The 115,343-nt window shown below is 62.3% G+C and carries 99 protein-coding genes, 2 pseudogenes and 1 riboswitch (2 of these 102 running past the window's edge); of the genes and pseudogenes, 70 read left to right on the plus strand and 31 right to left on the minus strand.

Features of this window, described 5'->3' with window-relative positions:
- From xthA to xylB, 11 genes are all read left to right on the plus strand, one after another.
- Nucleotides 1-453, plus strand: partial view of an exodeoxyribonuclease III gene (xthA, locus tag PIN01S_RS08235; RefSeq protein ID WP_084335170.1) — the 3' portion only. It extends 360 nt beyond the left edge of the window; only the last 453 of its 813 coding nucleotides appear in the window; the start codon falls outside the window, past its left edge; its stop codon occupies nucleotides 451-453.
- A 131-nt stretch (nucleotides 454-584) separates the two neighbouring features.
- Nucleotides 585-1,964: a substrate-binding domain-containing protein gene (locus PIN01S_RS08240; RefSeq protein WP_084335172.1), complete on the plus strand. Its 1,380-nt coding sequence runs from the start codon at nucleotides 585-587 to the stop codon at nucleotides 1,962-1,964.
- 94 nt (nucleotides 1,965-2,058) lie between these two features.
- Nucleotides 2,059-2,247, plus strand: coding sequence for a hypothetical protein (locus PIN01S_RS08245; protein WP_084335174.1), 189 nt, complete (start codon nucleotides 2,059-2,061; stop codon nucleotides 2,245-2,247).
- Nucleotides 2,248-2,561: 314 nt separating this feature from the next.
- Entirely contained in the window at nucleotides 2,562-3,509 is a 948-nt protein-coding gene (locus PIN01S_RS08250; protein WP_084335176.1) for a carbohydrate kinase family protein, read from the plus strand.
- 61 nt (nucleotides 3,510-3,570) lie between these two features.
- The gene (locus tag PIN01S_RS08255) at nucleotides 3,571-4,473 is read left to right on the plus strand and encodes a helix-turn-helix domain-containing protein (RefSeq protein WP_084335178.1); all 903 of its coding nucleotides are present in this window, start codon (nucleotides 3,571-3,573) and stop codon (nucleotides 4,471-4,473) included.
- A 286-nt stretch (nucleotides 4,474-4,759) separates the two neighbouring features.
- Nucleotides 4,760-6,067, plus strand: coding sequence for an ABC transporter substrate-binding protein (locus PIN01S_RS08260; RefSeq protein ID WP_084335180.1), 1,308 nt, complete (start codon nucleotides 4,760-4,762; stop codon nucleotides 6,065-6,067).
- Nucleotides 6,068-6,128: 61 nt separating this feature from the next.
- Nucleotides 6,129-7,046, plus strand: a complete 918-nt coding sequence (locus PIN01S_RS08265; RefSeq protein ID WP_425287678.1) for a carbohydrate ABC transporter permease — start codon at nucleotides 6,129-6,131, stop codon at nucleotides 7,044-7,046.
- A 10-nt stretch (nucleotides 7,047-7,056) separates the two neighbouring features.
- The gene (locus PIN01S_RS08270; protein WP_084335183.1) at nucleotides 7,057-7,890 is read left to right on the plus strand and encodes a carbohydrate ABC transporter permease; all 834 of its coding nucleotides are present in this window, start codon (nucleotides 7,057-7,059) and stop codon (nucleotides 7,888-7,890) included.
- Between the two features lie 12 nt (nucleotides 7,891-7,902).
- Entirely contained in the window at nucleotides 7,903-9,003 is a 1,101-nt protein-coding gene (locus tag PIN01S_RS08275) for an ABC transporter ATP-binding protein (RefSeq protein WP_084335184.1), read from the plus strand.
- A gap of 99 nt (nucleotides 9,004-9,102) precedes the next feature.
- A complete protein-coding gene (locus PIN01S_RS08280) occupies nucleotides 9,103-10,578 on the plus strand; it encodes a mannitol dehydrogenase family protein (protein ID WP_084335185.1) in 1,476 nt (491 codons plus the stop codon).
- Nucleotides 10,575-12,083: a xylulokinase gene (gene xylB, locus PIN01S_RS08285; RefSeq protein WP_084335186.1), complete on the plus strand. Its 1,509-nt coding sequence runs from the start codon at nucleotides 10,575-10,577 to the stop codon at nucleotides 12,081-12,083. Before PIN01S_RS08280 ends, xylB begins: the two co-directional genes overlap by 4 nt.
- A 39-nt stretch (nucleotides 12,084-12,122) precedes the next feature.
- On the opposite strand, the gene PIN01S_RS08290 is transcribed toward xylB, so the two are convergent.
- Nucleotides 12,123-13,352, minus strand: a complete 1,230-nt coding sequence (locus tag PIN01S_RS08290; protein WP_084335187.1) for an acyl-CoA dehydrogenase — start codon at nucleotides 13,350-13,352, stop codon at nucleotides 12,123-12,125.
- Between the two features lie 149 nt (nucleotides 13,353-13,501).
- On the opposite strand from PIN01S_RS08290, the gene PIN01S_RS08295 reads away from it, so the two are divergent.
- Together PIN01S_RS08295 and PIN01S_RS27570 are read left to right on the plus strand one after the other, a co-directional pair.
- The gene (locus tag PIN01S_RS08295) at nucleotides 13,502-14,428 is read left to right on the plus strand and encodes a LysR family transcriptional regulator (protein WP_084335188.1); all 927 of its coding nucleotides are present in this window, start codon (nucleotides 13,502-13,504) and stop codon (nucleotides 14,426-14,428) included.
- A 3-nt stretch (nucleotides 14,429-14,431) separates the two neighbouring features.
- Nucleotides 14,432-14,560: pseudogene (locus PIN01S_RS27570) on the plus strand (IS5/IS1182 family transposase); the annotation flags it as partial.
- A gap of 438 nt (nucleotides 14,561-14,998) precedes the next feature.
- Here PIN01S_RS27570 and PIN01S_RS08300 read toward each other — a convergent pair.
- Entirely contained in the window at nucleotides 14,999-15,418 is a 420-nt protein-coding gene (locus tag PIN01S_RS08300; RefSeq protein WP_139198553.1) for a hypothetical protein, read from the minus strand.
- Between the two features lie 505 nt (nucleotides 15,419-15,923).
- Here PIN01S_RS08300 and PIN01S_RS08310 point away from each other — a divergent pair.
- The 12 genes and pseudogenes from PIN01S_RS08310 (at nucleotide 15,924) to PIN01S_RS08370 (ending at nucleotide 35,702) form a co-directional block, all read left to right on the plus strand.
- Nucleotides 15,924-17,435, plus strand: a complete 1,512-nt coding sequence (locus PIN01S_RS08310; RefSeq protein ID WP_090257175.1) for a pectate lyase — start codon at nucleotides 15,924-15,926, stop codon at nucleotides 17,433-17,435.
- A 729-nt stretch (nucleotides 17,436-18,164) separates the two neighbouring features.
- Nucleotides 18,165-20,555 (plus strand): type II secretion system secretin GspD, encoded by a 2,391-nt coding sequence (gene gspD / locus PIN01S_RS08315; protein WP_084335192.1) that lies wholly within the window; start codon nucleotides 18,165-18,167, stop codon nucleotides 20,553-20,555.
- Nucleotides 20,556-20,751: 196 nt separating this feature from the next.
- Nucleotides 20,752-24,954 carry a PAS domain S-box protein gene (locus PIN01S_RS08320; RefSeq protein ID WP_369690619.1) on the plus strand — a complete coding sequence of 1,401 codons (4,203 nt, stop codon included), beginning with the start codon at nucleotides 20,752-20,754 and terminating at the stop codon, nucleotides 24,952-24,954.
- A 67-nt stretch (nucleotides 24,955-25,021) separates the two neighbouring features.
- Nucleotides 25,022-25,651 carry a response regulator gene (locus PIN01S_RS08325; protein WP_084335194.1) on the plus strand — a complete coding sequence of 210 codons (630 nt, stop codon included), beginning with the start codon at nucleotides 25,022-25,024 and terminating at the stop codon, nucleotides 25,649-25,651.
- A 339-nt stretch (nucleotides 25,652-25,990) separates the two neighbouring features.
- A pseudogene (crp, locus tag PIN01S_RS08330) lies at nucleotides 25,991-26,623 on the plus strand (cAMP-activated global transcriptional regulator CRP); the annotation flags it as partial.
- A gap of 479 nt (nucleotides 26,624-27,102) precedes the next feature.
- Nucleotides 27,103-27,567 (plus strand): GspH/FimT family pseudopilin, encoded by a 465-nt coding sequence (locus PIN01S_RS08335; RefSeq protein ID WP_084335196.1) that lies wholly within the window; start codon nucleotides 27,103-27,105, stop codon nucleotides 27,565-27,567.
- The gene (pilV, locus tag PIN01S_RS08340) at nucleotides 27,567-28,097 is read left to right on the plus strand and encodes a type IV pilus modification protein PilV (protein ID WP_090257179.1); all 531 of its coding nucleotides are present in this window, start codon (nucleotides 27,567-27,569) and stop codon (nucleotides 28,095-28,097) included. The genes PIN01S_RS08335 and pilV overlap by 1 nt, the downstream gene beginning before the upstream one ends.
- A gap of 9 nt (nucleotides 28,098-28,106) precedes the next feature.
- On the plus strand, nucleotides 28,107-28,892 hold the full coding sequence (locus tag PIN01S_RS08345; RefSeq protein ID WP_084335198.1) for a PilW family protein: 786 nt from the start codon (nucleotides 28,107-28,109) through the stop codon (nucleotides 28,890-28,892).
- The gene (locus PIN01S_RS08350) at nucleotides 28,889-29,401 is read left to right on the plus strand and encodes a pilus assembly PilX family protein (protein ID WP_084335199.1); all 513 of its coding nucleotides are present in this window, start codon (nucleotides 28,889-28,891) and stop codon (nucleotides 29,399-29,401) included. Before PIN01S_RS08345 ends, PIN01S_RS08350 begins: the two co-directional genes overlap by 4 nt.
- Nucleotides 29,402-29,435: 34 nt before the next feature.
- Complete coding sequence (locus tag PIN01S_RS08355) at nucleotides 29,436-33,905, plus strand: pilus assembly protein (RefSeq protein WP_084335200.1); 4,470 nt, start codon at nucleotides 29,436-29,438, stop codon at nucleotides 33,903-33,905.
- Nucleotides 33,906-33,911: 6 nt separating this feature from the next.
- On the plus strand, nucleotides 33,912-34,310 hold the full coding sequence (locus PIN01S_RS08360) for a type IV pilin protein (RefSeq protein WP_084335201.1): 399 nt from the start codon (nucleotides 33,912-33,914) through the stop codon (nucleotides 34,308-34,310).
- Nucleotides 34,311-34,583: 273 nt separating this feature from the next.
- The gene (locus tag PIN01S_RS08370) at nucleotides 34,584-35,702 is read left to right on the plus strand and encodes a hypothetical protein (protein WP_084335203.1); all 1,119 of its coding nucleotides are present in this window, start codon (nucleotides 34,584-34,586) and stop codon (nucleotides 35,700-35,702) included.
- Here the strand turns inward: PIN01S_RS08370 and PIN01S_RS26880 are convergent.
- The 3 genes from PIN01S_RS26880 to PIN01S_RS08385 form a co-directional block, all read right to left on the minus strand.
- Nucleotides 35,699-36,859 carry a hypothetical protein gene (locus PIN01S_RS26880; RefSeq protein ID WP_084335204.1) on the minus strand — a complete coding sequence of 387 codons (1,161 nt, stop codon included), beginning with the start codon at nucleotides 36,857-36,859 and terminating at the stop codon, nucleotides 35,699-35,701. The two genes, PIN01S_RS08370 and PIN01S_RS26880, sit on opposite strands and share 4 nt — an antisense overlap.
- Before the next feature lie 144 nt (nucleotides 36,860-37,003).
- Entirely contained in the window at nucleotides 37,004-37,486 is a 483-nt protein-coding gene (locus PIN01S_RS08380) for a CesT family type III secretion system chaperone (protein ID WP_169715803.1), read from the minus strand.
- Between the two features lie 164 nt (nucleotides 37,487-37,650).
- Nucleotides 37,651-38,178 (minus strand): RNA polymerase sigma factor, encoded by a 528-nt coding sequence (locus PIN01S_RS08385; protein ID WP_084335206.1) that lies wholly within the window; start codon nucleotides 38,176-38,178, stop codon nucleotides 37,651-37,653.
- 305 nt (nucleotides 38,179-38,483) lie between these two features.
- Between PIN01S_RS08385 and sctW the strand changes: the two genes are divergently transcribed.
- From sctW to sctU, 11 genes are read left to right on the plus strand one after another with little or no spacing between them, the layout of a single operon-like run.
- A complete protein-coding gene (gene sctW, locus PIN01S_RS08390) occupies nucleotides 38,484-39,602 on the plus strand; it encodes a type III secretion system gatekeeper subunit SctW (protein ID WP_084335207.1) in 1,119 nt (372 codons plus the stop codon).
- Nucleotides 39,599-41,686 (plus strand): type III secretion system export apparatus subunit SctV, encoded by a 2,088-nt coding sequence (gene sctV / locus PIN01S_RS08395; protein WP_084335208.1) that lies wholly within the window; start codon nucleotides 39,599-39,601, stop codon nucleotides 41,684-41,686. Before sctW ends, sctV begins: the two co-directional genes overlap by 4 nt.
- A 33-nt stretch (nucleotides 41,687-41,719) precedes the next feature.
- Complete coding sequence (locus PIN01S_RS08400) at nucleotides 41,720-42,649, plus strand: FHA domain-containing protein (RefSeq protein ID WP_084335209.1); 930 nt, start codon at nucleotides 41,720-41,722, stop codon at nucleotides 42,647-42,649.
- The gene (gene sctN, locus PIN01S_RS08405; RefSeq protein ID WP_170837193.1) at nucleotides 42,649-44,007 is read left to right on the plus strand and encodes a type III secretion system ATPase SctN; all 1,359 of its coding nucleotides are present in this window, start codon (nucleotides 42,649-42,651) and stop codon (nucleotides 44,005-44,007) included. Before PIN01S_RS08400 ends, sctN begins: the two co-directional genes overlap by 1 nt.
- Nucleotides 43,994-44,461 (plus strand): type III secretion system stalk subunit SctO, encoded by a 468-nt coding sequence (sctO, locus tag PIN01S_RS08410; RefSeq protein ID WP_084335211.1) that lies wholly within the window; start codon nucleotides 43,994-43,996, stop codon nucleotides 44,459-44,461. Before sctN ends, sctO begins: the two co-directional genes overlap by 14 nt.
- On the plus strand, nucleotides 44,458-44,988 hold the full coding sequence (locus PIN01S_RS08415; RefSeq protein WP_084335212.1) for a type III secretion system HrpP C-terminal domain-containing protein: 531 nt from the start codon (nucleotides 44,458-44,460) through the stop codon (nucleotides 44,986-44,988). The genes sctO and PIN01S_RS08415 overlap by 4 nt, the downstream gene beginning before the upstream one ends.
- Nucleotides 44,985-46,019 (plus strand): type III secretion system cytoplasmic ring protein SctQ, encoded by a 1,035-nt coding sequence (gene sctQ, locus PIN01S_RS08420; RefSeq protein ID WP_084335213.1) that lies wholly within the window; start codon nucleotides 44,985-44,987, stop codon nucleotides 46,017-46,019. Before PIN01S_RS08415 ends, sctQ begins: the two co-directional genes overlap by 4 nt.
- Nucleotides 46,016-46,669 carry a type III secretion system export apparatus subunit SctR gene (gene sctR, locus PIN01S_RS08425; protein ID WP_084335214.1) on the plus strand — a complete coding sequence of 218 codons (654 nt, stop codon included), beginning with the start codon at nucleotides 46,016-46,018 and terminating at the stop codon, nucleotides 46,667-46,669. Before sctQ ends, sctR begins: the two co-directional genes overlap by 4 nt.
- 11 nt (nucleotides 46,670-46,680) lie before the next feature.
- The gene (gene sctS / locus PIN01S_RS08430) at nucleotides 46,681-46,941 is read left to right on the plus strand and encodes a type III secretion system export apparatus subunit SctS (protein WP_084335215.1); all 261 of its coding nucleotides are present in this window, start codon (nucleotides 46,681-46,683) and stop codon (nucleotides 46,939-46,941) included.
- A 1-nt stretch (nucleotide 46,942) separates the two neighbouring features.
- A complete protein-coding gene (sctT, locus tag PIN01S_RS08435) occupies nucleotides 46,943-47,737 on the plus strand; it encodes a type III secretion system export apparatus subunit SctT (RefSeq protein WP_084335216.1) in 795 nt (264 codons plus the stop codon).
- Nucleotides 47,734-48,861, plus strand: coding sequence for a type III secretion system export apparatus subunit SctU (sctU, locus tag PIN01S_RS08440; RefSeq protein WP_084335217.1), 1,128 nt, complete (start codon nucleotides 47,734-47,736; stop codon nucleotides 48,859-48,861). The genes sctT and sctU overlap by 4 nt, the downstream gene beginning before the upstream one ends.
- Before the next feature lie 252 nt (nucleotides 48,862-49,113).
- Here the strand turns inward: sctU and PIN01S_RS26255 are convergent, their stop codons facing one another.
- The 7 genes from PIN01S_RS26255 to PIN01S_RS08470 all read right to left on the minus strand — a co-directional run bounded on the left by PIN01S_RS26255 (nucleotide 49,114) and on the right by PIN01S_RS08470 (nucleotide 57,516).
- Nucleotides 49,114-49,359: a hypothetical protein gene (locus tag PIN01S_RS26255; RefSeq protein ID WP_139198554.1), complete on the minus strand. Its 246-nt coding sequence runs from the start codon at nucleotides 49,357-49,359 to the stop codon at nucleotides 49,114-49,116.
- 341 nt (nucleotides 49,360-49,700) lie between these two features.
- Nucleotides 49,701-50,372 carry a YopT-type cysteine protease domain-containing protein gene (locus tag PIN01S_RS08445; protein ID WP_169715805.1) on the minus strand — a complete coding sequence of 224 codons (672 nt, stop codon included), beginning with the start codon at nucleotides 50,370-50,372 and terminating at the stop codon, nucleotides 49,701-49,703.
- Nucleotides 50,373-50,755: 383 nt separating this feature from the next.
- Nucleotides 50,756-51,727, minus strand: a complete 972-nt coding sequence (locus PIN01S_RS08450) for a YopT-type cysteine protease domain-containing protein (protein WP_084335219.1) — start codon at nucleotides 51,725-51,727, stop codon at nucleotides 50,756-50,758.
- The gene (locus tag PIN01S_RS08455) at nucleotides 51,724-52,215 is read right to left on the minus strand and encodes a CesT family type III secretion system chaperone (RefSeq protein ID WP_084335220.1); all 492 of its coding nucleotides are present in this window, start codon (nucleotides 52,213-52,215) and stop codon (nucleotides 51,724-51,726) included. Before PIN01S_RS08455 ends, PIN01S_RS08450 begins: the two co-directional genes overlap by 4 nt.
- Before the next feature lie 255 nt (nucleotides 52,216-52,470).
- On the minus strand, nucleotides 52,471-52,770 hold the full coding sequence (locus tag PIN01S_RS08460) for a DUF2149 domain-containing protein (RefSeq protein WP_084335221.1): 300 nt from the start codon (nucleotides 52,768-52,770) through the stop codon (nucleotides 52,471-52,473).
- The gene (locus PIN01S_RS08465) at nucleotides 52,748-53,224 is read right to left on the minus strand and encodes a MotA/TolQ/ExbB proton channel family protein (protein ID WP_084335222.1); all 477 of its coding nucleotides are present in this window, start codon (nucleotides 53,222-53,224) and stop codon (nucleotides 52,748-52,750) included. The genes PIN01S_RS08460 and PIN01S_RS08465 overlap by 23 nt, the downstream gene beginning before the upstream one ends.
- 2 nt (nucleotides 53,225-53,226) lie before the next feature.
- Nucleotides 53,227-57,516: a cobaltochelatase subunit CobN gene (locus PIN01S_RS08470; RefSeq protein ID WP_084335223.1), complete on the minus strand. Its 4,290-nt coding sequence runs from the start codon at nucleotides 57,514-57,516 to the stop codon at nucleotides 53,227-53,229.
- Between the two features lie 104 nt (nucleotides 57,517-57,620).
- Nucleotides 57,621-57,757: riboswitch (cobalamin riboswitch) on the minus strand.
- Between the two features lie 162 nt (nucleotides 57,758-57,919).
- Here PIN01S_RS08470 and PIN01S_RS08475 point away from each other — a divergent pair.
- Nucleotides 57,920-59,245 (plus strand): MATE family efflux transporter, encoded by a 1,326-nt coding sequence (locus PIN01S_RS08475; RefSeq protein ID WP_084335224.1) that lies wholly within the window; start codon nucleotides 57,920-57,922, stop codon nucleotides 59,243-59,245.
- 27 nt (nucleotides 59,246-59,272) lie between these two features.
- Nucleotides 59,273-59,494: a DUF2970 domain-containing protein gene (locus PIN01S_RS08480; protein ID WP_084335225.1), complete on the plus strand. Its 222-nt coding sequence runs from the start codon at nucleotides 59,273-59,275 to the stop codon at nucleotides 59,492-59,494.
- Between the two features lie 2 nt (nucleotides 59,495-59,496).
- Here PIN01S_RS08480 and PIN01S_RS08485 read toward each other — a convergent pair whose 3' ends face one another.
- Entirely contained in the window at nucleotides 59,497-60,573 is a 1,077-nt protein-coding gene (locus tag PIN01S_RS08485; protein ID WP_084335226.1) for an ABC transporter substrate-binding protein, read from the minus strand.
- A gap of 551 nt (nucleotides 60,574-61,124) precedes the next feature.
- Here PIN01S_RS08485 and PIN01S_RS08490 point away from each other — a divergent pair.
- The 9 genes from PIN01S_RS08490 to PIN01S_RS08530 all read left to right on the plus strand — a co-directional run bounded on the left by PIN01S_RS08490 (nucleotide 61,125) and on the right by PIN01S_RS08530 (nucleotide 67,939).
- The gene (locus PIN01S_RS08490) at nucleotides 61,125-62,783 is read left to right on the plus strand and encodes a nitrite/sulfite reductase (RefSeq protein WP_084335227.1); all 1,659 of its coding nucleotides are present in this window, start codon (nucleotides 61,125-61,127) and stop codon (nucleotides 62,781-62,783) included.
- On the plus strand, nucleotides 62,767-63,264 hold the full coding sequence (locus PIN01S_RS08495) for a DUF934 domain-containing protein (protein ID WP_084335228.1): 498 nt from the start codon (nucleotides 62,767-62,769) through the stop codon (nucleotides 63,262-63,264). Before PIN01S_RS08490 ends, PIN01S_RS08495 begins: the two co-directional genes overlap by 17 nt.
- Nucleotides 63,265-63,376: 112 nt before the next feature.
- Nucleotides 63,377-64,381, plus strand: coding sequence for an IS4 family transposase (locus PIN01S_RS08500; RefSeq protein WP_169715806.1), 1,005 nt, complete (start codon nucleotides 63,377-63,379; stop codon nucleotides 64,379-64,381).
- A 99-nt stretch (nucleotides 64,382-64,480) separates the two neighbouring features.
- Nucleotides 64,481-64,873 (plus strand): sulfurtransferase complex subunit TusD, encoded by a 393-nt coding sequence (tusD, locus tag PIN01S_RS08505; RefSeq protein WP_084335229.1) that lies wholly within the window; start codon nucleotides 64,481-64,483, stop codon nucleotides 64,871-64,873.
- A complete protein-coding gene (gene tusC / locus PIN01S_RS08510; RefSeq protein WP_084335230.1) occupies nucleotides 64,873-65,232 on the plus strand; it encodes a sulfurtransferase complex subunit TusC in 360 nt (119 codons plus the stop codon). The genes tusD and tusC overlap by 1 nt, the downstream gene beginning before the upstream one ends.
- Complete coding sequence (gene tusB / locus PIN01S_RS08515; protein ID WP_084335231.1) at nucleotides 65,232-65,531, plus strand: sulfurtransferase complex subunit TusB; 300 nt, start codon at nucleotides 65,232-65,234, stop codon at nucleotides 65,529-65,531. The genes tusC and tusB overlap by 1 nt, the downstream gene beginning before the upstream one ends.
- Nucleotides 65,528-65,863: a TusE/DsrC/DsvC family sulfur relay protein gene (locus tag PIN01S_RS08520; protein WP_084335232.1), complete on the plus strand. Its 336-nt coding sequence runs from the start codon at nucleotides 65,528-65,530 to the stop codon at nucleotides 65,861-65,863. Before tusB ends, PIN01S_RS08520 begins: the two co-directional genes overlap by 4 nt.
- Nucleotides 65,860-66,843, plus strand: a complete 984-nt coding sequence (locus PIN01S_RS08525; protein WP_084335233.1) for a glycosyl transferase family protein — start codon at nucleotides 65,860-65,862, stop codon at nucleotides 66,841-66,843. Before PIN01S_RS08520 ends, PIN01S_RS08525 begins: the two co-directional genes overlap by 4 nt.
- Nucleotides 66,844-66,934: 91 nt before the next feature.
- Nucleotides 66,935-67,939 carry a glutathione S-transferase family protein gene (locus PIN01S_RS08530; protein WP_084335234.1) on the plus strand — a complete coding sequence of 335 codons (1,005 nt, stop codon included), beginning with the start codon at nucleotides 66,935-66,937 and terminating at the stop codon, nucleotides 67,937-67,939.
- On the opposite strand, the gene cysG is transcribed toward PIN01S_RS08530, so the two are convergent.
- From cysG to ftsK, 6 genes are all read right to left on the minus strand, one after another.
- A complete protein-coding gene (gene cysG, locus PIN01S_RS08535) occupies nucleotides 67,936-69,330 on the minus strand; it encodes a siroheme synthase CysG (RefSeq protein WP_084335235.1) in 1,395 nt (464 codons plus the stop codon). The genes PIN01S_RS08530 and cysG overlap by 4 nt on opposite strands.
- Nucleotides 69,331-69,451: 121 nt before the next feature.
- Nucleotides 69,452-70,732: a serine--tRNA ligase gene (serS, locus tag PIN01S_RS08540; protein ID WP_084335236.1), complete on the minus strand. Its 1,281-nt coding sequence runs from the start codon at nucleotides 70,730-70,732 to the stop codon at nucleotides 69,452-69,454.
- 18 nt (nucleotides 70,733-70,750) lie between these two features.
- Nucleotides 70,751-71,125, minus strand: coding sequence for a fluoride efflux transporter CrcB (crcB, locus tag PIN01S_RS08545; RefSeq protein WP_084335237.1), 375 nt, complete (start codon nucleotides 71,123-71,125; stop codon nucleotides 70,751-70,753).
- The gene (locus PIN01S_RS08550; protein ID WP_084335238.1) at nucleotides 71,122-72,447 is read right to left on the minus strand and encodes a replication-associated recombination protein A; all 1,326 of its coding nucleotides are present in this window, start codon (nucleotides 72,445-72,447) and stop codon (nucleotides 71,122-71,124) included. The genes crcB and PIN01S_RS08550 overlap by 4 nt, the downstream gene beginning before the upstream one ends.
- 2 nt (nucleotides 72,448-72,449) lie before the next feature.
- Nucleotides 72,450-73,073 carry an outer membrane lipoprotein periplasmic chaperone LolA gene (gene lolA, locus PIN01S_RS08555; protein WP_084335239.1) on the minus strand — a complete coding sequence of 208 codons (624 nt, stop codon included), beginning with the start codon at nucleotides 73,071-73,073 and terminating at the stop codon, nucleotides 72,450-72,452.
- A gap of 20 nt (nucleotides 73,074-73,093) precedes the next feature.
- Nucleotides 73,094-75,502, minus strand: a complete 2,409-nt coding sequence (gene ftsK / locus PIN01S_RS08560; protein WP_084335240.1) for a DNA translocase FtsK — start codon at nucleotides 75,500-75,502, stop codon at nucleotides 73,094-73,096.
- A gap of 222 nt (nucleotides 75,503-75,724) precedes the next feature.
- Between ftsK and trxB the strand changes: the two genes are divergently transcribed.
- From trxB to infA, 4 genes are all read left to right on the plus strand, one after another.
- Nucleotides 75,725-76,672: a thioredoxin-disulfide reductase gene (gene trxB, locus PIN01S_RS08565; protein WP_084335241.1), complete on the plus strand. Its 948-nt coding sequence runs from the start codon at nucleotides 75,725-75,727 to the stop codon at nucleotides 76,670-76,672.
- 36 nt (nucleotides 76,673-76,708) lie between these two features.
- Nucleotides 76,709-77,458 carry a leucyl/phenylalanyl-tRNA--protein transferase gene (gene aat / locus PIN01S_RS08570; RefSeq protein ID WP_084335242.1) on the plus strand — a complete coding sequence of 250 codons (750 nt, stop codon included), beginning with the start codon at nucleotides 76,709-76,711 and terminating at the stop codon, nucleotides 77,456-77,458.
- Nucleotides 77,459-77,512: 54 nt separating this feature from the next.
- Nucleotides 77,513-78,220, plus strand: coding sequence for an arginyltransferase (locus PIN01S_RS08575; RefSeq protein WP_084335243.1), 708 nt, complete (start codon nucleotides 77,513-77,515; stop codon nucleotides 78,218-78,220).
- A gap of 101 nt (nucleotides 78,221-78,321) precedes the next feature.
- Entirely contained in the window at nucleotides 78,322-78,540 is a 219-nt protein-coding gene (gene infA / locus PIN01S_RS08580) for a translation initiation factor IF-1 (protein ID WP_002553999.1), read from the plus strand.
- Nucleotides 78,541-78,600: 60 nt separating this feature from the next.
- Here infA and clpA read toward each other — a convergent pair whose 3' ends face one another.
- Nucleotides 78,601-80,868, minus strand: a complete 2,268-nt coding sequence (clpA, locus tag PIN01S_RS08585; RefSeq protein ID WP_084335244.1) for an ATP-dependent Clp protease ATP-binding subunit ClpA — start codon at nucleotides 80,866-80,868, stop codon at nucleotides 78,601-78,603.
- A 29-nt stretch (nucleotides 80,869-80,897) separates the two neighbouring features.
- On the minus strand, nucleotides 80,898-81,260 hold the full coding sequence (gene clpS / locus PIN01S_RS08590) for an ATP-dependent Clp protease adapter ClpS (RefSeq protein WP_084335245.1): 363 nt from the start codon (nucleotides 81,258-81,260) through the stop codon (nucleotides 80,898-80,900).
- 224 nt (nucleotides 81,261-81,484) lie between these two features.
- Between clpS and cspD the strand changes: the two genes are divergently transcribed.
- The gene (gene cspD, locus PIN01S_RS08595; RefSeq protein WP_084335334.1) at nucleotides 81,485-81,757 is read left to right on the plus strand and encodes a cold shock domain-containing protein CspD; all 273 of its coding nucleotides are present in this window, start codon (nucleotides 81,485-81,487) and stop codon (nucleotides 81,755-81,757) included.
- Between the two features lie 65 nt (nucleotides 81,758-81,822).
- On the opposite strand, the gene icd is transcribed toward cspD, so the two are convergent.
- Nucleotides 81,823-83,079 (minus strand): NADP-dependent isocitrate dehydrogenase, encoded by a 1,257-nt coding sequence (gene icd / locus PIN01S_RS08600; RefSeq protein ID WP_084335246.1) that lies wholly within the window; start codon nucleotides 83,077-83,079, stop codon nucleotides 81,823-81,825.
- A 309-nt stretch (nucleotides 83,080-83,388) separates the two neighbouring features.
- On the opposite strand from icd, the gene PIN01S_RS08605 reads away from it, so the two are divergent.
- The 15 genes from PIN01S_RS08605 to PIN01S_RS08675 all read left to right on the plus strand — a co-directional run bounded on the left by PIN01S_RS08605 (nucleotide 83,389) and on the right by PIN01S_RS08675 (nucleotide 98,651).
- Entirely contained in the window at nucleotides 83,389-83,835 is a 447-nt protein-coding gene (locus tag PIN01S_RS08605) for an NUDIX hydrolase (RefSeq protein ID WP_084335247.1), read from the plus strand.
- Nucleotides 83,836-83,899: 64 nt separating this feature from the next.
- Nucleotides 83,900-85,018 carry a tRNA 2-thiouridine(34) synthase MnmA gene (gene mnmA, locus PIN01S_RS08610; RefSeq protein WP_084335248.1) on the plus strand — a complete coding sequence of 373 codons (1,119 nt, stop codon included), beginning with the start codon at nucleotides 83,900-83,902 and terminating at the stop codon, nucleotides 85,016-85,018.
- Nucleotides 85,015-85,635: a high frequency lysogenization protein HflD gene (gene hflD / locus PIN01S_RS08615; protein WP_084335249.1), complete on the plus strand. Its 621-nt coding sequence runs from the start codon at nucleotides 85,015-85,017 to the stop codon at nucleotides 85,633-85,635. Before mnmA ends, hflD begins: the two co-directional genes overlap by 4 nt.
- The gene (locus PIN01S_RS08620; protein ID WP_084335250.1) at nucleotides 85,635-86,501 is read left to right on the plus strand and encodes a DMT family transporter; all 867 of its coding nucleotides are present in this window, start codon (nucleotides 85,635-85,637) and stop codon (nucleotides 86,499-86,501) included. The genes hflD and PIN01S_RS08620 overlap by 1 nt, the downstream gene beginning before the upstream one ends.
- Before the next feature lie 85 nt (nucleotides 86,502-86,586).
- Nucleotides 86,587-87,957, plus strand: coding sequence for an adenylosuccinate lyase (purB, locus tag PIN01S_RS08625; protein WP_084335251.1), 1,371 nt, complete (start codon nucleotides 86,587-86,589; stop codon nucleotides 87,955-87,957).
- A gap of 60 nt (nucleotides 87,958-88,017) precedes the next feature.
- A complete protein-coding gene (locus PIN01S_RS08630; RefSeq protein ID WP_084335252.1) occupies nucleotides 88,018-89,184 on the plus strand; it encodes a ribosomal protein uL16 3-hydroxylase in 1,167 nt (388 codons plus the stop codon).
- Nucleotides 89,177-89,602: a GNAT family N-acetyltransferase gene (locus PIN01S_RS08635; RefSeq protein ID WP_084335253.1), complete on the plus strand. Its 426-nt coding sequence runs from the start codon at nucleotides 89,177-89,179 to the stop codon at nucleotides 89,600-89,602. The genes PIN01S_RS08630 and PIN01S_RS08635 overlap by 8 nt, the downstream gene beginning before the upstream one ends.
- A 6-nt stretch (nucleotides 89,603-89,608) precedes the next feature.
- Nucleotides 89,609-90,244: a DUF7931 domain-containing protein gene (locus PIN01S_RS08640; RefSeq protein ID WP_084335254.1), complete on the plus strand. Its 636-nt coding sequence runs from the start codon at nucleotides 89,609-89,611 to the stop codon at nucleotides 90,242-90,244.
- Nucleotides 90,241-91,050 carry a secretin N-terminal domain-containing protein gene (locus PIN01S_RS08645; protein ID WP_084335255.1) on the plus strand — a complete coding sequence of 270 codons (810 nt, stop codon included), beginning with the start codon at nucleotides 90,241-90,243 and terminating at the stop codon, nucleotides 91,048-91,050. The genes PIN01S_RS08640 and PIN01S_RS08645 overlap by 4 nt, the downstream gene beginning before the upstream one ends.
- A 503-nt stretch (nucleotides 91,051-91,553) precedes the next feature.
- Nucleotides 91,554-93,152 carry an isocitrate lyase gene (locus PIN01S_RS08650; protein WP_084335256.1) on the plus strand — a complete coding sequence of 533 codons (1,599 nt, stop codon included), beginning with the start codon at nucleotides 91,554-91,556 and terminating at the stop codon, nucleotides 93,150-93,152.
- 224 nt (nucleotides 93,153-93,376) lie between these two features.
- Nucleotides 93,377-95,377, plus strand: coding sequence for a PhoX family protein (locus tag PIN01S_RS08655; RefSeq protein ID WP_084335257.1), 2,001 nt, complete (start codon nucleotides 93,377-93,379; stop codon nucleotides 95,375-95,377).
- Between the two features lie 98 nt (nucleotides 95,378-95,475).
- Nucleotides 95,476-96,126, plus strand: coding sequence for a hypothetical protein (locus PIN01S_RS08660; RefSeq protein ID WP_084335258.1), 651 nt, complete (start codon nucleotides 95,476-95,478; stop codon nucleotides 96,124-96,126).
- A 90-nt stretch (nucleotides 96,127-96,216) separates the two neighbouring features.
- Nucleotides 96,217-97,242: a GlxA family transcriptional regulator gene (locus tag PIN01S_RS08665; protein ID WP_084335259.1), complete on the plus strand. Its 1,026-nt coding sequence runs from the start codon at nucleotides 96,217-96,219 to the stop codon at nucleotides 97,240-97,242.
- A complete protein-coding gene (locus tag PIN01S_RS08670; RefSeq protein ID WP_084335260.1) occupies nucleotides 97,235-97,465 on the plus strand; it encodes a DUF1272 domain-containing protein in 231 nt (76 codons plus the stop codon). Before PIN01S_RS08665 ends, PIN01S_RS08670 begins: the two co-directional genes overlap by 8 nt.
- A gap of 13 nt (nucleotides 97,466-97,478) precedes the next feature.
- On the plus strand, nucleotides 97,479-98,651 hold the full coding sequence (locus PIN01S_RS08675) for an MFS transporter (protein ID WP_084335261.1): 1,173 nt from the start codon (nucleotides 97,479-97,481) through the stop codon (nucleotides 98,649-98,651).
- Nucleotides 98,652-98,706: 55 nt separating this feature from the next.
- Here PIN01S_RS08675 and nfuA read toward each other — a convergent pair whose 3' ends face one another.
- The 3 genes from nfuA to PIN01S_RS08690 all read right to left on the minus strand — a co-directional run bounded on the left by nfuA (nucleotide 98,707) and on the right by PIN01S_RS08690 (nucleotide 102,840).
- Nucleotides 98,707-99,291, minus strand: a complete 585-nt coding sequence (nfuA, locus tag PIN01S_RS08680) for a Fe-S biogenesis protein NfuA (protein WP_084335262.1) — start codon at nucleotides 99,289-99,291, stop codon at nucleotides 98,707-98,709.
- 58 nt (nucleotides 99,292-99,349) lie between these two features.
- Nucleotides 99,350-100,384, minus strand: coding sequence for an acyltransferase family protein (locus PIN01S_RS08685; RefSeq protein WP_084335263.1), 1,035 nt, complete (start codon nucleotides 100,382-100,384; stop codon nucleotides 99,350-99,352).
- A 176-nt stretch (nucleotides 100,385-100,560) separates the two neighbouring features.
- A complete protein-coding gene (locus PIN01S_RS08690) occupies nucleotides 100,561-102,840 on the minus strand; it encodes a fatty acid cis/trans isomerase (protein WP_084335264.1) in 2,280 nt (759 codons plus the stop codon).
- Between the two features lie 160 nt (nucleotides 102,841-103,000).
- On the opposite strand from PIN01S_RS08690, the gene metH reads away from it, so the two are divergent.
- Nucleotides 103,001-106,693 carry a methionine synthase gene (gene metH, locus PIN01S_RS08695; RefSeq protein WP_084335265.1) on the plus strand — a complete coding sequence of 1,231 codons (3,693 nt, stop codon included), beginning with the start codon at nucleotides 103,001-103,003 and terminating at the stop codon, nucleotides 106,691-106,693.
- A gap of 122 nt (nucleotides 106,694-106,815) precedes the next feature.
- Here the strand turns inward: metH and PIN01S_RS08700 are convergent, their stop codons facing one another.
- From PIN01S_RS08700 to PIN01S_RS08725, 6 genes are all read right to left on the minus strand, one after another.
- The gene (locus PIN01S_RS08700) at nucleotides 106,816-107,097 is read right to left on the minus strand and encodes a bacteriocin immunity protein (RefSeq protein ID WP_244506038.1); all 282 of its coding nucleotides are present in this window, start codon (nucleotides 107,095-107,097) and stop codon (nucleotides 106,816-106,818) included.
- Nucleotides 107,098-107,102: 5 nt separating this feature from the next.
- Nucleotides 107,103-108,419, minus strand: coding sequence for a pyocin-S2/colicin E7-DNase domain-containing protein (locus PIN01S_RS08705; RefSeq protein WP_084335267.1), 1,317 nt, complete (start codon nucleotides 108,417-108,419; stop codon nucleotides 107,103-107,105).
- A gap of 179 nt (nucleotides 108,420-108,598) precedes the next feature.
- Nucleotides 108,599-108,820 (minus strand): formate dehydrogenase subunit delta, encoded by a 222-nt coding sequence (locus tag PIN01S_RS08710; RefSeq protein ID WP_084335268.1) that lies wholly within the window; start codon nucleotides 108,818-108,820, stop codon nucleotides 108,599-108,601.
- Nucleotides 108,817-111,693 carry a formate dehydrogenase subunit alpha gene (gene fdhF / locus PIN01S_RS08715; RefSeq protein ID WP_084335269.1) on the minus strand — a complete coding sequence of 959 codons (2,877 nt, stop codon included), beginning with the start codon at nucleotides 111,691-111,693 and terminating at the stop codon, nucleotides 108,817-108,819. The genes PIN01S_RS08710 and fdhF overlap by 4 nt, the downstream gene beginning before the upstream one ends.
- Nucleotides 111,690-113,249 carry a formate dehydrogenase beta subunit gene (locus tag PIN01S_RS08720; protein WP_084335270.1) on the minus strand — a complete coding sequence of 520 codons (1,560 nt, stop codon included), beginning with the start codon at nucleotides 113,247-113,249 and terminating at the stop codon, nucleotides 111,690-111,692. The genes fdhF and PIN01S_RS08720 overlap by 4 nt, the downstream gene beginning before the upstream one ends.
- Entirely contained in the window at nucleotides 113,243-113,725 is a 483-nt protein-coding gene (locus PIN01S_RS08725; protein WP_084335271.1) for a formate dehydrogenase subunit gamma, read from the minus strand. The genes PIN01S_RS08720 and PIN01S_RS08725 overlap by 7 nt, the downstream gene beginning before the upstream one ends.
- A 389-nt stretch (nucleotides 113,726-114,114) precedes the next feature.
- On the opposite strand from PIN01S_RS08725, the gene PIN01S_RS08730 reads away from it, so the two are divergent.
- Together PIN01S_RS08730 and PIN01S_RS08735 are read left to right on the plus strand one after the other, a co-directional pair.
- Entirely contained in the window at nucleotides 114,115-114,444 is a 330-nt protein-coding gene (locus tag PIN01S_RS08730; RefSeq protein ID WP_084335272.1) for a DUF5629 family protein, read from the plus strand.
- A 623-nt stretch (nucleotides 114,445-115,067) separates the two neighbouring features.
- Nucleotides 115,068-115,343, plus strand: partial view of an RNA methyltransferase gene (locus tag PIN01S_RS08735; protein WP_084335273.1) — the 5' portion only. The gene runs 762 nt beyond the window's last position; the window shows 276 of its 1,038 coding nt (coding positions 1-276); its start codon is at nucleotides 115,068-115,070; its stop codon lies beyond the right edge, outside the window.

Below are 115,343 nucleotides of genomic sequence, written 5' to 3' on the forward strand. Positions count from 1 at the left end.
GTCAAGTTCCCGGCCAAGACGCGCTTCTACGCCGACCTGCAGGAGCTGCTGGCCACCCGCTTCAGCCCGGACCAGCCACTGGCGATCATGGGCGACTTCAACATCTCGCCGGAAGATTGCGACATCGGCATCGGCGCGGAGAACGCCAAGCGCTGGCTGCGCACCGGCAAATGCAGCTTCCTCCCGGAGGAACGCGAATGGATGGGCCGGTTGAAGGCCTGGGGCCTGCTGGACAGCTTCCGCCACCTGTATCCCGAGGTGAACGACCGCTTCAGTTGGTTCGATTACCGCAGCCGGGGCTTCGAGGACGAACCCAAGCGCGGCCTGCGCATCGACCTGATCCTCACCTCCCTCGCCCTGCAGCCTCGGCTGAAGGCCGCCGGCGTCGACTACGACCTGCGCGGCATGGAGAAGCCGTCGGATCACGCACCCATCTGGCTCGAGCTGCACTGAAGCCATGTCTCAGCGAGAGGACCGACCAGTCCTCTCGCCAAACATGAGCCACTTCGCCTTTCTGTCATATTTCGGACATCCATCCGACTTAATCTCGCGGCACTTTCCCTCCGTTAGAAGGTGCTCATCGCATGTCGCGCGATCTCGCAGTTCGTGAACGCGATACCTGGAGCCGTACCGGCGCCCTGCTGTTGCTCGGATTCGTCTGCTACGCCCTGCCCTGGTCGGTCTTCGCCGCCCTGCCCCTGCCGAAGGACGACCAGCCGGTCCTGCGCATCCAGGGCTCCAATACCATTGGCGCCAAGCTGGGCCCGGCGCTGGTGAAAGGACTGATGGAAGAACAGGGGCTGCAACAGATCCGCATCGAAGCCGGCTCCGCGGAGAACGAGCAACGTGTCGTGGCCCGTAGCGCCGACGGCCGCAGCGTCCAGGTGGCGGTCGCCGCACACGGCTCCGGCACCGGCTTCACCGCCTTGCAGGACGGCAGCGCCGACCTGGCCGCCTCGTCGCGACCGATCAAGGACAGCGAAGCGGCGGCCCTGGCAGGGCTGGGCGACATGCGCAGCCGCGACAACGAGCAGGTGATCGCCCTGGACGGGCTGGCCATCATCCTTCACCCGGGCAATCCGCTGAACGCCGTCAGCATCGAGCAACTGGCGCGCATCTTTTCCGGGGAAACCAAGACCTGGGAGGAGCTGGGCAGCCGCGGCGGCCCCATCCATCTCTACGCCCGCGACGACAAGTCCGGCACATACGACACCTTCAAGGAACTGGTGCTCGGCAGCCAGGGCAAGAGCCTGGCCGCTGGCCCCCAGCGCTTCGAATCCAGCGAGCAGCTCTCCGATGCGGTCAGCCAGGACCCGGCGGCCATCGGCTTCATCGGCCTGCCTTACATCCGCCACGCCAAGGCGCTGGCCATCTCTTCCGGCGACTCGCTGCCGATGCAGCCGGATGCCGCGCTGATCGCTACCGAGGATTATCCGCTGTCGCGCCGGCTGTTCTTCTATCGGCAACCGCAGGCGAACAATCCCTGGGTCGAGGCCCTGGTGCATTTCGCCCAGGGGCCGCGAGGCCAGGCGATCGTCGGGCAGAACGGCTTCATCGCCCAGACCGTCACGGCCATGCGCGTGGAGCCGAACGAGGCGATGCCGGCCGCCTATCGGCAGTTGGCCGGCGAGGCGCAACGGCTGTCGGTGAACTTCCGCTTTCAGGAAGACAGCGCCAGCCTGGACAACAAGGCGCTGCGTGACGTCGAGCGGGTACTCGACTACCTCAAGGCGCAGAACAAGCTGCAGCATGCGGTGGTCCTGGTCGGTTTCGGCGATCCCAAGGGCAGCCCGTCGCGCACGGCGCTGCTGTCCAAGCTGCGGGCCATGGCGGTGCGCCGCGAACTGGCCAAGGGCGGCGTGATCTTCCGCGACATCGTCGGCCTCGGCGACGAGCTGTCGGTGGCCGGCAACGACGACGAAGGGCGGTTGAAGAACCGTCGGGTGGAAGTCTGGGTCTACTGAATCGGTAGCGCCGGCGGGTTCCGAACGTTTCTCATTTGGCGTAACCTTGAGCTTTACTTCGTCTGGGACCTCCCGCACTCAAGGGAACATACGCATGGACGTGTTGATCGAGCCGGTTGAACACAGCGGACGCCCGCAATGGCAGGTGCGCCTGGGTGTCCGTGGCATCACCTTCGACGAAGAACTTGCCGCCCGCCAATTCGCCGCCCAGTTGCGCCAGCGCAAGCTCTGGCTGCAAGAGCGGGCCCGCACCGAAGAACCCTCCGAATTGCAGCCTCACTGACAACGCTTCGCCAGCAGAGCTGGCTCCTACGCAGAGCAGTTCGGTGCAATACGCCACCTGTAGCGAAATTCGCGAATGAGTTCGCTCCCACAGACGTGTTCGTAGGGGCGAATTCATTCGCCCGGCGAGGCTTGGTCAGGTGAATGAATTCGCCTCTACATAAGCCAACCCGGCCCTCCGTTGGCGGGAACGCTGCTCGCGAATAACCCCGCCAGTGCAAATTCGTATCAGCTGCCAGGCCATCGCGTATTGTCGTTTTCCCTTGCCCGTCGCTAGGCTCGCAGCCAACGACCCCTCGCATCCGGAGCCTTCCTATGTATCTGGTCTGCGGCGAAGCCTTGTTCGATGTTTTTGCCGAATCCTCTTCCGGTGCGGCCGGCAACCGGCTTGCCCTCGATGCCGTGGCCGGCGGCTCGCCGTTCAACGTCGCCCTCGGCCTGTGCCGGCTCGGCGCGGCGGCCGGGTTGTTCACCGGTCTGTCGCGCGACTATCTCGGCCAACGTTTGCGCCGCGTGCTCGGCGACGAAGGCGTGGCCACGGCATTCCTGGTCGAGCTGGACGCGCCCACCACACTGGCGATGGTCGCCCTGGACGACGAAGGCACACCGCATTACAGCTTCCGCGGCGAAGGTTGCGCCGACCGGTTGCTCGGCCCGGAACACCTGCCGACGCTGGACAACGGCATTCGCGGTATCCATCTCGGCTCCTACTCCCTGGTGGTGCAGCCCACTGCCGATACCCTGCTCGCCCTGGTCCGCCGCGAAAGCGGTCGGCGGCTCATCAGCCTCGACCCCAACGTGCGGCTGAACGTCGAGCCGGATATCCAGCGCTGGCTCACGCGCCTCGACGAGCTGGTGGATCATGCCGACCTGATCAAAGTCAGCGAGGAAGACCTGGCTCTGCTGTACCCGGATCAGGATGCCGAGCGAATCGCCGCCGGCTGGCTGGAACGCGGCTGCCGGCTGGTGTTCCTGACCCGCGGCGGCAACGGTGCCTGCGTGTTCAGCCAGCGGCACGGCCGCCTGTGCGTACCGGCACCCCCTGTGGAGGTGCACGATAGCGTGGGGGCCGGCGATAGCTTCCAGGCCGCCCTGCTCGCCTGGCTGGCCGAGCGCGGATTCGATACCCGGGAAGCGCTGGACGACCTGTCGCGCGACGATCTTGAGGCCTTGCTCGCCTTCGCCGTGAAAGCCGCAGCCATCACCTGCACCCGCACCGGCCCGGATCTGCCGTATCGGCGGGAGCTGGACATTCGGGATTGAGGTTTGCGTCACCGGACAAAACAACTATAAGAATCGGCATCCAGCCGATACGAATCCGCACATGAAAGCCAGCAGAATCACAGACCCGTCCTACGAGCTGATGGACGACCACAACGGGAAGTCGCTGATCTACCGCGAGCATGGCTTCCCCTGTCCGCTGGTGCGCTGGCACAACCACAAGGAATACGAACTGCACCTGATCGTCGCCAGCTCCGGCAAGGTGTTCATCGGCGACTACATCGGCAACTTCGGCCCGGACACGCTGTTCCTCACCGGCCCACACCTGCCGCACAACTGGATCAGCCAGGTCGACGAGGGCGAGGTGGTGCCCAAGCGCGACATGCTGGTGAATTTCACCGACGAGCTGTTCGATGCCGCCACCACGGTGTTCTCCGAACTCAAGGGTCTGGCGCCGCTGTTCGAGCGGGCGCGCTATGGCATCCAGTTCCATGACCCGCAGACGATCCGCCAGGCCAAGGTGCTGATGCAGTTGATCGCCGACAGCGACGGCATCCCCCGCCTCGGCCATTTCCTCACCCTGCTGGGGTTGCTGGCGGCCACCGACGACTACCAGTTGCTCTCCGGCTCCACGTCGGCGCAGCTCGGCGACGACAATCACGTCGACCGCACCAACCTGGCGGTGAACTACATCTTCACGCATTACATGCGCGAGCTGCCGCTGGAGGAAGTGGCCGAGCACCTGGCCATGAAGCCCACCTATTTCTCGCGCTTCTTCAAGCAGGCCACCGGGCGCGGCTTCGTCGAATTCGTCAACAGCCTGCGCATCAGCAAGTCCTGCGAGCTGCTGGCGGACAGCGACAAGCCGGTCACCGACGTCTGTTTCGAGTCCGGCTTCAACAACCTGTCCAACTTCAACCGGCGCTTCCAGCAGCTCAAGGGCATGACGCCTTCCCGTTACCGACGGCTGGTGGTGCAGCGGCTCACCGAACAGAACCTCGCCTGACCTCCCGCCCCAGGCAGACCGGTACTATTCGCGGCCTCCACTCGATTGCCGCTATCGCTCTGGCATGGGCGATTCCCCGCTGCTGAATCGTTTTGCCCGCACTCCAACCTCAGGCCCATGAGTGCAAAAAAGTATCGATCGAGGTGCGGCCAAGGCTTTGTCCGGGCTCCGCCAGGGGCGTGTAATGCCTCCCGACACTCTTCCCCGTTTTCTGGTTCGCCAAGGCGGGAAGGACAAAAACAATAACGAGTTTCTGCTGCCGCGTGCGGCGGAACAGGAGTGCGAAATGAATCCCGCGAAAGCTCTGCTCGCCGCCGCCAGCCTCACCCTCGGCAATCTCGCCCTGGCGGCCCAGACCGTCACCATCGCCACCGTCAACAACAGCGACATGATCCGCATGCAGCGGCTGTCGAAGACCTTCGAGCAGCAGCACCCGGACATCGCCCTCAACTGGGTGGTGCTGGAAGAGAACGTGCTGCGCCAGCGACTGACCACCGACATCGCCACCCAGGGCGGGCAGTTCGACGTACTCACCATCGGCATGTACGAAGCGTCCCTGTGGGGCAGCAAGGGCTGGTTGGAGCCGATGAAGAACCTGCCCGCCGATTACGATCTCGACGATGTGTTCCCCTCCGTTCGCGAGGGACTGTCGGCCAACGGCACGCTTTACGCCCTGCCGTTCTATGCCGAAAGCTCGCTCACCTACTACCGTACCGATCTGTTCGAGCAGGCCGGCCTGAAGATGCCCGAGCAGCCGACCTGGAAGCAGGTGGCCGGGTTCGCCGCCAAGCTGCACAAGCCTGCCGAGGAGCAGTACGGCATCTGCCTGCGCGGCAAGGCCGGCTGGGGCGAGAACATGGCGCTGATCACCACCCTGGCGAACGCCTACGGCGCACGCTGGTTCGACGAGAAATGGCAGCCGGAATTCACCGGCCCCGAATGGTCCCAGGCGCTGAACTTTTATGTCGACACGATGAAGCAGTACGGCCCGCCCGGCGCCTCCAGCAACGGTTTCAACGAAAACCTCGCGCTGTTCAACAGCGGCAAGTGCGCCATGTGGGTCGATGCCAGCGTGGCCGGCTCCTTCGTCACCGATGCCTCGCAGAGCAAAGTGGCCGACAAGGTCGGCTTTGCCTTCGCCCCACAGCAGGTCACCGACAAGGGTGCGGCCTGGATGTATTCCTGGGCGCTGGCGATCCCCACCAGTTCCAAGGCCCAGGACGCGGCGAAGACCTTCATCACCTGGGCCACTTCGAAGGATTACGCCGCCCTGGTGGCGAAGACCGACGGCGTCGCCAACGTGCCACCGGGCACCCGCGCCTCCACCTACAGCGCCGCCTATATGCAGGCCGCGCCGTTCGCGAAGCTGACCCTGGAAGCCTTGAAGAAGGCGGACCCGGCCAACCCGACCCTGAAGCCGGTGCCCTACGTCGGCATCCAGTTGGTCACTATTCCCGAGTTCCAGGCCATCGGCACCCAGGTCGGCAAGCTGTTCTCCGCCGCCCTCACCGGGCAGATGCCGGTGGAGCAGGTGCTAGCCGCCGCGCAGCAATCCACGGCCCGCGAGATGAAACGCGCCGGTTATCCGAAGTAGGCCCGGTGGCGGGTCCGCCCGCCGCCGCATCCTCGGAGCGAACGCCATGAACACCTCTGTGATGAAATCCGCCACCACCCTGCCCGCGCTGCCGGCAGCCGCACCCCGGCGCCAGCGCTCGCCCGGCTGGCTGCTGGTCAGCCCGTCGGTCGCCGTCCTGCTGCTGTGGATGACCGTGCCGCTGGGCATGACCCTGTACTTCTCGCTGATCCGCTACAACCTGCTCTATCCGGGCGAGAACGCCTTCGTCGGCCTGGAGAACTTCGAGTTCTTCATCACCGACGCCGGCTTCATGCCCGGCGCCATCAACACGCTGATCCTGGTCGGCAGCGTACTGGCGATCAGCGTGGTGTTCGGCGTGCTCATCTCGGCGCTGCTGGAAGCCGCCGACTTCGCCGGGCGCGGGATCGTCCGGGTACTGCTGATCTCGCCGTTCTTCATCATGCCGACGGTCTCGGCGCTGGTCTGGAAGAACCTGATCTTCCATCCAGTCTCGGGCATCCTCGCGGCGCTCTGGAAACTCTTCGGCGCGCAGCCGGTGGACTGGTTGGCCCAGCATCCGCTGCTGTCCATCGTGATCATCGTGTCCTGGCAGTGGCTGCCGTTCGCCATCCTGATCCTGATGACCGCCATGCAGTCGCTCGACCAGGAGCAGAAGGAAGCCGCCCGCCTCGACGGCGCCGGCCCGCTGGCGATCTTCTGGCACCTGACCCTGCCGCACCTGGCGCGGCCGATCGCCGTGGTGGTGATGATCGAGACGATCTTCCTGCTCTCGGTGTTCGCCGAAATCTACACCACCACCAGCGGCGGCCCCGGCTATGCGTCCACCAACCTGGCCTACCTGATCTACAACCAGGCGCTGCTGCAGTTCGACGTCGGCATGGCCTCGGCGGGCGGGCTGATCGCCGTGCTCATCGCCAACGTCGCCGCGATCATGCTGGTGCGCATGCTCGGCAAGAACCTCACCGACAAGTCCTGAGGAGCGACCGATGCTGACCCTCAAGCAATCCCGCCGTCTCACTACCTGGCTGGTCGGGCTGGCGGCCTGGAGTGTGGCGCTGCTGCTGTTCTTCCCGATCTTCTGGATGCTGCTGACCAGCTTCAAGACCGAGATCGACGCCTTCGCCACACCGCCACAGTTCTTCTTCGTGCCGACGCTGGACAACTACCTGCACATCCAGGAACGCAGCGGCTACTTCAAGTACGCCTGGAACTCGGTAACCATCGCCTTCGGCGCCACCGGCCTGGGGCTGTTGTTCGCCATCCCGGCGGCCTACTCCATGGCCTTCTTCGAAACCCGCCGGACCCGCGGCACGCTGCTGTGGATGCTGTCCACCAAGATGCTCCCGGCGGTCGGCGTGCTGGTGCCCATCTACCTGCTGGCCAAATCCCTCGGTCTGCTGGATACGCGGCTGGTGCTGGTGCTGATCTACACCCTGATCAACATGCCGATCATGGTCTGGATGGTGTACACCTACTTCAAGGATATCCCCCGGGAAATCCTCGAAGCCTCGCGCATGGACGGCGCCGGTACCCTGCAGGAGATCGTCCGGGTGCTGCTGCCGATCAGCAAGGGCGGCATCGCCTCCACCGTGCTGCTGTCGTTGATCCTGTGCTGGAACGAGGCGTTCTGGTCACTCAACCTGACCTCGGCGAAAGCCGCGCCGCTGACCGCGCTGATCGCCTCCTACTCGAGCCCGGAAGGGCTGTTCTGGGCCAAGCTCTCCGCGGTTTCCACCCTTGCCTGCGCGCCCATTCTGATCTTCGGCTGGATCAGCCAGAAGCAACTGGTGCGCGGCCTCTCCTTCGGCGCCGTCAAATAAAAGGTAATTCCCATGGCAGACCTGAAGATTCGCAACCTGCAAAAAGGCTTCGATGGCCACGCCATCATCCAGGGCATCGACCTGGATATCCGCAATCGCGAATTCGTCGTCTTCGTCGGCCCGTCCGGCTGCGGAAAATCGACCCTGCTGCGGCTGATTGCCGGGCTGGAGGAAGTCAGCAGCGGCAGCATCGAACTGGACGGCCGCGAGATCACCGATGAGAGCCCGGCCAGGCGCGACCTGGCCATGGTGTTCCAGACCTATGCGCTGTACCCGCACATGACGGTGCGCAAGAACATGTCTTTCGCTCTCGACCTGGCCGGCACCGACAAGCAGGAGGTCGAGCGCAAGGTCAGCGAAGCCGCGCGCATCCTCGAGCTGGAACCCCTACTCGAACGCAAACCGCGTCAGCTTTCCGGTGGCCAGCGCCAGCGCGTGGCGATCGGGCGGGCCATCGTGCGCAACCCGAAGATTTTCCTCTTCGACGAACCGCTGTCCAACCTCGATGCCGCCCTGCGCGTGCAGATGCGCCTGGAGCTGGCCCGTCTGCACAAGGAATTGCAGGCCACGATGATCTACGTGACCCACGATCAGGTCGAAGCCATGACCCTGGCCGACAAGGTGGTGGTGCTCAATGGCGGACGGATCGAACAAGTCGGCTCGCCGCTGGAGTTGTACAACCATCCGGCCAACCTGTTCGTCGCCGGCTTCCTCGGCACGCCGAAGATGGGCTTCCTCCGGGGCCGGGTCAGCGCCCTGCACGCCGATGGCTGCGAGGTCGCCCTGGATGCCGGTTGCACCCTGCGGTTGCCGGCAGCCGGAACGCTGGACGTCGGCAGCCCGGTGACCCTCGGCATCCGCCCGGAACATCTCCACCGCGCGCCACCGGAGCAGGCGCAGCTCATGGTCGGCACCGACGTCAGCGAGCGCCTGGGCAGCGACACCTATTGCCACGTGCGCACCGACTCGGAGGAAAACCTCACCCTGCGCGTACGCGGCGACTTCACCTGCGGCTATGGCGAGCGCATCGGCCTGACGCTGGACCTCGACCATTGCCATCTGTTCGACGCGGATGGATTGGCCGTCGCACGCGCGGTTCGCCAGGCCGCCTGAAACCAGCGTCCTCCCTGGGCTCGGCCCCAATGTCTTCACCAATCACGGTCGAAGGCTGGGAGGACGCGTACCGACTTCCGCCTCCAGGACCTTACATCCATGAAACTCGACCGGCACACCCTTTCCGACTTGCCGCCCCGCGTCGCCCGCCCAACCTACGATTTGTCCCAGCTCCGCCAGGGCATCGTCCATATCGGCGTCGGCGGCTTCCACCGCGCCCATCAGGCGGCGTATACCGATGCCCTGATGAACCGCGGCGAAGCGCTCGACTGGGCGATCTGCGGTGCTGGGCTGCGCCAGGAAGACCGCACCATGCGCGACGCGCTGGCCGAGCAGAACTATCTCTTCACCCTGGTGGAGCTGGCCGACACTGCCGATACCGAAGTACGGGTAATCGGTGCGCTCAACGACATGCTGCTGGCCGAGGAGTCACCCCAGGCACTGCTCGACAAACTGGCCGATCCGGCGATACGCATCGTGTCCCTCACCGTTACCGAAGGCGGTTATTGCATCGACGAGGGCACGGGGGAGTTCAACCCCGCACTGCCGCAGATCCGGCACGACCTGGCCCACCCCGATGCGCCGCAAAGCCTGTTCGGCTTCCTCACCGCCGGCCTCGTCCGTCGCCGCGCCGCCGGTACACCGCCGTTCACAGTGATGTCCTGCGATAACCTGCCGCACAACGGCGATGTAACGCGCAAGGCGTTGCTGGCCTTCGCCCGGCTGCGCGATCCGGAATTAGCTGACTGGATCGCCGGGCACGTGACTTTCCCCAACGCCATGGTGGACCGCATCACGCCGATGACCAGCACTCGGCACCGCCTCGACCTGCATGACCGGCACGGCATCGACGATGCCTGGCCGGTGGTCTGCGAGCCTTTCGTGCAATGGGTGCTGGAAGACAAGTTCGTCAGCGGCCGGCCGGCTTGGGAAAAGGTCGGGGTGCAATTCATCGACGATGTCACGCCCTACGAAGAGATGAAGATCAAGTTGCTCAACGGCAGCCATCTGGCGCTCACCTACCTGGGCTTCCTGCGTGGCTACCGCTACGTCCACGAGACCATGCAGGACCCGTTGTTCGTGCACTTCGTCCGCGGCTGGATGGACAAGGACGTAACCCCGCAATTGGCGCCCGTCCCCGGCATCGACCTCGACGCCTACAAACGCACCCTGATCGAGCGCTTCTCCAACCGCGCCATCGCCGACCAACTGGAACGGGTCTGCTCGGACGGCTCGTCGAAGTTCTCCAAGTTCAGCGTCCCCACCATCAACCGGCTGATCGACGAAGGACGTCCGCTGGAGCGTGCGGCGCTGGTGGTCGCGGCCTGGGCGTTGTATCTGCGCGGCATCGACGAACGTGGCGAACGCTACCGGATTCCCGACCCGAACGCGGAATTCTGCCAGGCGCTGGTGGCCGATGACGAAGGGCTCAGCGCCCGGCTGCTCGGCGTGGAGCAAATCTTCGGACCGAAGATCCCGCGTTCGGCGGCGTTCATCGACGCCTTCGAACGCAACCTGCACAGTCTGAAAACCCTCGGCGTCAGCCGCACGCTGGAACGGTTGCTGGCGCAATGAGCGGGCACGGCGACCTCTTCCTCGGCATCGATTGCGGCACCCAGGGCACCAAGGCCCTGCTGCTCGACGCCCACAGCGGTCGGGTGCTTGGCCAGGGCGCGGCGACCCATCGGCTGATCGAAGGGCCGAACGGCCGCCGCGAACAGGAACCGTCGGAGTGGCTGGCCGCCCTCGCCCAGTCGTGCCGGGCCGTCCTGGACAAAGCCGGGGTGGATGGTCATGAGGTGCGGGGCATCGGGGTCTCCGGCCAGCAGCATGGGCTGGTCTTGCTGGATGAACGGGGTGACGTACTGCGACCGGCAAAGCTCTGGTGCGACACGGAAAGCCAGGCGGAGAACCAGCGGTTGCTGGACTACCTGGGCGGTGTCGAAGGCTCGCTCCGCCGCCTGGGCGTGGCCTTGGCGCCGGGCTATACGCTGTCCAAGCTGCTCTGGACACGCGAGCGGCATCCGCACGTTTTCGAGCGCATCGCCCACATCCTGCTGCCCCACGACTATTTGAACTATTGGCTGACCGGCCGTTATCGCAGCGAACATGGCGATGCCTCCGGCACCGGCTATTTCGATGTGCGCGGACGCACCTGGGATGTCGAACTGTTGCGTCATATCGACTCGACCGGCCGCCTGGCTGCTGCGGTGCCTACATTAATGGCCGCCGACGAACCTGTCGGCACACTGCGCCCGGAAGTGGCCCGGCAGCTCGGCCTGTCCGGCGACGTCCTGGTGTCCAGCGGTGGCGGCGACAACATGATGGGCGCCATCGGCACCGGCAATATCCGCCCCGGCATCCTCACCATGAGCCTGGGTACGTCCGGCACCCTCTACGCCTGGACGGACCGGCCACGGATAGGCAGCCGACCGGAGATCGCCTCGTTCTGCGCATCCTCGGGTGGCTGGTTGTCGCTGATCTGCACCATGAACCTGACCAACGCCAACGCGTTGGTCCGCGAGCTGCTGAACATCGATCTGGACAGCTTTTCCCAGCTCGCCGCCCAGGCACCCATCGGTGCCGAAGGCCTAACCCTGCTGCCCTTCTTCAACGGCGAACGGGTGCCACCGCTGCCCGAGGCCAGCGCCAACCTGCTGGGCATGACCAGCGCGAACATGACCCGTGCCAACCTGTGCCGCGCCGTGCTGGAAGGCACCACCTTCGGCTTGCGACGCGGGCTCGATCTGTTGCGGGAAAATGGCATACGGAGCGACAACATCCGCCTGATCGGCGGCGGCGCGAAGAGCGCGGTGTGGCGTCAGTTGATTGCCGACAGCATGGATATGCCGGTGATCGGTGCCGAACAGAACGAGGCAGCGGCATTGGGCGCGGCGATCCAGGCAGCCTGGTGCCATGCCCGCCAGCGCGAACCGGAGGCGTCCCTGGAAGAGCTGTGCGCGCGTTGCGTCAGGCTGGATGAAACGACGGCAACGCGTCCGTTGACCGGCAACGTCCGGGCCTACGAAACGGCTTACCGGCGTTATCGCCGGCATCTCGAGGATATGTACGGGATATAGGCCCGCCCCTCCGCGACGGTCACGGAGGGGCGTCCCTGGTCAGCGGCTGGAGCGCAGCATGTCCTTGGGTACGTACTTGCCGATCTCGAACTTGCCGATCGCCGCGCGATGCACCTCGTCCGGACCGTCCGCCAGGCGCAGGGTGCGCTGCATGGCGTACCAGTAGGCCAGCGGGAAGTCGTTGGAGACCCCGGCACCGCCATGGATCTGGATGGCGCGGTCGATCACCTTCAGCGCGACATTCGGCGCCACCACCTTGATCTGGGCGATCTCGCTGGCGGCGATCTTATTGCCGACAGTATCCATCATGTAGGCCGCGTTCAGCGTCAGCAGGCGCGCCATGTTGATCTCCATCCGCGAGTTGGCGATGTGATCGATGTTGCCGCCCAGGCGGGCCAGCGGCTTGCCGAAGGCGGTGCGGCTGACGGCACGCTTGCACATCAATTCGAGGGCCCGCTCGGCCATGCCGATGGAGCGCATGCAGTGGTGGATACGGCCCGGGCCGAGACGGCCCTGGGCGATCTCGAAGCCGCGCCCTTCGCCGAGGATGACGTTCTCATAGGGTACGCGAACGTTCTCCAGCAGCACTTCGGCATGGCCGTGGGGCGCATCGTCGTAACCGAACACCGGCAGCGGCCGGATGACCTTCACGCCGGGGGTATCCAGCGGCACCAGGATCATCGAATGCTGCTGGTGGCGCGGGGCGTCCGGGTTGGTCAGGCCCATGAAGATCATGATCTTGCAGCGCGGGTCGCAGGCGCCGGAGGTCCACCATTTGCGGCCGTTGATCACCCACTCGTCGCCTTCGCGTACGGCGCGGGCTTCCATGTTGGTGGCATCGGAGGATGCGACGCCCGGCTCGGTCATGCCGAACGCCGAACGGATTTCGCCACGCAGCAGGGGTTCCAGCCAGGTACGCTTCTGCTCTTCGGAGCCGTAGCGCACCAGCACCTCCATGTTGCCGGTGTCCGGCGCGGAGCAGTTGAACGGCTCGGAACCGATCAGCGAACGGCCCATGATCTCGGCCAGCGGGGCATATTCGGTGTTGGTCAGGCCGGCACCGTATTCGGACTCGGGGAGGAACAGGTTCCACAGGCCTTCGGCCTTGGCCTTGGCCTTCAGCTCTTCGATGATCGCGGTCGGCTGCCAGCGGTCGCCTTCGGCCACCTGCTGATCGAACACCGGCTCGGCCGGATAGACATGGGCCTCCATGAACGCGGTGACGCGTTCACGCAGTTCCTGGACCTTGGGGGAATAGGCGAAATCCATGGGGGCTACCTTCTGACGGGCTACGAATGAGGTCTGGAAAGGATGCTAGAACAGCGTTTAAGATTTATCGAACCTATTTTCACCGTGTATAAACATTCATAACCGATATATGCCCCGCTGATTCCCTTCCACACCAGGAGTGCCTCGGAATGAACCTGAACAAGGTCGACCTCAACCTCTTCATCGTGTTCGACGCCATCTATACCGAGGCCAACCTGACCCGTGCCGGGCAGATCGTCGGCATCACCCAACCCGCGGTTTCCAACGCCCTCGCCCGTCTGCGCGAAACCTTCAACGACCCACTCTTCGTGCGCACCGCCCAGGGCATGGTGCCGACCCCGATGGCGCAAAACATCATCGGCCCGGTGCGCAACGCCCTGCAGTTGCTGCGCGTCTCGGTCCAGGAAAGCCGCACCTTCAACCCTCAGCAGGCGAACAAGACCTACCGCATCAGCATGACCGATCTCACCGAGGCCGTGGTGCTGCCGCCGCTGTTCCAGCGCCTGCGCCGGCTGGCGCCGACCGTGCAGATCGAAAGCTTCCTCGCCAAGCGCCGGGAAACCACCAAGGAACTGGCCGCCGGCCGCCTCGACTTCGCCGTCGACGCCCCGCTCAATACCGACCCGCAGGTCCGCCACGTCAAGCTGCTGGAAGACCGCTACGTCTGCGCCTTGCGCAAGGGCCATCCGATGGCGAAGGACAAACTCAGCCTCGACGAATACCTGGCGCTGACCCATATCCATATCTCTAGCCGGCGCAGCGGCCTGGGCTTCGTCGACCTGGCCTTGGGCAAGATGGGTATCCAGCGCCGGATCGCCCTGCGCTCGCAGCATTACCTGATGGCCTCGCTGGTGATGCAGCAGACCGACATGGCCATGACCGTGCCGGAACGCTTCGCGCGGCGCCACGGCCTCCATTACGTCGACCTGCCGGTCAAGGACGTGCCCGCGCTGGAGACACACCTCTATTGGCACGAAAGCACCGACCAGGACCCGGCCAACCGCTGGATGCGCGAGCAGATCATCGAAATCTGCCAACAGGTGACCCGTCAGGAAAGAAGCGCGGAAGACGCCTGAAACGAACAGGTTGTGCCGTGGGCGGGGCTGCTGGCGCTGACCGAGCCGCCCTCTCCCAAAGCCGGCAAAGGCTGTCCGCGCTATCCACCGGAAACCACGCTGCGTATCCACCCGCTGCAAAACTGGTTTGCCTCAGCGATCCGATAGTTCGCTTTTCTATGCGATAGGGCTAGAGAAGGAACCGCTACGTCATTGCTGTCCACTTAGCCCATGCACGGCAATTCATCGAAGCGAGAAAATCGTGAACATTATCCTTCAGGCACCCCTCCATCTCGCACCATCAATCATCGCTAACGAATGAAACGGGAACATCTGGACGCACCGCGGGTACTGAGTCAGGCAGACAAACATGGCAGCCTGAGAATTCGCTTGCACTCGTCATCATTGGCAAGCGGATTTACGCAACTATTCGGTAAGAACGCCGTGGGCGTACGAAGCGTTCGGGATGTAGGGACTGCCCAGGCTTCGCCGATTGGAATCTCTGTTCCTTGATGCATCATCCCAGGCCAGTGCCGGGAAATACTGACGCATCGAGGAAGCGCAATGCTCAGGAGAGTCTGAGCGCAGGGCTTACAGGGTGGATTCGAACGAGTAGCTCAACTCGCCGATGAATTTTCGGTTGGGGCCAATGGGAAGAAGGAGTGCCGTCTCCCTGATGACCTTCTCGCCATCGACAATCAGCACCAACTTGTACGCAGCAAAGACGTAGAAGGTGGAGACCACGTGATGGACTTGCTCGAGCTCGACGACTTTTCCAGCGCTTGGCAAACTCCACACCGCCCGCAGTTCCTCCTTGGTCTCAGCGACGAAGCGGCTGCGCCGGGTGCCGGTCAGATCGGCGACGCGCGCGCAACTGCGAGTCAGCTCGTCTTCGATCAAGTCCAGCCTCGCTTCGACATCCCCTGATCGCCATGCCTCCTCGTAGGCGATCAGCTTATTGGTCATTTTTTTCGGCGCTTCGACGTCGAGATCGAAACGTTGAGCCCACACCGGTTCACCCCAGAAGAAGTGGCCAACAATACCAATATCGCTTCCACTGAACCTGAACCCTGCGTCATGACCTCCTAAAGAAAAACGCCGGCACTTGCGGCGTTTTTCGTTCCTCGGTTCACCACGGGTTCCACTGCCCGCCTGATTTTTTTCATTACGTGACTGAGTGCAAGATTTCTTCCGTTCGTACGGACAGCCGAAATCGCTCTTCCTTCAAATAGAAATAGCCAACTTGGCCACAGACTGCCCTTTTCCCGACGAACTGGATCAAACAAAAATCGTGATCAACCAATCAATACAATGCAAAGCTGCAGAACGGTTCTTGATTTCTTATAGCCATAAGTTACCGAAAGTTGCTTGCCGTAGACTAAAGGTCCCCGTAGAGGAGTGAGCCTCTACTCTTTGGCCGCTTCGTGCGGCCTTTTTTAATTCCGCTCAACAGCCAGGGAAGGAGTTTCAAGAGCGAGCAAGTGCAGCACCTCACTTTCAATCCTTTGGAGAAGTTATGAAGTACAAGGTATTGATCGGCTGTTGTCTCTATTTGCTTGGCACATCGCTTTCGTTCGCCGCTCCCAAGGTGGCCCTGAAGCTTTCCCAAAGCGCATCGACTGTCAGCCTCAACTGGACGGCCAGCGGCGAGTTCGTCGCCCAGGAGATCTACCGCAACACCAAATCCGGCTCCAGCGGTCGCCAACTCGTCGCCAAACTCGACGTCAACAAGCGCAGCTATACCGATAAACCAGACCTGAGCCAACAGTACTGGTACTGGGTGAAAGTCATCGACGCCAACAAGAAGTCGAAACTGTCCAACTCCGCCAGCACCAAGGTTGTTGCAACGTCGACAGCTTCGAGCTCTGCCAGTGCGACAAATGCCCAACAAACGACGACCTTGATCATCACCCCTCCGGTACCGATCACGAACACAGTCGCCCCCACGCCGTACTCCCCCTCATCATCCTCCAGCTCGCGGGCGTTGCTGATGACGCTCAAGAGCGTCGATTCGGTGAACCTGAGCTGGTCGGCCGATGGGCAATTCGTTCGCCAGGTCGTCTATCGCAGCACCAAGGCGGACAAATCCGACGCGGTCGAAGTCGCCGTCCTGGACGACTGCGAAGAACGAACCTTCATCGATACCCCGGCCAACCTGAACCAGGACTACTGGTACTGGGTCGTCTTCGTTTCCGCCGACGGCAGCACGAGCGAATCCAATCTCGCCGGCACCTCTACCGCTGCCCAGGCCAAGGCGGTCAGGAAAGCCGATGCGGCCTGCTACGCCGGTGCCGTGGTAGAAAACGCCACCATCGATTGTGGCGGCATTACCCTGGGCACCAGTTGCCCCAGCGACAGCGACAAGCAGCAGCCCATCATTACTTTGAAGAACGCCACCGTTAAGAACCTGCGCATTGCCGCCAGCGGCGGTGCCGACGGTATCCACTGTGTGGCCGGCGACTGCCGTCTCGAGAACATCGTCTGGGAAGATGTCTGCGAGGATGCGGCCTCCAACCTCAAGCAGGCCCGCTCCATGTCCATCGTCGGCGGCATCGCCAACAATGTGAAGAATGGCTACGGCGGCAAGCCCGACAAGATTTTCCAGCACAACTCGCTGAACAGCTCCACCATCATCGAAGGCGGTTTTATCGCCTCCGGCGATAACGGGAAAATCTGGCGCTCCTGCGGGAACTGTGACAAGAACGGCGGCCCCCGCAATCTCCTGATCAAGAATGCGAAGGTCAATGGCAGCATCAAGGCCATCGCCGGGGCTAACCGCAACTACAAGGATGTCGTCTCGATCATCAAGCTGAAAATCAAAGGCTACCAGTACACTCCGCCGGTTCTAGGCCTACTGATGGCAACCGATACGAGCTCCCAGTACAAGCATGACAGCTCTGCGTCCGTGCCGGTCTGCGAAGAGTACGAGGGCGTCCAAAAGCGCGATAAGAAAGAGTCGCCCAAGTACGGAACAGCCTGGGGAACGGCAACCTGCAACGTCAAACCCAGCAGCGTCAGCGCGCTCTGAAGTCCCGACACCCGGCCACCATGTGGCCGGGTGTCTTTTTCATCCCCATGACAGAACCGCATGAAATCCTCAGCCCAGGTCTTTCCTCCTGTTCTGCAACAACAGCGAACTTCTCTTGTTTGTCCGGGCCATGGACAAGATCAGGGATAACGGAATGCGAGCGCCCTGCCAGACGTGCTCCATGACGAGCGATGAGCGGTCATCCAAGGGGCCTTCGCGTACGACTAAGGATATCCCTACCCACCCCCTACCAAAGTCCTAACCAAAACCGGGATAACCTGATAGCCATGTGCCTTGGCGCTACCTATATTTCGAGAGCAATCGCGAAGGTGCGAGCCTCGCCCGTCCTCGACATGGAGACAGCGGCAGGCCTACCCGGTCACGGTCCTGGCCGAGGCATGGCCCAGCAGACAATCATTCCAACAATCACTGAGTCGGCGAACACTTGACCGCAATTTTCCATTGCACAGACAACTCGGACCGTCAGCTATCCACCTCGAACCGCAAGGCCGCAGTTCCTTCGCATCACGCACGGCAAGCCCGTCGATCGTTTGCCGACATGGCGAATGAGGGAGCCGCTACTCCCCACGTCTCCCTATTTCCTGGTCTGCCCCTGCCGCTCCCCGTCACGACGACCGAGCCTCTGCGCGCGGAACAGCCCGGCGAACAAAGCCCGGCAACCGCACTGCCGCCTCACCCGACGAAGTACCTGCCGGACAACGACTGACGATGCCATTCACTTTTCTTCGCCTTACCGTCCTTCTCATCGCCAGCGGTCTTATCGCCGCGCCCGTGGTGCATGCCGCCTCGACATCTTCTGCCGCCCCGGCAGCCCAGCAGCAGGGAGAACGCTGGACCATCAACCTCCAGGGTGCGGACATCCGCGACTTCATCGGTCAGATCGCTGAAATAACTGGCGAGACCTTCGTTGTCGATCCACGGGTCAAGGGCCAGGTCACGGTGGTATCGAATGCCAGCCTGACCCTGCCCGAAGTCTATCAACTGTTCCTCTCGGTACTGGCCACCTACGGCTATACCGTACTGCCGCAAGGCGACCAGGCCCGCATCATCCCGAACGCCGAAGCCAAGGCCGAGGCCACCAAGGGCGGCCTCTCCGGGGCGGACAGCCTGGAAACGCGAGTGATTCAGGTCCAGCACAACGCCGTTGCCGAACTGATTCCGCTGATCCGTCCGCTGGTCCCGCAGTACGGACACCTGGCGGCAGTCACCTCGGCCAACGCGATGATCATCAGCGACCGCAAGGCCAACATCGCCCGTATCGAAGAAATCGTCCGCCAACTGGACCAGGCGAACCAACGCGACTACACCGTGTACGACATGCGCCATGCCTGGGTGACCGATGCCGCGGAAATCCTCAACAACACCATCAACGGCGGTGGCCAGGCGAAAGGTGGCGGCACCCAGGTGATCGCCGACACACGGACCAATCGACTGATCTTCATGGGCCCAGCGGAAGCCCGCGCGAAGCTGGTGAACCTCGCCCAATCGCTGGATACCCCCTCCTCCCGCTCGGCCAATACCCGTGTGATCCGTCTTCGCCATAACGATGCCAAGACCCTGGCGGAGACCCTCGGGCAAATCAGCGAGACCTTGAAGACCGGCACCGGCGACGGCTCCGGCAAACCGCAGCAACTGATGATCCGTGCCGACGAAAGCCTCAACGCTTTGGTCATCCTGGCCGAGCCGGATACTGTGAACATGCTCGAGGACATCGTTCGCCAGCTTGATGTGCCCCGCGCCCAAGTATTGGTCGAAGCGGCGATCGTCGAGGTGTCGGGCGACATCAGCGATGCCCTCGGCGTGCAGTGGGCCAGCGATGGACGTGGCTCGGGCACTGTGGGGATCGGCGGCGTCAACTTCAGCAATACCGGCCTGTCCGTCGGTACGCTGCTCGGTGCCATCGCCAACAACCAGGTACCGACCAGCCTGCCCAATGGCGCCATCGTCGGTGTCGGTACCAGCAATTTCGGTGCCCTGATCACCGCGCTGTCCTCGAACAGCAAGAGCAACCTGCTCTCCACCCCGACCCTGTTGACCCTGGACAACCAGAAGGCCGAAATCCTGGTGGGCCAGAACGTGCCGTTCCAGACCGGCTCCTACGCCACCACCAGCGACGGCGCCAGCAACCCGTTCACCACCATCGAGCGCAAGGACATCGGCGTGACACTCAAGGTCACGCCTCACCTCAACGAGGGCGCCACGCTGCGCCTGGAGATCGAGCAGGAGATTTCCTCCATCGCACCCAGTGCATCGCTGTCTGCCCAGGCAGTCGACCTGGTGACCAACAAGCGCTCGATCAAGAGCACCATCCTGGCCGACGATGGCCAGGTCATCGTACTCGGCGGACTGATCCAGGACGACATCACCCACAGCAATTCCAAGGTTCCCCTGCTGGGTGACATTCCGCTGCTCGGGCGGCTGTTCCGCTCCACCCAGGACAGCCACGTCAAGCGCAACCTGATGGTATTCCTGCACCCCACCGTGGTCCGCGACTCGGCAGGCCTGAACGCTCTCAGCGGCCGCAAGTACAGCGACATGCGCCTGCTGAGCCAGGCGAGTGCCGAAGCGGCGAATACCCTCCCGGTGGAGCCGCAACGGCTGTTCGATCGCTCCCAGTCGCCAGGCGTGGAAATCGACCTGCGCCCCCACACTGCGCCTCAGCCACAGAGCGAGCCCGCTCCGGAGGCAGCCATTCCCTCGCCAGCGCCGGTCACCACTCTGCTGGAGACACCCAAGCCGGTCGACCCGAAACAGCTCGGGAACGGGAAAGGTGGCGAAGACGCAGCCCCGATGCCAACGGCTACGCCGCCTCAGCCCCCCCGCGAAGCGGAAAAGCCACAGCGTTATGCGATTCAATTGGTCGGCGGCAGCAGCCTGCCCTTCATGCAGGCGGTTCTCCAGCAGCACCCTGGCGAACCCTTGCGGATACAGGAAACGAAACGGGACAACGAGCCCTGGTTCGTGTTGTTGTACGGTGACTATGACGATTCGACCAAGGCGCGCCTGGCGATGGCCCGGCTACCCAAGCAGTTGCCGCAACGTGATGCCTTCATCTTCGCAAGCTCCGCGGAGGGAACGCAGGTTTCGCGAGTTCCCTGAGCGAAGCGGCGGAGTGAATGACATCGAACGGCTAGGCTGAGTCTAGCGCCCCGGCAAACGAGACGAGCAACCCTGAGGCAGCCTGCGGAACGGACTCCGCGGAACAGTGAGGACCAACAGCATGTCGTCCGGAGTAACGAACGAAGTAGCACAAGCCATGCAAGGCTCCGAATGGCTTCAGGACGCCCTGGTGGGGATGTCCACGGGGGTTGCCCTCCTCGCCGGGAATGGCTCGTTCGTCCGGGCGAACCCGGCTCTCTGTGCCATCACCGGCTTTTCCGAAACCGAACTGGCCGGACGGAATATCCAGGACCTGCTGGCGCCAGAGGATGTCGAGGCGTTCCATAAGGAATGGGAGCAGGCGCTGCGTAACGGGGCCACACGTATCCAGGTGGAATCCAACTACCTGGACAAGCAAGGGCGGACTCTTCGCGGCCTGACCCACCTCAGTTTCCAGCGCCACGACGGGCAGGTGCGACACATCGTCCTGGAAATCACCGAAACGACCGAACGCCGCAAGGCGGAGGCCCAGCGCCTGCGGGAGCGCCTCGAGCAGAACCAATGGCTGGAAAAGGTGACGGAAACCGCCCCGGGCGTCATCGGCATCTACCGCCAGGGGGCCGACGGCCGGCATAGCGTTCCGTCCTGGTCGACCCGGGGATACGAAAAGCTCTTCGGCCTGAACCCCGCCGAACTGGTGGATGACGTCTCCCCTCTCTTCAAGCAGATCCATCCCGGCGATTACGAGCGGGTCATGGCGACCATCGCCGAGTCGGCCCGTACGCTCGAACCCTGGCGCTGCGAGTACCGAATTCGTCACCCCGAGCGGGGTATCGTCTGGATCGAAGGGCGCTCCCAACCCACGATCGAGAGCGATGGCAGCATCATCTGGTACGGCTTCCTGCATGATGTCACCGAGCGTAAGCAGATCGAGCAGGCCCTGCGGGAGAGCGAGGAACGCTTTCGCAAGGCATTCGAGTGCGCCGGTATCGGTATGGCCCTGCTCTCCATGGAGGGCCGCTGGCTCAGTGCCAATCGCACCCTCTGCGACATGCTCGGCTACACGGAAGCGGAGTTGCTGCAGACGACTTCGCAGGCTCTGACGCACCCCGACGATCAGGACAAGGGCCGCGAACTGTTGCGCCAGATCGCGAACGAAGCCTCTCTTCCACAGCATATCGAGAAGCGCTACCGTCATCGGGACGGCCACTTCGTCTGGGTGCGCCTGGCGGCCAACGTCGTGACTTCACCGCACGATACCCCGCCCTACTACGTTTCCTTCTTCGAGGACATCACCCAGGACAAGGCCGCCCAGGAACGTCTCGCCCTGCTGGATTTTGCCCTCGACCACGTGCATGAAGCCGCCTATGTGCTCGATATGCAAGCCCGCTTCCATTACGTGAATCACGAAGCCTGCCGCAGCCTGGGTTATAGCGAGAAGGATCTGCTGGGCATGTCCATACCGGACATCGCGCCTGACTATTCGCTCACGGCGGCCATCGAAAAGCTGATAGCCATTCGCGAGGACGGCACCGGCACCTTCGAAACGGTCCACAGGACTCGCGCCGGCGATATCTTTCCCGTTGAAGTCACCGTCAGTTACTTCACGTTCAACGGTAAGGAATACAACCTGGCGCTGGCCAGGGACATTTCGCGAAGGAAGCGCCTGGAAGCGGAACGCCAGGAGCGCGAACGCCACTATCGCGAAGTCTTCGAGAACTCCTCGGACTGCCTATATCTGCTGGAGGTGACAGAGGACGAGCGATTCCGTTACCTGGAAATCAACGCCGCCTTCGAGCGGGTTTCCGGCTGGCCCCGCAGCCAGCTCATCGGCAGATTCCTGGGTGAGTTCGCGGAGGAATCCACCTCGAGCTTCGTTCTTGGCGAACTCCGCCGTGCCTTGCGCAGCGGCGCCAGTGTGGAGTGGGAATCCGAACTGATGCTGGGTGCCGGCCCGCGCACCATAGCGGGCACGATGATTCCGGTACGGGACGAACACGGCCGGATCTACCGAGTCGTCGGTGTCAGCCGCGACATCACCGAAAGCAAGCATATGGAGGAACTGCTCCGAGCCAGGGAACAGCAGTTCCGCACGCTGGCTGAGAATTCCCCCCATATCATCGTCCGTTACGATCGCGACCTTCGCCGCATTTATGTCAACAAGACGCATGAACGGGAACTCGGTGTGTCGCGTGAGAAGACCATGCATGCACCGGTCGAGGTGGGCTGGGGCGCCATTACACCGATCGAAACCTACAAGGCGATCCTTACCGGCGTCCTGCAAACCGGCCAGCCCGCCGAAGCGATCATCGAATGGCCGTCCATCGAGACCGGCGAAATCATCAGTTACGCCACTCAGTTCGTCGCGGAAAAAGGCCTGAACGGCGAGATCGTGAGCGTCCTCGCCAAATGCTACAACGTCACCGCCATGAAGAAACATGAGCGCCAGGAAGAGGCGCGGCTGCGGATTTTCGAGCACCTCGCTCATGGTGGTTCCCTACCGGAAGTGCTCACCCTGGTCGCCGAATACATGGAAAAAACCCGGCCCGATTTCCTGGCCGCGATCATGCTCATGGACGACGACAAGAAGCACCTTGTCTTCGGCGCAGCACCCAGCCTGCCCGAGAGTTACAACAGCAAGCTCGGCAGGGTGCCAATCGGTGAGGGCATCGGCACCTGTGGAACCTGCGCCTGGCGCAAGGAAACCGTGATCACGGAGGACATCAGCGCCGATCCCAATTGGCGCACTTTCAGCCCCTCGGCCGTCGATGCCGGCCTGATGGCCTGCTGGTCAGAGCCCATTCTCGACTCATCGGGCGAGGTACTGGGCACCTTCTGCATCTACCTCCCGAAACCGGGTCGCCCGACCGAAGAAGACCTGCGGCAGGTGCATCAGGTCACCCACCTGGCGGCCATCGCAATCCAGCGCAAGCGGGACGAGACCCGGCTGAAAGAGAGCGAGCAACGCTACCGGGAAATATTCGACAACTCCATGGACGCCCTCTTCCTGCTGGAAGTGACGCAGGGCGGCGAGTTTCGCAGCATCGAGGTCAACCCCGCCGGAGCGAAGCTCCTCGGTATTCCCCATGCCGGTCTGATCGGCCAGACCTTGGAAGAGGCGCTCCCGGGCCAACTGGCACAACGAGCAATCGCCAAGTACCACACCTGCCTGAAAACGGGTACGCCCATTGATGAAGAGATACGGCTGCACCTGCCCATTGGAACGCGCGATTTTCACCTGACGCTGATCCCGCTGCACCATGAGTCCGGCCATGTATACCGGGTCATCGGTATCGCCCGGGACATCACCGAACGCAAGCGTGCGGAACAGATCCTTCACCGACGCGAGGAGGAGTTCCGTGCACTGGTCGAGAACGCCCCCGATTTCATTTCCCGCTATGACACGAAGGCGCGCTGCCTCTATGCCAATCCGGCCTTCGAAAACCTGCTCGGAGTCACACTCGCCGACCTGCGCGGCAAACGCCTCAATGCCATTCCAGATACTTTCGTCACAAGCTCGCAGATGTCGGACGAAATCATGAGGGTAGCCAGCAGCGGCATTCCCGCAGAGGCTGAGCTGTTGTTCGACGGGTTGCATAACGAGCAGCAGCACCCCATCGTCCAGCACGTGCGGCTCGTTCCAGAGTGCGATCGCAACGGCTCCGTTACGTCCATCCTGGCGATCGGCCGTGATATTTCGGCAATCCGTGCCGCCGAGCGCAGCCTGGAAGAATCGCATGCACGATTGCGGGACCTCTCCCGCCGCCGCGAGACCGCACGCGAGGAAGAACGCAAACGCATCGCCCGGGAGATTCACGACGAATTGGGCCAGCACCTGACGGCATTGCGTATGGGGATTTCCCTGCTGCGCTTCCAGTTCGGCAAGAACAACCCGCTCCTGGTAAAGCGCATCCAGGGCCTGATGACTCTGGTCGACAAAACCATCCGTGTCGTCCGAAACGTCGCCTCCAGCCTACGCCCGGCCGCGCTCAATATGGGGCTTCCCTTGGCCCTCGAATGGCTGGTGACGGAGTTCACCGAGCACACCGGCCTGGAGTGCCATCTGGAAATTCCGAAGGAGCCCCTGCAGATCGACGACGAGCACGCCACGGCTGCCTTCCGTGTCGTCCAGGAATCGCTCACCAACATCGCCCGCCATGCCGCCGCGAGCCGGGTCGATATTTCCCTCTCCTGCAATAGCGGCAGCTACCTGCTGGAAATTGCCGACAACGGCAAGGGATTCGATACGACAGCACCGCGCAAGAAGACATTCGGCCTGGTGGGTATGCAGGAGCGAGGGCTCATGCTGGGGGGCAAGGTGAGCATCATCAGCTCTCCCGGTAATGGCACGACCATCAGATTGCAGATGCCCGTCAACATTGCACAGGAAACCCCATGAGCAGTCGCATCGGAGCGTTCTTGCGCGCCCCATCCAAGGCTCTTCCCACCTTTGCTTCGGAGGTCAAATGATTCGCGTACTCATAGCCGATGACCATGCCATCATGCGTGAAGGTCTGAAGCAGCTCTTCGCTCTGGTCGACGACCTGATCGTGGTTGGCGAAGCCGAAAGCGGCATCGAAGTGCTCGATCAACTGAGAGCCGGTGGCATCGACCTGCTCCTGCTCGACATGAGCATGCCGGGAATCGCCGGTGAGGACCTGATCGCCCGTGTTCATACACACTATCCTCTGCTGCCCATCCTGGTGCTCAGCATGCACAACGAAACCCAGATCGCCCAACGTGCACTCAAGGCGGGAGCTCTGGGCTACCTGACCAAGGACCGCGACCCCGAGGCCCTACTCACTGCCATCCGCCGCGTCGTTGCCGGCGCGCCCTTCATCGATCCGCAACTTGCCGAACAGATGGCTTTGGAAGCGAGCGGCTTCGGCCAACGCGCCGATCACGACGACCTCACCCGGCGGGAACTGCAGATTCTGCGGCTGCTCGCGCGCGGTCTGAGCGTCAACCAGATTGCGACTGAGCTTGCAATCAGCAACAAGACCGTGAGCACCCACAAGGCACGCCTGATGGAAAAAATGGGCTTCTCCAGCAATGCCGATCTGATCCGGTACAGCATCGCGCACAAGATTGTCTGAGTGGCGTTCGGCACTTTTAAAAATAGGAAATACCCTACAAATCCCTACCCAACCCCCACTTAAAAACCAGCCGATCCCGATAGCTCCTGGCGCCAAGAAGAGTCACCGTAGGACACATCCGTAACCGGGCGCCCAGGAGTAACGGCAACAGCCGAATCAGTGGCGAATCAAGCGGTACGGCGAATCTTCACCCAAGGCTCCATGCGCAACCTGGAGGAACGCTGGAACGTAAGTTCCACGGAATCGAAGAGATTCAAACTCCATGCAATGCGATTCATTGCCGGTGAGTTTCCTCCACCAAACAAGATAGAGAACCTCTCTTCTGTATTGGGACTAAAAATGCCACTGACAACTCTCGCTCCAAAGATCAAGAATCTTGAAAAGTTTCTCACCCATTGCCACTACCGGCGGTACCCCGCCAAAAGCACCGTAATCTGCCCAGGCGATCGTTGCGAAACCCTGTATCTGATCATCAAGGGATCGATGAGTGTATTGATCGATGACGACACTGGGCGTGAGCTCATCATTACCTACCTGAAATCCGGAGAATTCTTCGGGGAGATGGGTCTGTTCGATCGCGAGGGACCGAAGCAGACGCGTAGCGCCTGGGTCATCGCGAAGACCGAATGCGAAGTGGCGGAAGTCAGTTATGAACGTTTCCGGGAACTGGCCAAACAGGACCCCGAGCTACTCTACGCGGTCATCAAGCAGATGGCCGAACGCCTGCGCAATACCACACGCAAAGCCTTCGACCTGACCTTTCTCGACATTACGCACCGCGTCGCTCGCACGCTGTTCGACCTCTGCACACAACCCGGCGCGATGACCCATCCGGATGGCATCCAGGTCAAGATCACGCGACAGGAAATCGCCCGGATCATCAGCTGTTCGCGGGAGATGGTCGGTCGAGTACTGAAGAATCTGGAAAACCAGGGGCTGGTTCAGGTCAAAGGCAAGACCATGGTGGTTTTCAATCCGCCCGCCGACTCCCAGAGTCTTTATGCCCTGGAACAAAAAGAAGTCCTCGAAGAGTCTCGCCTACTATCCGCGCAGTCCAGCCATATAAACGAAAGTATTGGCAACACCAAGCCAGCCCAATTCTTTCGTACACCTGCACAGCAAATTGCCTGACACAACCCTGACTAGTATTTCCGCTGACCAGAAGTTCAGGTAACTCACACAAAGCCGGATAATTTCCGGCTTTATTTTTGGTCAACTCGTCAACCGCCCCCGAAAAACTAAGATATTTCCTACAGCGAACACTGGAAATCCCACTTCAAAATCAGTGGCAGCCGATGCCATTTGTCTGAAGAAAACCGCACTCTTCCCACTATCCATCTGCTTTAACGCAAGTAAGCAAAAACCATCGGACTAACCGGGCGACGTCAACTCAGGGAACGAGCAACGCAATGTGATGCGCTCGCTGAACCCACCGCCTGGAGAAACGAAAAATGCCCTGGGGAAAAACCTCATCGGGGTTCACCTTGGTTGAGCTCATGGTAATCGTCGCGATTCTCGGCATCTTCGCCGGAATCGCGGTGCCGAGCTTTACCGACCTGATAAGACGCAACCGCCTTCAGAGCGCCAGCGAAGAGTTCTACGGTTTGCTGCAATACGCACGCACCGAAGCGGTATCGCGTGGCCGCTCTATTACGGTCACCCAAAACAAAGATGGTGCCTGGCTCGTCAAGACGAAGGACAAGGTACTTCGCCAGCAACGCTTCACAGCCGTCGATCTACAGGCCAGCCGCGATACCTTGACCTTTCGCCAGAACGGCACGGCGGATGCGGCGCTCGCCATCGCCGTCTGCGCTCAGAGCACGCCGGCTCTGGTCCGCACCCTAAGCGTGGAAAACAGCGGCAGGGTCAGCCTTTCCAGCAAGACCCAGGAGAAAAAAGCATGCGCCACCTCGTGATGACGCAAGGCCTTCGCGCACTCCGCCGCCAGCGGGGATTCAGCATGATCGAAGTTTTGATCGCCCTGTTGCTGATCGTCATCGGTGTACTCGGCATGGTCGCCATGCAGGCACGGACGATCCAGTACACCCAGGACTCCGTCCAGCGCAACACTGCTGCCATGTTGGCGAACGATCTGCTGGAGCTGATCCGCAGCAACGCCGATGCCGAAGAGAACTATCGCAAAGCCCCTGGCTCGGCGTTCCCCACGGTGGATGCCAAGGATTGCCAGTCCACCACCCTTTCCGTCGACCGCCAGCTCGGTTGCTGGGCATTGCAGGCCCGTAGCCGTCTGCCAGGCGTCACCAACGACCTGCTCACGAAAGAATTCCATGTCTGCCATACCCGGACCCCGGGCGGTACCTGCGGACAGGGTTCTACCGTGGAGATCCAACTGGCCTGGAAGGTGAAGGCTGGCGAATGCCTGGATGCCAGCGACACGACCGAAGGCCCGAAGGTGTGCCGCTACCGCCTGCGTGCGGAAATCTGAGGAGCGACCATGTTTCTTTCTCATCACGCACAACGTGGCCTTTCCCTGATCGAACTGATGATCGCCATGCTTATTGGTTGCTTCCTGATACTCGGCGTCACGCAGATCTTCATCGACAACAAACGCAATTACCTCTTCCAGCAAAGCCAGGCCGCCAACCAGGAGAACAGCCGATTCACTCTGCTCGTTCTGGATCAGGAGCTGGCGAAAACCGGCTATCGACACGTACCGAGCACTTCCTTCAATAGGGCATTTCCAGCCATAGCCGCCAGCAAGGAATGTCCAGCATTCAGTGCCGGGCAGACAGTAAAGCTCAGTGGAGACAACGGTATCTGCCTGCGTTACCAGCCCCGTTATCCGGGCGACACCGATTGTCTCGGCGAGAAAGCCGGCAATGTCCCCGCCACGCCCTATACCAATGTCGACCCCATCACCGAGAAACTGGCGCTCAACGACAGCGGCGAACTGGTGTGCTCCCGTAACAGCAAATCTGCGGTTCTGGTGAAAGGTATCGCCGATATCCGCTTCGAGCTGGGCACCGGTCCCGAAACAGAACGCGTCATCAAGGATTACACCACCAAGCCCGCCAATGGCACGGCTATCCGCTCGGTTCGCTACAAGGCGCTAATGGCCAGCGAACAGGCGCGTATGCGCACGGACGACTCCAGCAAGGTCCTTGACGACTGGAAGGCACTTCTTACAAAGGCGGAACAGAACAGCTTGGCCAAAACCGACCAAGGCCGCCTCTACCAGATCGCCATCGGCAACATAACCCTGAGGAATCTGATGCCATGAGCCCCCTCCTCCATAAACAACGTGGCGCGACCTTGCTGATTGCCTTGGTCATGCTGCTAATCGTGACGCTGCTGGCCATTTCCAGCATGCGCGAAACCACGCTGGAAAGCCGGATGACTGGGAGCGCTCTGGAGCAGAAGCGTTTGTTCAATTCGGCGGAATCGGGACTGCGGGATGCCGAAAAACGACTCACGAATCTTGTCAGGCCGCCAGAGCGGTGCAATGGCAACAACATGAGCGTGACCCCGTTGTGCATCTTGAATCGAGACCCGTCCTACGATACCCCCGACTTCACCGGATCGGTGGCTTACAAAGGCAGCGACAATGCCACGAAACCCGATCGTGAGACGAGCTGGTACGTCATCCAGGCGTACGTCATAACCCCCCAATACGGCGATGCGATGAAAGGTAAAGGAGGCATTTTCGCCTACGAAATCAATAGTCAAGCCAAAAACAGCAAAGGGGGTAAAAGCATTCTTCGTTCAGTTGTCGTTCGACAATTCAACTGAACTCAGCATCGTCGATCTATAAGAGATCTCAGGAATGAAAGTTTTCGATTACTTATCCAAGCCGCTAATGGGCGTCTTTCTTTTTCATGCTGCTTTGGACAGCTCTATAGTCCTGGCGAATGTCGACATCTCTCAAGCTCCCCTCTTCGTCAGCAACGCGGCCCCACCGCTGAACATGTTGGTGATGGGACGTGACCACAAACTGTATTACGAAGCCTATAACGATGCCTCGGACCTCAACGGGGATGGTGTTATCGATGTCGGCTACAAAGGGCATCTATCGACCAGCGTAGGGGGAATCGACTACTACGGCTATTTCGACTCTCATCGCTGCTATACCTACGATGAAAGCAGCCGCCAGTTCAATCCTGCCGACGAGGCACCGAACAAAACCTGTAATGGCAGTAGTTGGAGCGGCGACTTCCTGAACTACTTGACCACCTCACGCATGGACGCCATGCGCAAGGTTTTCTATGGCGGCTACCGAGCCATCGACAGCGCCACCGAAACCGTTCTCGAACGCTCCCATATTCCCCAGGATGCCCATAGCTGGGGCAAGGAATACACCAGTGTCGCAGTCGACGGCTACGACATCAGTAAGTACGCTCCGGTCAGCATCCCCACAAACGGTACGCGGCACCTTTTTGCCAATACCACGCTCAGCTCCGCCGAAGCCTGGGGCCCTCGTCTGCGATTGTTGAAAAACTCTCCTTATCGCATCTGGGAGTGGGTGTCCAAGGAGCGTCCCGTTGCCGACCACGAATGCAAGTCAAGTGGCCACAGCTGCGGTGACATCGCGGATTACCGCGTCCGCGTTCGTGTCTGCGAAAGCGGGAAGTTGGAAGCCAACTGCCAACATTATCCATCGGGAGTAGCCAAGCCCACAGGTATCCTGCACGACTATGGGGCGACGGATCGGATGTACTTCGGCCTATTGACCGGCTCTTACAAGAAGAATACTCAAGGCGGTGTGTTGCGCAGTAACATCGAAAGCTTCTCCCGTGAACTTAACGCCCAGACTGGCCAGTTCTGCCTCAATGGCAACTGCGGTGCCGATGGTGACGTAAAGGGAGTGGTCGATACTCTCAATCGTTTCAAGACCATGGGCTTCAATGGGGATATCTATAATTGCGGTTGGATCACAACTCGTCCGATCGAAGATGGCGAGTGCAATATGTGGGGTAACCCCGTCGCCGAAATGATGTATGAGTCCTTGCGCTATTTTGCAGGCGCCAAGGGACCTCGTTCCGAGTTCGATTACGATCCTTGGTGGGGCGACGACCTAAACCTTGGTCTCGCCAAGCCCGACTGGACTTCTCCCTATTTGTCTAAAGCAGACGGTGGCGGCGGCCATTTCGCCTGTTCAATACCCGTCATGACGGTAGTGAGCGACATCAATACATCCTATGATACAGATCTTCCTGGAAGCCATTGGAAACCACTGAGCAACTCCAATGATCCAAAATCCATTTCCAAGTTGAATGTATCCGAGCAAGTCGATGCTATCTGGAAAGAGGAAAAGAACAAACCTGCACAGGTCATCGTCGGTGAATCCAACGGAGTCGTCGACAATGCCCCTACACCCAAGAAGTTTTCCAATTTTTCAACCATCCGCGGGCTTGCTCCTGAAGAACCGACCAAGCAGGGCTCTTACTATGCAGCCGGTATTTCCCGCTTCGGTGCATTGAACAAGGTCGGTGGAGACAAGGAACTCAGAACCTATTCAGTTGCGCTGACGTCCCCTCTTCCCAAGTTTGAGATTCCTGTCGGCAAGGATCAGATAACCCTTGTGCCGTACGCAAAATCCGTATCGGGATTCAATATCAATGCGGAAAAAGAATTTCAGCCTACCAATCAAATTGTCGACTTCTACGTCCAGAAGATCGCCAATATGGCGGACGATGGTAGCGATTCCGACAAAACCATCAATGAAGGTCGTCCTTATGCCGAGTTCCGCATCAACTTTGAGGATGTGGAGCAAGGCGCCGACCATGACATGGACATGATCGTACTCTATACGGTCGAGGTTACGGAAAAGAACGACCTCAAGGTCAAGCTGTATTCCGAATATGCTGCCGGCGGCATGGACCAGCATGCCGGTTATGTTATTTCGGGTAGTACGGCTGATGGTACCTATCTAGAAGTATGCGATCTGACAGGCAGCCATAACGACGGTACACGCAACAGTTGCGCCGGCCAAGTGGCATATAAGCTGAATACGCCACCGAACCGCCCTGCCGGCTGGTGCTCGATAAAGAAAAATCTTGAAAGTGCCGAATGTGCCGGCCTCCCTCCGGTGGCGGAACGCACCTTTAAACCCGGCGATAGCAAAGGGGCCAAGCTACTCAAAGACCCGCTTTGGTACGCCGCCAAGTATGGCGATCCCAATACCGTCCAGACGGCAAGCAACGATTCGGGCAAAAACCCCACCAACTACTTCCTGGTCACCAATGCCCTGACCCTTAAGGAGCAGTTAAACAAGGCATTCGGCGACATTCTGCAAAATAATGCCTCGGTCAGCCGCCCCGCTGTGATGTCAGACGGCCCCACCCTGGCAGACAGTCGCTCGGTTTATAAGACCTCATTCAAGGCAGGAAGCTGGAGCGGGGAATTTTTCAAAGAAACGCTGAACCCCGCTACCGGTTCATTGACTCGTGCATGGACCGCCCAAATTCCTCTCAGCCGGACTATTAAAATGGCCGGTCGCAAGGGGGCATTGGTGGACTTTCAATGGAACAATCTTAGCGACGAACAAAAAATCGCACTTAGCAAGGGGGAAGATGGAAAATCTGACGATAACGGGGCCAAACGGCTGGAGTATATCCGCGGTGACCAAAGCCTCGAAGGTAATGGGTTTCGACAGAGGAACGCCCTGCTTGGTGACATCGTCAACTCTGGTCCGGTGATCGTGGCGGGAGCTCAGTATCTGGGATACATGGCCGATGCCCTCGAAGGCAGCGGGAGCAACTACAGCCAGTTCCAAACGAAGCAGAGCAAAGTACGCCAGCAAATTTACGTCGGTGCAAACGACGGCATGTTGCACGCTTTCGACGCTAACACCGGCACGGAAACCTTTGCTTTCGTACCCAGCGCAGTCATTGAGCATCTAAACCAACTGACCTTCCCAGGGTATAACCATCGCTACTACGTCGATGGCTCCCTGAGTGTCAGCGATGTGTTCTTCGACGGCAATTGGCACACCGTGTTGGTTGGCACTCTCCGGGCGGGTGGTCGTTCGTTGTTCGCGCTGGACGTTACCAATCCTGACGACATCCAGCTTTTGTGGGAATTCAGCGATACCACTCCCGAAACCCTGGATGAAAAAACGAAACTCAGTGACCTGGGATACAGTTTCCCTGAACCCGCCATTGCACGGCTGCATAGCGATCAATGGGCGGTTCTGATGGGTAACGGTTATGACAGTGCCAACAGCGCCAGTGGGAAAGCCGTCCTGTTCATTCTCGACATCAAAACAGGCAAGCTGATCAGCAAGCTGGATGCTCAAGGCAACAATAAGGCCTACAACGGTCTTTCCAGCGTCCGTATTGCCGATTACAACGGCGATAATGTCGCCGACTATGCCTATGCCGGCGATTTGCAAGGTAACCTCTGGCGCTTCGATCTCCTGAGCAGGAATCGTAATCAAAGTGCCCCACTCGGCAGATCCAGCGACGGTCCCGGTGTGGCTGGGCAATTCAGCGTATCGTTCTCTGGTAAACCGCTTTATACGGCCGTTTCGGAGGACGGTAAGGCACAGTCCATTACAGCAGCACCTTCCTTGGTCCCTCACCCAACCCAAAAGGGCTATCTGGTTGCCTTCGGTACCGGCCGTTATTTAGGCGAAAGTGACAAGTCGAATGTTGACGTGCAAACACTCTATGGCATCTGGGATACACAGACCCAGGGTGAAACAGCCCATAACGTCCGCGATCTCGGACGCGAGAATCTCCAACAACAATCCTTTGAGCTCCAAAAGGTTTCTTCATTCGGCCAAGCCACCCATAACGTTCGTATCCTGAGCCAGAACCCGGTTACATGGCTGAATAGCAACGGCGATATCGAAAAATGGGGTTGGTATTTGGACTTCAAAGTCGGCCAGGAAAAAGATACGGGTGAGCGGGTTATCGATGAAATGCAACCCCGTGGCCAAGTGCTCTTCGTCGGTACACGCATACCGAGTAGCGACCCTTGCACGGCCGGCCTTAAAGGCTGGAAGTATGCCATCGACCCCAATACGGGAGGCCGTACAGACTTCAATGTCTTCGATCTCAGTGGAGACAACACGGTCGACATGAGCGACAGCATGGGCGGCGATATAGTGGTATCCGGCATAGAAACATCGGCGGCAGGAGGCTATGACGTCAGCGGTGACAGGATATTTAGCCCCGCTAGCGGTAGCAATAACAGTGACCGTAACGGCAACGATGACGGAATGCTCGTCAACCTAGGCCCCAATGCCACCGGCCGCCAGAGCTGGCAAGTCGTCCCGACGGAACAGGAGTAACGTGCCATGCATCAGGCTCGCGGTTTCACCCTGATCGAACTGATGATCGTCGTGGTGATCATCGGCATCCTCGCCGCCATCGCCATTCCGAACTATCAGCAGTACGTGATCCGCGGCAACCGGACGGAGGGCATGGCCCTCCTGAACGATGCCGCGGCGCGGCAGGAGCGCTACTTTTCGCAGAACAACGAATATGCCGACACCGCCAAGAAGCTCGGCTTGTCGGAGTTTTCTGCGAACAGGCTTTACCAGTTGACGATTGCGGTCGATGGCGACGGTTATACGCTCAACGCCATACCGCAGAATGCGCAGACGAGAGATACCACCTGCCGCACGCTGACCCTGGACGCCATGGGCGTTCGCGGAGAGACCGGTAGCGGCGACGTATCGGACTGCTGGCGGTAAAGCCTCGAAGAACGCAGGGTAGGGATTCGCCTAGGTCCCCCTACCCTGCGTTTCTAGCATATGTCCACGTCCTGTCAGCTCCATCCCTCCTCCACACTAACCACGCTTATCCCGTACCCACCCAGGGCTCGGACTATCCCTACCCGCCCCCTCCGGCTTCCGACAACAAAATCAGTGGCAAACCGATAGCTCCTCGACATCGGATTCTCCAGAGTCGGCAATAACCACTCTATCGATTGCCAACGGCGACCGAGCAGGACAACGGAGCACTCCATGTCGATCAGCAAAGCCGGTATTCCTTCCCGTGTCAGGATGCTCTTGCAACCCCTCTCGCTCGCCACGGCGGGTATCGCAACGGGTGCCTGGCTGTTGTGGGACGATGCTTTCTCGCCGCTGTCCCTGGAACTCGCCGCATCGGCCGTCTCCATTGGCCTGGTATCGGCGATCTGGTCCGCTGCGCGTGCCGATGCCACGTTACGGTCGTATCGCCATGGCGAGCCGGCCGGCAAGCCTGCGCAAATGGAGATCGCGGCAAACCTGGATGAGGTGCTGCCGGCCTGCAGTCGGCAGCTCGAAATCGCCCGGCACTATAGCGAGAGGACGACCAGCACCCTGGCCACCTGTTTCACCGATCTGGCTACGCGAACCGAGCGGTTGGTGCTTCTTTACGAAGGAACCGACGGTGGCCTGCCCAGCCTGTTCGAACTCAATCGTTGCGCTCTGGGTAGGCTAAAAAGATCGTTGGAGACGGCTGGCAAGGAATCGCTGGCGCAGGAAACCCGGGAACTGCTGACATTGCTGGTCCGTTTGCAGGATCAAACGAAGAGCCTCAGCGATACGACCCGGCAAAACAAGCTGTTGATTCTCGATGCGTCGATTTCGCTTGCGGCGTCTCAATCCGAAAAAGGGAAACTGACATCGGTCGCAGCAGAGCTGCGTCAGCGTCAGGAGATCATCGCTGACCAGGAAGGCCGAATTCGGGAAACCGTGGCCGCGATTCACCAGGGAATCGCCAGTACCCAGGCGATCACTCAACAGTATCTTCAATTCAGCCGATCCCCCGACAAGGTGCAGGACCGGATATTCGAAGAGCTCGATATGGCCGCTTTGAAAGTCCTGGATGCCAGCATGGAGCTGCGGCAGGCCAACGACGCCATCGCCAATGAGGTGGCATTTCTGCTGCTCGCCTTGCAGTTTCAGGAACGCACCGCCGATGCGCTCGAACGCATCGACAATTCCTTTGCCTCTATGATGCCTCGCTCGAAAGCTGACGATGCAGCTCAAACAATCGACGCCCCCGTGAGCGAATCCGGCCCAGCTCAAAGCGCCACCGTCACGCCGATGGAACGAGAAAGCCCGGAATACTCCGGGCTTCGCTCGTGTGCAGGCTAGGAGGACCGCATCCATCCACGGGAGGATTGGCTAAACACCTTCTCCAAGGTGTTTTCTCCATGGCGCTTGGAAGTGATGGGGGTTTTCTCATCCTCATCCGCGCCTGACTGCTCAGCGACTATTTCCGATTGCTCCCCACCGTAATAGCGCTGCGATTCCACCGTATCTTTCAGGAGCGACGGTGTAGGGATATGGGATGATTCACCCGTCTGGCTCGTCAGCTCGATCTCGAGCGTGCTGCCCTCGGGGGGAGCGACGTGCTCCTGCGTCGGCGGAGCAGGCGGCGTCGGGGCCGTCGGGGCTTCGGGCGGAGTGGGTGTCGCAGCCGGTGGCTTCGGAAACATCGCACCCACCGTCTCTCGGGCGTTGAACCAGGTGTGCAGCATCATCCAGGACTTCGCACCGCCCATCACCATGCTGGTCGCAACCTTGAAGCCCCCCTTCGGATTCGACATCTCGGTAACCGCATCCAGCATGGCCCCGGAAGCCCCGGCAACCGTACCCCCTGCGATGCGGTTCTTCGCTTCGCGCCAGTTGTAGGGGCCGTCCTTGATCTCTTTGTACTTGAGTTCGCCATGGAACCCGCCCCCACCCACCAGCGGCTTGCGCAGGTTGATGATCGACTGGGCGATGCCTCCTCCGATAGCGGAGGACGCAACATCCAGCCCGACGCCCTTGAAGACGTCTCCCCAGCCTTTGCCGATGCCGAGCTTCTCCTTAACCAAACCCTTGAGTGCCCCTACCGAACTGAAGGTGGCGATGAAGGTGTTATAGGTGAACTTTTTACCCTTGGCGCCATTGATATCCGGCTGGTACTGGAAGCCATGCCCCAGCTTGGTCCGTAGCTTCGTACAGGCGACTTCCGCGGAGTAGTGGGCAATGCCCAGGCAGGCACCGCCAATCAGGTTGCCGATCGCAACACCTGCGGTAGCGCCTTCAGGTCCCGCGATCGATTCGCCCACTTTCTTCCCTACAGCAGGAGCCAGCTTGTTGGCGAAGCCCCAGGCCACACCGCTGACGATGGCCTGCTGGCCGGCGGAGCCCAGCCAGGAGTTGATCTTTTCGCCTTTGGTCTGAGGGCCGCTCGGCGCGGGCGTGAGTGGCGCCGAGTCGTGCAATGTAATTGCGAGATGGGGTGGTTGATTACCGACTTGCATGGGTCATTTCCTTCGTTTTTATCGGCTTGCAATGAAAGATCATTCGTCTTCATCGGGGAAACGCCACACCGTTAGCGCCAGATTCGGGCAGACAGCACTACGGGAAAAACCAGCCGTACTGAATCGGCGATCCATGGCGTTTCACTAAAGACCGATTCCGGACGATTTCAGGGAGGTTCCCATCCGCAGGCGGCTGCTTTCGCTGGCGTCCTGCAGGGATTTCTCGAGGCTCCGATACTGGGTCAGGGTTTCGCAGATGTTCTTGGCCAACCCGTAGCCATCGAGGCCGTCGATATCGAAGGTGTAAGCCAGGGCACCATGGTCAGTCCCGGGGATGATCGCGTAGGTGCCGAAGGTGCGCGGCAACAGCAGGTTCTGCTCCAGCAGCTTGCGGTACACCTCGGCCTGCCGGGCTGGCGGAATGGTGCCCAAATCGAAGAACACCGTGATCCGGCCCTGGTCCCACATCTTGTAGTTCAGCAAACCGATATCGATGCCGCCGACCACCAGGTGACCGGTCTCCTTGAGCGCGGCTGCGTCGACGCCGAAGGCGTCTGCCAGTTCAGTGATCAACCGGCCGTAAAGCTCTTCGTGGGCAGCCTGCAGGGTTTCTTCTTCTTTCGTCATGTGACTCATCTCCTTTGTGTTTCGAGAACGATGCGTGTCTCGGCAGTTGAGTGGCATCGATCACAAAGGGGTTCCGTCATTCGGGGATTTGCTTACCCTGAGCGGGATAAACCGCTCTACCCTGCGGGTGTGCGCGGCACACCCTTGGGCTGGAATGGCTGAACTCAGCTGAAAACCGTGTTTTTCAATTGCTCGCGGGCACGGGACAGGCGCGAGCGGACCGTACCGACCGGAATGCCCAACGCCTCCGCGGCGTCCTGGTAGCTCAGGTCGCTTTCCACGATCAGATCCAACAGGGTGCGCATGTCGCTGGGCAATGCCTCGATGGCCTCCGCCGTGCGCGCCAGGGTGTGGTGCTGCTCGGCAAGCGCGCCCGGGTCCATGTCGTATTCCAGCGTGCCGATCACATCGTCCAGATCGCTGCACTGCGGCTGGCCATACAGGCATTTGAAATGGTTGCGCACCAAGTTCACCGCGATACCGAACAACCAGGTTTCCGGCTTGGAAGTACCGGAGAACTTATGCTGATTACGCAATGCCTCGAGATACGTCATCTGCATCAAGTCTTCGGCATCGTCCTGATTCAAAACCCGCTTGCGAATGAAGCGACGAAGTTTCTGCTCACAGCTCTTGGCCAGCTCACCCCAATCCACTTGAGTCAGTTCAGGGCGTTGGATCGCAATATTTTCCATGGCTTGTCCTCTTTTATCGAACAGGTAATGCCAGAGTTGGCAAAACACCTATTGCAGAGCCCATGCCATGGAATAAAACAAAATCAACTTATTGATTTTAAAAGAGAAATTTAAATTCAAAGGAATTAATCAGTGCAACCATCTGCAAAAAGGAAAAAATCCAATGCAACAATTTGCACGTCTTTCTTCCTTATATATATGCACCCCACCAAAAGCCTCTCGAGCCAAATAAATTCACTCTTTCGGAACTCATCCGTTATTTTTTCCACACAGCAGTTGAACCTCTCCAAGTGGGTCAACTCGTCATGTCGATCAATTCTCTCAACGGCATTCAGCCCAATAGTTTCAGTACTCCCGTAGACCTACCCGAGCCTCCTGCCGAGAAACCGGCTCAAGCGATCCAGAGCCAACCCTTGGCGAACTCGATGGAAGAGATTTCCATGGCGTTCAGCGAAAGCATCGAGCGTCACAGCAAAACGCTGCACAACCGGGAGATTGCAGGTCGGAAATCTGCACGCGCCGTGGAGCGCGTGGAAAAGCTGGCCGAGCTTTATCGCCTGCTGGACCAGCCCTCACTGACACAGATGAGCAAACAGGCCGAGCAGATGCGCGGCCTGCTGAGCAAGAATCCGTCCGTGGACGATCTGCTGGAGCAGGTCGACAAGGACCCGGCCCGCGCCAGCCTGCTGTTGCAGCAGATACAGCGCCAGGCCAAGGCGGAAGGTAATCTCACCGACACCCAGACTGCCGAGCGCTACCTGCAGGCGCTGGAGAAGGACTACGGCGAGCAGATTCGCGCCGGCTTCAACACCGCGGCCGCCATCGCCGACTTCAGTTCGGACCCGCAGCAGAAGCAGGCCATGCGCCAGCTCTATTACCAGGCGGTGGTGAACCAACAATCCGCAAGCGGTCTTCTCGACTCCCTGCTCGAGCGTTTCGACGAGAAAGATTTCAATCGCGGCCTGCACGCCATGCAACGTGCCCTGGCCGACGACATTGGCGCCCTGGCCCCCTCGCTCACCCCCAAGGCGCTACGCGACCTGCTCGGCCAGCTCAACGCCTCCAGCCAACTGAGCCATACCCTGAAAAGCAGCCGCGATCTGCTCGAGCGCGTCGGCAGCGAAGACAACCCACCCGGCATGAGCGCCATCCAACTGACCCGGCGCCTGCTGCGCCTGGCCAATGCCGGCGTGTTCGTCCGCGACTTCCAGAACCTCAGCCATGAGGTGATCGGCAAGGAACCCCTGAAGCAGGCGCCATTCCTGAATGCCTTGTACCCCGTGGTCAATGAGCTGCCCGTCGCCCTCTGGAAAGACGCCAAGAGCCGCCAGAGCGGGCTGGGCATCCTGCGCGCCCTGATGGACGAACAGGCCCGCGTCGAGCGGCAACTGCGCACGGAACCGAACAGGAAGGCGAGCGCATGAATGGTCTAATCGTATTGTTGAACCGCATCGCCATCAGCGCGATGCGGCGTTCCGAGGTGGTCGGCGCCGTCATGGTCATGGCCATCGTGTTCATGTTCATCCTGCCGCTGCCGACCCAGGTGGTGGACGTGCTGATCGCGGTGAACATCAGCTTGTCCTCCCTGCTGATCATGCTGGCCATGTACCTGCCGACACCGCTGGCGTTCTCCACCTTCCCCGCGGTGCTGCTGCTCACCACCATGTTCCGCCTGGCGCTGTCCATCGCCACCACGCGGCTGATCCTCTTGCAGCATGACGCCGGCCACATCGTCGAGGCGTTCGGCAACTTCGTGGTGGGCGGCAACCTGGCGGTGGGCCTGGTGATCTTCCTGATCCTCACCATCGTGAACTTCCTGGTCATCACCAAGGGTTCCGAACGGGTCGCCGAGGTCGCGGCCCGCTTCACCCTCGATGCCATGCCCGGCAAGCAGATGTCCATCGACAGCGACTTGCGCGCCGGCCTGATCGACGGCACCGAGGCGCGCATCCGCCGCGAGCGTCTCGGCAAGGAAAGCCAGTTGTTCGGCGCGATGGATGGCGCCATGAAGTTCGTCAAGGGCGACGCCATCGCCAGCCTGATTATCGTCTTCATCAACATGCTGGGCGGCTTCGCCATCGGCGTGCTGCAAAACGGCATGGCCGCCGGCGACTCCATGCGCCTGTACTCGGTGCTGACCATCGGCGACGGCCTGATCGCCCAGATTCCCGCGCTGCTCATCTCCCTGACCGCCGGCATGATCATCACCCGCGTCTCCGGCAGCCAGACGGTGGATGCCAACATCGGCCAGGAAATCGCCGAGCAGCTCACCAGCCAGCCCAAGGCCTGGATCATCGCCTCCGTCGCCATGCTCGGCTTCGCCGCGATCCCCGGCATGCCCGGCGCGGTGTTCGTGACCATCAGCATCGTCTGCCTGGGCAGTGGGCTGCTGCAATTGTGGAGGGCCAAGCAGAACGGCCTGAGCAATCAGAACACGGCCGTGCAATGCGAGCCGGAACAGAACGGCCACGAAGACCTGCGCCGCTTCATCCCTACCCGTCCCTACCTGTTGCAATTCCACAGTCAGCACCTGGGGCAGCCGCTGGCGGAATCGGTCATCCACGGCATCCGCCAGCAACGCAACACCCTCGTCTATCGTTTCGGCTTCACCCTGCCCTCCTTCGAGATCGAGTACAGCGAGCGGGTGGCGCCGGACGAATTCCGCTTCTGCATCCACGAAGTCCCGGTGCTCAAGGCCAGCTTCGCCAACGGCAAACTGGCGGTCGAACGCAACCTGCTGGGCGAACACGCCGAGGGCATCCCGCCCGGCGACCCGGACCGCGAAGAAGCGGCGTGGGTCTGGCTCGACCCGGACCACCCGGCGCTGCAGAACGGCGAGTTGACCGGCGTTCCCGCCGAGGCGCTGATCCAGGAACGGATGAGCAAGGCCTTGCACAGCACCAGCGCGCAATTCATCGGCCTGCAGGAAACCAAGGCGATTCTCGGCTGGCTGGAAAGCGAGCAATCCGAACTCGCCCAGGAATTGCAGCGCGTGCTGCCCCTGTCGCGCTTCTCCGCCGTGCTCCAGCGCCTGGCGGCCGAACGCATCCCGGTGCGCGCCATCCGCCCCATCGCCGAGGCGCTGATCGAACACGGCCAGCACGAACGCGACGTCGGCATTCTCACCGACTACGTGCGCATCGCCCTGCGTACGCAAATCTGCCACCAGCACTGCGACAGCGAAGGCCTGCACGTCTGGCTGCTGACGCCGGAGACCGAAGTGCTGCTACGCGACTCCCTGCGCCAGATGCAAACCGGCACCTTCTTCGCCCTCTCCCCCGAACTCGGCAACGTACTGATGGAACAGTTGCGCGCCGCTTTCCCACTCAGAGGCAGGAAGAACGCATTGCTCCTGGTGGCCCAGGATCTGCGCAGCCCGCTACGGACCCTGCTGCAGGACGAATTCAACCAAGTGCCGGTGCTTTCTTTCGCCGAGTTGCAGAGCTCCATACCAGTCAACGTACTGGGCCGGATCAACCTCGACGACTCGCACATGATGCTTGCCTGACGGCATTTCGCTTGATTGGAACGGGACCTCAACATGTACGAACTACGCGTATTGACCGGCTTGCACCGCGGCGCCGCCCTGCCGCTCAGCGGTGGCCAGTGGCGCATCGGTTCCTCTTCCGAAGCCGACCTGGCGCTCTATGACCCCGGCATCCAGACCGAACACTGCCTGCTGGAACGACGCGGCGACGCCTGGGCCCTGTCCGCCTGCGAAGGACAGATCGGCGACGGCGAAGGGCACCGCGTCAGCGAGATCGACCCGCTGCAGCCGGATACCCTGTTCGCCCTCGGTGGCGTATGGCTGACCCTGGTCAGCGCCGACAAGGAATGGCCCGCGGAAGAGCAGGAAGACAACACCACCGGAACCGAGCAACAGGAGCTGGTCGAAAGCGACGCCGCCCCGGCCACCACCGAACTGGCCGCACCGAGCGAAGACCGCCCGCCCGTACCGCGCCGCTCGCGCAACTGGCCCGGCATGCTAACCCTGGGCGCCAGCGTGACCCTGGCGATCGCCACCGGCTGGATCATGACCGGCCAGGCCGCCATCCCGGAAAAGCCCCAGGTCACCCGCCCACGGCCATCACTGGAAGCGGGCAAGACCACCCTGCTGAAGATGATCCGGGACCGCGAATTGAACCGGCAGCTTAGCCTCACCGTCGAGGGCGACAACCTGGTCCTGCACGGCAGCATCGGTGAGAGCGAACAGGAAATGGTGCAGCGCATGCTGGTGCGCTTCGACCGGCAGTACAACGGCGAACTCAAGGTGATCGACCGCACCACCCCCCTGGTCTCGGCGCTGCCCTTCACCATCGTCCAGATCAACGGCGGCCCGCGTGCGCACATCGTCACCACCACCGGACGCCGGATCTTCGTCGGCGACGAGATCGACGGTCTGCGCCTGGTGCTGCTGGACAACAAGCACCTCAAGTTCGAGGGCAACCAGCAGATCGAGGTGACCTGGTGATGGACGCCGCGCTGCAGAACCTGGAAGCCTGGTGCCAGGCCGAGCGCGCGCGCCTGCGCCGCTACGCTCCGGTGAGCACCTTCGGCCGCATCAGCGGCGTCAGCGGCATCCTCCTGGAAAGCCGCCTGCCACGCGCCAAGATCGGCGACCTGTGCCGCATCCAGCGCGACGACGGGGAAATGGTCCTCGCCGAGATCGTCGGCTTCAACCAGGAAATCACCCTGCTCTCCGCCCTCGGCGCGCTAGACGGCATCGCCATCGGCGCTCGTGTGATCCCGTTGTTCCGCCCGCACAGCATCGTGGTCAGCGACGACCTGCTGGGCAGCGTACTCGACGGCTTCGGCCGTGCCATCGACAGCGAAAGCCGCAGCGCCTTCGCCAACCCGGAGGATTCCGAGCACGCCCTCCCGGTGATCAGCGACGCGCCGGCACCGACCGACCGCCCACGCATCGATACCCCGCTGCCTACTGGCATGCGCGCCATCGACGGCCTGCTGACCATCGGCGAAGGCCAGCGCGTCGGCCTGTTCGCCGGCGCCGGTTGCGGCAAGACCACCCTGCTCGCCGAACTGGCGCGCAACACCCCGTGCGACGCCATCGTCTTCGGTCTGATCGGCGAACGTGGCCGCGAACTGCGCGAATTCCTCGACCACGAACTGGACGACGAACTGCGCCGTCGCACCGTGCTGGTCTGCTCCACCTCCGACCGCAGCAGCATGGAGCGCGCCCGCGCGGCCTTCACCGCCACCGCCATCGCCGAAGGCTACCGGCGCAAGGGCTGCAAGGTACTGCTGGTGATCGACTCGCTCACCCGCTTCGCCCGTGCCCAGCGCGAAATCGGCCTGGCCAGCGGCGAGCCGCCGGGACGCGGCGGCCTGCCACCCTCGGTCTATACCCTGCTCCCGCGCCTGGTGGAGCGCGCCGGCAAGACCAACGACGGCGCCATCACCGCGCTCTACTCGGTGCTCATCGAGCAGGACTCGATGAACGACCCGGTCGCCGACGAAGTGCGTTCCCTGCTCGACGGCCACATCGTCCTGGCCCGCCGCCTGGCGGAGAAAGGCCACTACCCGGCCATCGACGTGCTCGCCAGCCTGAGCCGGACCATGAGCAACGTGGTCGAGCGCGACCATATCCGCCAGGCCACCACCCTGCGCCGGTTGATGGCCGCCTACCAGCAGGTGGAAATGCTCATCAAGCTCGGCGAATACCAGCAGGGTCACGACCCGCTCACCGACTACGCGGTGGAAGCACAGGACGCCATCAACGCCTTCCTGCGCCAGGAAATGCGCGACCCCACCGACCTCATCGAAACCCTCGAACAGTTGACCGGAGTGACCGCCCATGCGCCACGCTAAGTTCATGCCGGAAGAGCCGCTGGCCGAAGACCCGGCCATGGCCGACCTGAGCCGCACCCTGGCCATCCTCAAGCCCATCCGCCGCCAACGCCTCAGCCGCGCCGAACGCGAACTGCGCGAGGAACAGGCCCGCCTGGCCGAACTGGCCGCGCGCCTCGAAAGCGACCGCGCGGCGCTGCAAGAGCATCGCCAGGCGCATTGGCGCGAGCGCGCCGACCTGCTCGCCGAATACCAGGCCGAAGCCAAGCCGGTCGCCAAACTGCAGGACTGGAGCAACCGCGAGAAAGGCATGATCGGTGCCCTCGCCCAGCGCGAACAGCAACTGGACGAGCTGAAGAACAACCATGGCCGCCAGGAACAACGCATCGACAGTGCCCGCCACACCGTGATCGTCAGCCAGCGCGACGTGGAAAAGCTCGACTACCTGACCAAGAACCTGGGGGCCGTCCTGTGAACCAGATCCAGCGTACCCAGCAACAGCCCCCTCGCAGCGCCGCTGCCCAGCCACGGGAAACACCGCGAGAAGTGCAGCGGGACAGGTCGGAACGCGCCAGCGAACACCACCGTGCCGAGACCGACCGCGATCTGTTCCTCGACCTGCTCGGCGGCGACATCGACTGGCTGCCCCAGGCCGGCGCCGGCCATACAGGAAGCGCCTTGCCGGAAGCGGACAGCGCCCCGGCCGGCGGCGCGTCGCCCGCCTGGGACGACGTACAGGCACAGCTCACCGGGCTGCTCGCCGACCGCCCCGAGCAGGCCGGCGAACCGTTCAACGCCACCCTGATGCTGCCCAACCTCGGTGAGGTCGGCGTGGCACTCAAGCAACAGGCCGGGCAAGGCTGGAACATCACCCTGCGCTTCGCCCGCCGCAGCCTCGTCGAGCGCTTCCGCGACAGCCGTGGGCACTGCCAGCAGAGCCTGGCGAACGCCATCGGCCGGCCGGTGCAACTGGAATTCCAGGAGCAGGAGGACTGGGCATGACCGCCAAGCTGCTCAAACTGCGGCCGCTGCCCCAGGCGCAAGCCGAGATCCGCCGGCGCATCGGCCAGGGCCTGGTGCTGGACTTCCAGCTCGCCGACTGCCAGGGCACCCTCACGTTGTACCAGGCCAACGAGAAGGCAGCCGGCAACGGCGTCACCTTCGCCACCGACCTCGGCCCGCTGCGGTTGCACCAGGCTTCGCCCCTGCTCAGCCTGCTGGCCACCTGCCCGGCGCTGCTGGACGACAACGACACGCTCGAGCCCGACGAAGGCCATTGGTATTGGCCCTTCTACAACCAGTGCCTGAGCCCGCGGCTGCACCAGTTGTTCGGCCAGATCGTGCCGCGACGCCTCGAATTGGACGACGGGCTGCCCTGCGTCTTCGAAGCCCAGTTGGACGGCCAGACCGTGCGCAGCGACGCCCTGCTGCCGCTGGACACCGCCCGACGGCTGCTCGCCCAGCCGGGCTGGCGTCCGCTGACCAACACCACCGGCCCCGGCTGGCGCCTGTCGCCGCCGCTCCTGCTCGGGCGGACCGCCCTCACCATGGGCCAGCTCCGCTCATTGCGAGCCGGCGACATCGTGCTGCCGCAACAGACCTATTTCCAACCCGACGGCACCGGCCACCTGGTGCTCGGCCGCCTGCGCCTGCACGGCCAGCTCGACAACCACCCCAACCCGCACTTCGTCATCACCGACCTGGAGGAAATCCCCATGAACGCCTACGCCAGCGAGTTCACTCCCGACCTCACCGTCCCAGGCCTTTCCCCGGAGATGGGCCTGGAAGACGACCACGACAGCGGCGCCACCTTCGACGACCTGCCGCTGTCCCTGACCCTCAACTGCGGGCGCCTGTCCCTCACCCTGGGCGAACTGAGAACCCTCGGTGCGGGCTCCGTGCTCACCCTCACCCAGGGTACTCCGGGCCTCGCCATGCTCTGCCATGACGACCGTCCGCTGGCCCACGGGGAACTGGTCGACGTGGATGGCCACATAGGTTTACAGATCACCCGCCTGGAACTCGGTAGATGAATATCGGACACGTCGACCCCTTGCTGCTCGCGCTCTTTCTCGGAGCGCTCTCCCTGCTGCCGTTGCTGATGATCATCTGCACCTGTTTTCTGAAGATATCCATGGTGCTCCTGATCACCCGCAACGCCATCGGGGTGCAGCAGGTGCCGCCGAACATGGCGGTCTACGGCATCGCCCTGGCCGCCACCATCTTCATCATGGCCCCCGTCTTCAGTGATATGAACCAGCGCCTCAAGGAGGAAAAGATCGACTTTTCCTCCATGGACACCATCCAGGCCGGCACCACGCGGGTCATCGAGCCGCTGCAGAACTTCATGTCGCGCAACACCGACCCGGACATCCTCACCCACCTGCTGGACAACAGCGCCCGCATGTGGCCGAAAGACATGGCCGCCAAGGTCAAGCGCGACGACCTCCTGGTGATCGTGCCGGCCTTCGTCCTCTCCGAACTGCAGGCGGGGTTCCAGATCGGCTTCCTCGTCTACATCCCGCTCATCGTCATCGACCTGATCGTCTCCAACATCCTGCTCGCCCTCGGCATGCAGATGGTCTCGCCCATGACCCTGGCGCTGCCCCTGAAGATTCTCCTGTTCGTCCTGGCCAGCGGCTGGACGCGCCTGCTCGACGGCCTGTTCTACAGCTACCTCTGAGGGAAACCGCCATGGAAATCCTGACCCTGTTCAAGCAGGCCATGCTGCTGGTGGTCATGCTCTCCGCGCCGCCGCTCATCGTCGCCGTGATCGTCGGCGTGATCATCTCGCTGCTGCAGGCCGTGATGCAGTTGCAGGACCAGACCCTGCCCTTCGCCGTCAAGCTGGTCGCCGTCGGCATGACCCTGGCACTGACCGGGCGCTGGGTCGGCGTGGAGCTGATCGAGCTGACCACCCTCGCCTTCAACATGATCGCGCAGACAGGCGCCTGACATGCTTCCCGTCATCGACCAACTCGTCGATACCATCCTCGCCCTGACCCTGGGCATGGCGCGTCTCTACCCCTGTCTGTTCCTAGTACCGATCTTCGCCTTCAAGGAAATGAAAGGCATGCTGCGCCACGCCATCGTCCTGGCCCTGGCGCTGGTGCCCATGCCCGGCATCCGCGCCACCCTCGCCGGCACCGAACACACCTGGCTCTGGCTCGGCGGCCTGTTCTTCAAGGAAATCGTGCTCGGCATCCTGCTCGGGCTCTTGCTGTCCATGCCGTTCTGGCTGTTTTCCTCGGTCGGCGCGCTGTTCGACAACCAGCGCGGCGCCCTCACCGGCGGCCAGCTCAACCCGGCCCTCGGCCAGGATGTCACCCCCCTCGGCCACCTGATGCAGGAAGTGCTCATCCTCCTGCTGGTCATCGGCCTCGGCTACGCCGCCATCACCCAGGTCATCTGGGACAGCTACCTGGTGTGGCCGCCGACCGAATGGCTGCCGCAGCCGACGGCGGACGGCTTCGACGTCTACCTCGGCCTGCTCGCCGACGCCTTCAGCCACATGGTGCTCTACGCCGCGCCGCTGGTGGGTCTGCTGCTGATGCTGGACTTCTCCGTGGCGATCCTCAGCCTCTACAGCCCTCACCTGCAGGTTTCCTCGCTGTCCATGCCGGCCAAGTGCCTGGTCGGCATGGCCTTCGTCCTGATCTACATGCCCATGATCGAGTACCTCGCCAACGAGCGCCTCCTCGACCTGCGCGACCTCTCCCACCTGCTGCCCCTGATGCTGAGCCAGCCATGAGCGGAGAAAAGACAGAGAAGGCAACACCCCACAAACTGCAGGAAGCGCGTAAGAAGGGCGAAGTCAGCCAGAGCCAGGACGTCCACAAACTGGCAATCTGCGCCGGGCTGATCGAAGTCATCCTCGGCCTCGCCGACACCGGCATGCGCGAACTCCAGGCCCTGGTCGCGCTACCCCTGCAGCGCATGGACCAGCCCTTCGTGCGTGCCTTCGAAGAGCTGCTCGTGCATGCCCTCTGGACACTCGCGTCCTTTTCCATCGTCAGCGTTTCCGTCGCGGTGCTGCTGCGGGTGATCGGCGGCTGGATTCAGATCGGCCCCATGTTCGCGCCGGCGGCCTTTAAGCTCGACTTCAACCGGCTGAACCCGGTCAACCACATCAAGCAGATGTTTTCCGCCCAGAAGATGACGGAAATGCTGACCAACGTGCTGAAGGCGGCGGCCATCTGCTCGGTGCTCTACATCGTGGTGAAACCGGCGCTGGGCGTGTTGGTCAAGCTGGCGCTGACCGACTTGGACCAGTACTGGCACACCCTCGCCGACCTCTTCGCCCAGATCGCCCACGCCACCCTGGGCACCCTGCTGGCCATCGCCGCCATCGACTTCGGCCTGCAGAAATACTTCTTCCTCAAGCGCCAGCGCATGAGCAAGGAAGACATCCACAACGAATACAAGCAGATGGAAGGCGATCCGCACACCAAGGGCCACCGCAAGTCGGTGGCGCGGGAGCTGGTCATGAGCGGCCCCGATGCCCCGAAGAAGAAGCCCAAGCCGGTACCCACGGACGAAAAGCCGGACATGCTCTTGGTCAACCCGACCCACTACGCGGTGGCATTGTACTACCGCCCGGAAGAAACGCCCCTGCCCGTCATTCTCTACAAGGGCGAAGAAGCCGACGCCCGCGACCTGATCGAAGACGCCCACGAACGGGAGATCCCGGTCATCCGCTACATCTGGTTGACCCGGACCCTGTACAAGACCGAGGTCGGCAGCTACATCCCCCGCGAAACCCTCCAGGCCGTCGCCCAGGTCTACCGCCTGCTGCGCGAGTTGGACGAACAGCTCGGCGACGACGAAGAAGCCAGCGGCGAAGTGATCGAAATGCCACCGGACCGCATGGCCTGAGCCGCATTTTTTGCAGGAACCAGCCCTGCGTCCTGATCATTCCCACGCTCTGCATGGGAATGCAGCCGCGTCCGTAGCAGTGAGCGGACGCAGAGCGTCCTCACAAGGGATTCCCACGCCGGAGCGTGGGAACCATCAGGCAAGAATTTCGAATCGTAGCCCCTACACGAAAATCAGCCTGACATTTGTAAGGGCGGGCTCTGCTCGCGAAGCATCGCCAGCAGAGCTGGCTCCTACGGATTCGCGCCCGACCTAAGGCTCCCTCTGCACCAACGCCCAGCGATACAGCGCACTGGCCTCTTCGAGCAGACGGTCCGCCCCTCGGCAGGCATCCGCCCACGCATCGTTCAGGGTGCAGCCCTCCTGCCGTGCCACGGCACGGATGGCCTGTTGGGCCAGGCGCAGGCGCATTTCGGCGTCGGCCTGGAAAGGGCAATCGGGTATGTCGGGAGAAGGTTGAGGACGGCGGTGTGCCGGAAATGGAATCACGTCAGCCATGGCGCACCTCCGAAAGGGAGAGGTCCGAGGCAAGCCGATCATCAGGCAACACCGGGAAAGAAACGGGGAGATAACGCATTCTGTGCTCCTTGAATTGCAGGAGCCGTTGCCACTTCGTCGTGGGTCCGGCGTCCGAAATGTCACCAGGCCGAAGCCTGCCCACGCGGACGCTATAAGACGTAGAGCAGCGCTAAAACGCGCTCACGAGATTGGCGCTACCGCGCCCTGGACAATCGGGTTACCACACCCGTCCACGGAAACCTCCGTGGCCGACGAACTCTAGTACCCTCCCTCGCCACGGGCAAACCCGACGCGCTGGAAAAGTGACGCACCGCATGCGTTCAACCCTGCGCGCCCCCGGCCGGCTTGGCCTCGACGATCTGCAAGACCTTGTCCTGCCCGTGTTGCCAGTAGCTTGGAGTCAACAGCAGCGTATCGCGCAGCATGCGTGCCATTGCGTCCGGGCTGTCCGAGCTGATCACACCGCCGTTCGGGTCGAAGAAATGCAGACACCCCGACTCGTCCTTGCGCAAGGCCATGGCATGAGTGTCCGACACCAGGACGAAATAACGCGGCTCCGTCCCCCTACCCATGGACTCCAACGCCTGTTTCAACACGTGATTCATGTCCGGCCGGGAAAGGTTCACGGCCCCCGCCCCCGTCATTTCTAGCCCCGCGCCGGGTAACGTCGCCTGGATCACTTTCAGGTCATTCTCTTCGTTTTCCTTGCGGGCCTTGCCCAACCCAACGAATTGCAAGCCGATCGTTCGTAGAAAAAGCGAGTTGTTGCCCCAGTCCTGAAGAGAATTGGCGAAGAAGGCATCGTCGTGACCATCCGCCGCATTTTTCAACCAGTTGAGCGATAGGCCAAAGCAGCACCCGTGGGATTGTTCGGCTGCATCGAGGTGCCCCCCCAGGCCCGGAATTTGTTGGTAGATCGTGCTCATCATTTTTCTCTGCTCGAAAGGCAGACTGAGTACACATCCGTTTCTGCGCGCCAGCTCTCGAATCATCTTGGCTTCCCGTGACTCCCGAGAGGGAGGCAGCGCCCGCTCGGACGCCCTTCCGACATCGCGGCCCAGACGCTCCGAGCGATGCCGGGACTCGGCCGACAGCGGCGTGGCCTCGGGCGAACGCAACCGGTCGGCTGACTGAGGAACTACCACCGGTGCCGGCCGGCTCATACCTGCCGGAGGCCGAGGCAACGGCAAAGGCGCCGACATTGGCCGGTTCAAAGGCGTCATACCGGAATTCAAGGCTGGCCTGTGAACCGCAGGGTTCGACACCCGGCTCAACGACAATGGCGGAGCCTGCCTAACCTGGATATCGGCATTGATCGCCGGGTTCCGAGCAATCGACAAGCCACTCATGGATGTCCCCCCTCAATGCCTACACATCAGCGACGTTCCGAAAACTCACCGCGCCCGCTCCCTGCTGCACCCCCTGGCTTGGCTTCGAAGATGATCAAGTTGTGGCCCTTTCCCGGCGCCCAGTACGTAGGGCTTTGCAAAAGGACGTCGCGAACCACCCGGGCCATGGCCGCGATATTATCGGTACTCACGACGCCACCGTTGGGATCGAAGAAATGCGTGTGCCCCGAGGCGTCCTTGTGCAAGGCCATCGCATGCTCGCTCGAACACAACATGAAATAGCGATCTCCGCTGCCACGCCCCAAGGCATTCACGGCCTCCCCGAGAACCTGGATGCCGTTAGGGGCCTCGAGGTCGACCGCCCCCATGCCGTGAAGCTGAAAACCGGCCGCTGGCAATGTCGACTGGAACATCCGCAGCGCATTGCTGCTGTGCTGTGCAATGGCCGTCTCCAGTTCTATGTGCTGCAAGCCCACCGATCTCAGGAAAAGCGAATCCTTGTCCCAGGCCTGGAATGCCTCGACGAAATGCGCGTTATCGTGGCCTTCCGCCGCGTTCTTCAACCAGTTGAGCGAGAGACCGAAGCAGAGGCCTTTATCCTGGGTCGCTGCGTCGATGTGCTCATCCACCCCTTCGATCGTCTTCAGTACCGCAAGCCGGGCCTCGCGCTGGTTGAACGGCAAGCTCAAGGTGCAGCCATGCTGGAGAGCGACGTTGTGCATGAAGGCGATGCTCGATAGCTCAGGCGACTGGAACGGCGGAAGGTGGGGCGACGCTCCAGCGTTACCGGTAGCGGATACCGGCCTGGCGGCATTCAGCGATGGGGGCGGCAGCGGTAACGGTGCCGGCAGCGGCTGGGTCAGGGGCGTCATCCCGGTGCCGGGAACCGGCGGTCGGATCTCCGGGTTCGCCACTCGATCCAGCGGCAACGGGACGTCCTGCCGTGCCGACGTGTCGATACCGCTCGGTTGGCCACGCCCGATGTGCAAGGGAGTCATGCACGCCCTCCCGCGAGGGCCAGGACGCTCAGGGACGTGGGTCCTGGCCTTGAAAGGGCTACGGCCGGTGACTGCTGACGGCAATGCTCGAAATACTTCCCCAGCTCCCGGACGAGTTCGCTAAAGTTTCGCAACACCCGGTCCAACTCACCGTCGTTCGTATGCTCCAGGGGGTGCACGGCACGCAGCAGTAACTGGCGCCTCTCCGGATCGAAACCCAGTGCGGCGCCACGGGTATGGGCCGGGTCGAGGTTGAGGGTCATGGCCAGGGTCAGCAGGCCGTTGTCGCGCGCCAGGTCCAGCTCGCAGACCGAGCCGTAGAAATACGCCTGGGTCTGGCCGGACGGCAGCATCACCAATATCTCGGGAGAGCCTGCCAGGGCGACGTTACAGCAACCCTGCGCATCCAGTACCCGCCCGTTGACGGCGGTGACCCCGCAACGGGTCAGCCAGCGGCTGATCATCTGTTCCGCTTCGAGGAAATTCATGTGGCCTTCTCTCACCCATAGTCGAATCGCGGTTTTCACCGGCTTCGATTGAGTGGGCGATGTGCCAAGGCGGTTCAATGTTGAAAAAGCGGTCAGTTCGTAGGGACCAGTCCCGTAGGGGCGAATTCATTCGCCCGCTTTACCGCCGCAGGGCGAATAAATTCGCCCCTACAGGTGATGCCAACCGCACCGCTTTTGTAGGAGCCAGCTCTGCTGGCGAAGCTTTTCCGGCTGGGCGTCAAACCGGCCCCGATTTTATTGCCCAATGAGTATCAACTTGCCCGTCTGCGGATCGCGGTAGACCTGGCCAACGCTCTCCAGCCCTTCGCCGCCCTGCCCCTTGAGGTTGTCCGGCAGTCGGGGCAGTTCGCGGCCGCGCTCCACCGCGACCGGCTCGTTGCGTTGTTCCAGCCGTTGCAGCAGGTCGGTCTGGGCCACCAGGGCGGCGATCAGGCCGCAGGCGAACACCAGTACCACGTCGACCATGTTCGCCAATGGGCCGAGCGGATCGTCGTCGCCTGCGGCGAAACGGCTAGAGCGCCAGCGCCGGCTCATCACCCGCCTCCCCCGTCTCTGTGGCTTCCAGCTCGTCCAGCAGTTCGTCGTACCAGCGCCGACGCAGACGGCCGAGGGCGAAGCCGATCACTCCGGCGAGCAAGCCGAGCACCGTGGTGTCGAAGGCCACGCGCATAGCCACGCTGAGAATCTGTACGTTGCCCTCGCCCAGCGCCGCCAACCCGGGACCGAGGGGGATCAGCGTACCCATCAGGCCGAGCATCGGGCCGATGCGGGCGATCAGGTCGGCGCGGTCCAGGCGCTTGCGGGCACGCCGCTCGACCTCCGCCGGTGCCAGCAGCCGCCAGCGCGACAACCCGCCCAGGCGCTCGCCGGCCGCCACGCCGATGTCCCACACGGCCAGCGCCAACAGGCCGAACAGGCCCCAGGTCACTGGTTGCAACAGCCAGCCCACCAGCAGGTGCAGCCAGCCGAAGACGTTACTGTCGAACATGCTCATTGCCCTCCCAGGGGTTGATACCCGCGGCCACGCCAGACGCCCAGCCCGAGCAGTGCCAGCAAGGCCAGTGCGCCGATCCAGATCGACGGACCGAGCGGTTGCGCCTCGCCGGAGGCTGCTTCGGCGGGTGATGCTTCCTCGCCGGCAGCCGGCTCGGCGGCGTCCGGCTGGAGTTCGCTGATGCTGCTCGGTGCGGCCGGCGCCTCCGGTTGTGGCAGCTTCGCCGCGTCAAGACGCGCCGCAAGCGCGGTGCGCAAGTCTTCCGGCAGTTGCGGCAGCAGCCACTGGAACATCGGATGGTCCGGGCGGGTATGGCCGCTGCCGGGCAGGCCGTTTTCCACCACCAACCGGGCGAACTGCTCGCCAAGCGCCTTGACCGTCGCCTCGTCGGCTTGCCAGAAGCCTTTGTGGATGGCCACCAGCATGATCGCCAGCATGTTGCTCTTCACATGCACGTTGGCACCCTGCTTGAGGAAGCGGTCGATGCCCAGGTCGTAGCGGTCGTCCAGATACACCGCCTTGACCTCCTCCCAGGCGCTGTCGCGAATGATGTCGGGGTTAGTCACCTGCCAGCCCCAGAGGTATTCGAGGAATTCGCTGCCCATGGTGCGGGCGCCGGCATAGTCGTGCTGCATCAGCGCCTTGATCCAGGCCGGGTTGAGGAAGCGCCCGCGCAGCTCGGCCAGCAGTGCCTGCTGCAACGGTTCCAGACGCACCTGGCGCGGGTCGTTGTGCCAGCCGACGTAGCTCTCCGGTACTCGGCCGGAAAACTGCTCCACCGCCAGGCTCAGTCCGCCGAGGTAATCGAAGGCATCGTTATTGTCCATCAGGCCGTAGAGGTTGCTGGAGCGGCCTAAATAGGTGCGTTTGACCTGCTTGAGGCCGTCTTCGAACACGGCCTGCACCGGCTCGCCCTGGTGTCGCATGCCGTAGGCATGACCCATGCGGTTGACGTAGGCGCGGGCCAATTCGCTGCGGTCCTGCCAACTGCCGGAACGCTCCACCAGGTTGTTGATGCCCGCGCCATAGGCACCGGGCGCCACCCCGAACAGGCGCAAGGCCGCCAGGCTGCCAGCCTGCTCGGCGCCCGCTCCGGCATCCAGCCGGCGCGCCGCATCGCGCACCCAGTTGGCGGCGACGCGGTTGGCCTCGAGCGACTCGTCGCCGCCGCTGGCCAAGGCACCGAGTGGTTCCAGGGCGGCGGCCAGCGCCGGGCGCAGCGCGGGGTAGTCGCGGCGGATGGTTTCGCTGGCACCATCCAGGGCAAGCAGCACGCCGCGTTCGAGCATGGCGAGCTGGTCGGCGTAGAGGTCGCGGAACAGACCGGAGGTAGTGAACAGCAGGTCGCGGCGCTGCCGGCCGGTCGCCAGCGGGACCCGGCGAATGCCTTCGACGATGCCGCGACTGTTCCAGACCGGCTCGACGCCGAGCAGGTCCAGGCCGAAGGCGATCATCGCGCCCTCGTCGCGCACCGTGTCCGAGGCCCAGAGGATCACCGCCTCGCGACCGCCGTCTTCGACCGGGCGCTCACGGGCCTTGTTCGCCATGTCGCGGCCGATGCCCCAGCCGATGCGACTCGGCAGCAGGCTGCTGTCCAGGGCGTGGAAGTTGCGCCCGGTAGGTAGCGCCTCGGGAGTGCGGATCGGGTCGTTGCCCTTGCCGGGCGCGACGAAGCGACCGTTCAGCGCGCCAACCAGGGCGTTCATTTCGGCCGCCGGTGAATCGGTCAGTGCTTGGCGCTGCTTCTCCCCGGCAGCGCCCATGGAGGTCAGCAGGGTTTCGACGGCCTCCGGTTTCCAGGGCTTGCCGAACACGTGCAGCCCCATGGGCATGAAGCGCTCCTGGATGTTGGTCAGGTAATGGCCGACCTCATGTACCAGCAACTCGTCGTCGGCCTGTTCGAAGTCGATGCCGCGCGCTGCCAGGGGCTCGGCCATGGATTCGCGCAGCTCGGGCTCCAGGCCGGTGCTGCCGATCAGCCGCTTGATCTCGGCGATGGTGGCGCGGCGGGCCGGGCCGTCCACCTGGCCGCTGCCGGTTTCGAAGCTCTCGATGAGCTGGCGCAGCTTGAGCAGGTCGTCGTAGAGCGGTGTGGCCACCAACGGCGGGGTCAGGTGATCGATCATCACCGCCAAGCCCCGACGCTTGGCCTGGATGCCTTCGCCGACGCCGTCGACGATGTAGGGGTAGATGCTCGGCAGGTCGCCGACCACCTGCATCGAATAGTCCTCGTCGGACAATCCGGCACGGCGGCGCGGGAGGAATTCGTAGGTGGAGTGCCGGCCGAGGTGGATCAGGGCATCGGCTTTGAAGTCGTCACGCAGCCAGTGGTAGAAGGCCAGGTACTGGTGCGGCGGCGGGAACACCAGGTTGGCGTGCAGCAGCTCCTCGTCGATTTCCCAGCCACGGGGCGGTTGCGGGCCGACGAATACGTTGCCGAAGCGCAGCCCCGGCAACACCAGCCGGCCCTGGTGCACCATCACGTAGCCCGGCCCTTCGCCCCAGCCGCGCAACCCTTCGATGCCGGTATCGGCAAGCGCCTGGATCAGCGCCTCGGCCTGTGTCCAGTCGACCTGCCCCGAGCGCTCCAGCGCCTGGCGGTATAAATTTTCGAGCTGCGCCAGCAAATCGAGCGCACGTGCCTTGGCCGGGTGGACGACGCCATCCAGCACGTGATGCAGCTCGCTGGAGCCATTGGCGAAGATTTCTCCGGCAATCGCCAGTTGCGAGCTTTCCAGCGCACGGCGCAATTGCACATGCCAATACCCCAGCGGCCCGTGGATCATTTCCGCCTGCAAGGCGGCGGGCAGCGTGGCGAACCAGCGGCGGTATTCCTCGCCGCTCATGCCTTCTACCTTGCCAGCCATTTCGGCCAGAGCGTCGCCCTGCTCCGGCAGGTTGACCCCGCGCTCCTGCAACAGGTCGAGCAGCGCTTGCGGGCTCTCCGGCAACGGGCCGGTGTCGTAGCCCTCGGCCTTAAGCCGCTGGAGAATCTGGAACAGCGACTGTGGCACGTCGAGGTTGTCCGCGCCGATGTTGTGCCGCCCCGGCGGGTGGTTGTAGTAGATGAGCGCGACGCGTTTGTCGGCGTTGGCCTTCTCTTGCAGGCGCTGCCAACCCTGTACCCGTGCCGCCAGGGCCTCCACCCGCGCCGGTAACGGCTGGCTGAAGCCGAAGCGGATGCCGGTCAGGCGGTCGATCCGCGCCGCCTGCCATGCAGCCAGGACCATCGGTTGGCTGCTGCCCTGAAGTTCCGGCATGGCCAGTTGGTAATGCACCTTGTCGCGGCCGAGGCCGTCGCTGGACAGTTGCCAGGCAGCCTCGTCGCGGTCATCCAGGCGCAGTCCCTTGAGCACCGGGACGTCCAGACCGACCAGCAGGTCGGTGGCCTGTTCGCGTCCTTCCCCACCGCCCATGACGAAATCCTGCAAGGCCACGATGGCGGCCAGCGGCGGATGCTCGCCCGCCTTCAACCAGCGCAGCGCCTCCAGAGTGGCGGCGCCCCAATCGGCGAACAGGCTCACGCAGGCCATTCCGCGCTGCTCCAGCGCACGGCAGAGCATGTCGTTGAGTTCACGGTCGCCGTTGCGGTCGGCGCGGCCGTGATCGACCAGTGCTACCAGCCGCTTGCCCTTCCAGACCAGTTGCTTCGGTTCCTGCAGCCGGCCGTGCTGGTAATAGCGCAGCGGCGGCCGGGCCTGGGGCGCCTCGGCCTGGACAGCGGGGCTGCCGCGAGCGGCCAGCCAGCCGAGCAGGCGCGCAATGTTCTCGCTGCCTCCGGCCAACCAGTAACTGCGTGCCTCGACCCACTCGGCCTGGCGTGGATAGGCTTCGGCCATTTCCCGGACCCAGCCGGCCAGATCGCCGGAGGGCTTCTGTGCGCCAAGCTTTTCTGCCTCCTCGCGACTGGCGAAGACCAGACGACCGCCGATTCGGCTGAGCACCACCAGATTCTGCTCGCTGTGCAGAATGAAGCGCTCACCGGCAGTCCATTCCGCCAGCAAGGGTTGCAGACGCTCGGCCTCGGCGCCGAACAGTCCCACCGTCAGCAGCACGCTGCCCTGGGCCAGCCAGTCGCGTACGGCGGCATCGTCCCATTCGGCGAGTTGTTCCGGTGTCCGCGCACTCACCGCCTGCTGCGGATAGCGCTGCGCGAAGAGCGCCGCCCCGGCAGCGAACTCCGCCGCGCTGTACTGCGACACGATGGCATTGATCCGGGCCTGCGCCGCCAGCGGCCAACCCAGGCAGAACAAACCGATCAGAAGAAAAGGTCGGATAAACGACATGCCCACTCCGTGAAGAAAGGATGGGCTGCCGAAATAGAGGGATGCGCCCCGGCCGCAAGGCCAAGGCAGAAGAAGCTCTATGCCGGGGAAGTCGCCCACCGCAACTTTCCTGCGGAACGCGGGCTGGTGTCGGGCTCGGTCGAACGCATCGACCCTACCGTTGCGGGGGCAGCGACAGCTTGGACTGTCTTCCCATTTACCCCGGACCTTGATCCGGGCACCACGCGTTCCGTTCGTTCGGCCACACCGGGCCGAATGGGGCGCCACCTTACGCGGCGCCCTGCACTAGATCAAGCCGGTGCCGGCTGGGTTAAGATGCCCCGCTCATGCCCGGTTGCGACCGACACGCGCCAGGGCTTCGCCACGAACAGTCGGATGCGCTTCCCTGCCCCATAAGGTTTTCATGCTCGAACACCAGCGCCTCAAGCACATTCTCAGCCTCGGCCTGCCGATCATCGGCGGCATGCTCAGCCAGAGCCTACTCAACCTGATCGATGCCGCCATGGTCGGCCACCTGGGCGAGAAGGCCCTGGCCGGAGTCGGGATCGGCAGCTACGCCAATTTCATGGCCATCGCTCTGGTCATGGGACTTGGGGCCGCCGTGCAGGCCCAGGTGGCACGCCGCCGCGGCGAAGGACGCGCCGACGAGGCCGCCGCACCGCTGAATGCCGGTCTGGCCATCGCCCTGGGCATCGCCCTGCCGCTGACACTGCTCGGCTGGTGGCAAGCGGAAACCATCATCGGCCTGCTGTCCGATGACCCGGAGGTGGTCGCCATCGGAATTCGCTATTTCGAATGGCGGGTGCTGGCGATCTTCGCCGTGGGCATGAACTTCTCCTTTCGCGGCTACTGGAACGGCAGCCATCAATCCGGCGTATACATGCGCACGCTGGTGATCATGCATGCGGCCAACGTCGCCATCAGCTACAGCCTGATCCACGGACTGTTCGGCCTGCCCAACATGGGCGCGCCGGGCTCCGGCCTGGGCACCAGTCTCGCGCTGTACCTGGGCTCGGCAATCTATGGCTGGCAGACCTGGCGCATCGCCCAGGCGAAAGGCTTTCTGCGCCGTCGACCCAGCGCACTGGATACCCGCGTGATGCTGCGCCTGGCGTTGCCCAACTCCTTGCAGCAGTTCTTCTTCGCCGCCGGTATTACCGCTCTGTTCTGGATCATCGGTCAGGTCGGCACGGCGGAGCTGGCGATCGCCCATGTGCTGATCAACCTGGCGCTGTTCCTCATCCTGCCGGGCGTCGGCCTGGGCATGGCGGCGACCACGCTGGTCAGCCAGAGCCTCGGCGAGAAGGATGCGGTCGCCGCCCATCGCTGGGGCTGGGAAGTGGTGAAAGTCGCAGCCATCGGCCTGGCGTTGCTGGGCATGCCGTTCTGGTTGTTCCCCCAGGCCATCCTGCCGCTGTTCGTCAGCGATGCGCACCTGATCGAGCTGGGCACCTGGCCCTTGCGCCTGACCGGCCTCGGCATGGTCATCGACGCCACCGCGCTGGTGCTCACCCAGGCCCTGCTGGGCGCCGGCGCCAGCCGCACGGTGATGGCAGTCAGCCTGGGCAACCAGTGGCTGTTCTTCCTGCCGCTGGCCTATCTGGTCGGCCCGGTGCTGGGCCATGGACTACTGGCGATCTGGAGTCTGCAAATCCTGCAGCGCGGCATGGCCTCGGCGGTGTTCGCGGTGATGTGGCAACGCAGGGGTTGGACGCAAATCCGCCTGTAGCGGCTAAGCTCCTTGACGGAGGTGCCCATGAACGACCAATCCGACGACCGCAAACCGCTGACGTTCTGGCAGATGCTGCACAGCGTGCTGGCCGCCGCCCTGGGCGTGCAGAGCGGCAAGAACCGCGCCCGCGATTTCACCCAGGGCAAGCCCAGTCACTTCATCATCCTGGGTGTGGTGTTCACGCTGCTGTTCGTGCTGACGATCTTTGGCGTGGTGAAGCTGGTGATCCACTTGGCCGGGATCTGAATTCAATCCAGCAGTGCATCGAGGGAGAACCGGTAGTCCTCCACACCAGGCCGGCCCTGCAGGGTGAACTTCCAGAAGTCCAGGCCGAAGCCTTTCTGCTCCTGGCGCTGCATCAGGCGCCGGGATTGCTTCTCATCAAGCAACCTGAACAGCAGAACCTGGCGGTCCTTGCCGCCATGGGCAGCGAAATCCAGGCCGGATTCATAGTCGCGCAGCAGCACCAACGCCCATCCGCCCAGTGTGAAATGCCCACCGACCAGCGCACTGATACGCCCATCGATGCGCGCCTGGAGCACCTCGCGGGAAGTATTCAGGGCGGAAAACAGCACGTCCTTGCCGGGAACCTTGTGCCGCTCCTCCAGCGCCTGCATCGCGCCGAAGGCCATTTCGTCGTTCGCCGCCCAGATCACTCGGGTCTGCGGATAGCGCGGCAACAACAGTTGCGCCTGCTCATAGGCCCGCTGGCGGCTCCATTCGCCGTAGACCATCTGACGCAAGCGCACTCTCGGGTGCTCGGCCAACGCGCGTTGCAGGCCGGCCTCCCGTATCCGCGACGCTGGTGTCTGGCGATTGCCGGCGAACGCGATCAGTTCTATCTCGCCGGAGGTGCCCTGCTCGGCCTGGACGAACAGCTCCCTGGCCATCAGGTAGCCGGCCTCTTCGTCGTTCGGCACCATGCTGCCGATCCAGTTGGGGTGATTTTCCCGGGTGTTGCCGGTGTAACGCTGCTGCTCTTCGGTCAGATGGCTGTTCACGGAGAACAACTTGATCGGCTTACCCGCAGCCAGGCGCAGGATTTCCGGCCCGGCATGCTCCTCGTTGACGAACAGCAGGTAATCCGGCAGCACCTCACTGTCCAGCGTTTCGCGCGCCTGTTGCAGGGTACGCTGCGTATCGCGCTCGCCGTAGAGCACGGTCAGTTCGAACCCCAGGTCGTCCGCAGCCGCCTGCATGAACCGGGTATAGCCGACCCAGAAGACTTCCGTGGATCGCCCGGGATTGAGAAACACCACCGATGTCGCATGCGCCGCCAGGCTGCCGAACAGACAGAAAAGAAAAAGGAACAGACGCAGGAGCATGGAGCGGTTATCCGGGCAAAAGAGCTTAGTGTAGCGTCGAGAACAGCCATCAAATAGCCATGAGCCCGGTCGAACGTGCCGGTTGGACAAGCGGTGTCGCAAGTAGACACTGGCCGCCTCGTCGGAGACGGCCAGCCGGTGTGGCGTATGGCAGTGACTTACTGATGGCTGACCCAGAAGACGGCCGTTGCCACGGCAATCGCGATCAGCGCCAGGATCGCCCAGGCATCCACCATACTGTCGCGGTTTTCATGTTCGGAATGGTCGGTCATGCTTCCCCCTTCTTGTGATTATGGGTGACACCCTTCGGAGTTAAGACCAGGGCCGCCGCTCCCTCAAGCGGCGGAGTTATGCTCCTTCGGCAACTTAGAACTAAAAGTTCCTACCATATATTCAAACTTCACTTTTGCGCATAACCCTGAGCTGGTATCTTCCTCGGGCTCCGCGGGGAGTGCGCGACCGTGCGCGCGGAAAGCCCAGAAACCCGATCGCCGGCAGCCTCGTGCAGCATGCCGCGAGGGTTGCTAAGTAGCCTGACAACAGGACATTTCATGTACGTATACGACGAGTACGATCAACGGATCGTCGAGGACCGCGTCAAGCAGTTCCGCGATCAGACCCGCCGTTATCTGGCAGGCGAACTGACAGGCGAAGAGTTCCGTCCGCTGCGCCTGCAGAACGGCCTCTATATCCAGCGCTATGCCCCCATGCTGCGAATAGCGGTGCCTTATGGACTGCTCTCTTCCAAGCAGTTGCGCAAACTGGCGCAGATCGCTCGCGACTACGACAAGGGCTACGCCCATATCAGTACCCGCCAGAACGTACAGTTCAACTGGCCGGACCTGGAAGACGTGCCGGATATCCTCGCCGAACTGGCTACCGTGCAGATGCATGCGATCCAGACCAGCGGCAACTGCATTCGCAACACCACGACCGATCAGTTCGCCGGCGTAGCCCGTGACGAGCTGGTCGATCCGCGCCCCTGGTGCGAAATCATCCGCCAGTGGTCGACCTTCCACCCGGAATTCGCTCATCTGCCGCGCAAGTTCAAGATCGCGGTCAACGGCGCCGTGAGCGATCGGGCCGCCATCGAGGTGCACGACATCGGCCTGGAAGCGGTGAAGAATGCCGCGGGCGAACTGGGCTTCCGCGTTTCCGTCGGCGGCGGTCTCGGCCGGACACCGGTGGTCGGCAGTTTCATCAATGAATTCCTGCCCTGGCAGCACCTGCTGAGCTACCTGGACGCGATCCTGCGTGTCTACAACCGCTATGGCCGCCGCGACAACAAGTTCAAGGCGCGCATCAAGATCCTGGTCAAGGCGCTGACGCCGGAAGTCTTCGCCGAGAAGGTCGAGGCCGAGTTCGTCCACCTGAAGGACGGCCCGACCACCCTGACCGAAGCCGAAGTGGAACGCGTGGCCAAGCACTTCATCGACCCGAACTACGAGTCGCTGGAGGATCAGGACGAGGCCCTCGCCCGTCTCGATGCCGAACACCCGGGCTTCGCCCGCTGGCGCGCGCGCAACGTCGTGCTGCACAAGAAGCCGGGCTATGCCGCGGTCACGCTGTCGTTGAAACCCACCGGCACCGCGCCGGGCGACGTCACCGACAAGCAACTGGATGCCATCGCCGACCTGGCCGATCGCTACAGCTTCGGTGAAGTACGCAACAGCCATAACCAGAACATCATCCTGGCCGACGTGCGCCAGCGCGATCTGTTCGCGCTGTGGGGCGAGCTGCGCGAGCTGGGCTTCGCCACGCCGAACATCGGCCTGCTGACCGATATCATCTGCTGTCCGGGTGGCGATTTCTGCTCCCTGGCCAATGCCAAGTCGATTCCAATCGCCGAAGCCATCCAGCGCCGTTTCGACGATCTGGACTATCTGTTCGATCTGGGTGAGATCGACCTCAACATCTCCGGCTGCATGAACGCCTGCGGTCACCACCACGTCGGCCATATCGGCATCCTCGGGGTGGACAAGAAAGGCGAGGAGTTCTACCAGGTCTCCCTCGGCGGCAGCGCCAGTCGCGATGCCAGCCTCGGCCAGATCCTCGGCCCCTCCTTCGCCCAGGACGCCATGCCGGACGTGATCGAGAAAATCATCAATGTCTACGTGGAAAAACGCGCCGAAGACGAGCGCTTCATCGACACCTTCCGCCGTATCGGTATCGACCCCTTCAAGGAGCGCGTGTATGCAGCGAATCATTAAGAACGACCAGGTGATCGATGAAACCTGGCACCTGCTGCCCAAGGACGTGACGCTCGAAGGACTCTCCAACAGCGACGACCTGATCGTTCCGCTCGCCCTGTGGCGCGACCACGCCCACGCGCTGAAGGCCCGCGATGGCGGCCTCGGCGTATGGTTGGATAGCGACGAGGAAGTGGAAGAGATCGCCGAAGACCTGCAGTATTTCCAGGTCGTGGCGCTGAACTTCCCGGTGTTCACCGATGGCCGCCACTTCTCCAGCGCCCGCCTGCTGCGCGAGCGCTACGGCTACAAGGGCGAGGTTCGTGCGATTGGCGACGTGCTGCGCGACCAGTTGTTCTTCATGAAGCGCTGCGGGTTCGATGCCTACGCCATCCGCCCGGACCGCGATCCCTACGACGCCCTGCAGAGCCTGAGCGACTTCTCCGAGGTCTACCAGGCCGCCACCGACCAGCCGCTGCCGCTGTTCCGCCGCCGCGGTTGATCGAGGAACTCTAAAAGCCCCGCCTTCCGCGTAATGCTGTTCACTTAAGCATTTGAGCCCAGGCGGGGCTTCCTCGAAAATCCGATGCCAGGTCACTGGCATCGGATTTTTTATGTCTCTGCTGCAACAGCAACTGCTCGACTTAGGCGAACTGTTCAACTTCTCCGATCTGAGCGCCTTCACCCAAAACATCCCGATCGAGTGGGTGGCATCCGCGCTGGACCTGTCCGCCCAGGCCACCATACGGAGGCGGCGCTTGCCCAGCGACCAGGTACTCTGGCTGGTACTGGGCATGGCCTTGATGAACGTGCGCTCGCATCTGATTCTCGATGCCCAACTGAGTCCCTATCGACGCAGTGAAATGCGCCTGGCCAATGAGTTTTTGCAGCAGATTCCCAGCCGTTCGGTGACGCTATTCGATAAGGGCTTCTGGAGTGCCGATTTACTGCTGAGCCTGGCCACGTCAGAGGAAGATCGGCACTGGCTGATTCCGGCCCGCAAGGCGCTGGTCAGCGAAGAAGTCGCTCGCTACGGCAAGGGCGACCGCCTGCTGCGTATGAAGGTGTCGGCTCAGGCCAGAAAGCGTAACCCCAACCTGCCAACGCACTGGGACGTGCGCGAGGTTAGCTACGAGGTAAAGGGCAAGATCAAAACCGTACTCACCTCGCTGCCTGTGGACACTTACAGCGCCAAGGCCATCGCCACGTTGTATCGGGAGCGCTGGGAGATCGAACTGGGCTTCAGGGATATCAAGAGTTCTCTGCAGCAGAATGCAATGACCCTACGTAGCAAGGTAAAGGAACTGGTTTACCAGGAGGTCTGGGGCTTGTTGCTGGCCTACAACATTATCCGCCGGGAAGCCAGCCAGGCTGCCGTCGCCTTTGGCCGCTCTCCATGTGAGATCCGCTTCAAACCCGTAGCCCACTACATCGCCGTGCAGCTGATCGTAATGGCGGCGGCCAACCCGATTTCAGCAACCGGAAGACGTTTGTCGGAGTTAAGGGCGGGAATCGGCGGGCTGTTTCTGGATCACCGCCCCAGGCCATCACGACCAAGGACGGTGAAGATTTCAAAGACCCGCTATCCCGTGGATCGGAAGGCCGCTCCGCTTAAGTGAACAGCATTACCGCTCTGGCGGGCTTTTTCATGTCTGCCACGAGCATCCGGCACGACAAGGCCTTATCATTCGGCCTAATCGACTCCGAACCGATTCAGCATGAAATTCGCCATTGCCCTTTTTTCCGCCCCCCATGCGCCCTCCTCGCGCCGTGCATTGCGCTTCGCCGAGGCGGCATTGGCCAGCGGGCATGAGATCGTCCGCCTGTTCTTCTATCAGGATGCCGTGCACAACGCATCCAATGCCGCCGTCCCTCCCCAGGATGAGCTGAACCTGCCTGCGGAATGGGGCGTCTTCGTTCGGCACCATCGACTGGATGCGGTGGTATGCATAGCCGCGGCTCTACGGCGCGGCGTTCTCAATGAAGAAGAGGCCCGGCGCTATGGCCGACCGTCCGCCAACCTGGGCGAACCCTGGGATTTGTCAGGGCTCGGCCAGTTGCATGAAGCTGCGCAGATGGCCGATCGGCTGGTCTGCTTCGGAGGTCCGTGATGGCCAAATCCCTATTGCTCGTCAGCCGCCAGGCCCCCTGGTCGGGCCCTGGCGCCCGGGAGGCCTTGGATATCGCCTTGGCGGGTGGTGCATTCGACCTGCCGATCGGCATGCTGTTTCTGGACGACGGGGTCTTTCAGTTGGCACCGACCCAATATCCGGAAGCCATCCAGCAGAAGGACCTGACCGCCAACCTGCAAGCGCTGCCGTTGTTCGGTGTCGATTCGCTCTATGTCGCCCAGCGCAGCTTGGACGAACGTGGCTTGGCGGATACCACCCTCGACTTGCCGGTTCAGTGCCTGGATGATGCAGCTCTACGCGACCTGATTGACCGCTACGACCTGGTGATAACGCTCTGATGGCCACCTTGCATCTTCTTTCCCATTCGCCTTTTGGCGATAGCCGATTCGCCAGCTGCCTAGCCTTGCTGGGGCGCAACGATGCACTTCTGCTGACGGGTGATGCGGTACATGCCCTGCGAGCCGGCAGTACGCCTTGGGAGTCCGTCCAGCAATTGCCCGAGGGAATTGCCGTGTTCGCACTCGACGAGGATCTCGCGGCGCGCGGAATCGCGCCATCGGGACGCGTTCAGCCGGTAAATTATCCAGGCTTCGTCGAGCTCTGCTGTCGCTACGAGAAGGTCAACAGCTGGCTATGAGCGATCTGATCATCGACGATCGCACCATCGCGCTGGATAAGGATGGTTATCTGGCCGACCTGAGCGACTGGTCCACATTGGTGGCCGAGGCACTGGCGGCCCGGGAGGAGTTGTCGCTGAGCCAGGAGCACTGGGAGATTCTGCATCTGATGCGTGACTTCTACACCGAGTTCCAGCTTTCCCCGGCTACCCGTCCGCTGATCAAGTACGTCGCGCTCAAGCTCGGCCCGGAAAAGGGCAACAGTCTTCACCTGAACCGCCTGTTCAAGGGCACCCCTGCCAAATTGGCCGCCAAGCTGGCGGGCCTGCCCAAACCGACCAATTGCCTATGAACATCGTCACGCCGCCCGAACACCCCTTCGCCCAATTCGTCCGTATCCTCGGCAAGGGCAAACGTGGCGCACGCAGCCTGAGTCGTGAAGAGGCACGCGAAGCCATGGGCATGCTGCTCGATGACAACGTGGAAGACGCCCAGCTCGGCGCCTTCCTGATGCTGCTGCGGCACAAGGAGGAAAGCGCGGAAGAGCTGGCCGGCTTCACCGAAGCGGTTCGCGCGCGATTGAACGCACCCGCCATTGCCGTGGATATTGATTGGCCCACCTATGCCGGCAAGAAACGCCACCTGCCCTGGTATCTGCTGGCAGTGAAGTGCCTGGCACAGAACGATAGGCGCATTCTGTTGCACGGCGGCGGTGCTCATACTGCCGGTCGGATGTACAGCGAGCAGCTCCTGTCCGAGCTGCACATTCCCCTGTGCCAGAGCTGGGCTGAAGTCGGCGCGGCTCTGGACAGCCAGGGCACGGCGTTCATTCCACTAGGGGCCTGGATGCCGCAGTTACAGCGCATGATCGATCTGCGCAACGTCCTCGGGCTTCGTTCCCCGATCCACTCCCTGGCACGCATCCTCAACCCCTTGCAGGCCCGTTGCGGTCTGCAGAGCATCTTCCACCCGGGGTATCAGGAAGTGCATCGGCAAGCCAGCCAGTTGCTCGGCGACACGGCCATCGTGATCAAGGGCGAAGGGGGCGAAATCGAAATCAACCCGGACGCAACCAGCCACCTTTACGGCACCCGGGACGGCCAGCCGTGGGATGAAGAGTGGCCACCGCTCTCCCCTCTGCGCCAGGTGAAACCGGAGCGGCTCGACCCCGCGCATCTCGCGGCATTCTGGCGTGGCGAAGTCGATGACAACTATGGTTGCCAGGCCGTGACCGCCACCATGGCCCTTGCCTTACGCGGACTCGGCGTGCCACGCGAGCAAGCGCTGAGTCAGGCCAATGACTACTGGAATGCCCGCGACATATCGAGGTGATCGATAGTTGACGCCCGCTCTTTGCGCTTTTCGTTCGAACCTTCCCGGATAGACTGCCCTCTCATATAGAGAGCCTTCCTGGGAGGACGCGATGGGATTACTGATCGATGGTCAGTGGCACGACCAATGGTACAAGACAGGCAAAGACGGACAGTTCCAGCGTGAACAGGCACAACGCCGCAATTGGATCACTCCCGACGGCAGTGCGGGCCCCAGCGGTGAAGGCGGCTTTCCTGCGGAGAGTGGTCGCTATCACCTGTATGTCTCCCTCGCCTGCCCCTGGGCTCATCGCACCCTGATTTTCCGCAAGCTCAAAGGTCTGGAGACACTCATCGACGTCTCGGTGGTCGGCTGGCTGATGGGCGAGAACGGCTGGACATTCGACTCCGCCACAGGTTCGACTGGCGATGCGCTGGATGAGCTGGATTACCTGTACCAACGCTACAGACAGGACGACCCTCACTACACCGGGCGCGTAACCGTGCCGCTGCTGTGGGACAAAGAACGTCGGCGCATCGTCAGCAACGAGTCGGCCGAAATCATCCGCATGTTCAATTCGGCATTCGATGCACTCACCGGCTCGCGCCTGGACTTCTATCCACAGCCCCTGCGCGAAACCATCGAGCAATTGAACCAGCGCATCTATCCTGCAGTGAACAACGGCGTCTACCGAGCCGGGTTCGCCACTAGCCAGGACGCCTACGAAGAAGCCTTCGACACGTTATTCGCCGAACTGGACCGTTTGGACGAACACCTCGGCACGCACAGATACCTGGCCGGCGAATATCTCACCGAAGCCGATTGGCGCCTGTTCACCACGCTGATCCGTTTCGATGCGGTCTACTTCGGCCACTTCAAGTGCAATCTGCGGCGCATCGAGGATTACCCCAACCTGTCCAACTGGCTACGCGAGCTGTATCAATGGCCCGGCGTCGCCAACACGGTGAACTTCCAGCATATCCAGCACCACTACTACTGCAGCCACAAAACCATCAACCCGAATGGAATCGTGCCGAAAGGTCCACAGCACTCTTTCGAGCGTCCGCATGATCGCGGGCGGCTGCCGGGACGTGGTATCTGGCAACGTTCCGGCTAGTTCTGCGGCTGGCCGCCTTCGAACCAGGCCAGTTTGTCGCGCAGGCGTACTACCTCGCCAACGATGACCAGCGTGGGAGCATGAACTTCATGCTCGGCCACTTGCCGGGGCAGATCGGCCAGAGTCCCGGTGAAGACCCGTTGGCCAGGAGTGGTACCCTGCTGGACCAACGCTGCGGGCGTATCCGCAGCGCGGCCATGACGAATCAGTTGCTCACAGATCGAGGGCAGGCCAACCAGCCCCATATAGAACACCAGGGTCTGCCCCGGCGCGGTCAGGTCACTCCAAGGAAGGTCGCAACTGCCGTCCTTTAGGTGCCCCGTGACGAAGCGTACCGACTGGGCATAGTCGCGGTGGGTCAGCGGAATACCGGCATAAGCGGCACAGCCGCTGGCAGCCGTGATGCCAGGCACGACCTGGAACGGAATACCGTTGGCCGCCAACTCTTCGATCTCTTCCCCGCCACGACCGAAAATGAACGGGTCGCCGCCCTTCAGACGCAGCACACGCTTCCCTTGCCGGGCCAGACTGACCAGCTGCTGGTTGATCTGCTCTTGGGGAAGCGCATGATCGGCGCGCTGCTTACCGACATAGATTCGCTCGGCATCACGTCGACACAGCTCGATGATGGCGGGCGCCACCAAACGGTCGTAAAGCACGACATCCGCCTGCTGCATCAGACGCAACGCTCGGAAAGTCAACAGGTCGGGATCGCCCGGCCCGGCCCCAACCAGGTAGACCTCGCCCAACGCCTGCGCCTCCGCACCGGCAAGCTTTTCTTCCAGCAGGCGTTCGGCTTCGCTTTCCTGCCCGGCAAATACCCGCTCGGCGATGCCGCCCTGAAAGACATCCTCCCAGAACACCCGACGCTGCTGTACGTCGGGAAGCTGCTTCTTCACCTGGCTGCGAAACTTCTTCGCCAAACCGGCCAGTCGACCATAGGCGGCCGGAATCCAGGTTTCGATGCGTGCACGAATCAGACGGGCGAGCACGGGAGCATCACCGCCGCTGGATACCGCAACGAGCAAGGGCGAACGATCGACGATGGCGGGAAAGATCACGCTGCACAGCGCCGGCGCATCGACGACGTTGACGGGTACCCTCTTGGCATGTGCATCCTGAGAAACCCGGGCGTTCAAGGTTTCGTCATCGGTGGCCGCAATGGCCAACACACAGCCATCCAGGTCGCTGTCCAGATAGCCGCGCACGACACTTTGTCCGCCCGTTCGCTCTACCAGGTCGACCAACTGAGGCTCTATCAGCGGCGCCACGACATGCAGCACCGCGCCGGCGGATGCCAGCAAGCGGGCTTTGCGCAATGCCACCTCGCCGCCACCCACCACGAGAACCTGGCGTTTCTGCAGGTTGTGAAAAAGCGGGAGGTAATCCATAGCGCTGCCCTTGATGAATATCGAGCCGCTTGCGGCTCATGAAGAATGAGGGAATACGATACCGCCAGATCCGGCTCGTGATTCCCTCATGTCTACCCTCTCGACGAAGAGAAGTGACGACTCAGCCGATGACCTCGACGCCGCCCATGTAAGGCTTGAGCACCTCGGGCACGCGAATGGAACCATCGGCCTGCTGGTAGTTTTCCAGGACGGCGACCAGTGTCCGCCCAACGGCCAGACCGGAACCGTTCAGTGTATGAACCAGCTCGGGCTTGCCGGTTTCCGGGTTGCGGTAACGAGCCTGCATACGACGGGCCTGGAAATCGCCGCAATTGGAGCAGGAAGAAATCTCGCGGTACTTGTCCTGGCTAGGAATCCAGACTTCCAGATCGTAGGTCTTGGTTGCGCCGAAGCCCATGTCGCCGGTGCACAATGCCAGGACACGATAGGGCAGATCGAGCAGCTGCAGAACGCGTTCGGCGTTGGTCGTGAGACTTTCCAGAGCCTCGTAGGACTTGCCCGGCTCGACGATCTGTACCATCTCGACCTTGTCGAACTGATGCTGGCGAATCATGCCGCGGGTATCCCGTCCGGATGCACCGGCTTCGCTACGGAAGCACGGCGTGTGGGCGACGAACTTTAGCGGCAGCTGTTTCGCATCCAGGATTTCTCCAGCAACGATGTTGGTCAGGGAAACCTCTGCCGTCGGGATCAGATAAAGGTCTGCCTCGTTTTCACGACCGATCTTGAACAGGTCTTCCTCGAACTTCGGCAGTTGGCCGGTTCCCTGCAAGGCCGGAGCTTGGACCAGATAGGGCGTGTAGGCTTCTTCGTAGCCATGCTCGCTGGTATGCAGGTTGATCATGAACTGCGCCAAGGCACGATGCAGTCGGGCAATCGGCCCGCGCATCAAGGCAAAGCGGGCGCCGGACAGCTTGGCGGCGGTTTCGAAGTCCAACCAGCCATTCTGCTCACCGAGGCTTACGTGGTCCTTGACGTTGAAATCGAAGACGCGCGGCGTACCCCAGCGACGGACCTCGACGTTGCCCTCCTCGTCATCGCCCACCGGCACGGACTCGTGCGGCAGATTGGGAATGCTCAGCATCAGGCTATCCAGCTCGCCCTGGATCGCATCCAACTCGCGCTTGCCTGCTTCCAGTTCGCTGCCCATGCGGTCCACATCGGCCAGTAAAGGAGCGATGTCCTCGCCACGCTGCTTGGCCTGGCCAATGGCCTTGGAGCGGGCGTTACGCTCGGCCTGCAGTTGTTCGGTACGGGTCTGCACGGTCTTGCGCTGGGACTCCAGCGCTTCAATACGCGCCACGTCCAGTTGGAAGCCGCGGGTAGCCAGGCGCTCCGCCACTTCATGCAGTTGGGTACGTACCAGTTTGGAGTCGAGCATCGTGGTTCTTCTCTTCTATCAGAGCTTGGTCAGGGACAGCCCGGCCCAGGTTGCGAGCAGGCCGCCGACGACGCTGATAGCCACATAGCCCAACGCGATCGGCAGCTCGCCATGTTCCAGCAGGCGCAGCGTATCCAGGGAAAAGGAGGAAAAGGTCGTCAAGGCACCGAGAAATCCGAGCAGCAAACCGCTACGGATTTCGACCGGCAGCTCCGGACGCCCTAGAAACAGGCCATACAAATAACCGATCAGCATGCAGCCGACCAGATTCACCGTCAGCGTCGCGACAGGGAAATACTTCGGCAAATGGGCCGTCACCCAACTTGCGACAGCGAAGCGCAACAGAGTGCCCGCAATGCCGCCGGCGGCTACGGCCAGGATCAGGCGAATCATGGCTTTCTCCGTTGCCGCGGACTGGCGCGGTCAAGGGCCGCGAGATGGTCCAGCTTGTCGCGGATTTTCGATTCCAGGCCGCGCGGAACCGGTTGGTAGTAATGGCGCGGCTCCAGTGCCTCCGGGAAGTAGTCTTCACCGGCTGCATAGGCATCCGGCTCGTCGTGGGCATAGCGGTATTCGTCGCCATAGCCCAGCTGCTTCATCAGCTTGGTCGGCGCATTCCGCAGATGCAGGGGCACCTCCTGCGAGCCATTTTCCGCCGCATCGCGCATAGCCGCCTTGAAGGCCGTGTAGACCGCATTGCTCTTCGGTGCGCAGGCCAGGTAGACGATTGCCTGGGCTACCGCCAGCTCACCCTCGGGACTGCCAAGACGCTCCTGCACATCCCAAGCTGTCAGGCAAAGGCTCAACGCCCGCGGATCGGCATTGCCGATGTCTTCACTGGCCATCCGCACCACGCGACGGGCGATATAGAGCGGATCGCAGCCTCCATCAAGCATCCGGGTGAACCAGTAGAGTGCCGCATCCGGATTAGAACCCCGGACCGATTTGTGCAGCGCGGAAATCTGGTCGTAGAACGCCTCGCCGCCCTTGTCGAAACGACGCCGGCTGTCGCCCAGCAGATTCTGTAGCAGCTCCACCTCGATCGAGCCGCCGTCCTCGACCAGATCGGCGGCGTTCTCCAGGAAGTTCAACAAGCGACGGCCATCGCCATCGGCGGCGGCCATGAGGATTTTGAAACTGTCCTCCGGGAGCTGCAGGCGGCGCTTACCCAGCCCCTTGTCCTCGCCCAGCGCGCGTTGAACCAACTTGCGCAGGGCGGCTTCATCCAGGCTCTTCAGCACATAGACCCGGGCTCGCGACAGCAAGGCGTTGTTCAGTTCGAACGAGGGGTTTTCCGTCGTGGCACCAATGAAAATCAGCGTTCCATCTTCGACGTAGGGCAGGAAGGCGTCTTGCTGAGACTTGTTGAAACGGTGCACTTCGTCCACGAAGAGAATGGTCCGCCGGCCATATTGGGCGGCCTGCTGCTTGGCCACCTCTACTGCCTGGCGGATTTCCTTCACGCCTGAGAGCACGGCGGAAATCGTCTCGAAATGCGCATCGGAAACTTGCGCGAGCAGACGCGCCAGGGTGGTCTTGCCGACGCCGGGAGGCCCCCAGAAGATCATCGAGTGCAGCGCCCCCTGCTCCAGGGCCTCGCGCAACGGTTTGCCCCGGGCCAACAGGTGTTCCTGTCCGACATACTCATCCAGATTGCCCGGGCGCAAGCGCGCGGCCAAAGGCTGGGCAACGGGTTCGGAGCGGAACAGGTCCATGCTCATTCCTGAATGACGTCGGCGCCTTCCGGGATGTCGAAACTGAACTGTTTGGAGTCCAGCGGCTCGTTCATTTTCACCCCGAGGAAAAGGATATTGGTGCGCTGTCCGACGCTGTCGATCAGCTGCATGTCGTTGACCACGCCATTACGGAAGGACAGGCGCAGGCTGTCGAACAAGCTGTCCTTGGCCTTCGGCTTGAGGATGAAGTCGACCACATCCCCCCCTTCCTTGTGAGTGATCTCGAAGTTTTCACTGATCTTCGAAACATCGCCGGAGAGCAGCAGAGCCGGTGTATGGGTCAGGCGCTGGTCGAGTGTCTGGATGGTGACCTGCTCCAGATCCGGATCGTAGAGCCAGACCTTTTCGCCATTGGATACCAACAACTGCTCCATCGGAGCGTCCGTATGCCAACGGAACAGCCCTGGCCGCTTGAGTGCCAGTTCGCCGGCCGTCTCCTGCAACTGAGTACCGCTGCCATCCAGCGTCAGTTGGGAGAATCGCCCCGTCAGGGTCTGGGCCTGGCTCAGCAACTGAGTCAAGCGCTTGACCGCCTTGTCTTCGGCGTGGGCGGGAACGACGGCAAAACTCAGGGCTGCCAACAGCAACATGCGGATCAGGCGCATGAAAATCCTCATTGATTCGATTAGTCGCGTACCGGCCCCGGCGCGATCACTTCGCGGCTGCCGTTGGTATTCATCGCCGTCACCACACCGGCCATCTCCATGGCCTCGATCATGCGGGCGGCGCGGTTGTAGCCAATCTTGAGCTTGCGCTGGACCGCGGAAATCGAAGCGCGGCGGCTCTCGGTAACGAAACGCACCGCTTCATCGTACAGCGGGTCCTCTTCGCTCCCCTCTCCGCCTTCCCCGCCTCCGCCATCGAAGCCACTGGACGAGCCGCCTTCCTCCACGCCAGCAAGGATGTCTTCGATGTAATCCGGCGCCCCCCGCATCTTCCAGGCTTCTACGACGCGATGCACCTCGTCGTCAGAGACGAAGGCGCCATGGACGCGGATCGGCAAACCGGTGCCCGGCGGCAGGTAGAGCATGTCACCGTGGCCCAGCAACTGCTCGGCGCCGCCCTGGTCGAGAATGGTGCGGGAGTCGATCTTGCTGGACACCTGGAAGGCCATCCGCGTCGGGATGTTGGCCTTGATCAGGCCGGTGATCACGTCCACAGAGGGACGCTGGGTCGCCAGGATCAGGTGAATACCCGCCGCACGGGCCTTCTGTGCGATACGCGCGATCAGCTCTTCGACCTTCTTGCCGACGATCATCATCATGTCGGCGAACTCGTCGACGATCACCACGATCGTCGGCAGGGTCTTCAGCAACGGCGCCTCGTCATCCATGCTTTCGCGGCGGTAGAGCGGATCGGTCAGCGGCGTACCGGCTTCCTCGGCATCCTTCACCTTACGGTTGAAGCCGGCGAGATTCCGCACTCCCATTGCTGCCATCAGCTTGTAGCGGCGCTCCATCTCGGCGACGCTCCAACGCAAGGCATTCGCCGCCTCCTTCATATCGGTGACCACCGGGCAGAGCAGGTGCGGAATACCCTCGTAGATGGACAACTCCAACATTTTCGGGTCGATCATGATCAGCCGCGCGTGCTCCGGCGTGGACTTGAACAGGATCGACAGGATCATGGCATTCACACCCACCGACTTACCGGAACCGGTGGTACCGGCGACCAGCAAGTGCGGCATCTTCGCCAGGTCAGTGATGATCGGCTTGCCGCCAATATCGTGTCCGAGCGCCAGCGTCACCGGCGACTTAGCATCGTCATACTCGGGCGACGAAAGCACTTCGGAGAAACGAACGATCTGGCGGTCTTCGTTGGGTATCTCGATACCCACGGTGGTCTTGCCCGGTATGACCTCCACGACGCGCACGCTGATCACCGCCAGCGAACGCGCCAGGTCCTTGGCCAGGTTGGAAATCCGGCTGACCTTCACCCCGGCTGCGGGCTGGATTTCGAAGCGGGTGATCACCGGCCCCGGGTGGACGGACTCCACCTGCACCTCGACGCCGAACTCCTTGAGCTTGATCTCCAGCAGTCGCGACATCGCCTCCAGCGATTCGGGGGAGTATTTCTTCGGCTTCTTCTCCGCCATGTCGAGAATGGAGATCGGCGGCAAAGTGCCTTCCACGGCGGTATCGACGAACAGCGGGGCCTGTTTTTCCTTGAGTACGCGCTTGCTGGGCTCCGCCGCCTTGGGGGGTGGCGGTGGCGTGATGATCGGCGCGGGCCGGCTTTCCCGCTCGGTCATGTGCTTGGTCAATGCTTCTTCACGCTCGATCAGGCGTTCCTTGACCTTGGCCTGCTCTCGGCGATCCGGGAGCACCGGTGCGGCCACGGCGTTGACCCGGTCATCCACCTCGCGCAACTGGGCCACCAGTTGCTTGCGCTCGACACGGGCACTCCACCAGCGATTGATGGCGTTGTGGATCAGTTCGAAGAGATCCAGCGTGATCTTGCCGGTCACGTCCATGACCTTGAACCAGGACAGGTCACTGAACACCGTCAGCCCGAACAAGAACAATGCAATGAACAGCAACGTGCTGCCCTGGACATTGAGAGCGTTGATGGCGAGCTGCCCCAGGCTTTCCCCAAGCGCACCACCGGCCGACGCCGGCATGTTGGAACCGGAATGGAAATGGATAAAGGCCAGCCCGGCGCCCGACAGCACGAGGAAAACCAGGCCGATTAGCCGCCAGGAGAACAACCAGCCGCTCCACTGCCAGGGTTGATGCCGGCTGCGGAATACCTGCCAGGTCTTGATGGCCAGCAACAGCGGAAACAGGTAAGCGAAATAGCCCAGGGCCATGAACAGGATGTCGGCAAACCAGGCACCCGCACGGCCGGCCGCATTCTGTACCTGCTCGACGCGGCTGGTATGCGTCCAGCCGGGATCGGCCGGATCGTAGGTCAACAGGGCCATCCAGAGGTACAGGCAAAGGGCCCCCAGGGCAATCAGCGCACCTTCCTTCAGACGGTAGTGCAGTTGCTGACGCCAGACGGGGGCTTGGGCGGTGGTAGTGGTATTCTTCAAAACGCGTCTTTTCCTGCGCTTTTGGCGCTCCCAACACTGAGTGGACGGCGAAAAACGCCCCTATTGTACGGGTTTGCTCGCCCGATGCCACGCCGGACCAGACCCTGCCGGCGCGTTTTGCCGCCCTCTCCTGCTTCGGTGTAGCATAGCCGGCAGCATCGTCCGGGCGGCTCAATTGGAGCACGCATTTTCTTTTGTGACAAAGGCTTATGAGGTGTTTTTATGAGTGAAGTCAAGCATTCGCGACTGATAATCCTGGGCTCCGGCCCCGCTGGATACAGCGCCGCCGTCTACGCAGCCCGGGCAAACCTCAAGCCCGTGGTCATAACCGGCATCCAGCCGGGCGGCCAGCTCACCACCACGACCGAAGTGGACAACTGGCCCGGTGACGTCGAAGGGCTGACTGGCCCCGCCCTGATGGAGCGCATGCAGAAGCACGCCGAGCGCTTCGACACCGAGATCGTCTACGACCATATCCATACTGCCGAGTTGCAACAGCGCCCGTTTATCCTCAAGGGCGACAGCGCTACCTATAGCTGTGATGCACTTATCATTGCGACCGGCGCCTCGGCTCAATATCTCGGCCTGCCCTCGGAAGAGGCGTTCGCCGGCAAAGGCGTTTCCGCCTGCGCCACCTGCGATGGCTTTTTCTATCGCAACCAGGTCGTCTGCGTGATCGGCGGCGGCAACACAGCCGTGGAAGAGGCGCTCTACCTCTCCAACATCGCCAAGGAAGTACACCTGATCCATCGCCGCGACAAGCTGCGCGCCGAAAAGATTCTGCAAGACAAACTGTTCGAGAAGGCCGCCAACGGTAATATCCGCCTGCATTGGAACCACACCCTGGAAGAAGTATTGGGTGACGCCAGCGGTGTGACCGGCGTGCGCCTGAAAGACACCCAGAACGGGGAAAACAAGGAACTCCAACTGGCCGGCGTTTTCATCGCTATCGGCCACAAGCCCAACACCGACCTGTTCAAGGGCCAACTGGAAATGCGCGACGGCTATCTGGTCATCCAGGGCGGAAGCGAGGGTAATGCCACCGCCACCAATATCGAAGGCGTCTTCGCGGCGGGCGATGTAGCCGACCACGTTTATCGCCAAGCCATCACCTCCGCCGGTGCCGGCTGCATGGCCGCACTGGATGTCGAGAAATACCTCGACAAATGACGATCAGGCGGGCGCGAGCGCCCGCCCTCCCCCTCCATGCTGACCTGGCTGAAACGCGACGACCTGATCTTTCCGCCCCTGGAACGGGCCTTGCGCGAACCCAACGGGCTGCTCGCTGCCGGTGGCGACCTTTCTGCTGATCGTTTGATCCAGGCCTACCGTCATGGCTGCTTCCCCTGGTACCAGGACGGCCAGCCCATTCTCTGGTGGTCACCCGACCCGAGAACGGTTCTGTTTCCCGATGAATTCCATCTTTCCCGGAGCCTGGCGAAATGTATACGCCAGGGCCACTATCGGGTGACTTTCGACCGGGACTTCCCAGCCGTCATCCGTGCTTGCGCAGCTCCCCGGGACTACGCCGACGGCACCTGGATTACCGAGGCAATGCAGAATGCCTACCTGGCCCTGCATCAACGCGGCGTCGCCCATTCGGTCGAAGTCTGGCAAGACGACCAACTGGTCGGCGGGCTCTACGGGCTGGCCATGGGGCAGCTATTTTTCGGCGAATCCATGTTCAGCCGAGCGGATAACGCCTCGAAGGTCGGTTTCGCCACGCTGGTGGCGCACCTGAAGCACTGGGGGTTCGTCCTGATCGATTGCCAGATGCCAACCCAGCACCTGCAGAGCTTTGGCGCTCGCCCTATCTCTAGGACCGAGTTCGCCCGCTATCTGAGGCACCATCTGGATCGACCCAGCGCAGCGGACTGGACTGTCTCGCTGGCCCCCGGCGCAACGAATACCAGTACAGTCAGTCAAAAAAACACACCACCAACCTCGGAGTGGTAGGCGCATCCCAGCGCCTGACATACACTTGCTCTAGGGTTTCCCCGAGGGTTGACCATGACCGAGCTGGCTCGTCTCAAGTTTTACGCCACTCAGCCCCATCCATGCAGCTACCTGCCCGAAGAACAGGCCACGACCCTGTTCCTCGACCCAAGCCAGCCGATGGATGTGGACGTCTATGCCGAACTTTCGGAAATGGGTTTCCGGCGCAGCGGCGACCACCTCTACCGCCCCCACTGCCAGCGCTGCACGGCTTGCGTACCCGCGCGCATCCCTGTCGACAAGTTCATCCCTAATCGCCAGCAGCGGCGCATTCTCAAGCGCAACATGGACCTGCAGGTTCGTCCGGTACGCCCCAATTTCAATGAAGAGCTCTACGCCCTCTACGTGCGCTACATCGAACAACGCCATGCCGATGGAGACATGTATCCGCCCAGCCGCGACCAGTTCGCCACTTTCCTCGTCCGCGACCTCCCCTTCGCTCGCTTCTACGAGTTCCGACTAGCCGGACGGCTGGTAGCCGTTGCGGTGACGGACGTTCTGCCTAACGGATTATCGGCCGTCTACACCTTCTACGATCCAGACGAAGAGCGTCGCAGCCTGGGTCGTTACGCCATCCTCTGGCAGATCGGCGAGACCGCACGACTCGGCCTCCATGCGGTCTATCTCGGGTACTGGATCAAGAATTGTCGCAAGATGAATTACAAGACCCAGTACCGTCCGATCGAACTGTTCGTCAACCAACGCTGGGTCACTCTGACCTGAAGCCCTTGGCGGCAAGACAGGTTTTCGGGCACAATGCACGCCGCTTTCGCCTGGGGCCAGTTCGCACCGGGCCATTCATTCGAGACCGAGGGCTTTACTGCATGTCGAAAGAAGACAGCTTCGAAATGGAAGGCACTGTCGTCGACACCCTGCCCAACACCATGTTCCGTGTGGAGTTGGAAAACGGGCACGTCGTTACCGCGCATATCTCTGGCAAAATGCGCAAGAACTACATTCGCATCCTTACTGGCGACAAGGTCCGCGTCGAACTGACGCCCTACGACCTGAGCAAGGGCCGCATCACCTATCGCGCCCGCTAAGCGAGTCGAATGGAAAACGCCCGGCATTGCCGGGCGTTTTCGTTTTGCTGCCTAAGTGGATCAAGCCAGTTCGGCGGTCGTTTCGTAGTCGAAGCTCAGCTCGCCATCCTTGATATCGATGTGCACAATGCCGCCATGCTCGGCCAATTCGCCGAACAGGATCTCTTCGGCCAGCGGACGCTTGATCTTGTCCTGGATCAGGCGAGCCATCGGACGAGCGCCCATCTGCACATCGTAACCCCGCTCCGCCAGCCAGCCGCGCGCCGAATCGGTGACGTCGAGCTGCACGCGCTTGTCCTCCAACTGCGCCTGCAGCTCGGTGAGGAACTTGTCGACAATGCTCTTGATCACTTCGTGGCTCAACCGGCCGAACTGGATGATGGTATCCAGGCGGTTGCGGAATTCCGGCGTGAAGCTCTTCTTGATCACTTCCATCGCATCCGAGGAATGATCCTGCTGGGTGAAACCGATGGACGCCCGCGCAGCCGTTTCTGCCCCGGCATTGGTGGTCATGATCAGGATGACGTTGCGGAAGTCCGCCTTGCGCCCGTTGTTATCGGTCAGGGTGCCATGGTCCATCACCTGCAACAGCAGGTTGAAGACTTCCGGGTGCGCCTTCTCGATCTCATCCAGCAGCAGCACGCAGTGCGGCATCTTGGTGATCGCCTCGGTCAGCAGGCCACCCTGGTCGAACCCGACGTATCCGGGTGGCGCCCCGATCAGACGGGACACCGTATGCCGCTCCATGTACTCGGACATATCGAAGCGGATCAATTCGATGCCCAGTGCCTTGGCCAATTGCCGTGCCGCCTCCGTCTTACCGACGCCGGTCGGACCAGCGAAGAGGAAGGAGCCCACCGGCTTGTCCGGTGCCTTGAGGCCGGCGCGGGACAGCTTGATGGCCGTGGCCAGCGAATCGATAGCCGCATCCTGGCCGAATACCGTAAGTTTCAGGTCGCGCTCGAGATTACGCAGCAGCTCTTTGTCAGAGCTGTTCACGTGCTTCGGCGGAATTCGGGCGATCTTCGCCACGATATCCTCGACCTGGGCCACCTCGATGCGCTTCAGGCGTTTGTCTTCAGGCTGTAAGCGCTGATAGGCACCGGCCTCGTCGATCACATCGATCGCCTTGTCCGGCATGTGGCGATCGTTGATGTAACGGGCAGCTAGCTCTGCGGCCGCACGCAGCGCCTCATCGCTGTACTCGATGTGATGGTGCTGCTCGAAGCGGGCTTTCAGCCCCTTGAGGATTCCATAGGTGTCATCGACCGACGGCTCGGTCACGTCGACCTTCTGAAAGCGTCGAGCCAAGGCGCGGTCCTTCTCGAAGATGCCGCGGAATTCCTGGAAAGTGGTCGAGCCAATGCAGCGGATCTCGCCGGAGGAAAGCAGCGGCTTGAGCAGGTTCGACGCATCCATCACGCCACCGGAGGCCGCACCGGCACCGATGATGGTGTGAATTTCGTCGATGAAGAGAATCGCATGGGGCCGCTTGCGCAGCTCGTTGAGCAATGCCTTGAAGCGCTTCTCGAAGTCGCCGCGGTATTTGGTCCCCGCCAGCAACGCACCCAGGTCGAGTGAATACACCACGCTGTCGGAAAGCAGATCAGGCACCTGGCCATCGACAATCCGCTTGGCGAGACCTTCGGCAATGGCAGTCTTGCCGACACCGGCCTCACCGACCAGTAATGGATTGTTCTTGCGACGACGTGCCAGGATCTGGGCAACGCGCTCCACTTCGGATTCGCGCCCGACCAGCGGATCGATACGCCCCTGCCTGGCCAGCTCGTTCAGGTTGCTGGCGTAAGCATCCAGAGGATGGCCGGCAGAGGAGGCTTCGCCGCCCTCCTCGTCCTGCATGTCCTCATTGTCGGGTTGCTCGTTATGGCCTGGCACCTTGGAAATACCGTGAGCGATGTAGTTGACGACGTCGATGCGGGCCACGCTCTGCTGTTTGAGCAGAAAGACCGCCTGGCTTTCCTGCTCGCTGAAGATCGCCACCAGCACGTTGGCGCCGGTTACCTCGCGCTTGCCGGAACTCTGCACATGGAAGACCGCCCGCTGCAGAACCCTCTGGAATCCCAGGGTCGGCTGAGTCTCGCGGTCCTCATCGTGTTGCGGAATCAACGGCGTGGTGGAATCGATGAACTCCTGCAGATCGCGCCGCAGCTTCTCCAGGTTGGACCCGCAGGCGCGCAGAACAGTTGCAGCGGCTTCGTTATCCAGCAGGGCCAGCAGGAGATGCTCAACCGTCATGAATTCATGGCGCTTGGAGCGAGCCTCCTTGAAGGCAAGATTGAGGGTGACTTCGAGCTCACGGTTCAACATAGCTTCACCTCATACCCAAGCGGTCGGCGTTAACCGTCCTTCTCGATCTCACAGAGTAGCGGATGCTGGCTTTCCCTGGCGTACTGGTTGACCTGCATGGCCTTGGTCTCGGCGATATCGCGGGTAAACACTCCGCACACCGCCCGCCCCTCGGTATGGACGGTCAACATGATCTTGGTGGCCAGCTCCCGATTCAGGTTGAAAAACACCTCGAGCACCTCAACCACGAAATCCATGGGTGTGTAGTCATCGTTGAACATTACCACCTTGTACATCGGCGGCGCCTGCAACGTCGGCTTGGCTTCCTGTACGGCCAGGCCGGAGGAGTCGTCCTCATGCGTATCGGGACGGTCCTGATTGAATGTTAGTCGAATCTGACTGCTTGCACGCATGCTGGAAAAAAGCTTCTGGTTGGATGAACACGGCTGCTTAGAGGGATTTTGACCGGCTTCTCAGCCAGGCGCAGCATTGTCTTGACTATCGGCAAAACAGTGTTACAAACAGAGGATACCCACTTAGGCGGGTACCAGGGGTTCCGCATCTGTCGACATGAGTCGGCGCGCGGAGTCGAAGTGGATGATACTCCATGATGGAGTCCTTGCAGAGGGATATCAGCATGCTCAGCGGTAAGGTCAAGTGGTTCAACAACGCCAAGGGCTATGGATTCATCCTGGCTGACGGCCGAGATGAGGACCTATTCGCCCACTACTCGGCAATCCAAATGGACGGCTACAAAACCCTTAAAGCCGGTCAACTCGTGCGTTTCGATATCCTGCAAGGTCCGAAGGGCCTGCACGCTATCAACATCTGCGCCGTCAATGCGACCGCCGATGAAGCCGCACCCGCAGTGGCCAGTAGCCAGACCCAGAGCAACCCGGTCGAAGCCTAGGCCGGAGATCGCTCAAATTGAAAAGGCCGGTCATTCGACCGGCCTTTTTGTTACCGCTTATCGGCTCACATGTGCGAGATCATGGCGTCGCCGAACTCGGAGCAAGACATCAGCTTGGCGCCGTCCATCAGACGCTCGAAGTCGTAGGTCACGGTCTTCGCGCCGATGGCGCCGTTCATGCCCTTGATGATCAGGTCGGCGGCTTCGCCCCAACCCATGTGGCGCAGCATCATCTCGGCAGAGAGGATGACCGAACCCGGGTTGACCTTGTCCTGGCCAGCATACTTCGGCGCAGTACCGTGCGTAGCTTCGAACATGGCCACGGAGTCGGACAGGTTGGCCCCCGGCGCGATACCGATACCACCCACCTCGGCCGCCAAGGCGTCGGACAGGTAGTCGCCGTTCAGGTTGAGGGTGGCGATCACGTCGTATTCAGCCGGACGCAGCAGAATCTGCTGCAGCATGGCGTCGGCGATCACGTCCTTGACCACGATATTCTTGCCGGTCTTCGGGTTCTTGAACTGCATCCACGGGCCGCCGTCCAGCAGCTCGGCGCCGAACTCGTCGCGAGCGATTTCGTAGCCCCACTCTTTGAAGGCACCTTCGGTGAACTTCATGATGTTGCCCTTGTGAACGATGGTCACGGAGCTGCGATCATTGTCCACGGCGTACTGCAGGGCCTTGCGAACCAGACGCTTGGTACCGGCTTCGGAAACCGGCTTGATGCCGATACCGCACATGTCGGTGAAGCGGATCTTCTTGACGCCCATTTCCTCGGTGAGGAACTTGATGATCTTCTCGGCTTCCGGGGTGCCGGCTTTCCATTCGACGCCGGCGTAGATGTCTTCGGAGTTCTCGCGGAAGATCACCATGTCCACGTTGCCGGGTTTCTTCACCGGGCTGGGCACACCTTCGAACCAGCGCACCGGGCGCAGGCAGACGTAGAGATCCAGCTCCTGGCGCAGGGCCACGTTCAGCGAGCGGATGCCACCACCGACCGGGGTGGTCAGCGGGCCCTTGATGGAGACGACGTAGTCACGCACCGCCTCGAGGGTTTCTTTCGGCAGCCAGGTGTCCTGGTCGTATACCTGGGTCGCTTTCTCGCCGGCGTAGACTTCCATCCAGGCAATCTTGCGCTCGCCGCCGTAGGCTTTCTCGACGGCGGCATCCACCACCTTGATCATCACCGGGCTGATATCGACACCGATGCCGTCACCCTCGATGAACGGGATGATCGGGTTGTTCGGCACGTTCAGGGACATGTCGGCATTAACGGTGATTTTGTCACCGTTCGCAGGCACCTGGATCTTTTGGTATCCCATGCTGGACTCCGTTGTTTTTCGTGGTCTGACATCCTGCCACGCGGATGGCGTGGCAGATGGATCTTTGGGTCGCGGAAAGGCGGGCCATTCTTGTAGTTTTTCTACAGAAAGTCACGCATTTTCCACTACCCGCCATAGCGGGAAACAGACGCTAGCCCTTCCCGCACAGTGCTTTCGCAAACATGTAGTCGTAGCCACACGAATGCTACAAGTCTTGAGTGGGGCGCCCTTCATCCTAGCAGCTCAACCTTGGATTGCCCCTTCCCTCATGGAGGTAGGTAACATGCCGACACTCAGACGGAGAAACCTATGCGCTTTACCCCCCATGTCACAGTTGCCACCGTGGTGGAAGACCAGGGCCGCTTTCTTCTGGTCGAGGAAGTCGCCGATGGGCGCGCCGTATTTAACCAGCCTGCTGGCCATTTGGAAGCCGACGAAAGTCTCACACAGGCAGCCTTGCGCGAAACCCTCGAAGAAACCGGCTGGGATGTGGAGCTGACCGCGGTCACCGGAATCTACCTGTACACCGCCCCCAGCAATGGCGTGACCTACCAGCGTGTCTGCTTCGCGGCCCGCCCGCTACGCCAGCGCCAGAATCATCTGCTGGATGAAGGCATCATCGGCCCGCGCTGGCTCACCCGCGAGGAACTCGCTGCACAACCCGAACGCTGGCGGAGCGAACTGGTGCTGCGCTGTATCGATGACTACCTCGTCAAGGAACGCTACCCGCTGGAACTGATCCGGGATTCCGCCTGAGTCGCCCTCCCGACCCCGGCCCTGATAGAATCGTCGTCTTTTCATGCAGTCAGCATTCAGACCTATGCACGATCCAGCCCATACCCGCGTCATCGTCGGCATGTCCGGCGGTGTGGACTCGTCCGTTTCCGCCCTCCTGCTGCTCGAGCAGGGATATCAGGTGGAAGGCCTGTTCATGAAGAACTGGGAAGAGGATGACGGCACCGAATACTGCACCGCCAAGGAAGACCTGGCCGACGCACAGGCCGTCTGCGACAAGATCGGCATCAAGCTGCACACCGCCAACTTCGCGGCCGAGTACTGGGATAACGTCTTCGAACACTTCCTCGCAGAATACAAGGCCGGGCGCACACCGAATCCGGACATCCTTTGCAATCGCGAGATCAAATTCAAGGCCTTCCTCGACTATGCATTGATGCTGGGCGCCGACCTGATCGCGACCGGTCATTATGTGCGCCGGCGCGACATCGACGGTCGCACCGAACTCCTCAAGGGGCTGGACCCGAACAAGGACCAGAGCTACTTCCTCCACGCCGTCGGCGGCGAACAGATCGCCCGCACGCTGTTCCCGGTCGGCGAACTGGAAAAACCCGAGGTCCGCGCCATCGCCGAACGCTATGGCCTGGCCACGGCAAAGAAAAAGGATTCCACCGGCATCTGCTTCATCGGTGAGCGCCGCTTCAGCGACTTCCTCAAGCAATACCTGCCGGCCCAGCCCGGCAACATCGAAACCACCGACGGCGAAGTCATCGGCCGCCATCACGGCCTGATGTACCACACCATCGGCCAGCGCCAGGGCCTCGGCATTGGCGGCATGAAGGACGCCAGCGATGAGCCCTGGTATGTGCTGGCCAAGGACGTGGCCCGCAATGTCCTGGTGGTCGGCCAGGGCAACGAACATCCCTGGCTGTTCTCCCGGGCACTGTCTGCATCCGAGATTTTCTGGGTCAACCCGGTGGACCTGAACAGCCCGCGCCGTCTGACGGCGAAAGTGCGCTACCGCCAGAGCGACCAGGCCTGCACGTTGGAGCGGACCGCAGACGGCTATCGGGCGATCTTCGACGAGCCGCAGCGGGCCGTCACTCCGGGGCAGTCCGTGGTGTTCTACGACGGAGAGGTATGCCTGGGTGGCGGCGTGATCGAAACGGCCACGCCGTGGGATGACGAGGTGCGCCGTCCATGACTCCGACCCAGGAACAACTGGTGGCGCTCGGCGCGGTGTTCAACGCCGCCGCACTGGCGGACAAGGTCGCCAAGACCGGCCAGATCAGCGAAGCAGCTCTGGGCTGCATGCTCGGCAGCCTGTTGGTGCGCGATCCCAAGGACACCCTGGAGGTCTACGGCGGAGACGACCTCAACCTGCGTGAGGGCTACCGCGCCCTGGCCAGCGCCCTGGAGCGCGATCCGACCAGTTTGCAGCGCGAGCCCCTGCGCTATGCGCTGGGCCTGCTCGGCCTGGAGCGCCAACTGGCCAAGCGCGACGACATGCTGCAAGTGATCGGCAGCCGTCTCGATCAGATCCAGCAGCAGGTGCAGCATTTCGGGCTGACGCACGAGAATGTGATCGCGGCCTGCGGCGGACTCTACCAGGACACGCTGAGCACCTTTCGCCAGCGCATCCAGGTCCATGGCGACATGCGCTACCTGCAGCAGGCCGGCAATGCGGCGAAAATCCGCGCCCTGCTCCTGGCCGGCATTCGCTCCGCCCGCCTCTGGCGCCAACTGGGCGGCAACCGCTGGCAACTGGTTTTCGGCCGGCGCAAGCTGCTGACGAACCTCTACCCGCTACTTCGCGGCTGATGAGCGAGCCGACCAGCCGCTCCATTCGCCCCGTGCAAGGGGCGTTACTGCTGGCTCTTTCCGCCCTGCTCTTTTCGCTGATGGGTGTCGCCATCCGCGAAGCATCGAGCACCATCGGCAATGAGTCCGTGGTGTTCTTCCGCAACCTCGTTGGCGTGCTGTTTTTCGTTCCCCTGATTCTACTGCGCGGCATTCGACCGTTGAGAACGAGTCGCCTGAAATCGCACCTGTGGCGAACCGCCTTCGGCCTCGCGGCGATGTACTGCTTCTTCTACGCCATCGCCCACCTGCCCCTGGCAGATGCGATGCTTTTCACCTATTCGGCCCCCGTGTTCACGCCGCTGATCGCCTGGCTCTGGCTCAAGGAGCCGATCAACCGGCGCATGTTGGTCGCCACGAGCATCGGCCTCGCCGGGGTACTGCTGGTCTCCAGGCCCTCCACCGCGCTGTTCGGCGGCCAGGCGCTAGTTGGCATGGCTGCCAGCATACTGGCCGCTCTGGCGTTCGTTTCCATCCGAGAGATGAGCGACACCGAGCCAGCCTACCGCATGGTCTTCTACTTCTCGCTGTTCAGCGCGCTGATCTCAGCCATCCCCTTGAGTTGGGCCTGGCAACCTCTCGACAGCCATGAACTGGGGCTGCTGCTCGTCGCCGGCCTGCTCGCCACCAGCAGCCAGATCGTCATGACCAAGGCATACAGCCTCGCACCGCCCGGCATGATCGGCCCGGTCGCCTACCTGGCCATCGTCTTCGCCGGCATTATCGCCTGGCTGCGCTGGGGAGAAACCCCGGAACCGCTCTCGCTGATCGGCGCGGCGCTGATTTTCTCCGCCAGCCTGATCGCGATCCCCCGACGGATACGCTGACGGACGCCAACCTCGCCGCGGCCCTGGCGCCGAATTCGTGTATGATATGCGCCCTTTTCGTTGCCCGATGCCCGAGAACGCCCCCATGCAGCTCTCTTCGCTCACCGCGGTTTCCCCCGTCGATGGCCGCTATGCCGGCAAAACCAGCGCTCTGCGCCCGATCTTCAGCGAATTTGGCCTGGTCCGCTTCCGTGTCATGGTGGAAGTCCGTTGGCTCCAGCGCCTCGCCGCCCATGCCGGTATTCCTGAAGTCGCGCCCTTCTCCGCCGAAGCCAATGCCTTGCTGAACAGCCTGGCCGACGATTTCCAACTGGAGCATGCCGAGCGCGTCAAGGAAATCGAGCGCACCACCAACCACGACGTCAAGGCCGTCGAGTACCTGCTCAAGGAGCAGGTCGCTGCACTGCCGGAACTGGCCAAGGTCAGCGAATTCATCCATTTCGCCTGCACCTCCGAAGACATCAATAACCTGTCCCACGCCCTGATGCTCCGCGAAGGCCGCGATAATGTCCTGCTGCCGCTGATGCGCCAGATCGCCGGTGCCATTCGCGAACTGGCCGTGCGCTTCGCCGACGTGCCGATGCTTTCGCGCACCCACGGCCAACCGGCCTCACCGACCACCCTGGGCAAGGAACTGGCCAACGTGGTCTACCGCCTGGAGCGCCAGATCGCCCAAGTCGCCGCCGTGCCGCTGCTGGGCAAGATCAACGGTGCCGTGGGCAATTACAATGCCCACCTTTCGGCCTACCCGGACATCGACTGGGAAGCCAATGCCCGCGAATTCATCGAGGGCGACCTGGGCCTGACCTGGAACCCCTACACCACCCAGATCGAGCCGCACGACTACATTGCCGAGCTGTTCGATGTCATCGCCCGCTTCAACACCATCCTGATCGACTTCGATCGCGATGTGTGGGGCTATATCTCCCTCGGCTACTTCAAGCAGAAGACCGTCGCGGGCGAGATCGGCTCCTCGACCATGCCGCACAAGGTCAACCCGATCGACTTCGAGAACTCCGAAGGCAACCTGGGCATCGCCAATGCGCTGTTCCAACATCTGGCCAGCAAGCTGCCGATCTCCCGCTGGCAGCGCGACCTGACCGACTCCACCGTTCTGCGCAACCTCGGCGTCGGCTTCGCCCATAGCGTCATTGCCTATGAGGCAACTCTCAAAGGAATCAGCAAGTTGGAGCTGAATGCTCAACGAATCGCTGAAGACCTGGATGCCTGCTGGGAAGTCCTCGCCGAGCCGATCCAGACCGTGATGCGCCGCTACGCCATCGAGAACCCCTACGAGAAGCTGAAGGAACTGACACGCGGCAAGGGCATCAGCCCCGAAGCCCTAAAAGCCTTCATCGATGGCCTGGATATTCCGGCTACCGCCAAGGCCGAGCTGCACAAACTGACACCGGCCAGCTACATCGGTAACGCCTCCGCCCAGGCCAAGCGCATCTGATCGATACCTCTCTTTTGCACGCCCGGCTGTGCCGGGCGTTTTTATTTCAAGGGCTTAGCCATGAATCCTGATACTCCACTGCAACTGCTCGGCGGCCTGACATCCCGCGAATTCCTGCGCGACTACTGGCAGCAGAAACCCCTCCTGATCCGCCAGGCCCTGCCCGGCTTCGAAAGCCCGATCACGCCGGACGAACTGGCCGGCCTCTCCCTCGAAGAAGAAGTCGAATCGCGATTGGTCATCGAACATGGCGAGCGTCCGTGGGAATTGCGCCGCGGTCCGTTCGCCGAAGACACCTTCAGTCAACTGCCGGAGCGCGAATGGACGCTGCTGGTACAGGCGGTCGATCAGTTCGTTCCCGAAGTCGCCGAATTGCTGGAGCATTTCCGTTTCCTGCCGAGCTGGCGCATCGACGACGTCATGATCAGCTTCGCCGCACCTGGCGGCGGTGTCGGCCCGCACTATGACAATTACGACGTGTTCCTGCTCCAAGCCCACGGTCGTCGCCACTGGCGGATCGGCCAGATGTGCGATGCAGACAGCCCGCTCCTGGAGCACTCGGACCTGCGTATTCTTTCCGACTTTCAGGGCACCGACGAATGGGTACTGGAGCCCGGCGACATGCTTTACCTCCCGCCGCGCCTGGCACATCTGGGTACTGCGGTGGATGACTGCATGACCTACTCGGTCGGCTTCCGCGCGCCCAGCGCCGCCGAAGTACTGACCCACTTCACCGACTTCCTCGCCCAATTCCTGCCGGATGAAGATCGCTACAGCGATGCCGGAATCGAGCCGAGCGGAGACCCGCACCAGATTCAGCTCGACGCGCTGGACCGCCTGAAAGCTTTGCTGCAGGAGCATATGAGCGACGAGCGGCTACTGCTCACCTGGTTCGGCCAGTTCATGACCGAGCCGCGCTATCCCGAACTGGTCGCGGGCGAGGAGCTGCAACTGGACGATTTCATCCAGGCCCTGGAAGACGGCGCCGTCCTGGTACGCAACCCCAGCGCACGCCTGGCATGGAGCGAAGTGGACATCGGCCTGCTGCTGTTCGCCAGCGGTCAGAGCCGGTTGCTGCCGAGCCATTTGCGTGAATTGTTGAAGTCGATCTGCTCGGCCGATGCGTTGCATCTGGATAATCTCGGTCAATGGCTGGCCGACGAGGATGGGCGTAATCTTCTCTGGGAACTGGTCAAGCAAGGTAGTCTGGAGTTTGCCGATGAGTGATATCCATGTCCGCGTCGCCAGCTGGCAGAAGGATATTGCCGATCTCCGCCGTATCCGCGAGACCGTCTTCATCGCCGAGCAAGCGGTCCCGCCGGAGCTGGAATGGGACTCCGACGACGCCAACGCCGTGCACTTCCTGGCCTTCGAAGGCGACTACGCCATCGGTACTGCCCGCCTGTTGCCGGACGGCCACATCGGCCGGGTCGCCGTGCTCAAGGACTGGCGTGGTTTGAAAGTCGGCGATGCACTGCTGCGCGCGGTGATCGCCGAGGCCGAACGCCAAGGGCTGAAGGCGCAACGGCTGAGTGCCCAGGTCCACGCCACGCCGTTCTACGAAAAACACGGCTTCCGGATCGTCAGTGACGAATTCCTCGAAGCCGGCATTCCCCATGTGGACATGCTGCGCGAAAGCGCCTGAGGCTCCATGAACGAAGACGCCCCGCAAGGAACCGACCTGCCCGAGGAAGCCGAGCTTCCGGCCATCGAATTCCAGTCGCCGGGGCGCTTCGCCGTGCACAATCCGCAACCCGACCTGCCGGAAGCCGAGGCATGGGAATCCGCGCCCTTCCTGCTGGGCCGCCACGGCTCGCTGGAACGCTTCGCCCAGCCCCATGAAGCCAGGGCCCATGCTCTGGCTCTGCTGAGCCAGGCACAACGCAGCATCAACCTGTACAGCGACGACCTGGAGCCCTGGCTCTATCACCACAGCAGTATCCAGGATGTCTGTACCCGCTTTCTCCTGGTCCATCCGCGCAATCGCCTGCGCATACTGCTCCGCGATACCACTCGTGCGGTGAGAGATGGCCATCGCCTGATCACCCTGGCGCGACGGCTGTCGAGCAACTGCCAGATTCGCAAACTTCACCCGGACTACCCCACAGAGGAGTCCGCCTACCTGCTGATCGACGATCGCGGCCTCTTGCTGCGACCGCAGCTCGACCAGTATGCCGGCTATGCGCTGTACAACGACCCCGGACGGGTCCGTCTGCGCCAGGCGCAGTTCAACCAGGCCTGGGATACCAGCATTACCGACCCCGATCTACGGAGCTTCCTGCTATGACGCCACGCGCGCTGTTCGCTGCCCTGCTGCTCGCTGTCTGCCTGCCGCTACAGGCTGCAACGGAGGTCATCCCGCTCAACTACCGGACGGCCGAAGACGTCATGCCGGTGGTCCAGTCGGTGCTGGGTGGCGAAGGCAAGGTGACGGCCTACGGCAATCAACTGATCGTCAATGCATCGCCCGCTAAAATCCAAGAGCTTCGTGACCTCCTTTCCCAACTGGATACCCAACCGCGGCGTCTGCTGATCACCGTGGATACCAGCGACTCCAACTACCAAGACGACCGTGGCTATGCCGTCGACGGCACTATCAGCAGCGGCGGCGTGCGCATCGACAGTGGGCGCGGAGAAGTCAACGGCCGCGATCAGGTACGCATCATCCGCCGCAGCACCGACAGCCGCAGCGGAGGCACCCAGCAGGTCCAGGCGACCGAGGGCTACCCGGCGCTGATCCAGATCGGCCAAAGCGTTCCCCTCACCTCCACCAGCGTCGGACCATACGGCCAGGTCTACCAGGAAACGCACTACCGCAACGTCACCCAGGGCTTTTATGTCACCGCCAGCCTCACCGGCGATATCGTCCACGTGAGCATCAGCAGCAACCGCGACCGTTTGAGCCAGAACATGCCGGGTGCCATCGACATCCAGAGCACCGATACCCGCGTCAGCGGCCGGCTCGGTGAATGGATCACCCTGGGCGGCGTCAATGAAAGCAGCCAGGCCGATCAGAGCGGCTTCGTCCGCCGTCACAGCACCCAGGGACGCAACGACATGACCCTCCGCCTGAAAGTCGAAACCCTCGACTGAAGGTGTATTTTCTGACCGATCGGTCCCTACTAAAGCAGTATGTAGTAGTGATAAAAAAACACTACAAAACGTTTGACGAACACTTGTTTGAAGCGCATCATGGCCTCGCTCCCGCTAGCCAGGGACCTCTAAAGGGTCCCCAGATCGCACCCGTAACACCATTCGGGGCGGTCCGTGTCCTAACAGCCCACAAGGCGGTTCGACGAGGTTGCGACTGGAACGAAGTTGTCCTGAGGGACGGGGAAGCGATCAACGTATCAGCGAGAACGACAGGCACAGCACCAGCGTTCGCCCAGCGGCATCCACGAGCCGGCTAGCGTCCGCATCCTGCGCCCAGTCTCCGAACTGTTCGTCTCGAAACACCCTCCTCTCCAGCTCCACTTCCTCCTCCGGTCAATACTTCGACGTTTTCTGCGGCGTGACGCCCCAGAGCGAGCTCCAGCACGTAGGTTTTGGGTGGGAAAGTCAGTGCTCAACCAAACTCAAACTTTGAAGGATTGACCATGTCCGCATATCAAAACGAGATCAAGGCCGTTGCCGCCCTGAAAGAGAAAAATGGCAGCAGCTGGGGCGCTATCAACCCGGAATACGCCGCTCGCATGCGCATCCAGAACCGCTTCAAGACCGGCCTGGACATCGCCAAATACACCGCGGCCATCATGCGCAAAGACATGGCCGAGTACGATGCCGACTCTTCCGCCTACACCCAGTCCCTGGGCTGCTGGCACGGCTTCATCGGTCAGCAGAAGCTGATCTCCATCAAGAAGCACCTGAAGACCACCAACAAGCGCTACCTCTACCTGTCCGGCTGGATGGTCGCCGCGCTGCGCTCCGACTTCGGCCCGCTGCCGGACCAGTCCATGCACGAGAAGACCGCCGTTTCCGGTCTGATCGAAGAGCTATACACCTTCCTGCGCCAGGCCGACGCCCGTGAACTGGACCTGCTGTTCACCGCCCTGGACAACGCCCGCGCCGAAGGCGACAAGGCCAAGGAAGCCGACCTGCTGAGCCAGATCGACAACTTCGAAACCCACGTCGTACCGATCATCGCCGACATCGACGCCGGTTTCGGTAACGCCGAGGCCACCTACCTGCTGGCCAAGAAGATGATCGAAGCCGGTGCTTGCTGCATCCAGATCGAAAACCAGGTTTCCGACGAGAAGCAGTGCGGTCACCAGGACGGCAAAGTAACCGTTCCGCACGAAGACTTCCTCGCCAAGATCAACGCCGTTCGCTACGCCTTCCTCGAGCTGGGCGTTGACGATGGCGTCATCGTTGCCCGTACCGACTCCCTGGGTGCCGGCCTGACCAAGCAGATCGCCGTGACCAAAGAGCCGGGCGACCTGGGCGACCTGTACAACAGCTTCCTCGATGGCGACTACGTAGAGTCCGCCGCCGACATCGCCAACGGCGACGTGGTGGTCAAGGCCAACGGCAAACTGCTCAAGCCGAAGCGCCTGGCTTCCGGCCTGTTCCAGTTCCGCAAGGGCACCGGCGAAGACCGCTGCGTCCTGGACTGCATCACCAGCCTGCAGAACGGTGCCGACCTGCTGTGGATCGAAACCGAGAAACCGCACGTGGGCCAGATCAAGGGCATGGTCGACCGCATCCGTGAGGTCATCCCGAATGCCAAGCTGGTGTACAACAACAGCCCGTCCTTCAACTGGACCCTGAACTTCCGTCAGCAGGTGTTCGATGCCTGGGCTGCCGCCGGCAAGGACGTTTCCGCCTACGACCGCGCTCAGCTGATGAGCGTCGAGTACGACGAAACCGACCTGGCCAAGGAAGCCGACGAGCGCATCCGCACCTTCCAGCGTGACGGTTCCGCTCAGGCCGGTATTTTCCACCACCTGATCACCCTGCCGACCTATCACACCGCCGCGCTGTCCACCGACAACTTGGCCAAGGGCTACTTCGCCGACCAGGGCATGCTGGCCTACGTGAAGGGCGTGCAGCGTCAGGAACTGCGCCAGGGTATCGCCTGCGTCAAACACCAGAACATGGCTGGCTCCGACATCGGCGACAACCACAAAGAGTACTTCGCTGGCGAAGCGGCTCTGAAGGCGAGCGGTAAAGACAACACCATGAACCAGTTCCACTAAGAACCGGTTCGCTCGGCCCCGGCCGAGACCGCCAGACTGCAAGCCCCCGCCTCGGCCGGGGCTTTGCATTTCCGGGCAGAAAGACTGCTTCATGCAGTATGGCGGCCAAATAATGGCCACCTCAAAACCGTGCAATCGATCACGCTCCCTGTCATGGTTTTGTCGTGTCCGCTGGTTAGCGTCATGGCTCCGTCGATTCGCCTCACAGAAGAAGGAGCCTCGCCTTGAACCGCGATAACGAGAACGCCGTGCTGTTCGGCAACGGCGATGAGTTGCCCAGCAACCACTCGCAGAACCCGCATATCAATGAACTGATCGAAGGCCTCGGTCGCCGTCAGGTATTGGCCGGTGGTGCCGCGCTCGGCGCTCTCGCCTTCCTCGGCGTAAGCCTGCCCGGCAGCAGCGAGGCGGCCCAAGCCACCACCCAGGGTCTGGGTATCTTCAAGCCCCGTTCGCGCCTGCCCTTCACCCCGGTCCCGGTGACCCGCGCCGATACCATCACCGTTCCGCAAGGCTACAAGGCCACGGCTTTCATTCCCTGGGGCACCCCGATCACCGGCAGTTACCCGGTGTTCCTTGAAGACGCCAGCAACAGCGCCCAGGACCAGGCAGAGCAGACCGGCATGCACCATGACGGCATGCACTTCTTCCCCATCGACGCCCAATGGGGCTATGGCCGCCGCAGCGACCACGGCCTGCTGGTGCTCAACCACGAGTACATCGACGTCAATCTGCTGCACCCCAACGGGCCGACCGTGGTCAACGGCAAGCGCACCAGCGCCGAGGAAGTCCGCAAGGAAATCAACGCCCATGGCGTCTCGGTGGTGGAAGTCCGCCGTAACCAGCAGGGCGAATGGGAAGTCCTGCCGAGCGCACGCAACCGCCGTATCACCGCGGCCACGCCGATGCAGATCCGCGGCCCGGCACGTGGCCACGTACTGATGCGTACCCGCTACAGCCCGGACGGCACCGCCACCCGCGGCACCCAGAACAACTGCGCCAACGGCTACACTCCCTGGGGCACCTACCTGACCTGCGAGGAAAACTGGGCCGGCTACTTCGCCACCCAGGACACCACGCTGCCGCGCGAACTGAGCCGCTATGGCCTGCGCAATACCAGCCGCTTCGGCTGGGATACCCTCGCCGGCGACGAGTTCGAACGCTTCGACGCCACCCGCAAGGCGGCGGATGCCACCGGTGATTACCGCAACGAGCCGAACCACTTCGGCTGGATCGTCGAGATCGATCCGTTCAACCCGGACTCGACGCCGGTCAAGCACACCGCCCTGGGCCGCTTCGCCCACGAAGGGCTGGTTTTCGCCCCGACTCGTCCGGGCAAGCGCGTGGTCTGCTACTCGGGCGACGACTCGCAGAACGAGTACATCTACAAGTACGTCAGCCGTGGCAAGTTCCGCCCCGGCAGCCGCGCCAACAGCCGCCTGCTCGACGAGGGCACCCTGTACGTCGCTCGCTTCAATGCCGATGGCAGTGGCGACTGGCTGGCCCTAGACATCGACGACCCGGCATTCCAGGCCGCCTGCGCCGCCGCTGGCGTGAGCTTCGCCGACCAGGGCGAAGTGTTGATCAATACCCGTCTGGCCGCCGATGTCGTCGGTGCCACCAAGATGGACCGCCCGGAATGGGGCGCCGCCCATCCGGACACCGGGGAAATCTACTTCACCCTGACCAACAACAGCTCGCGCACCACGGCGGATGCGGCCAACCCTCGCATCGCCAACGCCTACGGCCACATCATCCGCTGGCGCGAACTGAGCCGCGACCATGCCGGCACCCGCTTCGCCTGGAACCTCTTCCTGCTCGCCGGTCCGTCCTCCGACAGCCGTGGCCCGAACGGCCAGCCGCTGAATGCCGACAATATCCTGGCCAGCCCGGACGGTTTGTGGTTCGACGAAGACGGTCGCCTGTGGATCCAGACCGACATGAGCGGCAGCCAGCTCAGCTCGGGTCCGTTCGGCAACAACCAGATGCTGGTGGCCGACCCGCGCACCGGCGAACTGAAGCGCTTCCTGGTCGGCCCGTCGGGCTGCGAGGTGACCGGCATCACCGCGACCCCGGACTTCAAGACGCTGTTCGTGAATATCCAGCATCCCGGCGAAGGCTCCACGCCCAGCAACCTGCTGAGCACCTGGCCGGACGGCCCCGGCAAGCGTCCGCGCGCGGCGACGGTCATCGTCACCCGCGAGAACGGCAAACGCCTGCTGTAATTCCGCCGCACCAAAGAAGCCCGGCCCTTGCGCCGGGCTTCTTCATTCAGGCCATCGTCTACCCTGTGAAAGGTCAGCATCGCCCCCCCAGGTGTCCCATGCCTCGCTGGACTCCCGTCGCGCTCGGAACTCTTCTCGCCCTGGTTGGTGGCCTGGCCAGTCTGCTCTGGCTGGCGCCAGACGACGACTCGCCCCCGGCCCCTCAATCGACCGCCTCTGGCAGCAACCCCATATCGACACCGCCAGCGGAACAGCCCGTTGCATCTCGACGATCCGGCGCCGCCCTCGATTCCGCAGTGCTGGCGCAGCAGCAGGAGCGCCTTGCCTTCCACAACGATTACCGACGCTTCACCAGCCGGGCTGCCGACCTCCCCGCAGCGGAGAGAGCGCAGCAAGCAAGAGAACTCTCCAGGGAAATCGACCGTTACGAGGAGCGCGGCGAATTGGCGATCAGCGAAGCGCTACTGCTCCAGATAGGCCTGATCCAGGCCAGCGGGCTGGACGAGGCAGAGCAAAAAGCCAGGGCCGCCGCCATGACCGCCCGCTACAAGGCGCGCAGTGCGGCACGCGAGGCGGAGCGATCGCCCGATGCGAACTTCGAGCGCTACAAGGCCGAGGAAAAACGAATCGTCGAGGAAGTCCTCGCCATGCAGCAGATTCCCGGTGGGCTCAGTCGCGATCAATACCTGCGGGAGCGCCTGCAGGAGGCCCGCGAACAAGCCTACCAGGAGCGAATTACGCCACCCTGAACGGCCAATGGCAAGATTTGTGGGTTTATTGTCATTGTCGCCATCAACACGACGCCGCACACTGGCCACCTCTCCTCCGAGGTACGTGCCGTGGAAAGCCAACGCTGGATCGCTTGCCTGATCTACCCCGACGTGATGAGCCTGGACGTGACCGGGCCCATGCAGGTCTTTGCCTCCGCCAATGTCGAGCGCCAGCGCCAAGGGCTTCCTCCTGCCTATCGGTTGAACGTGCTCGGCGATGCCGTCGGCCCGGTGGCAACTTCCGCCGGCCTGAGTATCTGCGCCGAACTCAGCTGGCGTGGCCTGGACACTTCGGCCCTGGATACGCTGCTGGTGCCTGGCGGCCTGGGTGTCGAGCGGCAATGCGAGGACCAGGCGCTGCTCGACTGGCTACGTCAGGCCGAACCCCAGGTACGCCGGCTCGGCTCGGTCTGTTCGGGTGCGCTGTTGCTGGCAGCGGCCGGTCTGCTCGACCAGCGCCCCGCCACGACTCACTGGGCGGACCTCGATACCCTGCGGCGCGAGCACCCCGCCGTGCAGGTCCAGGACGACCGCCTGCACACCTACGATCCCCTTGAGCGTGATGGCGATGCCCATGTGTTCACTTCCGCAGGGGTGACCGCCGGGATCGATCTGGCCTTGGCATTGGTGGAGGCCGACCTCGGCCGCTCGCTGGCCCTCGCCGTGGCCCGGCGCCTGGTGATGTTTCTCCGCCGCCCGGGTGGCCAGGCGCAGTTCAGCGCCCTACTCGCCCCGGACCCCAACCGCACCTCGCGGCTAGCGGCCCTGCTCGACTGGATACCGGCCCACCTCGGCGGCGACCTGTCTCTCGAGGCGCTGGCCGAGCAGGCACGCATGGCGCCCCGCACCCTGTCGCGGGTCTTCGTCCAGGAGCTGGGCATGGGTCCCGGTCGCTACGTCGAGCGCGTCCGCCTGGAAGCCGCCCGCGCCCTGTTACAGGACGCCCAGGCATCGATCGCCACCGTGGCGCGGCTGACCGGCTTTGGCCATCCTGAGAACCTGCGCCGCACCTTCCATAAACACCTGTCCGTCAGCCCGCAGGAATACGCCGAGCGCTTCGGGCTGCGCCCGCTCAAGGAGAGCCGCCATGCTTGAACTACGCCCCGGCTGCGAATGCTGCGACCGCGACCTGCCACCGGACAGTGCCGATGCGCTGATCTGCTCCTTCGAATGCACCTTCTGCCGCGATTGCGCGGAAGCAAAGCTGCAGTTGCGCTGCCCGAACTGCGGCGGCGAGCTGGTCAGTCGACCACGCCGACCGATGGGCAAGCTGGAGCGCTTCCCCGCCACCACCTCGCGCACTTTCAAGCCCTGCTGAAAAGGAAATCCCCATGCTGCTGAGCAATCCCTCGATCCGCCTGCTGTTCGCCGGCCAGGCGTTGTACTGGAGTTGCGCCCTGATCGGCATCACCCTCACCTCGCTGGTGGGCATGCAACTGGCGCCGTTGAACATCCTGGCCACCCTGCCCCTGGCCTTGCTGGTCGTCGGCAACCTGCTGGCAGTGCAACCGCTGTCGTTGTTCATGCAGCGCCGCGGACGGCGCGCCGGGCTGATGCTCGGGGCCGGCGGCGGTGTGCTGGGTGGCCTGCTCAGTGCGCTGGGCGTATGGCTGGGCGATTTTCTGTTGTTCTGCCTCGGCAGTCTGGCAATCGGCACCTACCAGGCGTCGGCCATGTATTACCGCTTCGCCGCGCTGGAGTCAGTGAGCGAACAACAGAAAGGCCGGGCGACCGCCTATGTGATCGGTGGCGGGCTGTGTGCCGCCCTGTTCGCCCCGTCGCTGGCGCTGTGGTCGCGCAACGCCCTGGACACGCCCTTCGTTGGCGCCTACCTGGCGATTGCCGTTCTGGCACTGATCGGCCTGCTATTAATGGCGCGGCTGCGCGAAGGCGCCGCGCCGCTTCCGGGCAGCGGAGGCCTGGCGATGATCCGGCTGTTGCTGGCTCGCCCGGCGATCCGTACCGCCATGACCATCACCGCCATCGGCTACGGGCTGATGATCCTGGTGATGAACGCCACGCCCCTGGCCATGAGCTTCTGCGGCTTCGGTGTGGAAGTCGGTGCCGAAGTGATCCGCTGGCACTTGGTCGGTATGTTCCTGCCCGCCTTCGCTGCCGGCCCGCTGGTGGATCGGCTGGGTAGCCGGCGGGTGGCCCTGATCGGCATCGCCTTGTTGATCGCCAGCGCCACCATCGCATTGAGCGGCATCGCCCAGGCGCACTTCCTGGTCAGCTCGTTCCTCCTGGGTGCCGGCTGGAACCTGATGCTGGTCGCCGGTACCACCCTGCTCGCAGAGGGGCACGAGGCGGAGGAAAAAGGCCATGCGCAAGGCCTGATGGAATTGGGCAACGGCAGCGTGGCGGCCGTCATGTCCCTCGCGTCCGGGGCAATGATCACCAGCATCGGCTGGGGGCCGGTGAATGCCGGCATGCTGCCCTTGCTGGCATTGGCCCTGGCTGTGGTGCTGCTTGGCGCACGTCGCCTGGCCCCGCAAGCCTCTTGAGCGGACACGAAAAAGGCGACCCGAGGGTCGCCTTCATTCCGTGCCGGACAGCCTGTCAGTAATAGGCATTTTCCCGGTTGCTGTGGTCGGTGACGTCACGTACCCCTTTCAGTTCGGGAATACGCTCCATCAGGGTCTTCTCGACACCATCCTTCAGTGTCACGTCGACCATGCCGCAGCCCTGGCAACCGCCGCCGAACTGCAGGACGGCGATGCCTTCCTCGACGATATCGACCAGCGACACCTGACCGCCGTGGCTGGCCAGGCCGGGGTTGATCTCGGTCTGCAGGTAGTAGTTGATCCGCTCGTTGAGCGGGCTGTCCTCGTTGACCATCGGCACCTTGGCGTTCGGCGCCTTGATGGTGAGCTGGCCGCCCATGCGGTCGGTGGCGTAATCCACCACGGCATCGTCCAAGAAGGGCTCGCTCATCGCATCGATCCAGGCCGTGAAGCTTTTCAGGGCCAGAGCGGTGTCTTCCGGTTTCTGTTCGCCCGGCTTGCAGTAGGCGATGCAGGTTTCCGCGTACTGGGTGCCCGGCTGGGTGATGAAGATGCGGATGCCGATGCCAGGTGTGTTCTGCTTGGCCAGCAGATCAGCCAGGTAATCGTGGGCCGCGTCGGTAATGGTGATGGCGCTCATGGCAACTCCTCGCAAACATGCACGCAGTGTACGCCAATCGGCTTTGCCAGATAAAGTCCTAGTATTTTTGTCGGGAAAATGACAGCCGCTCGGAAACCGCGCCACCCGACGCTAGCCAGAGCTTCATTCCCAGCATCAGGCGTTTCTCGATCAGCTCGTAGCTGCACCAGCCGGCGATGAGAATCAGCGGCACACAGGCGGCCAGCACGGCGTAAGGGTCCAGGGCGAAGCGCTGGCTCAGATACCAGCCCAGGGACAGCACGATGACGTGCAACAGGTACACCGAGTAGGAGCAGTCGCCGAGCATCTTCAGCAACCCGCTCCTGCGGAAATACGGCTCCAGCGACAGGCAGGCCGCAACGATCACCGCACTGGGCAGGCCCCAGTGCAACAGGCGCGGGTACGGCTGCAGATGCTGGATCGCCAGCAATGATGCGACGATCAGCGCAATGGGTATCCAGAACCCCTGGACGATCCAGCCGCGCCGGTAGCACACGCCGATCATCAGGCCGAGGAGAAACTCGAAGACGATGCTGTTGCGGTAGAAATCGCTCACCCACTCCTGGCGCGCCAGCACCAGGCTCACAACGCCCAGCGACGCCGCCGTCAGCCAGGGCCGGAAGCGCTCGCTCACCAGCAATGAGAGGGCGAACAACAGGTAGAAGAACATTTCGTAGTTGAGCGTCCAGCCCACATAGAGTGTCGGAAACTCACCATAACCCGCCGGGTTCTCCGCCGGGATGAACAGCAGCGAGAGAAGGAAATGGCCAAGCTCGAATTTCTGCGTCGGCATGACCGGGTTGAAATACAGGATCAACCCGGCCGCCAGCAGCGAATACAGCCAATAGGCCGGAACGATGCGTAACAGGCGATTGAGCAGGAAGCGGCCGGCGCCGATGTCCTTGCCCTGGGTCGAGAGATAGATGACCGTACCGCTGATGACGAAGAACAGGTCGACGCCCACCGCGCCTTTGTCCGAGAAGAAATCGCCAACCGGTCCATCCGACCGCAAATCGAAAAAAATCTGCATGAAATGATGAAAAACCACCAACCATGCTGCCAGTGCCCTGAGCGCTTGCAGCGACATCAACATCCCGCGAATACCCTCCTCTCCTGACGCGCCGAGGCGCACCGCCGAAATTCGAGGACAGGCACCGACTACGCCGCTGCCGTCCCGTCACAGGGTCGGACCGCAGGGTGCGGGAAAAGATTCCCCGTTGGAGCGGGCATCGCGGGCCGCGCACGGCCCGCATCGGATGGGAGCTGACGCTACAGATTCATGTAGCGGTTCATGTCCAGCTCGCCGTACTCCACCGGCTCGGTTTCCTGGATGTAGCGCGACAGGTCATGGAAGTAACGCCAGAACTCCGGATGTGTCCGGCGAACGCCCCAGTGCTCGACCACCTTGTCGAAGGCCGCGGCATCCTTGGCCTGCTCCAGCGCCGCGACGAAGCCTCCGACCTCACTCGCCTTGAGGTTGAACATGAAGTTGGGATAACTGCTCAGCACCCCGGGATAGATCGTCAGGGTGTCCAAGGTCGGCTGGTAGCGCAGCGATTCGCCGAGCATGAACGCCACATTGCTGTGGGCGCGATTGCGCAGCACGCTGTAGATCTCGCGCGAGCCGTCCGGTAGCTCGACGCGCAACAGCGTCGCCTCCGGCAGCATGCCGATCACCGGCAATCCAGCGGCGGGTCGGCTGGCCAGGCGGCTGAGAGTCTGATCGATATCCTGGCGGGCCGAATCGACCCCCGCGCGGTAGCAATGCGCCGTGCGGCAGCGGTTGATCGGATCGGGGCGTGCATTGAGATCGGCATAGCGCTGCAGCAGGGCCTCGGCGAACGCGCGCTTCGGGTCGTTGCCGGCGAGTTGCAGGCCGGTCGGTGTGTGCTTGTCGATGGGCTGGTAATCCAGCCATTGCTTCAGCTTGCCACTGCGCTGGTACCAGTCGTCCAGCATCGCGGTGCGCGCATCCGGCGGCAGCAGACGCAGGAAGTTCTGCTCGGCGCCATTGCGGATCAGGTCGAAATACAGCCGGGTTTGCGCCTGGTGGGAGACGTTGCCGTATACATCGAAATTGACCACCAACTGGTAATAGGTGCGTTCCAGCAGCGGATAGTCCATCCACCAGAGCGTCTGAGGTATCTCGCCGAGCAGCCCCTTGCGCACGGAAGCGCTGTCGTACTGGCGGAAGATCGACAGCAGCGCGTTGTCGTTGCCGGCCCAGATATGCGACCAGCTCGGCGCGGGGGCTTTCGCATAGGCATCCTGGCGCAGGTCTTCATACTGGTTGCGTTTGTCGCGATACGCCCGCCACAGCCCGAGCATGCTGCCCAGATCGTCGATCTGCCCCGGCAGTGCCAGTAACGGCGTGGTCTTTTCGCGATAGGCGGCGTTGGTGATATAGAGGTCGTGTTCGGGCGCCTGGAAGAAGGTCCAGAAGTTGTCGCGGATCACATCCGTCGCGATCTGGCCGCGACACACCGGCCCTCGGATGAAGGTGCGCACGAAATACTCGGCGTTATCCAGCATGAACTGGTAACGCGCCTGGGCCGGAATCGCCGCGAAGGTCTCGAATGGATTGGCGCGCCGCTGCGGCCCGTAGCCCGGCAACGCCTCTACCTGCCAGTCACTCTGGAAGAACAGCTCGCGCACCCGCGCCAGCTTCTTCTCGCTGAGGGGATAGGTGATGTGCGTCTTATGCACGATCACCCCCTGGATCGGCCACAGGCGGTAATGGAAATCGATGCCGGGATCGTCGTTCGGTCGCCGCGTGGCAATCGGATCGATCGGCTGGCCGCTCGGCGTACGCGAACGTACCACTTGGAAGAAGTGCCCCGCCTCGCCGCCCTCGAAATACAGATGGGCCAGGAACAGGTGCTCATAGAGCCAGCGGGAAACCAGCTCCTCGCGCGCGCCCGGCGCATTCAGCAACGACTCCCAGAGAGCGACCTGCCGGGCCTCCGCCGCACCGGGCTGCCACGCCTGCTCATCGACCGGAGCGCCCTGCGCCAGCCAATCCTGCAGGGTGCGGTATTCCTTCTCGCTCAGGCCGGTTACCGCGAACGGCATACCAACCCGTGGATTCTTATTGGCGAACTGCTCGAACTCACCCGGCAACGGGCACTGGTTTTCCCGGGAGATGCCAATCGCCAGGTCATCCGGCAGCTTGGCATTGGCCTCGAACGGTACCTCGTGCCCCAACTCCAACATTCGCGCCATCAAGGCGGCCTGGCCATCCTTCGGCTGCAATACCGAATGAAAACCCCGATTCCGCCAGGCGTCCGCTCCATGGGCATCGAGGAACAGCCGGGTCGTTTCCTGCGCCTTGGTCCGGGTTCCGTCGTAGACCGGCTGCTTATTCGCCCCACGGCTCACCCCTTCGGCGCTACCGAGGTTAAGCTGGCACGGTGAGTCGTAGCAGGCATGGCAGGCCACGCACTTGGCGGTGAAGATCGGCTGGACGTTGCGGGTGTAGGAAATCGGCTCGGCCTGGGCAGCGCCGTAGATGAACAGAAAGAAAGCGCTGGCGAGCGCGCGGTACGGCATGACAGAGGTCCTTGGCGCGGTTGAGCGGCGATTCTAGCTTGGCGTGCCGGCAAAGCGATCCAACTTGAGCATAATTCATGCAAAAGTGTGGTCCGCTCCGAAACCACGCAGGTTTGCTATCATCCCCGACCTCGTTTTCCGGCATTCCCAGGTAGTCCCCATGTCCGACCGCAGCGCACGTCTCGCAGCCCTCCAGCAAGCTCTCAAGGAGCGCATCCTGATTCTGGACGGCGGCATGGGAACCATGATCCAGAGCTACAGGCTGGAAGAGTCAGACTACCGTGGCGCCCGCTTCGCCGACTGGCCGAGCGACGTCAAGGGCAACAACGACTTGCTGCTGCTGAGCCGCCCGGACGTGATCCAGGCCATCGAGAAGGCCTACTTGGACGCCGGTGCCGACATCCTCGAAACCAACACCTTCAACGCCACCCGCGTGTCCCAGGCGGACTACGGCATGGAAGAGCTGGTCTATGAGTTGAACGTCGAAGGCGCCCGCCTCGCCCGCCAGGTGGCCGATGCCAAGACCGCCGAGAACCCGGCCAAGCCGCGCTTCGTCGCCGGCGTGCTCGGCCCGACCAGCCGCACCTGCTCCATCTCCCCGGACGTGAACAATCCCGGCTACCGCAACGTCACCTTCGACGAGCTGGTGGAGAACTACACCGAGGCCACCCGTGGCCTGATCGAGGGTGGCGCGGACCTGATCCTGATCGAAACCATCTTCGACACGCTCAACGCCAAGGCGGCGATCTTCGCGGTGCAGGAAGTCTTCGAGCAGCTCGACATCGAGCTGCCGATCATGATCTCCGGCACCATCACCGACGCCTCCGGCCGCACCCTGTCCGGCCAGACCACCGAAGCCTTCTGGAACTCGGTGCGCCACGCCCAGCCGATTTCCGTCGGACTGAACTGCGCCCTCGGTGCCAAGGATCTGCGCCCGTACCTCGAAGAGCTGGCGACCAAGGCCGACACCCACGTCTCCGCCCACCCCAACGCCGGCCTGCCCAATGCCTTCGGCGAATACGACGAAACCCCGGCGGAAATGGCTGCGGTGGTCGAGGAATTCGCCGCCTCCGGATTCCTCAATATCGTCGGCGGCTGCTGCGGCACCACGCCCGCGCACATCCAAGCGATCGCAGAGGCGGTGGCCAAGTACCCGCCACGCGCCATTCCGGAGATTCCCAAGGCGTGCCGCCTGTCCGGCCTGGAGCCCTTCACCATCGACCGCAACTCGCTGTTCGTGAACGTCGGCGAGCGCACCAACATCACCGGCAGCGCCAAGTTCGCCCGCCTGATCCGCGAGGAAAACTACAGCGAAGCCCTCGATGTCGCCCTGCAGCAGGTGGAAGCCGGCGCCCAGGTGATCGACATCAACATGGACGAGGGCATGCTGGATTCGAAGAAGGCCATGGTGACCTTCCTCAACCTGATCGCCGGTGAGCCGGACATCTCCCGCGTGCCGATCATGATCGACTCCTCCAAGTGGGAAGTGATCGAGGCCGGCCTCAAGTGCATCCAGGGCAAGGGCATCGTCAACTCGATCTCCATGAAGGAAGGCGTCGAAGCCTTCAAGCATCACGCCAAGCTGTGCAAGCGCTACGGCGCCGCCGTGGTGGTGATGGCCTTCGACGAAGCCGGCCAGGCCGACACCCAGGCGCGCAAGGAAGAAATCTGCCAGCGCTCCTACGACATCCTGGTCAACGAAGTCGGCTTCCCGCCGGAAGACATCATCTTCGACCCGAACATCTTCGCCGTGGCCACCGGCATCGAGGAGCACAACAACTACGCGGTCGACTTCATCAACGCCTGCGCCTATATCCGCGACAACCTGCCCTATGCGCTGAGCTCCGGCGGGGTCTCCAACGTGTCCTTCTCGTTCCGCGGCAACAACCCGGTGCGCGAAGCCATCCACTCGGTGTTCCTCTACTACGCGATCCAGAACGGCCTGGCCATGGGCATCGTCAACGCCGGCCAACTGGAAATCTACGACGAGATTCCCAAGGAGCTGCGCGACAAGGTCGAGGACGTGGTGCTCAACCGCCACCCCGGCGCCACCGAAGCGCTGCTGGCCATCGCCGACCAGTACAAGGGCGACGGCAGCGCCAAGGAAGTGGAAAACGAGGAGTGGCGCAGCCTGCCGGTGGACAAGCGACTGGAGCACGCGCTGGTCAAGGGCATCACCACCTACATCGTCGAAGACACCGAGGAATGCCGCCAGCAGTGCGCACGGCCGATCGAGGTCATCGAAGGGCCGCTGATGGCCGGCATGAACGTGGTCGGCGACCTGTTCGGCTCGGGCAAGATGTTCCTGCCCCAGGTGGTGAAATCCGCCCGCGTGATGAAGCAGGCCGTGGCCCACCTGATCCCCTTCATCGAAGCGGAGAAAGGCGACAAGCCGGAAGCCAAGGGCAAGATCCTCATGGCCACGGTCAAGGGCGACGTGCACGACATCGGCAAGAACATCGTCGGCGTAGTGCTCGGCTGCAACGGCTACGACGTGGTCGACCTGGGCGTGATGGTCCCGGCGGAGAAGATCCTGCAGACCGCCAAGGACGAGAAGTGCGACATCATCGGCCTGTCCGGCCTGATCACCCCGTCGCTGGACGAAATGGTCCACGTCGCCAAGGAAATGCAGCGCCAGGGCTTCACCCTGCCCCTGATGATCGGCGGCGCCACCACCTCCAAAGCCCATACCGCGGTGAAAATCGACCCGCAGTACAAGAACGACGCGGTGGTCTACGTCACCGACGCCTCCCGCGCCGTGGGCGTGGCAACCCAGTTGCTGTCCAAGGAATTGAAAGCCGGCTTCGTCGAGCGCATCCGTGCCGAGTACGTCGAAGTCCGCGAGCGTACCGCCAACCGCAGCGCCCGCACCGAGCGCCTGCCCTACGCCCAGGCCGTGGCCAACAAACCACAGTTCGACTGGGCCGGCTACCAGCCGCCGAAGCCCAGCTTCACCGGCATCCAAGTGCTGGAAGATATCGACCTGAAGGTGCTGGCCGAGTACATCGACTGGACGCCCTTTTTCATCTCCTGGGACCTGGCCGGCAAGTACCCGCGCATCCTCACCGACGAAGTGGTCGGCGAGGCCGCCACCGCGCTGTTCAACGACGCCCAGGCCATGCTGAAGAAGCTGATCGACGAGAAGCTCATCCGCGCCAAGGCGGTGTTCGGCTTCTGGCCGGCCAACCAGGTGGATGACGACGACATCGAAGTCTACGGCGACGACGGCCAGCCGCTGACCCGCCTCCATCACCTGCGCCAACAGACCATCAAGCCGGACGGCAAGCCCAATTTCTCCCTGGCCGACTTCGTCGCTCCCAAGGCCAGCGGCCTGACCGACTACGTGGGCGGCTTCATCACCACCGCCGGCATCGGCGCCGAGGAAGTCGCCAAAGCCTACGAGGCCAAGGGCGACGACTACAACGCGATCATGGTCAAGGCCCTCGCCGACCGCCTCGCCGAAGCCTGCGCCGAATGGCTGCACGCCGAAGTGCGCAAGCACTGGTGGGGCTACCAGCCGGACGAGCACCTGGATAACGAGGCGCTGATCAAGGAAGAGTACGTCGGCATCCGCCCCGCCCCCGGCTACCCGGCCTGCCCCGACCACACCGAGAAGGGCACCCTGTTCCAACTGCTCGACCCGCAAGGCCAGAGCGGCGTCACCCTGACCGAACACTACGCCATGTTCCCCGCCGCCGCCGTCAGCGGCTGGTACTTCGCCCACCCGCAAGCGCAATACTTCGCCGTGGGCAAGGTGAACAAGGACCAGGTGGAAAGCTACACGAAGCGCAAGGGCCAGGACCTCGCCGTGACCGAGCGCTGGCTGGCGCCGAATTTAGGGTATGACAGTTGATGATGAGACCCACGGGCCTTCGAGGCCCGTCTCTTTTCGCGCCTGTCTAATCGCGAAGTTAACTCGTTGCGATGACCATCCAGAGCATTCAAGCCGAAGCCTCAATCACCTGCGTTGTCCTGCTATTGCTTGAACCCAGGGAGACCGTTAGCCTGCCGCCACTCCTTGACAGCCTGGAGCACAGCTTCCGGAGAGTCTTTAACTCCATAACGAGTTGGATGAGAAAGCAGCCCATAGCCTGCTGGGTGTCCTGCTATTACCCCAAAATGCAAGGCCAAGCTATCAAGGTAACCCTCTAGCTCTACCCCTTCCAAATCATTGGTTTCTTCAAAAAATTCTTTGATGAAGAGCAGAAACTCTTGTTCTGTGAAATCTTCAAATCGCTGTTTCTCCAGAAAATCCATCTTCATTACCCTTTTTGATGAAGCTCAATGTGGTTTCTTGGCGTATTCACGCGCAGGTTATCCAAGTCATATACGGGGCCGCCCTGGGCAACAGGATCGACATGATGCAACTCAAAGCTGATTCTTCCACCTACCGCTTCTTCCGGTATGACAAATGGAGAAGAACCGCCTCTCATTCTACGTCTGTTGACATTGCTGAACTGGCTGGACAATTCGAAATCATCCGCTACAGCCCTCCAAAACTCAGCCCTGAACGCATCGAAGCTGGCAAACGCCTTTCCCCTGAGCCTATCCGCAATCTGCGCCGGAATCGGTGCCCCAAGCTCCCGGCTGGCCTGTTCCAGCCATATTCCCGTAACCACTTCCCCCTGTCCCGTGACCACGCCAGGATCAAGCCGGACGTTCATCACGACGTAGAGCGGCGGCACACCACTGTCAGCCGGGAACACTACGATGGCGTCCCGGTAATCATCCGGTAGCACGGGGTTAACGAAGGTTTCTCCGGCCTTTTCTTCCGAGGGGAATACCAAGATGGCCGGCGTGTTCGGGGCTTGCTCCAGGGTGGGAATACGCCCCTTGTCGCTGGGGTCTGTCGCGGGTGTCCAGATCAGCCCTATACCGCCGACATCCGCCACCATCCGGTCGCCTTGGGGCTGGAATTGCACAACAGGAACCTGTTCCCATTGCCCTAGGCGCTCGGTGTTGAACGCATAGCCCCGGAGCTTGCCGTCTGGCTGTTGTTCGATGTGCAACCTAACCCGTGTCCGGGCCGTGGCCATGCCTCTGAGTTCGTCTTCGGTGTAGAGCGCGCTATCGCCGGTCCTGGTTGACCACACAAGTGTCACAAGCCCTATCAGGAGCCCACCCGCAACCCCCGTCGTGATGCCTGGGACAAGCCCTCCACCCGCTTCCCCTACGGCTGCTCCAGCGATAGCCAGCCCACCCAATGCCTTGGGCAAATCGGGAGCATTGATCCTCTCGAGCGGGAGGTTCCCAGAGTCATCCCGTTCCTTGGCCCCCAGCACGGCAACCTCGCCATAGTCCCGCAGAAGATCAACGTACAGCCGCCCCTGACGGCTTATCTGGCCATCCGGCAGGTCGCAGTGTTTGACGAAGGAGCAGACGCGCCGGACGGGCTCGGGCGGAGGCGGTGGATCGGGACGGATGAGTTCGCGAGGCGGTTGCTTGTCGAACTCCCAGCCGTCGAGAGGCGGCTGTGGAAGAGTGGGTTCCTGGGGTGTTCGCCAGGTTTTCGGTGGGTCGTTTTTCAGTGCCGGTCGGCAAACGCTGGGCATCGGCCCAGGTCCTTGATCACGTGCCATGGTGTTCTCCCTGTCGGTGGGACGGGAGGCACCCTACGCAGCATGGCGGGTCCGCTGCTATGCGGCGCATCTCAACACGACAATCTCTCCAGCGACCACAAGAGAGGTTCGTCTATAACGTGAAGCGTCGGGCGAATCCAAACCATCCCTGGCCATGAATCCGCTCACACTCAGCAGCCCTAAACCTCCCTCCCCACCTCCGCCAGTGCCGCCTGCACCAAGGGATGCAGGGAGGCGCCGCCATGTTCTACCTGCCAGGCCATGAGTTCGATGCGCATGGCGGGAGTCCAAAAGCTTTGCAGGTGTTGGCGCACGCCATGCACAGCTTCTGCGTTGTCCGGCTCGGAGTCGAAGAACTGGGCGATCTGGTTGGCCATTTTGATCAGGTTTTCGCTGCTCATCTACGTACCTCTGCTTTCTCGGCGCGGCGGCGCTCGTTGAGCAGGCGCCGTTGTTCGTCGCTGAACGCCTGGTAGCGTTTTTGCCATTCGGAAGGTTGGTAGACCCGCGAGACTTCCACCGCCGTGACCTTGTATTCCGGGCAGTTGGTGGCCCAGTCGGAGTTGTCCGTGGTGATCACGTTGGCCCCCGATTCGGGGAAGTGGAAGGTGGTGTAGACCACGCCCGGTGCCACCCGCTCGCTGACCTTGGCGCGCAGCACAGTCTGCCCGGCGCGGCTGCCGACGCCGACCCAGTCGCCATCGGCGATGCCGCGGCTCTCGGCATCGGTCGGGTGGATTTCCAGGCGGTCTTCCCCGTGCCAAGCGACGTTGTCGGTACGCCGGGTCTGGGCGCCGACGTTGTACTGGCTGAGGATGCGGCCGGTGGTCAACAGCAGCGGGTAGCGGCTATTGACCTTCTCCTCGGTGGGCACGTAGCCGGTGAGCATGAAGCGCCCCTTGCCACGCACGAACTCCTCGATGTGCATGGTCGGCGTGCCGTCCGGCGCGGAGTCGTTGCAGGGCCATTGCAGGCTGCCGTGGCGGTCCAGTTCGGCGTAGCTGACGCGGGTGAAGGTCGGGGTCAAACGGGCAATCTCGTCCATGATCTCGGACGGGTGCTTGTAGTCCATCTTGTAGCCCAGGGCATTGGCCAGGAGCTGGGTCGCTTCCCAGTCGGCCTTGCCGCCCAGCGGCTCCATCACTTTGCGCACGCGGGAAATGCGCCGCTCGGCGTTGGTGAAGGTGCCGTCCTTTTCCAGGAAGGAGCTGCCCGGCAGGAACACATGGGCGAACTTGGCGGTTTCGTTGAGGAAGATGTCCTGCACCACTACGCACTCCATTGCCGACAGCGCGGCAGTGACGTGCTGGGTGTTGGGGTCGCTCTGGGCGATGTCCTCGCCCTGGCAGTACAGCGCCTTGAAGCTACCGCCCAAGGCTGCCTCGAACATATTGGGGATACGCAGGCCGGGATCGGGCTGCAGGGTCACGCCCCAGGCCTGCTCGAACTGGGCGCGCACCGCCTCGTTGGAGACGTGGCGGTAGCCCGGCAGCTCATGGGGGAAGGAGCCCATGTCGCAGGAGCCTTGCACGTTGTTCTGCCCACGCAGCGGGTTCACCCCTACCCCTTCGCGGCCGATGTTGCCGGTGGCCATGGCGAGGTTGGCGATACCCATCACCGCGGTGCTGCCCTGGCTGTGCTCGGTCACACCGAGGCCATAGTAGATCGCCGCGTTGCCGCCGGTGGCATACAGACGCGCAGCGGCGCGGATCTGCGCAGCGGGCACGCCGCAGACCGGACCGAGGATTTCCGGGGAGTTCTCCGACTTGCTGACGAAGTCGCGCCAGCGGGCGAAATCCGCCGCTTCGCAACGAGCATCGACGAAGTCCTGATTGATCAGCCCTTCGGTGACGATCACATGGGCCAAGGCATTGAGCATGGCCACATTGGTGCCAGGGCGCAGCGCCAGATGCAGCTCGGCGCGGGCGTGGGGAGAATCCACCAGGTCAATGCGGCGCGGGTCGATGACGATCAGCCGCGCACCCTCGCGCAGGCGGCGCTTGAGCTGGGAGCCGAAGACGGGATGGGCGTCTGTGGGGTTGGCGCCGATCACCAGGATCACATCGGCCTGCATGATCGAATCGAAGCTCTGGGTGCCGGCCGACTCGCCCAAGGTCTGCTTGAGACCGTAGCCGGTGGGCGAATGGCAAACCCGCGCGCAGGTGTCGACGTTGTTGTTACCGAAGCCCGCGCGTACCAGCTTCTGGACCAAATAGGCTTCTTCGTTGGTGCAACGGCTGGAAGTGATGCCACCGATGGAATCGCGCCCGTACTTGAGCTGGATGCGGCGGAATTCGCTGGCCGCGTAGCTCACCGCCTCGTCCCAGCTGACTTCCTGCCAGGGGTCGTCGATGTGCTTGCGGATCATCGGCTTGGTGATGCGGTCCGGGTGAGTGGCATAGCCCCAGGCGAAACGGCCCTTGACACAAGCGTGGCCATGGTTGGCCCGACCGTTCTTGTCCGGCACCATGCGTACCAGTTGGTCGCCCTTCACCTCGGCGCGGAAGGAACAGCCCACGCCGCAGTAGGCGCAGGTGGTGATGATACTGCGCTCCGGCTGGCCCTTCTCCACCACGCTCTTTTCCATCAGCGTGGCGGTCGGGCAAGCCTGCACGCAGGCGCCGCAGGACACGCATTCGGAGTCGAGGAAGTTCTCGCCACCGGCCGCTGCCACGCGGGATTCGAAGCCGCGACCGCTGATGGTCAGGGCGAAGGTGCCCTGGGTTTCCTCGCAGGCGCGCACGCAGCGGTTGCAGACGATGCACTTGCTCGGGTCGTAGTCGAAATAGGGATTGGAGACATCCTTGGCCTCCTCCAGGTGGTTGGCGCCGTCATAGCCGTAACGCACTTCGCGCAGGCCCACCTGCCCCGCCACCGTCTGCAGTTCGCAGTTGCCGTTCGCCGAGCAGGTCAGGCAATCCAGCGGGTGGTCGGAGATGTACAGCTCCATCACGTTGCGCCGCAAGGTGGCGAGCTTGGAGGTCTGGGTGCGCACCACCATGCCCTCGCTCACCGGTGTAGTGCAGGAGGCCGGATAGCCGCGCATGCCGTCGATTTCCACCAGGCACATGCGACAGGAGCCGAATGCCTCCAGGCTCTCGGTGGCGCAGAGTTTGGGGATGGTGGTACCCAGCAGCGCGGCGGCGCGCATCACCGAGGTGCCCGCGGGCACGCTGATTTCGCGGCCATCGATGGTCAGGCTGACCTGCACCTCGCTTTCGCGGGCCGGGGTGCCGAGGTCGATATCGCTGGCGGGGTCGAAGATGTTGATCATTGGTCGGCCTCCGAAGACTTCAGCCCGAAGTCGGCAGGGAAATGCTTGAGCGCGCTGGTCACCGGGTAGGCAGTCATGCCGCCCAGGGCGCAGAGAGAGCCATAGGTCAGGGTGTCGCAGAGGTCCTTGAGCAGGATCACCTGCTCATCCCGCGCCGCGTCATCCGGCGCCGCCAGCAGGCGATCCACCACTTCGACACCGCGGGTGGAACCAATGCGGCACGGTGTGCACTTGCCACAGGACTCCTCGGCGCAGAACTGCAGGGCGAAACGCGCCATGCGCGCCATGTCCAGACTGTCGTCGGCCAGCACCACACCGCCGTGGCCGAGCATGGCGCCCATGGCGGCGAAGGCCTCGTAGTCCAGTGGGGTATCGAATTGCGACGGCGGCACCCAGGCACCCAGCGGCCCACCCACCTGGGCGGCCTTGATCGGCCGGCCCGTGGCCGTACCGCCACCGTAGTCTTCCACCAACTCGCGCAGGGTCAGGCCGAAGGCCCGCTCCACCAGGCCGCCATGGCGAATGTTGCCGGCCAGCTGGAACGGCATGGTGCCCAGAGAGCGGCCCATACCGAAGTCGCGATAGAACTGCGCGCCACGAGCCAGGATGACCGGCACCGAAGCCAGGGTGAGCACGTTGTGCACCAGGGTCGGCAGGCCGAACAAGCCTTGCAGGGCCGGCAGCGGCGGCTTGGCGCGTACCGTGCCGCGCTTGCCTTCGAGGGAATCCAGCAGGGAGGTTTCCTCGCCGCAGATGTAGGCACCGGCACCGACCCGCACCTCCAGTTCGAAGGCACGTCCGCTTCCCGCCACGTCGGCCCCGAGATAGCCGGCCTCGCGGGCGATGTCGATGGCCGCACGCAGGGTTTGCGCCGCCTGCGGGTACTCCGAGCGCACGTAGATGTAGCCCATGCTGGCACCGACCGCGACGCCGGCGATGGCCATGCCTTCGATCAGCAGGAAGGGGTCGCCTTCCATCAACATGCGGTCGGCGAAAGTGCCGGAATCGCCTTCGTCGGCATTGCACACCACGTATTTCTGCGCGGCCTTGGCCTCGCGCACGGTGCGCCACTTGATGCCGGCCGGGAACGCGGCACCGCCCCGGCCACGCAGGCCGGAGTCCAGCACGGAGGCGACGATTTCCTCGCCGCTCTGGCCGATGACGCGGGCCAGCCCTTCGAAGCCGCCCAGGGCCCGGTAGTCGTCCAGGGACAACGGACGGGTGATGCCGGCGCGGGCGAAGATCAGGCGCTGCTGGCTCTTGAGATAGGGCAATTCCTCCACCGGCCCCAGCGCCAGCGGATGGGCGCTGGCATCGCCCTGCAGGGCATCCAGCAAGGACGGAACATCCTTGGAAGTGACCGGACCGAAGCCCAGGCGGCCGTCGGCGCTTTCAAGCTCCACCAGCGGCTCCAGCCAATAGAGGCCACGGGAACTGGTGCGCTTGAGTTCCAGCGGCAGGTTGCGTCGCTCGGCCTCGCGGACCAGCGCCACGGCCACCTCATCCGCGCCGACTGCGCGGGCAATCGAATCGCCGGGAATGCACAACGTCAGCATGTCCCATCCTCCAGGCAACGGTTGACCAGCTCACGCAGCCCCTCGGGGGTGAGCCGTGCATGCAGTTGGCCATCCAGCTCCAGGGCCGGCGAACAGGCACAGGCGCCCAGGCAATAGACCGGCCGCAGGCTGACCTGCCCGTCGGCCGTGGTGCCGTGGTCGTCCAACCCCAGGTGCTCACGCAACTGCGCGGCCAGTTGCGCGCCGCCCATGCTCTGGCAGGACTCGGCGTGGCACAGGCGCAGGATATGACGCGCCGGCGGCGTGGTGCGGAAGTCGTGGTAGAAGCTGATCACTCCGCGTACTTCGGCCTGGCTGAGGTTGAGGGCATGAGCGATCTCGGGGACGGCGGCATCCGGGATATACCCGAGGCCCTCCTGGATGGCATGGAGGATCGGCAACAGGGCACCGGGGGTGTCCTTTTCGCGCTCCAGCACGCTGAGAATCAGGGGCAGGTGAAGTGTCTCGTCAGGCATGCAGCGTTTTCCTCGGCATCACGGACGACGCTGACCCATACCGGCGGCCATCCGGAAATCTTCGGCTGCAGCGTACGCCACGTCACGGCAGCGTGACCTCGCTGAGCCATCCTTGTGCATCGCCCAGGCTTCTTCGTGCACTGGTACGGAGCATTGGGGCAGCTTGCCATTCCCAGCGCCTGGAAATTGCCCCTGAACGACCCCCCACATCCTGAAACCGACCCCCGATAAAAGGAGCGGAAACCGCGATGCAGACCTGCCGCTATCCGAAAGCGTAGTACCCCGCCGCAAGCACGCTGGACCCCACGCGCAGGACGGCAACGCAGCGCTTGTTCCCTCGACGCGAGCCCCTTACCCTCTCGCCTCGAACAGCCAACCCGGATACGCCCATGACAGACGCCCCTCTCTACCTTCTCGACCAACTGGAAACCGCCGACATGCTGGAAATCGACGGTCTGCACGCCTGGCAGTTCAGCCTCGACGAAGGGCTGCTGGACCAGGCCGATGCCGCTGCGGAAGCCGACCAGCCCTTCGCCAGCGAGGAAACCGTACTCACCATCGAAGCCCTGGACGGCCGCGACCGCCGCACGTGGCGTTTCAGCTACAACCAGGTGATGGAAGCCGAATATCGAGCCGAGGAAGATGTGTGGATGCTCGACGGGGGCCAGCATCGGGTGAGGTGTTTGGGGGCTGTTACTGCCGATGACGAGTCGGAATAAAAAGTTTGGTCCATTACTGTTTCATGTAAAACCAGCTTAACGATTAGATCCCACCTCGCAACAAGGCCGCCAACAGCCTTTGCAAGCGAAGCATTTTTAATCTGTCCCAGACGGATAAGCCACTTTCACATCAGGGATTGGCATCTATGGCAACTCATAACTGGAACGGTCATACGATTGAAGTTAAAAGCCACGCAAGCCCTCTCCTACTGTGGTTCGGAATTTCGTTTTCGGTTGCTATAGATGGTTCAGAAAGATTCTCTTCTCCGAAGCATTTTGAAGGGCTACGCTCCACTATTCCCTTCAAGTTCCTGCATAACGGGAATCTTGTTGAGGGCCACGTTGTGTCAGGGCGACCATGCTCCGTACTCCATGCGGTTTATCGTGTGATGATCGATAACAATGAAGTAGCCAGAGGATCAGTCAGAGCCTCCAACTGGTATATAACCTACGCGATTATGGGAGTAACTCTGATTGCAATGATGAAGTGGCTCTTGTGAGCCTTTCGTATCGACTAACCATGATCGAACTCTAGGCCAGTGCGGCATTGAATCTCGTCCGCGGACCGATGGAACATCTCCCCGCTACGCGACAAGCGCCTCCGGTGGTAGGATGCGCGCCCCATGCGCATCCCTGAAATCCAACAACGCCTCGCCGATCTCGGCGCCAATCCCCGGCATGCCGGGCGGATCGTCCGTGCCTGGCTGAAGGGCCTGCCCCTCGATAGCGGCCGGCGCCACCAACAGGCGGAAAACTTCCTGCCGCTCAGCGTGCGCGAGGCGCTTCCTGCGCTGTCCGAACAACTCGCCGGGCTGGCGCGGTTGCGCTCGGAACATCCGGCCGCCGACGGTTCCGCCCGGTTGCTGGTGGAGCTGAACGACAGCCAGATGGTGGAAAGC

Origin of the sequence: Pseudomonas indica NBRC 103045 (assembly GCF_002091635.1) — a bacterium.
GTDB lineage: Bacteria > Pseudomonadota > Gammaproteobacteria > Pseudomonadales > Pseudomonadaceae > Pseudomonas_M > Pseudomonas_M indica.

Bases quoted from the DNA above. Each gene is read 5' to 3' on its own strand.
- PIN01S_RS08240 (WP_084335172.1), top strand. From the start codon at position 585: ATGTCGCGCGATCTCGCAGTTCGTGAACGCGATACCTGGAGCCGTACC.
- PIN01S_RS08245 (WP_084335174.1), top strand. From the start codon at position 2,059: ATGGACGTGTTGATCGAGCCGGTTGAACACAGCGGACGCCCGCAATGG.
- PIN01S_RS08250 (WP_084335176.1), top strand. From the start codon at position 2,562: ATGTATCTGGTCTGCGGCGAAGCCTTGTTCGATGTTTTTGCCGAATCC.
- PIN01S_RS08255 (WP_084335178.1), top strand. From the start codon at position 3,571: ATGAAAGCCAGCAGAATCACAGACCCGTCCTACGAGCTGATGGACGAC.
- PIN01S_RS08260 (WP_084335180.1), top strand. From the start codon at position 4,760: ATGAATCCCGCGAAAGCTCTGCTCGCCGCCGCCAGCCTCACCCTCGGC.
- PIN01S_RS08265 (WP_425287678.1), top strand. From the start codon at position 6,129: ATGAAATCCGCCACCACCCTGCCCGCGCTGCCGGCAGCCGCACCCCGG.
- PIN01S_RS08270 (WP_084335183.1), top strand. From the start codon at position 7,057: ATGCTGACCCTCAAGCAATCCCGCCGTCTCACTACCTGGCTGGTCGGG.
- PIN01S_RS08275 (WP_084335184.1), top strand. From the start codon at position 7,903: ATGGCAGACCTGAAGATTCGCAACCTGCAAAAAGGCTTCGATGGCCAC.
- PIN01S_RS08280 (WP_084335185.1), top strand. From the start codon at position 9,103: ATGAAACTCGACCGGCACACCCTTTCCGACTTGCCGCCCCGCGTCGCC.
- xylB (WP_084335186.1), top strand. From the start codon at position 10,575: ATGAGCGGGCACGGCGACCTCTTCCTCGGCATCGATTGCGGCACCCAG.
- PIN01S_RS08290 (WP_084335187.1), bottom strand. From the start codon at position 13,352: ATGGATTTCGCCTATTCCCCCAAGGTCCAGGAACTGCGTGAACGCGTC.
- PIN01S_RS08295 (WP_084335188.1), top strand. From the start codon at position 13,502: ATGAACCTGAACAAGGTCGACCTCAACCTCTTCATCGTGTTCGACGCC.
- PIN01S_RS08310 (WP_090257175.1), top strand. From the start codon at position 15,924: ATGAAGTACAAGGTATTGATCGGCTGTTGTCTCTATTTGCTTGGCACA.
- gspD (WP_084335192.1), top strand. From the start codon at position 18,165: ATGCCATTCACTTTTCTTCGCCTTACCGTCCTTCTCATCGCCAGCGGT.
- PIN01S_RS08320 (WP_369690619.1), top strand. From the start codon at position 20,752: ATGTCCACGGGGGTTGCCCTCCTCGCCGGGAATGGCTCGTTCGTCCGG.
- PIN01S_RS08325 (WP_084335194.1), top strand. From the start codon at position 25,022: ATGATTCGCGTACTCATAGCCGATGACCATGCCATCATGCGTGAAGGT.
- PIN01S_RS08335 (WP_084335196.1), top strand. From the start codon at position 27,103: ATGCCCTGGGGAAAAACCTCATCGGGGTTCACCTTGGTTGAGCTCATG.
- pilV (WP_090257179.1), top strand. From the start codon at position 27,567: ATGACGCAAGGCCTTCGCGCACTCCGCCGCCAGCGGGGATTCAGCATG.
- PIN01S_RS08345 (WP_084335198.1), top strand. From the start codon at position 28,107: ATGTTTCTTTCTCATCACGCACAACGTGGCCTTTCCCTGATCGAACTG.
- PIN01S_RS08350 (WP_084335199.1), top strand. From the start codon at position 28,889: ATGAGCCCCCTCCTCCATAAACAACGTGGCGCGACCTTGCTGATTGCC.
- PIN01S_RS08355 (WP_084335200.1), top strand. From the start codon at position 29,436: ATGAAAGTTTTCGATTACTTATCCAAGCCGCTAATGGGCGTCTTTCTT.
- PIN01S_RS08360 (WP_084335201.1), top strand. From the start codon at position 33,912: ATGCATCAGGCTCGCGGTTTCACCCTGATCGAACTGATGATCGTCGTG.
- PIN01S_RS08370 (WP_084335203.1), top strand. From the start codon at position 34,584: ATGTCGATCAGCAAAGCCGGTATTCCTTCCCGTGTCAGGATGCTCTTG.
- PIN01S_RS26880 (WP_084335204.1), bottom strand. From the start codon at position 36,859: ATGCAAGTCGGTAATCAACCACCCCATCTCGCAATTACATTGCACGAC.
- PIN01S_RS08380 (WP_169715803.1), bottom strand. From the start codon at position 37,486: ATGACGAAAGAAGAAGAAACCCTGCAGGCTGCCCACGAAGAGCTTTAC.
- PIN01S_RS08385 (WP_084335206.1), bottom strand. From the start codon at position 38,178: ATGGAAAATATTGCGATCCAACGCCCTGAACTGACTCAAGTGGATTGG.
- sctW (WP_084335207.1), top strand. From the start codon at position 38,484: ATGTCGATCAATTCTCTCAACGGCATTCAGCCCAATAGTTTCAGTACT.
- sctV (WP_084335208.1), top strand. From the start codon at position 39,599: ATGAATGGTCTAATCGTATTGTTGAACCGCATCGCCATCAGCGCGATG.
- PIN01S_RS08400 (WP_084335209.1), top strand. From the start codon at position 41,720: ATGTACGAACTACGCGTATTGACCGGCTTGCACCGCGGCGCCGCCCTG.
- sctN (WP_170837193.1), top strand. From the start codon at position 42,649: ATGGACGCCGCGCTGCAGAACCTGGAAGCCTGGTGCCAGGCCGAGCGC.
- sctO (WP_084335211.1), top strand. From the start codon at position 43,994: ATGCGCCACGCTAAGTTCATGCCGGAAGAGCCGCTGGCCGAAGACCCG.
- sctQ (WP_084335213.1), top strand. From the start codon at position 44,985: ATGACCGCCAAGCTGCTCAAACTGCGGCCGCTGCCCCAGGCGCAAGCC.
- sctR (WP_084335214.1), top strand. From the start codon at position 46,016: ATGAATATCGGACACGTCGACCCCTTGCTGCTCGCGCTCTTTCTCGGA.
- sctS (WP_084335215.1), top strand. From the start codon at position 46,681: ATGGAAATCCTGACCCTGTTCAAGCAGGCCATGCTGCTGGTGGTCATG.
- sctT (WP_084335216.1), top strand. From the start codon at position 46,943: ATGCTTCCCGTCATCGACCAACTCGTCGATACCATCCTCGCCCTGACC.
- sctU (WP_084335217.1), top strand. From the start codon at position 47,734: ATGAGCGGAGAAAAGACAGAGAAGGCAACACCCCACAAACTGCAGGAA.
- PIN01S_RS26255 (WP_139198554.1), bottom strand. From the start codon at position 49,359: ATGGCTGACGTGATTCCATTTCCGGCACACCGCCGTCCTCAACCTTCT.
- PIN01S_RS08445 (WP_169715805.1), bottom strand. From the start codon at position 50,372: ATGATTCGAGAGCTGGCGCGCAGAAACGGATGTGTACTCAGTCTGCCT.
- PIN01S_RS08450 (WP_084335219.1), bottom strand. From the start codon at position 51,727: ATGACTCCCTTGCACATCGGGCGTGGCCAACCGAGCGGTATCGACACG.
- PIN01S_RS08455 (WP_084335220.1), bottom strand. From the start codon at position 52,215: ATGAATTTCCTCGAAGCGGAACAGATGATCAGCCGCTGGCTGACCCGT.
- PIN01S_RS08460 (WP_084335221.1), bottom strand. From the start codon at position 52,770: ATGAGCCGGCGCTGGCGCTCTAGCCGTTTCGCCGCAGGCGACGACGAT.
- PIN01S_RS08465 (WP_084335222.1), bottom strand. From the start codon at position 53,224: ATGTTCGACAGTAACGTCTTCGGCTGGCTGCACCTGCTGGTGGGCTGG.
- PIN01S_RS08470 (WP_084335223.1), bottom strand. From the start codon at position 57,516: ATGTCGTTTATCCGACCTTTTCTTCTGATCGGTTTGTTCTGCCTGGGT.
- PIN01S_RS08475 (WP_084335224.1), top strand. From the start codon at position 57,920: ATGCTCGAACACCAGCGCCTCAAGCACATTCTCAGCCTCGGCCTGCCG.
- PIN01S_RS08480 (WP_084335225.1), top strand. From the start codon at position 59,273: ATGAACGACCAATCCGACGACCGCAAACCGCTGACGTTCTGGCAGATG.
- PIN01S_RS08485 (WP_084335226.1), bottom strand. From the start codon at position 60,573: ATGCTCCTGCGTCTGTTCCTTTTTCTTTTCTGTCTGTTCGGCAGCCTG.
- PIN01S_RS08490 (WP_084335227.1), top strand. From the start codon at position 61,125: ATGTACGTATACGACGAGTACGATCAACGGATCGTCGAGGACCGCGTC.
- PIN01S_RS08495 (WP_084335228.1), top strand. From the start codon at position 62,767: ATGCAGCGAATCATTAAGAACGACCAGGTGATCGATGAAACCTGGCAC.
- PIN01S_RS08500 (WP_169715806.1), top strand. From the start codon at position 63,377: ATGTCTCTGCTGCAACAGCAACTGCTCGACTTAGGCGAACTGTTCAAC.
- tusD (WP_084335229.1), top strand. From the start codon at position 64,481: ATGAAATTCGCCATTGCCCTTTTTTCCGCCCCCCATGCGCCCTCCTCG.
- tusC (WP_084335230.1), top strand. From the start codon at position 64,873: ATGGCCAAATCCCTATTGCTCGTCAGCCGCCAGGCCCCCTGGTCGGGC.
- tusB (WP_084335231.1), top strand. From the start codon at position 65,232: ATGGCCACCTTGCATCTTCTTTCCCATTCGCCTTTTGGCGATAGCCGA.
- PIN01S_RS08520 (WP_084335232.1), top strand. From the start codon at position 65,528: ATGAGCGATCTGATCATCGACGATCGCACCATCGCGCTGGATAAGGAT.
- PIN01S_RS08525 (WP_084335233.1), top strand. From the start codon at position 65,860: ATGAACATCGTCACGCCGCCCGAACACCCCTTCGCCCAATTCGTCCGT.
- PIN01S_RS08530 (WP_084335234.1), top strand. From the start codon at position 66,935: ATGGGATTACTGATCGATGGTCAGTGGCACGACCAATGGTACAAGACA.
- cysG (WP_084335235.1), bottom strand. From the start codon at position 69,330: ATGGATTACCTCCCGCTTTTTCACAACCTGCAGAAACGCCAGGTTCTC.
- serS (WP_084335236.1), bottom strand. From the start codon at position 70,732: ATGCTCGACTCCAAACTGGTACGTACCCAACTGCATGAAGTGGCGGAG.
- crcB (WP_084335237.1), bottom strand. From the start codon at position 71,125: ATGATTCGCCTGATCCTGGCCGTAGCCGCCGGCGGCATTGCGGGCACT.
- PIN01S_RS08550 (WP_084335238.1), bottom strand. From the start codon at position 72,447: ATGGACCTGTTCCGCTCCGAACCCGTTGCCCAGCCTTTGGCCGCGCGC.
- lolA (WP_084335239.1), bottom strand. From the start codon at position 73,073: ATGCGCCTGATCCGCATGTTGCTGTTGGCAGCCCTGAGTTTTGCCGTC.
- trxB (WP_084335241.1), top strand. From the start codon at position 75,725: ATGAGTGAAGTCAAGCATTCGCGACTGATAATCCTGGGCTCCGGCCCC.
- aat (WP_084335242.1), top strand. From the start codon at position 76,709: ATGCTGACCTGGCTGAAACGCGACGACCTGATCTTTCCGCCCCTGGAA.
- PIN01S_RS08575 (WP_084335243.1), top strand. From the start codon at position 77,513: ATGACCGAGCTGGCTCGTCTCAAGTTTTACGCCACTCAGCCCCATCCA.
- infA (WP_002553999.1), top strand. From the start codon at position 78,322: ATGTCGAAAGAAGACAGCTTCGAAATGGAAGGCACTGTCGTCGACACC.
- clpA (WP_084335244.1), bottom strand. From the start codon at position 80,868: ATGTTGAACCGTGAGCTCGAAGTCACCCTCAATCTTGCCTTCAAGGAG.
- clpS (WP_084335245.1), bottom strand. From the start codon at position 81,260: ATGCGTGCAAGCAGTCAGATTCGACTAACATTCAATCAGGACCGTCCC.
- cspD (WP_084335334.1), top strand. From the start codon at position 81,485: ATGCTCAGCGGTAAGGTCAAGTGGTTCAACAACGCCAAGGGCTATGGA.
- icd (WP_084335246.1), bottom strand. From the start codon at position 83,079: ATGGGATACCAAAAGATCCAGGTGCCTGCGAACGGTGACAAAATCACC.
- PIN01S_RS08605 (WP_084335247.1), top strand. From the start codon at position 83,389: ATGCGCTTTACCCCCCATGTCACAGTTGCCACCGTGGTGGAAGACCAG.
- mnmA (WP_084335248.1), top strand. From the start codon at position 83,900: ATGCACGATCCAGCCCATACCCGCGTCATCGTCGGCATGTCCGGCGGT.
- hflD (WP_084335249.1), top strand. From the start codon at position 85,015: ATGACTCCGACCCAGGAACAACTGGTGGCGCTCGGCGCGGTGTTCAAC.
- PIN01S_RS08620 (WP_084335250.1), top strand. From the start codon at position 85,635: ATGAGCGAGCCGACCAGCCGCTCCATTCGCCCCGTGCAAGGGGCGTTA.
- purB (WP_084335251.1), top strand. From the start codon at position 86,587: ATGCAGCTCTCTTCGCTCACCGCGGTTTCCCCCGTCGATGGCCGCTAT.
- PIN01S_RS08630 (WP_084335252.1), top strand. From the start codon at position 88,018: ATGAATCCTGATACTCCACTGCAACTGCTCGGCGGCCTGACATCCCGC.
- PIN01S_RS08635 (WP_084335253.1), top strand. From the start codon at position 89,177: ATGAGTGATATCCATGTCCGCGTCGCCAGCTGGCAGAAGGATATTGCC.
- PIN01S_RS08640 (WP_084335254.1), top strand. From the start codon at position 89,609: ATGAACGAAGACGCCCCGCAAGGAACCGACCTGCCCGAGGAAGCCGAG.
- PIN01S_RS08645 (WP_084335255.1), top strand. From the start codon at position 90,241: ATGACGCCACGCGCGCTGTTCGCTGCCCTGCTGCTCGCTGTCTGCCTG.
- PIN01S_RS08650 (WP_084335256.1), top strand. From the start codon at position 91,554: ATGTCCGCATATCAAAACGAGATCAAGGCCGTTGCCGCCCTGAAAGAG.
- PIN01S_RS08660 (WP_084335258.1), top strand. From the start codon at position 95,476: ATGCCTCGCTGGACTCCCGTCGCGCTCGGAACTCTTCTCGCCCTGGTT.
- PIN01S_RS08670 (WP_084335260.1), top strand. From the start codon at position 97,235: ATGCTTGAACTACGCCCCGGCTGCGAATGCTGCGACCGCGACCTGCCA.
- PIN01S_RS08675 (WP_084335261.1), top strand. From the start codon at position 97,479: ATGCTGCTGAGCAATCCCTCGATCCGCCTGCTGTTCGCCGGCCAGGCG.
- nfuA (WP_084335262.1), bottom strand. From the start codon at position 99,291: ATGAGCGCCATCACCATTACCGACGCGGCCCACGATTACCTGGCTGAT.
- PIN01S_RS08685 (WP_084335263.1), bottom strand. From the start codon at position 100,384: ATGTTGATGTCGCTGCAAGCGCTCAGGGCACTGGCAGCATGGTTGGTG.
- PIN01S_RS08690 (WP_084335264.1), bottom strand. From the start codon at position 102,840: ATGCCGTACCGCGCGCTCGCCAGCGCTTTCTTTCTGTTCATCTACGGC.
- metH (WP_084335265.1), top strand. From the start codon at position 103,001: ATGTCCGACCGCAGCGCACGTCTCGCAGCCCTCCAGCAAGCTCTCAAG.
- PIN01S_RS08700 (WP_244506038.1), bottom strand. From the start codon at position 107,097: ATGGATTTTCTGGAGAAACAGCGATTTGAAGATTTCACAGAACAAGAG.
- PIN01S_RS08705 (WP_084335267.1), bottom strand. From the start codon at position 108,419: ATGGCACGTGATCAAGGACCTGGGCCGATGCCCAGCGTTTGCCGACCG.
- PIN01S_RS08710 (WP_084335268.1), bottom strand. From the start codon at position 108,820: ATGAGCAGCGAAAACCTGATCAAAATGGCCAACCAGATCGCCCAGTTC.
- fdhF (WP_084335269.1), bottom strand. From the start codon at position 111,693: ATGATCAACATCTTCGACCCCGCCAGCGATATCGACCTCGGCACCCCG.
- PIN01S_RS08720 (WP_084335270.1), bottom strand. From the start codon at position 113,249: ATGCTGACGTTGTGCATTCCCGGCGATTCGATTGCCCGCGCAGTCGGC.
- PIN01S_RS08725 (WP_084335271.1), bottom strand. From the start codon at position 113,725: ATGCCTGACGAGACACTTCACCTGCCCCTGATTCTCAGCGTGCTGGAG.
- PIN01S_RS08730 (WP_084335272.1), top strand. From the start codon at position 114,115: ATGACAGACGCCCCTCTCTACCTTCTCGACCAACTGGAAACCGCCGAC.